A 110,888-nucleotide genomic window follows, 5' to 3' on the forward strand; every position below is an offset into this window, starting at 1 on the left:
GCCATTCAGCGGTATGGCAGAGAGTCCAAAAGCTTCGCGCCGGCGCGGCGCTCCTACCCATGCGTGAGCGAGGCAGGGCAGCGCTCCGCTTTAGCTGCGATGCTTTCAGCGCTTTGAAGATCTACCGCGCCAGGGTCTGTTCCCGTTTCGTCGCAAGCCGCGAACGAAACAGGAACAGACCCTAGGGCGTATTGAGCACATCCAGCAGGGCCGCCGTCTGGGCATCCGGCTGTCCGTCATAGCGCGCCGGGCGGTACTTCATCTGAAACGCCGCGATCACGTTACGGGTGGCCTCGTCGAGGATACCGTGCTGGTCAACCACATAGCCCTGACGCGCCAGCTGGGCCTGGAACCAGGCCACATCCGGTAGCTGCATGGCATACAGTACCTGCCGATTGACCACCGCCTGGGCATCCGGCCAGGGCACCAGCCCGGCATCGGCCAGTTGCTTCCAGGGGAACAACGGCCCCGGGTCGACCTTGCGTTGCGGCGCCACATCGCTGTGGCCAATGATGCTGCCCAGGGGCAGTTCATGGCGCGCGACGATATCCTTGAGCAACACGATCAGCGCATCGATCTGCGCCTGGCTGTATGGCTGCCAGACCTTGCCCTGGGGGCCTTCGGTATAGCCGGCATTGATCATCTCGATACCGATGCTGCTGGCGTTGAGCCAGGTGCGCCCTTGCCAGACGCTCTCGCCGGCATGCCAGGCGCGGCGGTTTTCGTCGACCAACTGGTAGATGGTCGCCGGCGCGCGGTCGATCAGGTAATGACTGCTGACCTGCTCCTCAGTGAGCAACTGCAGCGAATGCGCCAGGTCGGTCGAGGTGTAGTGCAGGATCACGTACTGCACGCGGCTGCTCTGGCCGATCGCGGTATGCGAGGTGTCGATACGCGGGCCGCTGGCGCAGCCGGCCAGCAGGATCATCAATAAACTCAGGCAGAAAACTTTCATGGGCGGATATGCAAGACGCTCTGTAGGTTATCCAGCAGCATGTCGACGCTGAGCATGATCAATAGCATGCCCATCAGCCGTTCCACTGCCGTCAGCCCGCGGGGGCCGAGGAACCGCTGCAGCAACGAAGCCTGCAACAGGATGAAGGCGGTCACGCCCCAGGCCAGGAGCAGCGCGGCATACAACTCCCACAACGGCCCCTCATGGGTGTTGCGCAGGGTCATCAGCACGGCCAGCGCCGAAGGCCCGGCGACTGCCGGGGTGGCCAAGGGTACTAGCATCGGTTCGCCATCGGGCAAATCACCGAGCAGACCTTCAGGCCGGGGAAAGATCAGCCGCATGGCGATCACGAACAGGATGATACCGCCGGCAATGGCCGTCGCCTCGCGCGACAGGCCCAGACCGCTGAGGACTTTGTCACCAAAGGTAAGGAACAGCAGCAACAGCGCCAGGGCGAACAGCAGCTCGCGGGCCGCAACCCACAAGCGCCGTGCGGGGCTGACGTTTTTCAGTGCAGCGATATAGATGGCGATATTGCCGAACGGGTCGGTGACCAGAAAGATCAGTACCGCAATGCTGAGGATGTCCATGATGTCTCCGAAAACACCCGGCCGGCCATCGGCCCGGCGCGACATTTTAGGGGTCTGTAGCCTGCCGCGTCACAGTGAACTTGCAGCCGCATAGGGTTTCAGAATTCAATGGCTGCCTAATGTCGCGAGGATCACGCCATGCGTGCGCTGCTCTGGTTCAAAAACGACCTGCGTCTTGATGACCACCCGGCACTGCAAGCCAGCCTGCAGGCCCAATGCCTGCTGCCCGTCTATGTGCTGGACCCGGCACTGCTGCAGCGTGGCGAGTTCGGCAGCCGCCGCCTGGGCGTGCACCGCGCGCGCTTCCTGCTGGAAAGCCTCGCCGCCCTGGACAGCGCGCTGCGTCGGCGTGGCTCGCACCTGCTGGTCCTGCCTGGTAGCGCAGAAAAGGTGATTCCCGAGCTGGTCGAGCAACTGCAGTTGCAGCAGGTCTTCACCTTGCAGGAAATCGCTCCCGACGAGCGCGCCTTGGTCACCCGTGTCGCCCGCCGCCTGGGCAGTACTCCGCTGCACCAGAGTGCCGATAACAGCTTGCTGCGCGCCGAAGACCTGCCATGCACGGTGGCCGAGCTGCCGCAGGTGTTCACCCAGTTCCGCAACCTGGTCGAGGAACGCCTGCAGGTGTTCCAGCCGAGCGTCATTCCGAACAGCTTGCCGCCTTTACCGGCCAACGCCGAGGCACTGCTGCATCCCTTGCCAAGCCTGTCGCAAATGGGCCTGGGCGAACCCTTGAGCGTGGCGGCCAGTGCCTTCCCGTTTGCCGGCGGAGAGCCGGCGGCCCTCGCGCGGTTGCGCGACTACCTGTGGAGCAGTCAGGCGGTACGCCAGTACAAAGAAACGCGAAATGGCCTGATCGGCAGCGAATATTCGTCGAAATTCTCGCCCTGGCTGGCCAATGGCTGCCTCTCGGCGCGCCGCGTGGTCGCCGAGCTGCGCCGTCACGAAGCCCAGTTCGGGCGCAATGATTCGACCTACTGGCTGTGGGTGGAAATGCTCTGGCGCGACTTCTTCCGCTGGACCCTGGTGCGCCACGGCAGCGCGCTGTTCAAGGCGGGTGGGCTGAAAGCCACCGAGCGCGCGCCCAGTGCGGTAGATGAACGCTTCGAGCAATGGTGTCAGGGCCGTACAGGAATGCCCTTGGTCGACGCCAATATGCGTGAACTGGCAACAACCGGCTTTATGTCCAACCGTGGCCGGCAGATTGTCGCCAGCTACCTGATCAACGACCTGCAACAAGACTGGCGACATGGCGCGGCCTGGTTCGAGGAGCACCTGATCGACTATGACCCGGCGAGCAACTGGGGCAACTGGGCGTATCTCGCCGGCGTGGGCAGCGACCCTCGGCGCAACCGCATCTTCAATGCCTTGCGCCAGGCCCGCGAGTACGATCCGGATGCCGCCTACGTCAGCCTCTGGCTACCAGAGCTGCACGCCTTGCCGGTGCACCTGCGGCATACGCCTTTCCTGCTCTCGCGCCTGCAGCTGGACGCCTTGCATTACCCGCGACTCGAGCAGATACCAGAAACCTGGCAACCCTACTTACCACAGGTGGCCTGAGAGCTTTAGCGTGCCTGCTGGTCAATCATGCTCGACACGATTACGCCCGCCGCGCTTGGCGCGGTACAGGGCCTGATCGGCGCGCTCGAAAACCTGGGTGCTGCGATCGCCTGCGGCAAAGGCGCTGATCCCGGCTGACAGGGTGATGGTGACCCGCACCCCCTTGAAGTGGAAGGGGCAGCGCTCGATGGACTCACGCAGGGTTTCGAGCAACTGCACCCCGCCTTCCAGAGGCGTCGAGGGGATCAACAGAACGAACTCTTCACCACCGAAGCGGGCAATGAAGTCCGACTTGCGCAGGCGCTTGGCCAATTCGCCAGCGAGAATCTTCAACACCTTGTCGCCAGCCAGGTGGCCATAGTCATCGTTGATGCGCTTGAAGTGGTCGATATCCAGTACCGCCAGCAACAGCTCACCACCGTAGCGCTGCCAGCGCGCCATTTCGACATCCAGACGCTCGCTCCAGGCGGCGCGATTAGGCAAGCCGGTCAGTGGGTCGAGCAGGGCTTTCTGGCGTTGCTCTTCGAGGTGGTCGCGAAAGCCCTTGGCCTCCTGCTCCATGCTCGCCACCCGCTCGACCAGGGTCTGCAGTCGCTCGACCACCGCCTGCTCACGCTGGTCGCGCTGGCGCTGGTACTGGCTCATGGTGCCGATCAGGCCATCGAGGCGTTCCTCGACCAGGTGCTTGAGACTGTCCAGGTCCGTGGCTTGCTGCACGCTGCTGTTCAGACCATCGACTTGTTGCCGCAGCTCGATATCGAGCGCTCGCGCCGAGTTCATCGACTCGGCATAGCCCTCGTGAGCATCCTGCAGGCCACCCTGGAAGCTTGCCAGACGCTCGTTGAGCTGTTTGAGGTAGCCCTCGAACTCACGCTGCCCAACATCGGCGATGGCCAACATCAGCACCGCCAGGTCATCGAGCACGGGGACCAGCTCATAAAGGTTCAGACCGGCTTGAATTCGCGTGCGCAGCAGATCGGCCTGGGGTTGGTGGTAGGCCGGCAGCGGCAGCTCTTCGAGCAGTCCCAGCAAGGTCGCCTCGACATGGCTGGCGATGGCGCTGTAACCAGGCTCGGGGGCAGCGGGCAGGGCATAGTCCGGGTTGCTTTCAGCTTCAGGCACTGCCTGCGCCTCGACTGCCTGGGTGGCCCCAGCAGGCTCGGGCAAGAGTAACCGCGCGGATAGCGGCAAACTGTCCAGACTTGGCGTGCGAGCAGGTTGACTAGGGCGCTGCGGCGCAGCGACTGCAGGGCTCGGCTCGGGCAGAGGGACGGGCTCATCAACTGCACTGGCGAGGGCCTGCGTGCTCGGGCTCGGACTCAGAGGCGGCGGCGTTTCAGGCTCAGACACGACGACAGCCGGCTCTTCACGCTCATCGCGATTGCCAAATAAACGCTCCAGCAAACCGGGGCGTTCCGCTGTGTCGGCCGTGGTCAAGGCCAGCGCCTGGGCCTGCAGGTGGCTCAGCTCGGCGAGCAAGGCGGGCAGCTCGCGCACCTGCTCGGCGCGCTTGCCCAGTTGCTTGGCGAATTGCTTGAGGGGTTTGCGCGCCTCTCGCGGCAACTCCAGCTTGAGCAACTGGTCGACCAGCGCCGAGAGCGCACCGGACACCTGCCCAACCCGCTCCTGGCGGCGCTGCTCGGAGTCGAGCACGGCTTTTTCCAGGCGTGGGATCAGGGCAGACAGGCCGGCATCGATATCATCGCGGCGGAGGATTTCGCGCAGCTCATGCATGCACTGGTCGACACCTCGGTCAACGCCCTCGGCGGCCAGGCTGCTGCGCACCAGGCCACGGCGCAACAGGTCGAGCCGCGCATCCCAGCGGCGCTCGAGCTTTTCCTGTTGTTCCAGGCTACTGAGGTATTTGTCTTTCCAGCGAGAGGCGTCGTCGCTCATGCTCAACCCAGGCTCAGGTAATGCGGCATTCTCACACAGGGATCAAGTGCGATTCCAGATTGCTATCAAACACTGAAACACTCCCGCTCATCACTGATCGGGGGCGTTATTGAGCATAGGCGGTTGACCCGCATTGAGCGCGTGCGGCAGACGAATATCTACGGCCACCGGCAGATGATCGGATATCGGCTGGGCAACCACCTCAAAGCGCTCCAAGGCCAGGCCCGAGCTGATCAGAATATGATCCAGACAACGCTGCGGACGCCAGCTCGGGAAGGTCGCCTCAAGCTGCGGCGCCAGCAGGCCGAGGTCGCGCAGCGGCGAGTGCTGCAACAGGTCGTTGGCGTGGGTGTTCATATCACCCATGAGTATCTGGTGGCGGTAGCCGCCAATCAGCTCGCGGATATACGCCAACTGGCGGGTGCGCGTACGCGCGCCGAGAGACAGATGCATCATCACCACGACCACCGCATCTTCACCTTCGCCGATGGTCATCAACACCGCGCCGCGCCCGGGCGGACCCGGCAACGGGTGATCCTCCAGCAGACTAGGCCGCAAGCGGCTGAGCAAGCCATTGCTGTGCTGGGCGAAACGCCCGAGGTTGCGATTGAGCTGCTGATACCAGAGCGGGAAGTGGCCGAGTTGCGCCAGGTGTTCGACCTGGTTGATACCACCCGAACGCAGGCTGCCGCCGTCGACTTCCTGCAGGGCAACCAGGTCGTAATCGGCCAACAGATCGCCGATGCGCCGCAGGTTCAGGGCGCGACCAGGGTGCGGCAGCAGGTGCTGCCAGCCGCGAGTGAGGTAGTGGTGATAGCGTTCGGTGCTGATACCGACCTGAATATTGAAGCTGAGCAGGCGCAGCACACCGTCACTCGGCCACGCCTGCACCGGCGCACACTGTGGGTTGACCCGTGGATCACACAGGCCAACCGTGCGTGCAGACGACCAACGCCGCAGCATGCGCGAGCGCTCGCGTCGCCTTACTGCGCCGCGCGTTCCTTGGCGATCAGTTGGTCTGCGACCTGCAGAGCCTGCTCAGGGCCACCGGAGCTGCCGATGTCGAAACGATACTTGCCATTGACGATCAGCACCGGCACACCGGTGATCTGGTAGGCCATTGCCAGCTTCTTGGCCTTCTCCATGCGGCCTTTTACAGCGAAGGAATTGAAAGTCTTGAGGAAGGCGTCCTTGTCGACACCCTGGGTCGCGACAAAACTGGCCATTTCTTCGGGGCCGGCCAGTTTCTTGCCTTCCTGGTGAATGGCACGGAAAACGGCGTCATGCACCTGCTGCTCGACCTTCATGGTGTCCAGGGTGATGTACAGCTGACCGTGCATGTTCCAGGCGCCGCCGAACAGCGCCGGGACGCGCACGAAATTCACGTCATCGGGCAGTTTCTCGACCCAGGGATTGAGCGTCGGCTCGAACTGGTAGCAGTGCGGGCAGCCATACCAGAACAGCTCCACCACTTCGATCTTGCCGGGCACGGAGACCGGAACAGGGCTGGACAGGGCGACGTACTGTTTGCCTTCTTCGATCGTGGCGGCATGGGCGGCAATGCCGAACAGGCTCGCACCGGCGAGAACAGCGGAGAGAATCAGGTTACGCATGCACAAACTCCTAAACGATGAAGTACGGCGAACAGCGGGCTTTCGACCGACAGCTGCCAATCAGGTTCCCGCATTGTAAGGGCACCTAACATGAAAAAGGGTGGCCATGGCCACCCTTTTCTTTGCAGCGCGTTGCGCCTTGCCGGCAGGACTCAGTGCAGGCCCTGAATGAAGCTGGACAGCGCTTCGATGTCCTTGTTGCTCAGCTTGGCGGCGATACCGCGCATGATCATGCTGTCGCCATCATTGGTGCGGTTGCCTTCACGGAAGTCGGTCAGCTGCTTGGCCACGTAGGTCGCATGCTGGCCGCCCAGGTGCGGGAAGCCAGCTGCGGCCAGACCAGCGCCATTGGGCGAGTGGCAGCCGATACAGGCAGGCATGCCTTCCTCGAGTTTGCCGCCACGGAACAGGGCCTCACCACGCTTGACCAATTCCGGGTCAGCTGCGCCAACGCTCATCTTCTGGCTGGCGTAGTAGGCGGCGATATCCGCCAGATCCTGCTCGCTGAGGTTATCCAACAGGCCCGTCATCTCGACGATGACACGGTTGCCACCCTTGATGTCGTTCAGCTGCTTGAGCAGATAGCGCTCGCCCTGGCCGGCCAGTTTCGGAAAGTTCGGTGCAGGGCTGTTGCCATCAGGGCCGTGGCAGGCGCCACAGACAACGACTTTTTCCTGCCCTGCGGCAGCATCACCAGCGGCTTGGGCCAAACCGGTGATGCCCAGGGTCAACAGCAGACTCACGAGTACTTTGTTCATCAGCTAATCCAACTACGGCTAAGAGAGAAAAAGGGTTATGGGCCGGGCTACTGGCTCATCAGCGTGATGACAGCCTTGTAGTCCTCGGCTGTGCAATCCATGCACAAACCACGTGGCGGCATGGCATTCAGGCCATTGGTGACGCTCTGCACCAGTGTATCCATGCCCTTGGCCAGTCGCGGCTCCCAGGCGGCCTTGTCACCTTTTTTAGGTGACATAGGCAGTTGTCCGTTGTGGCAAGCCGCACACGCACGAGCGTAGACGGCTTCTGGATCTTGGGCGGCTTGGCTATTGAACGACAGCATCAACACGCCGGCAACCAGCAGCATTTTTTTCATGAGATCAACCTCATCAGGTGGGAACGTCGTGCTTTCTAACGAGCATCAGGTCTAATCGTTCCCGTGAACACTTGGCCATCAGGCAGGACAAAGCGCACACAAAATCTGCGGCATTATATACTGGCGGCACTGAAACGGAAACGACGCCGCTTGCCGCGCTCCCGCAGCTCGTGCAGGCTGCGCGCTTATGTCGCAAGGGCCATGGCCTTCGTTTCCTACGCCCGCCCTCACCGGATACCCTGATGCTAGTAAAGAATCCCGTCATTGGCCTGTGCCAGCAAGCCACCTTCCAGATCAGCGCCGCCAAGGTCGACCAATGCCCGGACGACATCGGTCATGAGGTCGCTTTCGCCGGCCGCTCCAATGCCGGCAAGTCCAGCGCACTCAATACCCTGACCCACGCCAGCCTGGCGCGCACCTCGAAAACCCCGGGGCGCACCCAGTTGCTGAACTTCTTCCGCCTCGATGACGAACGCCGCCTGGTCGACCTGCCGGGTTACGGCTACGCCAAGGTGCCGATCCCGCTCAAGCTGCACTGGCAGAAACACCTGGAAGCCTACCTCGGCAGCCGCGAAAGCCTGCGCGGGTTGATCCTGATGATGGACATCCGCCACCCCCTTACCGAGTTCGATCAGATGATGCTCGACTGGTCGGCGGCCAGCGAGATGCCCATGCACATCCTGCTGACCAAGGCCGATAAGCTGGCCTTTGGCGCCGCGAAGAACGCACTGCTCAAGGTGCAACAGGAGATTCACAAGGGCTGGGGTGACCGGGTCAGTATTCAGCTGTTCTCCGCACCCAAGCGCATGGGTATCGAAGAGGCGCAAATGGTCTTGGCTGAATGGCTGCACCTGCTGCCAGAAGCGGCAGACGACAGCGAGGCTTGATGGATGCGCCGGCCACACAAGGCCGGCGACTTTCCTGCAGGCAAAAAAAACCCCGAACTTCATATGGGGAGGGAGAAGATCGGGGTTCAAGCTCTGAACCGCTAGGGCGGGGCTCAGATATCTGCCAACACTTAACACAACAAAGGAGCATGAAGGGCTTTGCGGGCCATTCGTAAACTCTGACCACTGCGTCAGGAGCAAAGTTCAGCGCTGCTCAAATCTTTCTGGAATAAAAATCCTTCCCAACTAGCCTTGTGCTTTTAAGGCCCGAGGGGCCTGTCGGACTTGACCGTTCGTAGCGAGGGAAAGAGCGTGGTCCGACATTTCGGGTTGCGACAGTTTTGCTGCTTTACCGAGGCGGATGGCCGCCCCGAGAATAGCGAGCTATTTAACGAGGGAAAGCAGCAAAAATGGCCCCCTCCACCAACAACAGGGACTTTTCCGCAGTAGAACAGCGTTAAGTCCGACAGGCTCCTACTAGTGGGCTTCATCCCAATTATCGCCAATCCCCACCTCGACCAGCAGCGGCACATCCAGGCTGGCCGCCGCGCTCATCAACTCGCGCACCTTGCCGGCGACGCTGTCGAGCAAGTCCTCGCGCACCTCCAGTACCAGTTCGTCGTGTACCTGCAGAATCACCCGGGCGTCGATGCCAGAGGCGGTCAGCCAGTCGTCCACTGCGACCATCGCACGTTTCATGATGTCTGCCGCCGTGCCCTGCATCGGCGCGTTGATCGCCGTGCGCTCGGCGCCTTTGCGCAGCGCCGGGTTCTTCGCGTTGATCTCCGGCAGGTACAGGCGCCGCCCGAACAAGGTTTCGACGTAACCCTGCTGCGCGGCCTGCTCGCGGGTGCGCTCCATATAGGCGAGCACGCCCGGGTAACGGGCGAAGTAGCGGTCGATATAGGCCTGCGACTGCTTGCGGTCGACACCAATCTGCTTGGCCAGGCCGAAAGCGCTCATGCCGTAGATCAGGCCGAAGTTGATCGCCTTGGCGCTGCGCCGCTGATCATTGCTGACCGCTTCTAGCTCGACGCCGAACACCTCAGCGGCGGTGGCCCGGTGCACGTCAAGGTCATGCCGAAAGGCGTCCAGCAGGCCTTCGTCCTGGGCCAGGTGAGCCATGATGCGCAGCTCGATCTGCGAGTAGTCCGCCGCCATCAGCTTGTAGCCCGCCGGCGCGACGAAGGCCTGGCGAATGCGACGACCCTCGGCGCTGCGAATCGGGATGTTCTGCAGGTTCGGGTCGCTCGACGACAGCCGCCCGGTGGCGGTAACCGCCTGGTGGTAGCTGGTGTGGATGCGCCCGGTGCGCGGGTTGATCTGCTCCGGCAGGCGGTCGGTGTAGGTGCTTTTCAGCTTGCTCAGGCTGCGGTACTGCATCAGCACCTTGGGCAGCTCGTAATCCTGTTCGGCCAGTTCGGCAAGCACTGCTTCGGCGGTCGAGGCCTGGCCCTTGGCGGTCTTGCTGAGCACCGGTAGACCGAGTTTCTCGTAAAGGATCACCCCGAGCTGCTTGGGCGAGCCGAGGTTGAACTCCTCGCCAGCGATGACGAACGCCTGGCGCTCCAGCTCGACCAGTTTCTCGCCCAGCTCGATGCTGTGCTCGCCGAGCAACTTGGCATCGACCAGCGCACCCTGGCGCTCGATGCGCGCCAGCACCGGCACCAGCGGGATCTCGATCTCGCGCAGAACCTTGGCCAGGCTCGGCTCGGCTTCCAGCTTGGCCCACAGGTGCTGGTGCAATTGCAGGGTCACGTCGGCGTCTTCGGCGGCGTAGGGGCCGGCCTGCTCCAGCGGGATCTGGTCAAAGGTCAGCTGCTTGGCGCCCTTGCCGGCAATGTCCTCGAAGCGGATGGTGCTGTGGTCGAGGTACTTGAGCGCCAGGCTGTCCATGTCATGACGCGTGGCGGTGGAGTCGAGCACGTAGGATTCGAGCATGGTGTCGAACGCCACGCCCTGTACCTGGATCGGCACAGCGGCATTGGCCAGGATATTGATGTCGTACTTGGCGTGCTGGCCGACCTTGGCCTTGTGCGGGTCTTCGAGAATCGGCTTGAGCGCGCCGAGCACGGCGTCGCGGTCCAGTTGCACCGGCACGCCCATATAGGAATGTGCCAGGGGAATGTAGGCCGCTTCGCCCGCCTTGACCGCGAACGACAGGCCAACCAACTGCGCGCGCTGGGCGTCGAGGCCGGTGGTCTCGGTGTCGAAGGCGATCAGTTCGGCGGCCTGCAGCTTGCCCAGCCAGGTATCGAAGGCCGCCTGGTCGAGCAGGGTCTGGTAGTCGCCCGAGGGGGGCGCCGCGCTGACGGCCTCTTCGACCACCGGCGCCGAGGCGCTGGCGGTGAGGCTGAACAGATCGTCGGCCGCAGCGACAACGGGCGCCGCCGCGGGCTTGGCCGCTGCGCCTTTGTGCTGGCGCAGCAGCTCCTCGCGCCAGCTCTTGAATTCCAGCTCGTCGTACAGCTCGAGCAGCGCCGGTACATCGGCCTCGCCGGGGTGCAGCGCGTCGATCTCCAGGTTCAGCGGCACGTCGAGTTTGATGGTCGCCAGGGCGTAGGACAGATAGGCCATATCGCGGTGTTCAAGCAGCTTGGCGGGCAGGGTCTTGGCCCCGCGAATCGGCAACTCCGGCACTTTGTCGAGGTTGGCGTAGAGCACATCCAGGCCGCCACCGACGCCGACCAGCAGGCCCAGGGCAGTCTTTTCGCCCACGCCTGGCACACCGGGAATGTTATCGACCTTGTCGCCCATCAGGGCCAGGTAGTCGATGATCAGCTCAGGACCGACGCCGAATTTCGCTTTCACGCCATCGATGTCGTAGACGCTTCCCGTCATGGTGTTGACCAGCGTAACGTGCTGGCACACCAGCTGCGCCATGTCCTTGTCGCCGGTCGAGATCACCACGTCGCGGCCAAGGCCCGCGCAGTGCCGCGCCAGGGTGCCAATGACGTCGTCCGCCTCGACATTGTCCACACAGAGCAGGGGAAACCCCTGGGCGCGAACGCTGGCGTGCAGCGGCTCGACCTGCACGCGCAGGTCATCGGGCATGGACGGGCGGTTGGCCTTGTACTCGGCGAACATCTCGTCACGGAAGGTGCCGCCCTTGGCGTCGAAGACCACCGCAAAGGGGCTGTCGGGGTACTGCTTGCGCAGGCTCTTGAGCATGTTCAGCACACCCTTGACCGCGCCGGTAGGCATACCCTTGGAGGTGGTCAACGGCGGCAGCGCGTGGAAGGCGCGGTACAGGTAAGACGAACCGTCAACCAGAACGAGGGGGGCGGCAGAGCCTGTCATAAGCGGTTTCCTTAAAATGCGACGACGCTCGCCCGCAACGCAGGGCAAGCGGTAAACCTGTCGAGGCGCGCATGAGCGACGCACTTGAGCGGGATCAAGCTTTTACGCAGGGCCGGCGGTAGAATGCCGACACCATTGAAATTCAGGGGCAAGATTATCATGCGTACGCTTTCTCGCTTGCTGCTGGTCGGTCTGTTTGTTTCCCTGGCGGGCACCGCCATGGCCGATGTTGCGCCCTCCGGCGAGCCGGATGTGACCATCCGCCAGGACGGTGACCGCACCATTCAGGAATACCGGGTCAACGGCTTCCTCTATGCGATCAAGGTGATTCCCAAAGGCGGCAAACCCTACTTCCTGGTGCGTGCCGACGGCAGCGACGGCAACTTCGTGCGCTCGGACCAGCCCGACATGCTGATCCCTGCCTGGGAAATCTTCAGCTGGTAACTCCATTTCTTCACAGGCAATAAGGCAACTCTGCAATGTCGGTATTCACCCCCCTGGCGCGCCCAGCGCTCGAAGACTTCCTGGCGCCATACGGGCTCGGTCGCCTGCGCGACTTCCAGGGCATTGCCGCGGGCAGTGAGAACAGCAACTTCTTTATCAGCCTGGAGCGCGGCGAGTTTGTCCTCACCCTGATTGAGCGCGGCCCCAGCGCTGATCTGCCGTTCTTTATCGAGCTGCTCGACGTGCTGCACGACGCCGGCCTGCCGGTGCCCTACGCCCTGCGCACCGAGACTGGCGACGCCCTGCGCAGCCTGGCCGGCAAGCCCGCGCTGCTGCAACCGCGCCTGGCCGGCAAGCATGTCAGCGAGGCCAACGCCCACCACAGCCAGGCCGTCGGCACACTGCTGGCGCGCATTCACCTGGCCACCCGTGAGAAGCCGATCGAACGCAAGAGCGACCGCGGCCTGGCTTGGATGCTCGAGCAAGGCCCACGCCTGCGCGAGCACCTGGCGCCCGATGCGCGCGCCTTGCTGGACGCCGCGTTGAACGAGATCGAGCGCCATAGCGCGGCGATCCAGGCGCTGCCAAGAGCCAATCTGCACGCCGACCTGTTCCGCGACAATGTGCTGTTCGACGGCGCCGAGCTGGCCGGGGTGATCGACTTCTACAACGCCTGCTCGGGGCCGATGCTCTACGACCTGGCTATTGCCCTGAATGACTGGTGCTCACACCCGGATGGCAGCCTGGACGGCCACCGCGCTCGCAACCTGCTCGGCGCCTACGCCAGCCTGCGCCCCTTTACCGCCCATGAGGCTGAACTGTGGCCGAGCCTGCTGCGCATCGCCTGCGTGCGCTTCTGGCTGTCACGCCTGATTGCCGCCGAGGCGTTCGCCGGCCAGGAAGTGCTGATCCACGACCCGGCCGAATTCCAGCGCCGCCTGGCGCAGCGCCAACAGGTGGAGCTGCCTTTGCCGTTCGCGTTCTAGGCGCGAACGGCGCGCCTAGCCTTTATTCGCGATTGATTGTGTAGACGCAGCAAAAGGCGCGGCTAAAGCGCAGCGCCGCCCGGCCCTCCCACGCAGCCTGGCATTGACCAACAAATGTCAGCCTGTGGGAGGGGCTTTAGCCGCGACGCTTTCAGCGCTTTCAAGATCTATCGCGAATAAAGGCTAGGCGCCCCCTTCGCTCCTGCAAAAGCGACAAATGGTTTGCGTCGTGACACTAGCCTTTATTCGCGATTAGCCATTGATCTTGAAAGCGCGGTAGCGCTACGGCTAAAGCGCGCCCAGGCAGCTGACCAGCTCATCCCCCAGATTACTCAGCAGGCGCTCGTAGCCACGGGCGTCCGCCGGCAGCTCGGCGCCCATCGCATCCAGCTCGGCCAGGGTCACCGGCAGGCCGGCGGTCAGAGTCTGGGCCAGGCGTGGGCGCATCGGCGGCTCGCTGAACACGCAGGTCGGGCCAGCCGCCTGCAGGCGCTCGCGCATCGCCGCGACGTGCTGGGCACCCGGCTGCACTTCACCCAATACGCTGAACACCCCGGCATGCTTGAGGCCATACGCGGCCTCGAAGTAGTCATAGGCCTCGTGGAAGACAAAGTAGGGTTTGCCGGCCAGACCTTGCAACTGCGGTTTGAGGCGCGCGTCCAGCTGCTCTAGACGCTGCTCGAAGGACGCGAAGTTGGCTTGGTAACGGGCAGCATTGGCGGGATCGGCCAGCGCCAGGTCCGCCGCCATGCGCGCGGCAATCACCCGGGCGTTGGCCGGCAGCAGCCAGAGGTGGGCATCCAGGGTGCCGGGGCGATGGTCGTGGTCATGCTTGAGCACGTCATCGCCGGCGTCGGCATGCGCATGTTCGCCGTGCTCGTGCTCGTCGTGGTCATGCGCCGCGTCGCCTTCGCCAAAATGGCGCAAGGTCATGCCAGGCAGGTCCTGCACCGCCACGCTGGGCAGCTCACGGCCATTCAACACGCGAGGCAGAAAGCTTTCCAGATCCGGGCCGACCCAATACATCAGCGTGGCCTCGCGCACGCGCCGTACGTCGGACGGACGCAGGGCGTAGTGGTGTGGCGAGGCACCCGGTGGCAACAGCACTTCAGGGGTGCCGACACCGTCCTGCAAGGCCGCGGCGATCAGTTGCAGCGGCTTGATGCTGGTCAGCACCTGGACCTCGGCACGGGCCGCGGTACTGAGGATAAGAGACAGGCCAATAAAGCCCAGGGTGGAGAAAAGACGCGACACGGTAACCCCTCACGGGTGGCAGGAACGGGTAATATAATAACGTCTCTTACCCGAACCGTCGTCGCCCATGACTCAGACTCCCCTGGCCTCGCGCCCTCACGACCATTCTCGCTGCGTCCACCATGCCCTGGCCGAAGCCGAGTCCATCTGCACACGCCAGGGCCTGCGCCTGACCGCGTTGCGCAAGCGCGTGCTGGAGCTGGTCTGGCAAAGCCACAAGCCCCTGGGCGCCTACGACATTCTCGCCGTACTCAGCGAAGCAGATGGCCGCCGCGCCGCGCCGCCGACCGTTTACCGGGCGCTGGATTTCCTCCTGGAAAACGGCCTGGTGCACCGCATCGCCTCGCTCAACGCCTTCGTCGGCTGCAGCCACCCGGAGCACGCCCACCAGGGCCAGTTCCTGATTTGCCGGGCCTGCCACGCCGCCATCGAACTGGAGCAGCCCATCATCAGTGACGCCATTGTCGCCAGTGCAAGGCAGGTCGGTTTCAGCGTCGAAGGGCAGACTGTGGAAGTGGTCGGCCTGTGCGCCGGCTGCCGGACGGCGCCATGAGCGAAGCGCTGATTCGCCTTGAGGGCGTGGGCGTCAGCTTCCGCCAGCAAGCGGTGCTCGAAGACGTGCAACTGAGCGTGCGCCCCGGCGAGATCGTCACCCTGATCGGCCCCAACGGCGCCGGCAAGACCACCCTGGTGCGCGCTGTGCTCGGCCTGCTCAAGCCCGACCATGGCAGCGTCTGGCGTGCGCCGCGCCTGCGCATTGGCTATATGCCGCAAAAGCTGCATGTCGACGCGACGCTGCCGCTCAGTGTGCTGCGCTTCCTGCGCCTGGTGCCGGGGGTCAAGCGCAGCGATGCCGAGGCGGCGCTGAGTGAGGTGGGTGCCGCCCAGGTCATCGACAGCCCGCTGCAGGGTATTTCCGGTGGCGAGCTGCAGCGCGTGCTGCTGGCCCGGGCGCTGCTGCGCAAGCCGCAACTGCTGGTGCTCGACGAGCCGGTGCAAGGCGTCGATGTGGCCGGCCAGGCCGAGCTGTACCGACTGATCACTCGCCTGCGCGACCGCTACGGTTGCGGAGTGCTGATGGTTTCCCACGACCTGCACCTGGTGATGAGCACCACCGATCAGGTGGTCTGCCTGAACCGCCACGTGTGCTGTTCCGGTCACCCCGAGCAGGTCAGCTTCGACCCGGCGTTCGTCGAGCTGTTTGGCCAGGACGCGCAGAGCCTGGCGGTCTATCACCACCACCATGACCACGCTCACGACCTGCATGGCGGCGTGGTCAAGCCAGGGCTGATGATCCACGGCCCTGCTCACGTTCACGGCCCGGACTGCAAACACTGATGCCCGATTTTCTGCTCAACGCATTGCTCGCCGGGCTCGCCCTGGCCGTAGTGGCCGGTCCGCTCGGCTCGTTCGTGGTGTGGCGGCGCATGGCCTATTTTGGCGACACCCTGTCCCATGCCGCGCTGCTCGGCGTGGCGCTGGGGTTGATGCTCGACGTCAACCCAACCCTGGCGGTGACGGTCGGCTGCGTGCTGCTCGCCGCCCTGCTGGTGACCCTGCAGACCCGCCAGCCGCTGGCCTCCGACACCCTGCTGGGGATTCTCGCCCACAGCACCCTGTCGCTCGGCCTGGTGGTACTCAGTTTTATGCAGGACGTGCGCATCGACCTGATGGGCTACCTGTTCGGCGACCTGCTGGCCGTGGGCAGCACGGACCTGGCCTGGATTCTCGGCGGCAGCGCCCTGGTGCTGGGCCTTCTGGCCGTGCTCTGGCGGCCGTTGCTGGCGATCACCGTGCACGAGGAGCTGGCCAAGGTTGAAGGCCTGCCGGTGGCGGCGATCCGTCTGAGCCTGATGCTGCTGATCGCCGTGGTGATCGCCGTGGCGATGAAGATCGTCGGCGTGCTGCTGATCACCTCGCTGCTGATCATTCCCGCCGCCGCCGCCCAGCGCCATGCGCGCACCCCGGAGCAGATGGCCTTTGGCGCCAGCCTGCTGGGCATCGTCGCGGTGTGCTGTGGGTTGAGCCTGTCCTGGTTCGAGGACACGCCCGCCGGGCCGTCGATCGTGGTCTCGGCCGCGGCGTTGTTCCTGCTCAGCTTCGTGCTGCCCAAACGCAATGCCTGAGTGCGCCGCCCAGCGGGAGTTGGGCGCGGCTCACCGCGCGGTGTAAACTTGCGCATTTTTTGCACAACACGAGACTCGCCACCATGATGCCGTCCGCCTCACGTTGCCTGGCCATTGCTATGCTCCTGGCCCTCGCCGGTTGTCAGCAGGCCGCTGTCGTCCCGGCCCCCGTGGTCGACCCGCTCGCACCGGCTTACCAGCAGCTCGAACAACACCTGAGCAGCGGTCATTTAGAGCAGGCCCATGCTCAGTTCGACACACTCAAAGCCCAGGCACCGGCTGACAGCCGTCTGGAGCCTTACCAGCGCCTGCTGGCTGAGGCCTACCTGCAGCAGAGCCAAACCGCCCTGCAGCGGGGCGATCTGGACGCCGCTACCCAAGCGCTGATCCGCGCCCGTTCGCTGCTGCCCCAGGCGCCGGCCCTGGGCACCAAACTGCCCGGCCCGCCGCCGAGTGCGCGCGACGCCGAACAGTGATTTGGCTATAAGCATAGGCCCACAAAGATTTTTGAGCGCTAAGCAGCGCCGGGTAAACTTGCCCACCCTCCGACAAACCCAAAAGGTTTACGCGTGATCAATTTTCACCAGGTCCACAAGGCATACCGTGTCAGTGGCCATGACATTCCCGCCTTGCGGCCGACCGATCTACAGATCGCGCGCGGCGAGGTGTTCGGCATCATCGGCCACTCCGGGGCCGGCAAGAGCACCCTGCTGCGCCTGATCAACCGCCTCGAAGAGCCCAGCGGCGGGCGCATCGAAATTGACGGCGTAGACGTCACCGCCCTCGACGCCGCCGGCCTGCGGCGTCAGCGTCAGCAGGTCGGGATGATCTTCCAGCACTTCAACCTGCTGGCCTCGAAAACCGTCGCTGACAACGTCGCCATGCCACTGAAGCTGGCTGGCGAATTGTCGCGCACGGCCATCGAGCAGCGCGTCGCCGCGCTGTTGGCGCGGGTGGGCCTGCAAGACCACGCCAATAAGTACCCGGCGCAGCTCTCCGGCGGACAGAAGCAACGCGTCGGCATCGCCCGCGCCCTGGCTACCGAGCCGAATATTCTGCTGTGTGACGAGGCGACCAGCGCCCTCGACCCGCAGACCACCGGCCAGGTCCTGCAACTGCTGGCCGAGATCAACCGCGAGCTGAACCTGACCATCGTGCTGATCACCCATGAAATGGACGTGATTCGCCGGGTCTGCGACCGCGTGGCGGTGATGGATGCCGGGGTGATCGTCGAGCAAGGGCCGGTGGCCGAGGTGTTTTTGCACCCGCAGCACGCCACCAGCAAACGCTTCGTGCAGGAAGCCGAGCACGTCGACGGCGATGAGCAGCACGACGACTTCGCCCATGTGCCGGGGCGTATCCTGCGCCTGACCTTTCAGGGCGAGGCGACCTACGCGCCGCTGCTGGGCACCGTGGCGCGCGAGACGGGGGTGGATTACAGCATCCTCGCCGGGCGTATCGACCGCATCAAGGACACCCCCTACGGCCAGCTGACCCTGGCCCTGACCGGCGGTGATATCGACGCCGCCATCGCCCGTTTCAACGCCGGCGACGTTCACCTGGAGGTGCTGCGCTGATGGACGCCCTACTCACCGAACTGCTGCCGAACGTCGACTGGACGGAGATCGGCTACGCCAGCCTCGACACCCTGAGCATGCTCGGCTTCTCCATGCTGTTCACCGTCCTGCTCGGCCTGCCGCTGGGTGTGCTGCTGTTCCTCACCGGCCCGCGGCAGATGTTCGAGCAGAAGGCCCTGTACGGCATCGTTTCGCTGCTGGTGAATATCCTGCGCTCGGTGCCGTTCGTGATCCTGCTGATCGTGATGATCCCCTTCACGGTGATCGTCGCCGGCACCTCCCTCGGGGTCGCCGGGGCCATTCCGCCGCTGGTGGTGGGCGCCACGCCATTCTTCGCGCGCCTGGTGGAAACCGCGCTGCGCGAAGTGGACCGCGGAATCATCGAGGCGACCCAGGCGATGGGCGCCACCACCCGGCAGATCATCGTCAACGCGCTGCTGCCCGAGGCCCTGCCGGGGATCATCGCGGCCATCACCGTGACCGCCATTACCCTGGTCTCCTACACCGCCATGAGCGGCCTGATCGGCGGCGGCGGCCTCGGCGACCTGGCGGTGCGCTACGGCTACCAGCGCTACCAGCCGGACGTGATGCTGGTCACCGTGGTCCTGCTGCTGGTGCTCGTACAGATTCTGCAAACCGTCGGCGACAAGCTGGTGGTGCATTTTTCCCGTAAATAACGCCACACCTAATAAGCGGGCGACTGGCTACCCGCCAGACCCTGCACCATCCCAAAAGGAGTTACATGATGAAAAAACTGCTCACTGCCCTCGCCGTCGTTGCGGCCTTCTCCAGCGCCGCCCAAGCCGAGACCCTGCGCGTAGCCGCCACCGCCGTGCCGCACGCGGAAATCCTCGAATTCGTCAAGCCGGCCCTGGCCAAAGAAGGTGTCGAGCTGGACGTGAAAGTCTTCACCGACTATGTGCAGCCGAACGTACAGGTCGCGGAAAAGCGTCTGGACGCCAACTTCTTCCAGCACCAGCCGTACCTCGACGAGTTCAACAAGAGCCGTGGCACCGACCTGACTGCGGTCGCCGGTGTGCACGTCGAGCCCTTCGGCGCCTACTCGAGCACCGTCAAGGACATCAAGGACCTGCCCCAGGGCGCCAATGTGGTCATCCCCAACGACGCCACCAACGGCGGCCGCGCGCTGCTGCTGCTGCAAAAAGCCGGGCTGATCACCCTCAAGCCAGAGGCCGGGATCCTCGCCACCCCACGCGACATCGCCGAAAACGCCAAGAGCATCAAGGTGCGTGAACTGGAAGCCGCGACCCTGCCGCGCGTGCTGACCCAGGTCGACCTGGCGCTGATCAACACCAACTACGCCCTGGAAGCCAAGCTCAACCCGACCAAGGACGCCCTGATCATCGAAGGCAGCGACTCGCCTTACGTCAACATCCTGGTGGCCCGCGCCGACAACAAGGACAGCGACGCCATGCAGAAACTGGCCAAGGCGCTGAACAGCCCTGAAGTCAAAGCCTTTATCCTGGAGAAATACCAGGGTGCTGTGGTGCCGGCGTTCTAAGCGCCCGCCTGCAACGACAAACCCCGCCGATCGGCGGGGTTTTTCTTGGGCGATATTCCAGGCGGATGTTGCAACGCTGTAGGAGCGAAGGGGGCGCCTAGCCTTTATTCGCGATTGATCGCGCAGGCGCTGCACGCTTCATGGCTAAAACGGAAAACCGCCCGGTCCCTTTCACACTGCCTGGAATTGACCGGCATTTGATGCATGACGCAACACTCGCCTTTATTCATGATATTCGCAGCATCATCGCGAATAAATTCGCTCCTACAGCCCGCCGATGGTTTCGTTGGATCGAGTTAACCCAAGCGAATATGCCGGTCGCAGGCCCGCGCCAGGGCTTCGGCATCGTGGCTCACCAGCAACAGCGCACAGCCGCGCTCACGGGCGCTCTGTACCAGCAGTTCGGTAACTTCACGGGCGGTGATCGGGTCCAGGCGTGACACCGGCTCGTCGGCGAACAGCAGCAGTGGATCGAGCAGCAGCGCGCGGGCAATCGCCAGGCGCTGCAGCTCGCCGCCGGAGACTTCGGTCGCTGGCCGCGCCAGCAGTTCCGGGCGCAGGCGCAGGCGCTCCAGCAGCGGCGGCAACTTGGCCGGATCAAGGCGGTGCAGGCGCAGCACATCATCAAACAGCCGGCGCAGCGGCACCCCGGCGGCGAAGGCTGCCGGCGGGTCCTGATAGAGCTTGAGGTAGCGGTGCGCGGCCACCCCTGGGCGCCGCGTCACCACCCCGGCATCGGCCGGCAACAGGCCGAGCAGCAGATCACCCAGGCTGCTCTTGCCGCAGCCACTGTCGCCGGCGATACCGAGGATTTCGCCCGGTTCGATACGCAGGTCCAGGCCCTCGAACAGTTGCCGGCCGCCGCGTTTAAGGCGCAGACCGCGCGCCTCCAGCACCGGCTCGCTGGCTGGCGCGCCAGTCACGGCGGCGACCAGGGGCGCAGGCCAGTGGCGCGGGTCAGCGGCAATCAGCGCCCGTGTGTAGTCATGCTGCGGCGCAGCCAGAATCGCCTGGGCGTCGCCCGACTCCAGCAGGTGCCCGGCGCGCATCACCAGCAGCGTGCCGCCCAGTTGCCGGGCCACTTCCACATCGTGGGTGATGGTCAACAGCGCGCCCTGCTGCGCATGCTGGCGCAGCAACGTGGCGACCTGATCGCGGCGGCTGGCATCCAGGCCCTTGGTCGGCTCATCGGCAAGCAGAATAGGCGCGCCCGCCGCCGTGGCGGCGCAAAACGCCAAGCGCTGGGCCATGCCTCCAGACAGCTGACCCGGCAGGCGCGCCGCGGCCGCCTCCAGGCCTACGCCGGTCAGCGCCTGGGTGGCGGTTTGCTGAGCCTGCTCAGGCGCCTGGCCGTGCACGCACTCATGCACCTCGGCCACCTGCTGCAGCGCCGGCATCAGCGGGTCCAGGGAATGCCAGGGCTCCTGGGGCAACATCGCCAGTTGCTGGCCCCAGAGCCGTTCGCGGGCACTGCGCTCGAGGCTGGCAAGGTCGGTGTCGCCAAGCAGGATGCGTCCGCTGGCGGTCAGCGGCGGCGGCAGGGTACCCATGATGGCGTGCATCAGCAGGCTCTTGCCGGCACCGGTTTCACCGAGAATGGTCAGGCATTCACCGGCCGCCAGATTCAGACTCAAGGGCTCCAGCAAGGTCTTGCCGTCGGCCTGGACGCTCAGCGCTTCGATGCGCAACAGAATGGTCATGCGCGTTTACCCGCCAGCAAGTTGAGGCCCAGCACCAGCAGAAAAACCGCCAGCACAGGCTGCGCGAGCACCCAGGGGGCGTCGCTGTAATAGGGGAACAGCTCGACCATCATCAGGCCCAGCTCGGCAGTCGGTGGGCGCAGGCCAACGGCAACGAAACCGAGGGCCGCCAGGGCCATGATCGAACCGGCGGCGCCAAACGCGGCGAGGGTCGCCACCGGCCCGACCAGGGCCGGCCAGACATGCCGACGCAAACAGTAACGCCAGCCGAAGCCGAGCATGCGCGAGGCCTGCATCGGCTGCGACGCCACCGCCTGCCGGGTGATCGCCCGCACCACGCGGAAATACTCCACCCACAGCACCAGCGAGATGGCCACGTACAGCGCCAGCAGCGAGCCCGGCGCCAAACCTGCGACCAGCAGGATCAGCACCAGGCCGGGCAGGGCCAGCACCACATTGAGGACGAACGACAGCGCACGGTCGACCCAGCCCTGGCGCCAGCCCGCGGCGATGCCGAGGGCGACGCCGATCAGCGCCGAGGTCAGCACGCAGACCAGGCTCAGGCTCAGCGACAGGCGTAACGCGGCGCCCATGCGCGCCAGCATGCTGCGGCCGAAGGGATCAGTGCCCAGGGGTTCGGCCAGGCTCGGCGTGGCAAAGCGCTGGGCCAGATTCTGCAGGGCAGGGTCGGTGCGCCCGAGCAAGCCTTCGAGTACGGCGAACAGCACCAGCAGGGCGAGCAGGCCGGCGCCGACGCGCTGGCTGGTGGACAGGGAGGCGAATAGACGCGGCATCAGTGGGCGCTCCGCTGACGGGGATCGATCAGGTGGCAGGCCAGGTCGACCAGCAGGTTGAGGGCCACGAACAGCAGCCCCAGGGCCATGGCAGCGCCCTGGATCATCGGTACATCACGGTTGAATACGGCATGGGCCAGGCCATGGCCGACCCCCGGCCAGGAGAACAGTGACTCGATCATCACCACCCCCTCGATCACGCTGGCCAGCTGGATGCCGAGAAACACCACCACCGGCAGCGCCGCGTTGCGCGCGCCATGCCGTTGCAAGGCCTGGCGCAGGCTCAGGCCCTTGACCCGGGCGAAATTGAAGTAGGCCGAGCGCAGCACCTCAGCGGCGCTGTGGCGCACCACCCGGCTGGACACCGCGGCCATCGCCAGGGCCAGGGTCAGCGCCGGCAATATTAGATAACGCGGGCCGTCGAAACCGGCCACCGGCAGCATGCGCCACTCCAGGGCGAACACCAGCAACAGGCCCAGGCCGATGACGAACACCGGTTGAGCGCGCAGCAGGGCCGACACCAGCAGGCTCAGGCGGTCGAACCAGCCACCGGCGCGCAGCGCCGCCCAGACGCCGACAGGCGCGGCGATCAACAAGGCGATCAGCATTGCCGCGCCGGCCAGCAACAGGGTATGGCCGAGCAGGTGGGCGATTTCGTGGCTCACCGGCAGGCCGCTGACCAGCGAATCACCCAGGTTGAAGCGCAGCAAATCACCCAGCCACTGCAGGTAGATCTGCCAACCAGGGCGGTCCAGGCCCAGCTCGGCGCGCACCGCCTCGGCGGCGGCCAGGTCGACGTGGTCATAGCCGTAGCGGCCGGCGGCGATACGAAATTCCATATCGCCGGGCAGCAGGCGCATCAGCACGAAGCTCAGGGTGCCCACGCTCCAGGTGACGAAAGCCGCCTGCAACAGGCGGCGCAGGATCAATTGCAGCATGGTGAAAAACTCATCTCGGCAATGCGGTAGTTACGCTCGTAGGGGTCGAAGCTGAACCCCCGCACGCGTGCGGATACGGCGGTCTGCTGGGTGTAATAGAGCACCGGGATCAACGGCAGCTCAGCGACCAGGATCTGCGCCACACGCTGAGCCCGCGCGTGATAGCGGGCAGCATCGCGCTCGCCCTGTTGCGCCACCAGCAACGCCGGCAGCTCGCTGTTGTGCCAGCCCATGGCGCCCCAGTCACCGTTGCCGCCATCACCGTAGTCGGCCAGCAGCAGGCCCAGCGGGTCGGCAATGTTGCCGTAGTTACGGGCGATCAGCGCCACCTGCAGGGTGCCATTGTGGTGCCCGGCGGGGATGTCGCTGGAGTTGACCACCGACACCTGCAAGTCAACACCCAGCTCGCGCCACTGCGCCTGGATCGCGGTGGCCAACTGGAACAGTTCGGGGCGGTCGGCGTAGGTCATCAGGCGCAGGCGAAAGGGCGCGCCGTTGCGCTGCAACAGGCCATCAGCGCCGGCCTGCCAGCCTTGGCCGGCAAGCAGCGCGCGGGCGCGGGACAGGTCGCGCTGGGCCGCCGGCAGGTCGTTCAGGTGCCAGTCGCCCAGCGAAGGCGGGACCAGTTGGTTGGCCTCGCCGCCGGGTACGCGCAGCACCCCGTTGGCCAGGCCGCTGCGGTCAATCGCCAGGCTCAGGGCCAGGCGCGTATCGTGCTCAGCGAGCAGCGGATCGTCCAAATTGAGCTTGAGCTGGATGGTCCGTGGAATGGTGTGCGAGTGCACCCGCACATTGTCGCGCCGGCGCAGCAGGTCGAGGCTGGCCGGGTCGAGGGTGTAGACGATATCGGTTTGCCCGGCCATCACCTGCAGCGCGCGGCTTTCGGCGCGGTGGCCGGTGAGGTAGACGGCGCGCTCGATGGTCGCTGGCGTGCCCCAGTAATCGGCGAAACGCACCACGCCCAGGCGATGCGGTGGATCAAAGCGCTCGACCTGATAAGGCCCGGTCCCCTGCAAGCGGCTGATCTGACCCTCGGCATCGTAAGAAGCAGGCGACAGGATCGCCGTGGTGTAATGCGCCAGCACCGCGCCGAGCGGGTTGTACGGACGGCTCAGGCGAACCACCAGGCTGTGCTCAGACTCGGCCTCGAAGGTCTCGACCGGTACTGCTGCGAGCACCCCAGGCTTACCTTGAGCCACCTGCAACGCCTGCACCACGGCGGCGGCATTCAGCGGCGCAGCGTCATGAAAACGCACGCCCTCGCGCAGGGTAAAGCGCCATACCCGGCCACCGTCCGACTGCGACCAGGCGGTTGCCAGGCCGGGCAGCAACTGGCCCTGGGCGTCCACTTCGAGCAGGGTTTCAGCCACCTGCAAGCGGGTGTAGAGATAACCGTCGCGCGACGGGTCCTGGCTGGTGAATTCGAACGGACCGCTGATCGACAGCTGATGCGGGTCCTGGTTGGGCGAACAGGCTGCCAGCATGGTCGCCAGCAGCAGTAACAGCAGAAATCTCACAGGCGTTCCATCGACAAAATGACTGGGTTGAGACAGGGCGGGCGCCGAGCGCCACACCCTAGCGACCACAAAGACGACCGCCAAGCCGTCGGCGACACCGCGCCGTAGAGCGGTGGAGCGTCGTTAGAGTTTCACGTTCAGCGATATAAAGCCGGAGCGCCCAGGCGCTGCCGAGAACATCGCCTGCTCGTCACCCTCTGGCCAGAAGAAGTTGTCGTACCAGACGTACTCATAGTCGTAGTCCGTGAGGTTCTTCAATTGCAGGTCAAGGCTGGTGGTGGCGGACACCTGATAGCGCACGTTGGCATCCAGCACCGCGAAGCCGCCGTACTTGCCTTGCTCGTTCAGCTCATCGATGTAGTAATCGCCCTGGGCACGGGCCTGCAAGCCAAAGCGCCAGGCGTCGTTGAACTGGTAATCAGCCCCGAGGTTGCTGATGTAACGCGGGGTGGAGAACACCTCTTTGCCGGCCAGCGACTGACCGCCGGCGGTAAAGGCGCTGACCACCTTGGCTTCCTGAATGGCATGCGAGCCCCACACCGACCACTGATCATTCAGCTGCGCGCTGAGCTGCATGTCGATGCCGCGCCGCTTGGTTTCACCCAGGCCGACAGTGGTGCCGGTGCTGGGCATGTTGGCCACTTCATCGGTGGCATCCTGCTGCCACACGGCGATGCGTGCTTCGGAGCCGGCGAAGGGTTTGAACTTCACGCCCACCTCCTTGCCGGTATTGATCGACGGCTTGTACGTAGCCTGGCCAGCGGTAAGGTAGGCCGGCGCCGTGGAGCCGGTGAGCACCTGAAAGGTACGGCCCCAGTTGGCGTAGACGTTGATGTCCGGAGTGAGGCTGTAGACCACACTGAGCTTGGGCTGCTCGATCCAGCCATAGTCCTGCAGCGACGCTTTGCCGGTTGTTGTGACGCCATTGTTGGTGCTGGATATGTTGGTGTTACCACTGAATTTATCCACGCGCATGGCCGGGATGATCTTCAACTGCTCGATGGGCTGAATGATCGCCTGCACGTAGGCGCCGGTGTTGTACAGCGTGTAACTGTCGTCGTTCTGCACACGCGCCGGCGGTGCGTCAAAGTCGGTGGGGATGCCGAAGTTGTAACGGCTGCGGCGGTACTCGTTGTTCTGCTGCTCGTAGTTGACGCCGCCGTCGAGGGTCAGCATCTCGTGGGCGCGCCATGTCAGGTTGCTCAACACGCCAGTTTGCCGCTCGTTCCACTGGCGACGCTGGCGCGGCGCGTTGCCGACCGGGTTGTCGGTGAAGGTTACGGTGCGGTCATCGTCGTAGCTGTTGAAGTACAGCTTGTTGCTCAGGCTCAGGTCATCGCTGAGCTGGAAATCGGCATGGGCGCTAAGGTGCTTCATGTCGCGATCATCGCCGTCGTTGGCGTTCTTTTCCGCCGACTGTGTGCGGCTGGCCGCCAGCTCCCGGGCCGTCTGAAAGCCCGGTTCCTCGGCTTCATGGTGGTAGAGGCGGGCGACCAGGCCGAGCTTCATCGTCTCGTCATCGTCGGTGACGAACCACTTGCCGCCCAGGGAGTATTTGTCCGACTCGCTGTGGTCGCGGAAGCCGTCGGAGTCCTGCTTGGCGAAGAAGTAGTTCTGCGCGAAGTTGCCTTGTTCATGGCCCACGGCGAGCTGGAACTCGCGGGTATTGAAGCTGCCGTAGGTCAGCCGGGCATCTTTGTAGTTGCCGCCCTGGCGCGTCACGAAGTTGATGTTGCCGCCAATGTTGTGCAGGCCGTAGCGCGGGTCGTTGGTGCCGCGCACCACCTCGATGTACTCCATATCCAGCGGGAAAATCATGTCGATAAAACGCTGGTTACCGCTGTTGACGTTGCTCGGCACGCCGTCGATCAGGGTCTTGATGCCATTGATATAACCCTCACCATTGAAGGCCCGGAAGGTCACCTTGCCCGACTCGGCGCCCATGCGCGTCTCGGTCAGCTGGATGCCAGGCATCTGCCCCAGCAGCTCCCAGCTGTTCGACACGGTCTTATCCTCGATCTTGTCGCTGCCCATGATGTCGACCGAGGTCAGCACATTCTCCACCGGCAGCGCGCCGCTCGACTTGGGCACGATATAGGCACTGCCCAGGGTGACGCTGGAAGAGCCCGCGTTCTCGGCAAAAGCGCTGCCCGAGACAGCGATGGCAAAGGCGGCTAGAGGGGCGGCGTGGGGCTTCATGTTGGCTCCTGTTAGTTAAGCGCGATGGCTGGCCATCGGCTTGGAAGAATGCAGCCGCGCACCTTATAACAAATGTTATATCGTAACAATTAGCAGAATAAAGATGACGACTCCTGAGGAGGATTGACTAGCCGTCTGCTGTAGCTATCGCCCCATACAGCAGCACAATCGCGCCTGCAGGTGCGGCAGCATTCATTGACTGGATTTCTGCACGCTTATCACTCGGAACAGCTCGCAAGCCTTTCCGGCCGCGACCAGATCCACAGCGCCCCGCAGCTCATTCCGGCGGCCGCGAACAACACGGAGGGCAGGTGGTCGACCGTCAGCAGGAGAATGCTCAGGGCCAGCAACATGCTCAGGCTGGCCATCCATTTGCTGCGCCGGGTGATCACCCCGCCATTGCGCCAGTCGCGCAGCAACGGGCCGAACAGGCGGTGATTGTCCAGCCAGGCGGCCAGACGGGGCGAGCTGCGCGAGGCGGCCCAGGCCGCCAACAGAACGAACTCGGTGGTCGGCAGGCCAGGCACTATCACGCCCAGCATGGCCACGCCGATGCTCGCATAGGCCAGCAGTAGCCATAGCCAACGCTGCCAGGCCGCTCGCGCCCGCGTTGCTTCAGGCAAAGCAGTGCTCCAGATGCTGGGTGAAGCGCTCGAAGGCGGCAATCGCCGCGGCATCGGCCAGACGCTCCTGCTCGGCATCCAGTTCGACGCTATCGAGCACGGCAGTGAAAGCTTTCCAGCCCTGCGCGCGACCACCTTCAGGTTCGCCCAGGTGACGCGCGCCAAAGGTCTCGCTCAGGCCCAGTGTCGGCATGCGTTTGAGCAGGAAGGCGGCGCCCAGCTTGGAGCCCTCGGAAACGAACAGCCAGGCCAGCGCCTCGCCGGTGCCCATGGCCTTATTGCGGATGCTGTCATCGCCCTCAGGCAGCGCGCGCTGCAGATCGGCCAGGTCCAGCACGGCCTGCTCAACGCGGCAGCGTTGCGGCAGATCAGGCACCAGCTTGATCAGCTGCGGATCGTTATAGAGTTTTTCCAGGTCACGCTGGAACAGATACTGGGCGGCCACGAAGTGGGAAAACCGCTCCGGGCTGCCGAACGGATCGTGGCTCTTGACCAGGTTGTCGAGGTGGCTGTGCGGCTCGTGGGTGATCTGGTTCAGGCGCTGCGAACGCAGCGGATGGGACAGTTGCGAAGAGGCGGTCATGGAAAGCTCGCTGATGACTGGCATGAAGTAAGGCAGCCCATCCCCTGCACCGCTCTATGACGCGCGCAGGACGTTCGACCGCCACTGCCTTATAAAGACGAACGAACCTGCCAAGCTCCGTAAAAATAAAGCGAACCACAGGGATGTGGCGCTCAAGGCAGGCTCCCTGCACTCGCTCGCTAGCCGCCCTTATTAAAAGTGATTATTATTCACGAAGTAGTCGGCGAACCAGGCTTGCCCGTGACCATCTCCAATCTAGACAGCGTATTCATCAGCCAGCGCACCCCGCTGCTGCGCACGCTGGTGAAAATAGTGAAGAACGCCAGCATCGCCGAGGAGCTGGTGCAGGAGACCTACCTGCGGGTAGCCCGTAGCCTGCGCGACAAACCGGTCGACCACCTCGAACCCTTTCTCTTCCAGACAGGCCGTAATCTGGCGTTCGATCACTTGCGCCGCGAGCGCATGCAGTCGCGAACCATGCTCGATGACGTGCCGGACGCCATCATGCAGGCCGTGCCCGCTCCGGGTTCATCCAGCGAAGACAGCCTGCATGCCGAACGTCTGCTGCAACGACTGGGCAACGCACTGGAGCAGTTGAGCGAACGCCAGCAGCGCATCTTCATCCTCAGCCGTCTGCACGGCCAGGGTTATGCAGAGATCGCTGCAGAGCTCGGTGTTTCAGCCAGCACGGTGCAGAAAGAACTCAAACTGATCATGACCCTGTGCATGACCCTGCTCGAGCGCCTAGCGCCTCCGACATGAGCGACTATCGCTCACCCACACCTTCGGCCAGAATATCGCCCCCCGGTTTCGAGAACAGCCCGATGCACCAGCAGCAGGGAACCCCCAACGACAGCGACACATCGCTGAGCCAGGCGCTGGACTGGCTGCTTCTGCTGGAACATGCGGACGATGATTGCCGGGCGCGCTTCGCCGAATGGCTGGCCGCCTCCCCTGCCAATGCCGAGGCGTTCGAACGTGCACAGCACTGCTGGCAATCGCCCACACTGCTGACGGCCGCGGCGCGCCTGGAGCAGCGCAGGCAACCGACGCCCAGGCGCTCGCGGCGCATCGGAAGAACGCTGGCGATCGCCGCCTCGCTGCTGCTGGTGGTCGGTATCACCCTGCAAAGCGATCTGCTGCTGCGCCTGCGCGCCGATCATGTCACTGCCGTCGGCCAGCGCCAGAGCCTGGATCTGGCCGATGGCTCGCACGTACTGCTCAACACTGGCAGCGCGTTCTCCAGCCAGATCGACGCGAGTCAGCGCGTCACGCAGCTGCTCAGAGGCGAAGCTTATTTCGATGTCGCCAAGGACAGCAGTCGCCCCTTCCAGGTCAATGCCGGCCCCGTCCGCATTTCGGTACGCGGCACCGCGTTCTCCGTGCGCTACCTCGACGATACCGCCGAAGTCAGCGTCGAACGCGGCGAGATTGAGGTGCATGCCCGCGGCAACGACACGCGCATCTACCTGGCAAGCGGCGACAGCATTCGCGTCGGCCCTGACGGTGTCGGCAAGCACATCCACGGTGCCACAGCCAATCAGCTCGCGTGGGTTCAGGGCCGCCTGATCTTCGATAACCGCCCTTTGCACGAAGTGCTGGATGAACTACGCCGCTACTACCCCGGCTGGATCATCAACCGCAATGCCCGTCTGAACGACCTGCGCATTACCGGCAACTACCGCCTGAGTGAGCCGGCCACCATCATGCGCTCGCTGGCCCAGGTGACCTCGGCGCAGCTTCAAGAGTACCCATCGCTGCTGATTCTCAACTGAGAAAAAGAATTTTTACGCTCCATGAGGGCGTCGTTCGTCCCGTCAGAACAATGCAAACAATTCGCATTAACTGACCTTCCGACGACACCCGCAGAGAGCACAACGATGCCCCTTCACACCAGGCGCCCGCATTTCCCGCGACTGTCCACCGCCAGCCTGTCGCTGCTGGCACTCTCCATCGCCTGCGCCAGCCTGCCGCTGGCCCATGCTGCCGAGCTAGCGCCGGCGGCACAGCAGCAGAGCCAGGGCGGTTACAGCTTCGCCATCGAGCGCCAGCCACTGGTCTCGGCGCTGAACGCATTCAGCGACGTCACGGGGTGGCAGATAGGCCTGCCGGCACAATTGGCCGACGGCATCGACTCACCGGGAACCAGTGGCCGCCAATCGCCGGAGCTGGCCCTGGCGCGCCTGCTCGAAGGCACCGGTTTGAGCTACCGCAGCGTTGGGGAACGCAGCGTGGTGCTGGTCAAAAACCCCGCGCAATCGCTCGCCTTGCAGCCGATGACGGTCACCGCCACTCGCCATGAGCAGCGGGTCGATGAGGTACCGAGTACGGTCAGCGTGCTCGGCCGTCAGCAACTCGACCAGCAGAACGTCAACAGCATCAAGGATCTGGTACGTAACGAGCCGGGCGTTTCCGTAGGCGGCGCAGGCCAACGCGCCGGCATCACTGGCTACAACATCCGTGGTATCGATGGTGACCGCATCCTGACCCAGGTCGACGGCGTCGAAATACCTGCCAGCTTCTATGCCGGCCCGTACGCCAATACCCACCGTAACTACGTCGATCCGGAGATCGTCAAGCGCGTGGAAATCCTCCGCGGCCCCGCCTCGGCACTGTACGGCAGCAACGCCATCGGCGGCGCGGTCAGCTACTTCACCCTCGACGCCAGCGACATCATCAAGGAAGGTCGCGACGCCGGCGCCCGCCTGAAGACCGGCTACAGTTCGGTCGACGAAAGCTGGCTGAATTCCGCCACCGTCGCGGGCCGTTACCAGAATGTCGATGCCCTGCTGCACCTGTCGCAACGCAATGGCCACGAAACCGAGTCCTACGGCACCCACGGCGGCACTGGCCTGAACCGTACCGCGGCCAACCCGGAAGACGCACGCACCAGCAATGTCCTGGCCAAACTGGGCTGGAACTACAACGACAGTGACCGCCTGCAACTGACCTACGAGAAGTACAAGGACGATCGCGACACCAACCAGCTCAGTGCAGTTGGCGGGCCATTCAACACCCAGGCCGTGGGGGGTGCGCAAAACCTCGTCCGCGGCCGCAGCGGCAACGACACCATCACCCGCGAGCGTTTCGGCCTGGAGCACAGCCTGGCGCTGGGCAACCTGCTGGCCGACAACCTGAAGTGGAGCCTGAACTACCAGTTGGCCAAGACCGACCAGAGCACCCAGGAGAACTACGTTACCGGCACCCGCAATGTCATCCGCTACCGCGACACCGACTACAAGGATCGCCAATGGGTGCTCGACCTGCAGTTGGATAAGGCCTTCGCCATCGGCGAAACCGACCACCTGCTGACCTATGGCTTCAACATCAAGCGGCAGAACGTCACCGGTCTGCGCAGCGGTGCCTGCGTGGCCAACTCAGGTGTCTGCCAGGTGGCCGACGGTCTGGTCACGCAGAGTGACTTCCCCGACCCGACCGTCGACGTCTACGGCCTATTCCTGCAGGACGAAATCCGCTGGAACCAATGGACCTTTCTGCCCGGCCTGCGCTATGACCGCACGCGTCTCAACCCAGAGATGACTGACGAATACCTGGTCAGCCTGGGCAACAGCGCCTTCAATCCCGGCGACAGCAGCAAGACCTGGCAACGCGTCTCGCCCAAGCTCGGTGTCACCTATGCGTTCGACGAGCACTACACCTGGTTCGGCCAGTACGCCGAGGGCTTTCGCACGCCCATGGCCAAGGACATGTATGGCCGCTTCCAAAACACTACCCTGCGCTATATCCAGGAACCCAACCCGAACCTCGACCCGGAAACCAGTCGCGGCCTGGAGACTGGTTTGCGCGGCAACTTCGAGGCAGGCAGTTTCGACGTGGCGGTGTTCTACAACCGCTACAAGGACTTCCTCGATAACGAAGCCGTGGGCAGCAGCGCCGGCATGACCATCTACCAGAACAGAAATATCGGACGCGCCAGCATTCGCGGCGTAGAAGCCAAAGGCCGCCTGAACCTGGACAGCTTCGGCGCACTGCCGGGTATCTATGCTCAAGGCTCGATCGCCTACGCCCGTGGGCGCGACGATGACAGCGGCGAACCGCTGGGCAGCATCAGCCCGCTGACCGGCGTGTTCGGTCTGGGTTACGAACAGGAGCGCTACGGCAGCCAGTTGAGCTGGACCCTGGTAAAACGTAAAACCCGCGTGGATGACAGCAAGACCCTGACCGTCGATGGCACCACCAGCGGCTACCGCACACCTGGCTTCGGCATCATCGACCTGACCGGCTACTACAAGTTGACTGACGATCTGACCCTCAACGCCGGCCTGTATAACCTTACCGACAAGAAGTACTGGCTGTGGGACGACGTGCGTGGCTATGCCTCCGGTACCGGCTTCTACAACACCTTCACCGATACGCTGATCGGCGAGGCGACGGTTACTGCACCGGCCAACCTCGACCGCCTGAGCCAGCCAGGCCGCAACTTCTCCATCAACCTGGTCTGGGACATCTGAGTCCCACCTGGAAGCGGCTGCAACAGCCGCTTCCAGCCATCAACGGCAAGTACGCACAGCGCACGCTAGCCCCGCGTCGTGACGAAATACCCCGCCAGACGCAACAGATCCTCCTCGCCCAACAGACCCGCCAGAAAACGTAACTGCAGCCAGGCGCGCAAGTAGCCGTGGCGCGCCTCGGCCAGGTCGCGACGCGCGCCATACAGCTGCTGCTCGGCATCAAGCACATCGAGGTTGACCCGCTCGCCACCGCTCACGCTTTTGCGTGTGGCGGTCACCAGCGTCTCGGCGGCGGTCACCGCCAGGCGGTAGGCACGCACCCGCGCATGGGCACTGGCGCAGAGGTTGAACTGTTGGCGCAGCCGCGTGAGGGTCTCGGCGGTTTGCGCGTCCAGCTCGAAGCCGGCCTGAACATGGGCCGCCGTGGCCTGACGCCGGGCAGCGGAGACCCCGCCGCCGGCAAACAGCGGCACGCTGAGCTGGATGCCGATGCTGTCGGTGTCGTACTGCTGGTTGTAGCTGCTTTCCGAGTCGGAGCTGGTCAGCCGCCGGCTGGCCACCAGGCTGAGGCTCGGCAGGTGGCCGGCACGCTGTTTCTCCACTGTGTAGGCGGCCGCCTCGACAGCCTGACGCTGGGCCGCCAGTTCGGGGTTATTGGCGACGGCCAGGGCGCGCCAAGCCTCGAATCGCGCCGGTTGTGGCGGTTGGACCGGCAAGTCGGCAAGCAGTGGCAGCAGATCGCGGCGATCCAGCGGCTCGCCGACGATGGCCTCCAGGGCGCGCAGGGCGATGTCCAGATCATCCTCGGCCTGGATCAGCTCGGCCTCGGCCAAGGCCAGGCGCGCCTCGGTTTCCAGCTCATCGGTACGGGTGCCCTCGCCTGCCGCCAGCAGGCGCTGGTTGAGGCGCAGGCGTTCGCCCAGGGCGCGGCGCTGGGCGCGGGCCAGGGCGATGTGTTCGTCGGCCAACAGCGCCTGGCTGTAGGCCTCGAACAGGCGCACCGCGAGTTCCTGACTGCGTGCACGAAAACGTTCATCGGCCAGCAGAGCGCGGGCCACGCCCTGGCGGTAGTCAGCCCAGGCGGCGTAGTCGAACAGCGGCTGCTGCAGGCTGAGCACCGAGGCGTAGCTGCGGTAGTCGCGCTCGACGCGCTGATCACCGGCCGTCACGTCGGAGTCGTTGCGCTGGTTGTTGTAGCTCCACGACAGCCGCGGCAGCAGGGCAGCACGCCCGATCGCCTGGTTTTCCAACCCGGCATCGCGCTCGGCGATGGCCGCCTGAAAGCTCGGGTCGTTGCGCAGCGCCAGGGCATAGGCGTCGAGCAGGCCAAGGGCCTGCACCGGCAGGGCGAGGCACAGCAGCAGGCCAAGACAGATCAGGCGCACCCTTATTCCTCCGCCATGGCCAGGTGAGTACGGTCAAGCAGCGGCTTGAACAGGTAATTGAGCAACGAGCGCTCGCCGGTGCGCACGAAGGCCTCCACCGGCATTCCCGGGCGGATACGCAGCCCGGCGAGCTGGCGCGTGCCGGCCTCGTCGACGCGAATGCGCAGAGCGTAGTACGGCTCGCCGCTGCGTTCATCCTGCAGGCGGTCGGCCGACACCAGCTCGACCAAACCCGTGACCCTGGGCGTGCTGCTCTGCTCGAAGGCACTGAACAGCAGCTCGACCGCCAGGCCCGGATGCACCTTGTCCACCAGCGCCGGGCTCAGGCGCCCTTCGACCAGCAGCGGCTGGTCCTCCGGGACGATCTCCATCAACGCCTGACCGGGGCTGACCACGCCGCCTTCAGTGAACACGCTGAGGCCGACCACCAGGCCGCCAGCCGGGGCACGCAGCAGGGTGCGGCGCTGCTCAAGCTCGACGCCGAGCAGCCGATGATGCAACTCCTCACTGCGGATCTGCGCCTCGGCCAACTGGCTGCGTACCTGCTCCTGGAACGCCGCGCGGCGCTGCCCGGCACGCAAACGCAGCTCGGCGATCTGCCGCTGCAACTGGCCGATGCGGGCAAAATCATCGGCCAGCAGGCCGCTCAGCTCGACGCGCTGGCGCTCGATATCGAGCAGGCGATTGCGCGGAATGTAGTTGTCAGCCGCCAGTTCGCGCAGACCAACCAATTGCTCGTCGAGCACGCGCAGTTGCGCCTGCTTGCTGTTGCGCAGCGCCTGCAGCCCACCCAACTGGGCCTCGCTGCCGGCCAGGGTCTGGGCCAGGCCGTCGAGCTCCAGGGCCAGGGACTGGCGCCGGCTGGCGAACAGCTGGCGCTGCAGCTCCAGGCTGGCGACCACCAGCGGATCGTCCGGGCGCTGCAGCAGCCAGGGGTGGAAATCGATGGCCTCGGCAGCGTCGCGCTCGGCCGCCAGTCGCGCTTCGCTGGCGCGGCTGCCGATCAGTTGCGCGCGCAGGGCATCGGCCTGGGCCGCCAGCGCCTCGCCGTCCAACTCGAGCAAGGCTTGCCCGGCACTGACCCGCTCGCCATCGCGAGCCAGGATGCGCAGCACCCTGCCGCCAGTGGGGTGCTGCACGGCCTGACGATTGCCGCTGACCATCACCGTGGCGGACACCGGCACGCCCTTATCCAGCGGCGCCAGCGCGGCCCACAGGAGAAAACCGCCAAACCCGCCGAGCAGCAACCACCAGCCAAGCCGGGCCGGGCTGCGCGCATCGGCGGTCGGCAGCGGGTAGACCTGGGCTGGCGCACTCATCGCTGACCTCCCGGCGTGGCGCCGTAGCTCATGCTGAAACTCGGCGTGACGCCACGCACGGAGGTCACCGCAGGCGCAGCCGGGCGCGCGGCCTGCTGCAACTCCTGCAACACCCGAGCAGCCGGGCCGAAGGCCTGCATCTGCCCGCCACGCAGCACCAGCAACTGATCGGCGCTCTTGAGCAGCGCTGGCCGGTGGCTCACCAGCACCAGCGTTCGACCCTGTTCGCGCAGGCGCTCGAGGGCGGCGAGCAGGGCCTGTTCACCGGCTTCGTCGAGGTTGGCATCGGGTTCGTCGAGCACGATCAGCGCCGGCAGGCCGTAGACCGCGCGGGCCAGGCCAATACGTTGTTTCTGCCCGCCGGACAGCCCGGCGCCGCCCTCGCCCAGGCGCGTGTCGTAACCCTGCGGCAAACGCAGGATCAGCTCGTGGACGCCGGCCATCTGCGCCGCTGTTACCACCTTGTCCGCCTCCACCTCGGCGAAGCGGGCGATGTTCTCGGCGATGCTGCCGGCGAACAGTTGCACGTCCTGCGGCAGGTAGCCGAGGTGCGGACCGAGCGCGTCCTTGTCCCACTGCTGCAGGTCGGCACCGTCCAGGCGCACCTTGCCGGCCAGCGGTGCCTGCGCCGCCACCAGCAGGCGCGCCAGGCTGGACTTGCCGCAACCGGACGGGCCGAGCACCACCAGGCGCTGGCCGGGCTCCAGGGTGAAGCTGACTCCGGCCAGCACCGGCGTGCGACTCCCCGGCGCGCAGGCCGATAACTGCTCAACGCGCAGGCCACCCCGTGGCGCCGGCAGGGCCATGCCGTTGGTTTGCGGTGGCTGGGCCTGGAGCAGATCGCTCAACCGTTGATAGGCCTGCTGCGCGCCGCTCCACTGCTTCCACGCGCCGATCAACTGATCCAGCGGGCCAAGCACCCGGCCGCTGAGGATGGAGCCGGCGATCATCATCCCCGGGGTGATCTGCCCGTCCACCGCCAGCAACGCGCCGAGCCCGAGCACCAGGGACTGCAGCGCCAGGCGCACGATCTTCGACGCGGCGCCGAACGCCGCGCCCTGCTCACTGGCGCGGCTTTGCAGCTGCAGAAAGCGCCCGTGCTCGTGCTGCCAGCGCTGACGCAAGCGCGCCAGCAGGCCCATCGCCTCGATGACCTCGGCGTTACGCAGGTGCGCAGCGGCTGCCTGGGTCGCCTGGATCGCCAGTTGCCCGGCCTCGGCCAGCGGCGCGCGGGTCTGCCACTGGTTGAGCCAAGTGAGGCTGAGCAGCAACGCCGCGCCACCTAGCGCCAACCAACCGAGCCAGGGGTGAAAGAGGAACAGCACGGCCAGGTAGAGCGGGAACCAGGGCGCATCGAACAGGGCGAACAAGGCACTGCCGGTGGCGAACTGGCGCAGGCTGGTCAGGTCGCTCAGCGGCTGGGCGCTGGTACCGCGCCCGAGCCGCAGGCTGGCCTCGAAGGTTGCGTCGTAAACCCGCGCGCCCAGGCGCTGGTCGATCTGCGCGCCGAGGCGAATCACCACCAGGCTGCGCACCCACTCAAGCAGGCCCATAAAGGCGTAGAGGCCAAGCACCATCAGCGTCAGCATGGCCAGGGTCATGTGGTTGCCCGAGGCCAGCACGCGGTCGTAGACCTGCAGCATGTACAGCGCTGGGGCCAGCATCAGCAGGTTGATCACCGCGCTGAAGACGCCGACGCTGACGAAGCCGCGGCGACAGGTGCCCAGGGCCGCGAGTATCTCGTTGCCGGGAGAAACGGAAGATCGGCTCATGCCATCCTGACCTGTGAGCAACGCCGAGCGCGATTGACGCGCTGGGCGTTGCCTCGGAGAATTCGAGGCCGTCGTGGCGCGAGTTATTCAGGCCAGCACCACGACGGTTGTAGCGGGCGGCCGGGAAAGCAATTTCCCGCCGCCTTTTTTCATTGCGCGAGCGTCAGGCCGCCAGGGCCAGGTCCTCGGCCAGTTCCGGCACGCCGATCAGTTCGGCAGAACCCGTGCTCAGCGGACCAGCCGCCAGGGCGGCGGCGACTGCGTCGAAGGTGTCGTCGGTGGACACGCCGTAGGCGTCCAGCAGGTCGTTGAGCACGCCTTCCAGCGCCGTGGCATCGCCGGACATCAGGCCGTAGATCACATCGTGGACGATGCCGCGATCAGAGGTCGTCAGATCATTAACGTCAGTGGAGAGGTCGAGGCCACTGAAGCTGACTTCCCAGCCGCTCGGTGCGAAATCGAAACCGGAGCCAGTCGATACAAGGTCAGCTCCCAGAGAAACGCTATCCAACTCGCCATAAAGCGTATGAGCCGGACTATTGAATAGCGTGTAGGCCAAATCGCCCTGCGCAATGAAGCCCGCGTCGCTGTTCGGGCTGGTCAGCGCATATTGTGTGCCGCTGAGAGAACCCGGATAGAAGCCGCCGGTGTTGACGCCATCCTCGACCTCTCCAACGCGGTGGTCTGCATCACCGAAGTAACCGGTCCAATCGGCCAGGTAATCGCTAATGCTCCAATTGCTGTAGGTAGCGCTGTAGGTAATGGAAAGACTCATGTTATTTCTCCAACGAAGGTTTCACATGATTGCCGCAGTAATTCCAAACTGCGGTTTTGCCCAGAATGGGCAAAATATCCGGCAATCTCAGAAGGTGTATTCCAGAGTGCCCTGCACAGTACGGCCACGCCCCAGAGTGAAGGCCAGCACATCACCTAGCGGCACGAGGTAGGCCTTATCGGTGACGTTATCTACCGCTAGGCGCAGGGTGATTGCATCGGTGGCCTGGTAGCTGCCGAACAAGTCGTAGACGGTGTACGGCTTCCAGTCGGCGGGATAGGTCATGTCTTGCGCTTCTTCGTCTTCGTGCGTCAGCGAATAGCCTTCGCTGTAGCGGGCGCGGACGCCGATATCCAGCTTTCGCTCCAGCAGACGAGCACCTAGGGTCAGGCTGCCGCGGTCCATGGGCATATGCTCGGCGGTACCCATAATGCCGCCGCAGTTTACGGACTGGTTGGAAAACTCGTCCGGCTCCATACCGATGATTGGCGGCCGTCGCCCGCCTGTTCCATATACCGGCGACTCCACACCGCCGAGCCAGGCAGCACGTTTGCAATAGTCGTTAGCACCGATCATATGGGTGTAACTGAGGTTGCCGTAGAAGCCGCCGGCATCGTAGTCGAGGCTGTACTCCACACCACGGAAGCGGGTGGTTTCCAGATTGTTGACGTAGGCCGTCGTACCCAGGGTTGCAATTGGGCTGTAACCGGGGCGTTGCAGCCCATAACCGAGGAACATGAAGTCTTTGATCCTGGTATCGAAGTAGGCAGCCTTAATACCCAGCCGATCCTCTGCGAGGAACAAGTTTTCCCTGGCGATATTGAAGCCAACTTCCCAGGTAGTGGAACGTTCTGGCTCGAGGAAAGGACTGGGGTATAGGGTTTCCGTTCCCCCGCCATGGGGGCGACCGGAGACCAATGCTTCGGTGACCGCGGGTGGCCGCCACCCCTTGCCATAACTGGCGAACAGTTGCAGCCAGTCCACACCCGGCTTGATAGCCAGGCCAAAGGTCGGCGAGAAACGGCCCTCCTCACGATCCACTTCGTAGAGAACCGGGACGTTGATCTGCGCGTTGGAGCACGCCCCTTCCAGCGTACAGAAGGAGCGGGTGTTCATCCCGGTTTCGCCACGCAGGTGGTAACGGTCGTAGCGCAGGCCTGCGTTCAGGTTGAGCCAGCCGTCGTATTCATAGTCCAGACGCGTAAAGAGGCTACCCATGGCCCGCGACCCCTCCGGCGTCATCCCTTCGGCAAAGGGGTAGTCCACCGCAGAGCTTGAGCTTATCGCCTGATCCGATTCGGGACTGACCTTGTCATGGAAGAACTCCAGACCATAATCGGCCTGAAGGATGGAGACCTGGCTCAGGGCGAATGTCGAGGTGTTCTGGACTTGCAGACCATAAGTATCGGTCTGGTAGGTGGTGGAGTAACCCAGGGTGGTGCCGCGAGTCAGCGTACTCTGATCATTGCGGGTATCGACATGGTAGAGCTTGGCCTTGAAGTCGATCAGCGGGTTATCCGGCGCGTAACTGTAGTCCACCGCAAAGTTCTGTGAAACGACGTTGCTGCTACCCAGCTTTTCCCAGAGATCTTCGTCAGCGACATCCATTATGTTGGCGTCATCGTATGACACCTGGGTACGCAGGTAGCTCAGTTGCACCCGCTGCTCATGCGCAAGATTCAGTCCCAGCTTGGCCAGGCGGGAACGCATGGTGGAACCGGAATAGGCGACCGGAGAGGTCTTGATTCGATCCTCTATTTCAGGGTTACCAGCAGACCCAGTGCGCAACTCACCGATACTGCCATGGGTGCCGGGGTCATAATCACCCAGATGGCGTTCACTGGCGGCCAGCAGAATGTCGCCAATCTCGTTGCCCAATGCGAAGGCGCTGCTGCCGATAAAGTCAGTGCCATTGGCGTAACCACCCAGCCCCGTGGTCGCGCGAACCCGGCCGCCGAACTCTTTGCCTTCGTGGATAAAGTCCCGGGCATTGAGGGTGCTGAATTCGGCGACGCCGCCAATTACCCCGGCACCCCCCATACCCGAGGTAGCGCCTTTCTCAACCGTGACGTTGCTGAGCAACTCAGGGTCGATATACATGGTGCCATTGCGCTGCTGGTGGCCGCTTTGCTGGTAGTTCTGGCGCATGCCGTCGATATTCATGTTGACCCGGCCGTAGTCCTGTACGCCGCGAATGTTCACCGACAGACCGGGGTCCTGCTGGCTGACAGCGGTGTAGACGCCGGACGTTTGCTCAAGCAGGTCAGCCGCATGGCGCGGCGGGTTGCGGTCGATCTGCTCGCGGTCGATCACCGCCACCGAGCGCGGCTGCAGGTAGGTTTCCTGACGCTCGCTGAGGCTGCGCCCCTCTACCGTGACCGACTGCATCTGCAGAACCTGATCGTCGGCGAGCACACGGCGGGTCAGGGTGACCTGATTGGCGCCGTCGAGGTGGTAGTCCACCGGGGTTTTGTCGAGCAGCCGGCGCAAGGCGTCATCGAGTGAATAGCGGCCCTGCAGCGCCGAGCTCCGGAAACCCTGCAGGCGAGCGCTGTCGAAGAACACCTGCACACCAGCTTGCTCGGCAAAGACCAGGGCGGCGCGATCAAGCGGCTGCGCGGCGATGTCGAACGCCATCACCTGGCGTTGTGCCGAGGCGGCTTCCCCGGCCGGCTCGACGGCGAACGCACTGCTGCTCAGGGCCAGGGCTACGCCCAAGGAGACGCCACTGAGCAGCACGGCCGGAGCAGCGCGACGGGGCGTGGGTGAGGGTGCGGACGGACGATGGCTCACAACGGACTCCGGGTTTTTGTTGATAATGAAAATCACTAACAACAAGGACGCGCAACCCGGTAAAAGTCAGTAAGCCGATTTGAAAGTTTTTTACGCCGCACTCGGGCACGGCGCGGCGGGGTCAGTAGATCAGGCTCAGCGCGAGCCACTGCGTATGCTGCAGCTGCATTTCGCGGGTCAGGGTGGACAGCGCATCGTCCAGGGCATCGAGGCGGAACACGCCGCTGACTTCTCGCTGCGCCAACTCATCATTGCCGATGAGGATGTACCCGGCGCGATAACGGTTGAGCTGCTCGACCACCTGCGCCAGCGGCACCCGGTCGAACACCAGCAGCCCGCGCTGCCAACTGGTGGCACGCGGCAGGTCCAATTGCTGAGAGACGATGCCTGTCGCTCCATAACGCACACTGTCCCCCTCTTCCAGACGCCTGTGCTGGCCGGCGACGTCCACCTGAACCGCGTGCTCCAACACGCCGACCCAGGCATGTGCGCCGTCCTCGCGCTGCACCACGAAGCGCGTACCCAGGGCCTGCGCGGTGCCGCCGGAGGTCGCAACGACGAACGGCCTGTCGGCCTGCGGCGCAACCTGGAAGATCGCCGACCCAGCGAGCAGTTCGACCCGGCGCTGCCCGGCGGAATACGCCAGGCGGATGGCACTGGCGCTGTCGAGGGTCACCTCGCTGCCATCGGGCAGGGTCAGGCTACGCACTTCGCCGCTGGCGGTGCGGTGATCAGCCAGTAGCGGCAGCAGCAGGCGCTCGTCCTGGCTCAGACCAAGGCCGCCGAGCAGTAGCATCAGACACGCCGCCGCACCCCAGCGACGCAAGCGCCCACGCTGCCGCGCGGCCCGCGGCAGCGGCGCAACACTGGGCGCCGCACGGCGTTCAGGGGCACGGCGCTCATCCGGCAGCGCGCCCAGGGCAGCCCAGGTGCGCTGGGCGAAGGCCAGGGCCTCGGCATGCCGTGGGTCGGCCCGCAGCCACTGCTGCAAGGCCTGATGCCGGGCCGCATCCGGTTCGCCTGCACTCAGGAAAACCGCCCACTCGGCGGCGGCCTCGTGGATGCTCCGCTCCTGCGGATCTTGGCTAATCACGCTCAACTCTCGGTTCTCGTTATAGGTAGCGGCGGGGCTGGACGCAGCGCGCCCGGCGAAATCGCCCCGTCTCAGGTAAAGACGCGCAACCGCGGCGTTTACCGTAATTCGCGCTCATGGCCCCTCGCCGGCCTCCACCAGCCGTGCCATCACATGGGCCAGGGCGCGGGCCAGGTGCTTTTGCACCGAGCTGTCGGAAATCCCCAATTCGCATGCCACCTGGGCATGGGTCAGTCCTTCGATACGGTTAAGACGAAAGATCTCCTGGGTGCGCGGCGGCAGCTCGGCGATAGCCTGCTGCAGACGCTCGACCGATTGCCGGGCGGCGGTGATGTCCTCCAGCGAACTGCTGTTCGACGCCACCTCGACCAGCACATCGTCACTCACCAGGTCGGTCTTGCGCCGCAGTTGCTGGCGCTGATGGTCGATCAACAGATTGCTGGCCGTACGGTAGAGGTAGGCCAGCGAGTTGTCGATGGGCTCGCCGCCGCGCTGCTCGGCCAGACGCAGAAAGCTTTCCTGAGTGAGGTCGGCGGCCAGCTGTGAATCACGACTTTTGCGCAGCAGAAAGCTCTGCAGCGCCTTGGCGTGCATCTGGAACAGGCCTTTGATATCCAAGTCCGACAATCGCGCTTCCCTGGTCTGGGGCGGGAGGAAGCGGCATAGTATTTTTATTGAGAACCATTTTCAATTAATCGACTTAAGACACCGCAGCAAACACTCCAGCGCCGGCTGCTGCTGCGCCCTTCTTAGCAGCGCCACCAGCTCGCGGTGGAAGGTCAGCGCGCCCAGCTCGATCACCCGCAGTTGGGTTGAACGCTGTAGCCACAGGCCGGCGCGGGGGATCAGTGAGACGCCCAGGCCGCACTCGACCATGCGCACAATGGCATCCAGTTCATCCAGCTCCAGGGCTTCGTGCACCTGCAGGCGCTGCTCGCGGAGAAACTGGCTGACCTGGCGCCCGCCAAACGAGCTGCGGTCATAACGCACGAAGGGCTGCTCGGCGAGGATCTGCAGCGGATCCTCGCCCGCCACTGTCAGCGGCGTGATCAGCACGAATGGCTCGCGCGCCAGGCTGACTTGCAGCAGCTCCTTGGGCAAGTCGAATGGCGGCTTGATCAGCAGCGCCAGGTCCAGTTCACCGGCGTCCACCTGGCTCAGCAGTTTCAGCGAAACACCCGGCACCAGTTTCAGCTCGACCCGCGGCGCAGCCTGGCGAAAGGCCGGCAGCGCCTCGGGCAGCAGCCCGGTCTGCACACTGGCGATGGCGCCGACCTTGAGCTCGCCCTGCCACTCGGCCAGAGTCGCGGGCCGGGCCATTTGCCCGTAGAGCGTGAGCATCTGCTCGGCCAGCGGCAGGGCATGCCGGCCCGCGGCATTGAGCACGGCGGCACGGCCACTGCGGTCGAACAGGCGCACACCCAGCCCTTGCTCCAGCACGCGCATCTGCGCGCTGACCGCCGACTGGGTCAGGCCAACCTGCTGACCGGCCGCGGCAAAGGTGCCGTGGCGCGCAACCATCACAAAGGTTTTCAACTCACGCAGCATCAGCGCCTCGATTGATCAATTCTGTTTGAGCTTGCGAGTAAGGATATTCGCTTTAAATCAATTTTACTGCTGCTAGGCTGGGGCAAAACCACTGAGGTAGCCCGTGATGAGTGTTGCGCCCTTCCACCTGGCAATTCCCGTGTACGACCTGAAGGCCGCCCGGCATTTCTATGGCGAGGTGTTCGGCTGCGCCGAAGGCCGCAGCAGCGCGCACTGGGTCGATTTCGATTTCTTCGGCCACCAGTTGGTGATCCACGAGGCGCCGAAGATGGCCTATCAGGAAGCCGCCCACAGCAACCCGGTAGACGGCCATGACGTGCCGGTGCCGCACTTCGGCGTGGTGCTCGATTGGCCGGATTGGGAGCGTCTGGCCGCGCGGCTGCGCGAGCGCGAGACGGCATTCGTGATCGAGCCCTATGTGCGCTTCCAGGGGCAGGTGGGCGAGCAGGCGACCATGTTTCTGCTCGACCCGTGCGGCAACGCGCTGGAGTTCAAGGCGTTCAAGGATATCGGCCAGCTGTTCGCCAAGTGACCTGAAGGCCGTTGAGGGCTGGGCAGCGGGCGGTGCACAGCTGCTCGCCATGCGGATGCCGGTGCCGGTGTAGGAGCGAATTTATTCGCGATAAATCGTTAAAGCACTGCAAGCGTCGCGATTAAATCAGAGCGTCGCCCGGCCCCTACTGCGTACCGACATTTCCTATATTGACGCGGCGCTAGCCTGTAATCGCGACGTGAAGAACCTTGTTAGTCGCGACGATTTCAGCGACTAACAAGGCCGATCGCGAATAAAGGCTAGGCGCCCCCTTCGCTCCTACAGGGGGTGAAGCAAGATCTTCGCGCCCAAATGCTAGGGCCGCTGCAGCAACCCTGGCAGTTGAGCGGCGAGCTTTTCGGTGTTGACCGGGGCGCGGATAAAGCCGCGCTGGGTGCCGTCCGGGCCGAGGATCACCAGGTTGCCGCTGTGGTCGACGGTGTAGTTTTCCTTGCTGGTATCGGCCGGGATATAGGGGATGCTCACCGCGTTGGCGAGCTTCTGCAGGGTCGTTTCCTCACCGGTCAGGCCCAGGTAGCCGGCATCGAAATAGGCCAGGTACTTCTTCAATTGCTCCGGCGTATCGCGGTGCGGGTCGACGCTGACCATGACGATGCGCAGGTTGTCGCGCGCCGCCTCCGGCAACTGGGTGCGCAGCTGGCGCAGTTGCGCCAGGGTGGCCGGGCAGATATCGGGGCAGAAGGTGTAGCCGAAGAACATCAGCGTCCACTTGTCGCGGTACTGGCTGGTCACCACCGGCTGGCCGTCCTGGTCGAGCAGCTCCAGGTCGGGCAGGGTGCGGCTCTGCGGCAACAACACGATACCGGCGTCGAGCAACTGGGTCGGGTCGCCCTGGCCTTTGCTGTTGAGCACCTTGTTGACGGTCAGGCCGAGCACCAGGGCAACCAGGCCGACGAGGATGAAGACGGTGAGATGGGTTCGTGACATGGCACCAACGTTTACAGGTTGAACAGCAGGTAGTGGTCCACCAGCAGGGCGATGAACAACAGGAACAAGTACCAGATACTGTACTTGAAGGTGTTGATCGCGGCATGCGGCCGGCTGTCACGGTACAGCACCCAGGACCATTGCAGAAAGCGCGCGCCGAGCAGGGAGGCGCACACCAGGTATAACAACCCGCTCATATGAATCACGAAGGGCAGCAGGCTGACGGCGAACATGATCGCCGTGTAGAGCACGATATGCACCTTGGTGTAGTGCTCGCCGTGGGTCACCGGCAGCATGGGAATATTGGCCTTGGCGTATTCCTCCTTGCGGTGAATGGCCAGGGCCCAGAAGTGCGGCGGCGTCCAGGCGAAGATGATCAGCACCAGCAGCAACGGCTCGGCGGTCAGTTGCCCGGTCACCGCCACCCAGCCCAGCAGCGGCGGCGCCGCGCCAGCCAGGCCGCCAATCACAATGTTCTGCGGCGTCGCGCGCTTGAGAAAGCCGGTGTAGATCACCGCATAGCCCAGTAGCGAGGCCAGGGTCAGCCAGGCGGCAAGGGGGTTGGTGAAGATCAGCAGCAGGCTCATGCCACTCACGGCCAGCAACAGCGCGAAGGCGATGGCGGCGGTCGGCGAGACCCGCCCAGAAGTCACCGGGCGTTTGAGGGTGCGCGCCATGATCGAGTCGATGCGCCGGTCGACTACATGGTTGACCGCCGCCGCCGCGCCGGCACACAAACCGATGCCCAGGTTGCCGAAGATCAGCACCTGCCAGGGCACCCCTGCGCGGGTGGCGAGGAACATGCCGACCAGCGAGGTGATCAGCATCAGCACCACCACCCGCGGCTTGGTCAGCTCCAGGTAGTCGCGCCAGCTGGCATGGGCCTGGTGTTGCTGCAGTAGAGTAGCCATGAGGTCTCTCCTTGCTCGTTGTTATTAACGACTGGTCGCCGGCGCGAAGTGTTCAGTGCCCGTGCGGGCTGCTGCCAGGTTGGATAAGGGCTGCGGCGCACGGTTCAGGCAATAATTGCTCAGCACCAGGCACAGCAGCAGGGCCGCGCCGCCAGCGTTGTGCGCCACGGCGACCAGCAGCGGCAGGTGCAGCACCACGTTGCTGATGCCCAGGCTGACCTGCAGCGCCAGCGCCGCCAGCAGCAGCCCGGCCAGGCGCGACAAACCGGCGGCGCGCAGGCGCCAGGCGAGCAGTAGCAGCACGACCGTCACCAGCACGGCGCCGAGGCGGTGGGTCATGTGGATAGCGGTGCGGGCGTCGCTGTCGAGCTGGCCGCCCAGGTAATTGGGGCCGATGTGCTGGGTCAGGTGAAAACCATTGGCAAAGTCCATCGCCGGCCACCACTCGCCGTGGCAGGTCGGCAGATCGACACAGGCCACCGCCGCATAGTTACTGCTGACCCAGCCGCCCAGGGCGATCTGCCCGACCACCACCAGCAAGCCAACGGCCGCCAGCGCGCGCAGCCGGGTCGACACAGCCACCGCCAACGGCGGCAGCGCGGCCAGGCGCAAGGTCAGAAGAAACAGCAAACTCAAGGTGGCGAAGCCGCCGAGCAGGTGCGCCGTGACCACCTGCGGCCACAGCTTGAGGGTGACGGTCCACATGCCGAAGGCCGCTTGCAGCGTCACCAAGGCGAGCAACAGCAGTGGCAGCTTGAGCGGCTGGCCCGGCACGCCGCGCTGGCGCAGCGCCTGCACGGCCAGACCGAGAATCACCAGGCCCAAGGCGCCGGCGAAGTAGCGGTGGATCATCTCGTACCAGCCCTTGGCGACCTCCACCGGCGCATCGGGGAAGCGCGTTTCGGCCAGCACCTGCTTGTGCTCGCTCATCGGCACGCCAATAAAGCCGTAGCAGCCGGGCCAGTCCGGGCAGCCGAGGCCGGCGTGGGTGAGGCGGGTGTAGGCGCCCAACAGCACCACCACCACGGCCAGCAGGGTGGCAAACAGGGCGAAGCGGTAACCGGGTTTGCGCATATTCATCCCTCAGCAGAACGGACTACGGCTGACGACAGGGCACATCGTTCAACCAATCTGGGAAATCTTCAGCAGGTGGCGCAGGTCATTGAGAATCGCCTTGCCCGGGCTGCTGGAGTCGTAACGCAGCACCAGGTTGCCGTGGGGGTCGACAATCCACAGCTGGGCGCCTTTGCTCGGGTCGGCGAGTTGCTGGTAACGCTGCAGATCCAGGGTTGCGCGGCCCAACTGCGGGTATTCGCGGTGCAAAGTCGCGTCCAGGGTTTCGGACAGCGGCTCGGCAATCGCCAGGCCATGGCTGGCCCGCGAAACATCACGGTTGAGGCCGATGTGCAGTTGCCGGGCCGTGTACACCAAGGCCATGCAATCGCTGTCGCAGGCGCCTGGGGCGGTGACCAGCAATTGCCAGCGCTCGGTGGATAAACCGCTTACGCCCAGGTCGTTCAGGGTCTGCCCGGTGCCGAGCAGCTCGCCGTGGAAGCTGCGCGTCTCCGGCACCCAGAAGCGCCACTGGTACATGGCGCTGGCCAACAGCATGGGGCCGATCACCACCGCCAGGATAAGGATCAGTTGCAGCCGCCCACGGCGGCGTTGGAGCGAGCCCTCAGGCAGGGCGATGGCTGGTTGCATGGCGAATCTCCCGCGCGTTGTGCATACCCAAATAGATGAACAGCCCGACCAGGGCCACGGCCAGCGCAAACCACTGCACGGCGTAGCCCAAGTGTTTATCCGGGCTCATGGCGACCACCGGCCAATCGGCCTGCAGCGCCGCCGGCCCCGGTTGCAAACGAGCTTCATACGGCAAACCGCCGCGGCCCAGTTGCTGCCACAGCAGCGCCGGTTTCACTTCGGTAATCAGCAGCGGCCAGCTGTTCGCTTCGCGCTGCGGGCGCTGCAAAAAGCCGCCGCCAAGCGGTACGTAGATCGAGGCGACCAATTCCAGAGCGCCATCGGGGGTGTCGAAGGCCGGCGCTACGCGGCGATCCGGCCAGGCCAGCCAGCCGCGATTGAGCAGCACCCAAAGACCGCTGCCCTGGTCATAGAAGGGTTGCAGCAGCTCCACGCCGGCCTGGCCGTTGCGGATGCGGTTGTCGAGCAGCAGGCTGTGCCCGGCATCGAAAAAGCCCTGCAGGCGCACCCGCTGATAGGACTGCGGCGTGCCGTTCTCCAGGCTGTCCAGGCTGACCGGCGCGGCCACCTGCAAGGCGGCATGCTGGGCCAGCAGCTCGCGCTTTTCCGCCGCCCGCGCCAGTTGCCAGAAGCCCAGCGCCACCAGCGCCGGGAGCAGCAGCAGAACCACGGCCGTGGGCAGCAAGCCGGGACGAAAGGCCGCCCAGCCCCACTCCCGGCTCTTGCGTCGCTGCTGGCTATACTGCTCGGACACGTCCTTCCCCTTATTTCGGAGTCCCGCATGCTCAAGGCCGCGATCGTCCTGCTCCTACTGGCCACCCTGGTCAGCCTGTTTAGCGGCTTGTTCTTCCTCGTCAAGGACGAGGGCCGCAGCGCGCGGGTAGTCAATGCACTGACGCTGCGGGTCACACTCACGGCGCTGACGGTTGGTCTGATCGCCTGGGGTTTCTACAGCGGGCAACTGGTTTCCCACGTTACCTGGTAAGCCGACGGTAACTGTGACCGGCGGCGGCCCGCTGCATTCAAGGCTTTTCTCTGGTTCCCTCCGGGCTCTACCCCCTCAGATCACGTAGACGAAGACGAACAGGCCGATCCACACCACATCGACGAAGTGCCAGTACCAGGCCGCCGCCTCGAAGCCGAAATGCTGCTCGTTGCTGAAATGCCCGCGCATGATGCGGATCAGCATCACCGTCAGCATGATCGCGCCGAAAGTCACGTGGGCCCCGTGAAAGCCGGTGAGCATAAAGAAGGTTGCGCCGTAGATCCCCGAGCCCAGGGTCAGACCCAGCTCGGTGTAGGCGTGGATGTATTCCTCGACCTGCAGCACCAGAAACGCCGCGCCCAGCAGTACGGTCAGCGCCAGCCAGAGGGTCAGCGGCTTACGGTGGTTCTTGCGCAGCGCGTGGTGGGCGAAGGTCAGGGTGAAGCTGGAGGTGACCAGCAAAATGGTGTTGATCAGCGGCAGGCCCCAGGGGCTGATGGTGCCGCTCGGTGCCGGGTAGAGTTTAGGGTCGGGCGTGTTGAGCATCGGCCAGCTGTACTCGAAGCTCGGCCAGAGCATGTTGGCGATGCCCTTGGCACCTTCGCCGCCCAGCCAGGGGCCGCTCCAGTAGCGGATGTAGAACAGCACGCCGAAGAACGCGGCGAAGAACATCACTTCCGAGAAGATAAACCAGCTCATGCCCCAGCGGAACGAGCGGTCCATCTGCGGGCTGTAGAGGCCGCTGCGGCTCTCCTTGATCACGTTGCCGAACCAGCCAAACAGCATGTAGGCCAGCAGCAGTCCGCCGACAAAAAAGATCAACGGACCGCTGGAGTCGGCACGCTCGGCCTTGAGGTCGTTGAACCAGGTGGCCACGCCGTAGACCGACACCAGCAACCCGAGGGTCGCGATGATCGGCCACTTGCTCTGGGCCGGAACGTAATACTCCTCGTGAATCGACATGGTGATGCTCCTTTAGGGAGTCGCCTGCGCGACAGGCGGTTTACGCGCAGTGATATCGAACAGGGTGTACGCCAGGGTCAGGTGGCGGACATCGGCAGGCAGGTCGCGGTCGACGATAAAGCGCACCGGCATTTCGATGCGCTCACCCGGCTGCAACACCTGTTGGGTAAAGCAGAAGCATTCGGTCTTGTGGAAGTAGGCCGCCGCCTTGGACGGCGCCACGCTGGGAATAGCCTGGGCGGTCATCGGCTTGTCGGTCGGGTTGTAGGCCACGAAGATCATCTGCGTGCTCGCCCCCGGATGCACGGTGACCTCATCGGCTTGCGGGCCAAAGGTCCAGACCATGTCCGCGGCATTGGTGGCGAGAAACTGCACGCGCACCTGGCGTTCGGCGTCCTGCACCTGATCGCCCTGATAGGCCCCGGCCGTTTTGCCGTTGATGCCGAACGCCTGGCACATGACGTCGTAGATTGGCACCAAAGCGAAACCAAAACCGAACATGGCCACCACCAGCACGCACAGGCGCAGGACCAGCCGACGGGTTTGCCGATCCTCAGTCATGGCGTGGGTCCGTGCGGTGCGCTTCCAGCGTGGCCATGTCCGGCGGCGTGCTGAAGGTGTGGTAAGGCGCGGGCGAAGGCACCGTCCATTCCAGACCTTCGGCACCATCCCAGGGCTTGGCTGCGGCCGGTGTGCCGCCACGGATGCACTTGATGACGATAAACAGGAACAGCAGCTGGGTGGCGCCGAACATAAAGGCACCGATGCTCGAGACCATGTTGAAGTTGGCGAACATCATGTTGTAGTCGGGAATGCGCCGCGGCATGCCGGCCAGGCCAACGAAGTGCATCGGGAAGAACGCCAGGTTCATGCCGACGAAGCTCATCCAGAAATGCAGCTTGCCGAGGGTTTCGTCGTACATGTGCCCGGTCCACTTCGGCAGCCAGTAGTAGGCCGAGGCAAAGATGCCGAAGATCGCCCCTGGTACCAGCACGTAGTGGAAGTGCGCCACCACAAAGTAGGTGTCGTGGTACTGGAAGTCCGCCGGGGCGATGGCCAGCATCAACCCGGAGAAGCCGCCGATGGTGAACAGGATGACGAAGGCCACGGAGAACAGCATCGGCGTCTCGAAGGTCATCGAACCCTGCCACATGGTGCTGGCCCAGTTGAACACCTTCACCCCGGTGGGCACGGCGATCAGCATGGTCGCGTACATGAAGAACAGCTCACCGGTCAGCGGAATACCGACGGTGAACATGTGGTGCGCCCAGACGATGAATGAGAGGAAGGCAATCGAGGCGGTGGCGTAGACCATCGAGGTGTAGCCGAACAGCGGCTTGCGTGCGAACGCCGGGATGATCGAGCTGACCGCGCCGAACGCCGGCAGGATCATGATGTACACCTCGGGGTGGCCGAAGAACCAGAACACGTGCTGGAACAGCACCGGGTCACCACCGCCTGCAGCGCTGAAGAAGCTGGTGCCGAAGTGGATGTCCATCAGCATCATGGTCACGCAACCAGCCAGCACCGGCATCACCGCGATCAGCAGAAAGCCGGTGATCAGCCAGGTCCAGACGAACAGCGGCATCTTCATCAGGGTCATGCCGGGGGCGCGCAGGTTGAGAATGGTGGCGACCACGTTGATCGCGCCCATGATCGAGCTGATACCCAACAGGTGGATGGCGAAGATAAAGAAGGTCACCGACTCCGGCGCATAGGTGGTCGACAGCGGCGCGTAAAAGGTCCAGCCGAAGTTCGGCCCGCCGCCCTCCATAAACAGCGTGCTGACCAGCAAACCGAACGACGCCGGCAGCAGCCAGAAGCTGAAGTTGTTCATCCGCGGCAGGGCCATGTCCGGCGCGCCGATCATCATCGGCACCATCCAGTTGGCCAGGCCGACAAAGGCCGGCATCACCGCGCCGAAGACCATGATCAGGCCGTGCATGGTGGTCATCTGGTTGAAGAATTCCGGCTGCACGATCTGCAGGCCGGGCTGGAACAGCTCAGCACGAATCACCATGGCCATGGACCCGCCGAGCAGAAACATGGCAAAGCTGAACCACAGGTACATCGTGCCGATGTCCTTGTGGTTGGTGGTCAGTACCCAGCGCATCAGGCCCTTGGCCGGGCCATGGTGGTGGTCGGTAAGGCCGTGGCCTGCGTGGTGCGGATCGATCACTGCACTCATGTCGGTTACTCCTGAGCCTTCTTGAACGCGAGAATGTCCTGCGGGGTGACCATGTCACCGACCGAGTTACCCCAGGCATTGCGTTCGTAGGTGATGATCGCCGCGATATCGACTTCAGAGAGTTGCTTGCCGAAGGCTGCCATCGAGGTGCCCGGCTTGCCATTGATGACAATGTCGATATGCCCCTCGGCCGGGCCAGTGGCGATGGCCGAGCCCTTGAGCGCAGGGAACATCGGCGGCAGGCCTTCGCCGGTTGGCTGGTGGCAGGCGCCGCAGTTGGTCAGGTAGGACTTCTCCCCGCGCGCCATCAGCTCGTCGAGGGTCCACTCCTTGCTGGTCAGCTCCTTCTCGGCAGCGGCAGCAGTCTTGCGCTCGGCCAGCCAGGCGGCGAAGTCTTCCTTGCTCTTGGCTTCGACCACCACGGGCATAAAGCCGTGGTCCTTGCCGCACAGCTCGGTGCACTGACCGCGGTAGATGCCCGGCTCCTCGATGCGTGTCCAGGATTCGTTGACGAAGCCGGGGATGGCGTCCTTCTTCACCGCCAGAGCCGGCACCCACCAGGAGTGGATAACGTCGGCAGCGGTGATCAGAAAGCGCACCTTGGTGCCCACCGGCACCACCAGCGGCTCGTCCACCTCCAGGAGGTAGTGCTCGCCCTTGGCTTCGCGGTTGTTGATCTGCGCACGCGGCGTGGTGAGGTTGCTGAAGAACTCAACATCCTGACCCAGGTACTTGTAATGCCATTTCCACTGATAGCCGGTGACCTGGATATCCAGCTCGGACTCCGTGGTGTCGTAGATATCGATCAGGGTCTTGGTCGCGGGGACCGCCATCACCACAAGGATGGCCAGGGGCACGACCGTCCAGAGGATCTCGACCGTGGTGCTTTCGTGGAAATTGGCCGGCTGCTGCCCGCGCGAGCGGCGGTGTACCAGCATCGACCAGAACATGGCGCCGAATACCAGCACGCCAATCACTACACAGATCCAGAAAATGGTCATGTGCAGGTCGAACACCGAGCGGCTGACTTCGGTGACGCCAGGTGCCATGTTGACCGTCCAGCTCGCATGCGCCGAGCTAAACACCAACCACAGCGCAAGGCTCATCCAGACTCGTGGATGTCGCGTCATTGCGGGTTCCCCTTATCGTTCTTGTTATCCCGCCGGCTAAGCCTGCGGCAAAGGGATCGACTGCCGATACTGCTGGCAACTGCTGCCGAAACCTGTCCGTGCCGAAGCCCTTCCGGTTCCATCAGGTACTGCCTATCGTGTTCGAGTATAGACAGGGTCGACCCACTGGCAATGCAGTTCTTAAAACAGTGCAGTGGTCATGAAGAAACACGGCAGACCACGGTTTGCGCGGCCCAGCCTGGGGCCATAGACCCTGCATATAGCTGTCTCGCATAAAAATCGCTCATAAATGACAATTAGGTCTTAGCAGACGTGACCATTCCGCTAAGGTTCACGCCCATGTCCGCCTCAAGAGGAGTTGTCATGAATATTTCCGCCCTGCGCGAGCTGATCGACCGCGCCCACCAGCACGAAGCGGCCACGAACCAGCTGGAACAACAGCTGCACGCCCAACTCGCGCGTCTGCACCCGGCCATCGGCCTGCCGGACGAAGGCGCCTCGCAGGTGCTCAAACGCTTCGTCGCGGCTTACATCGAGCAGGTACCGGAGCTGCTGGAGGCTGCCAACGAGGTGGCGCGTGAGGCCGGCATCGAGGTGCAGATCAAACCGGTGCTGAAGGTCGCCGAGCAGTTCTTCCTGCAGCCGCCCGCACTGATGGCCGGTCACGAAGGGCTCGATGGCCTGCTCGACGAGGCCTACCTGGCCCATCGCCTGGTGGAAGAGGTCAACGACCGCTATATCGCCCACCTTGGCCAGCCGCTGATCCCGCTGGATACCACCGTGGCCAACCTGATCGCCCACCAACTGATCGGCGAGCCCTTCGCCAACCAGCTCGACGAAGCCGTGCACCATGCGGTCGACGGCATGATCGACGACGCCAGCTTCAGCCAGGAGTCGGTCATCGCCCACCGCGAACGCCTGGGCGCACCGCACACCGCTGCAGCCTGGCAACGCTGGCCGTGTCTGTCGCGGCAACTGGGGGTGGAGCTGCAGTTGGCTAAGGCACGCGCGCCGAGCTGAGCTCTCAGCCCGGGCCTGGCGCGTCGGCAGTCGGCGCATTTTTCTTCACCCCGCGAATGTTCAAGCCGGCCAGGCACACCTGCAATACGATCAGCGCCCAGGCGCTGGTGTGCCAACCCCAGATCACCCACAACAGGTTACTCAGCAGAAAGCACCAGAAACCGACCGTGCGCCGCCGCAGGTTCAGCGAACCGATCAACCAGGCCGCCGTCACCGTTGCCAGCATCGCCGGCCATTGCAGCAGGTCAATCAGGTCCATTGCGTCTCCTTAGTAGCGCGTTGCTGGGCAGCCACCGGACTGGCAGCGCCTTGCCTGCGTTGGGGTACGCGGTGGGCGATGAAGTTCAGGTGATTGTCGAGGCCTGGCTGTTCTCGTAGGAGCCGCGCCCCGCGGCGAATAGTGGCCATAACGCATTGACGTTGCGCACCCAAACGCTTCGCGCCGGGGCGGCGCTCCTACGAGTCGGCAGGCGCCCACAACGCTCCCGTAGGAGCCGCGCCCCGCGCGCGAATAGTGGCCATAACCCATTGCCGTTGCGCAACCAAACGCTTCGCGCCGGGGCGGCGCTCCTACGAGGCGGCAGGCGCTGTAAACGATAGACTTTGCAGCGCGTGTCGGCAGCGGCCTTCAAGCCGGCGACGCAGGCCCTGGTCGTCGATCAGCAAGGCCCCACCCTGGGCTTCGGCAGCGCGGCCCCAATCCTCCAGCAACTCCATGCAGGCATGGTCGATGTACTGCAGCTGGGTCAGTGGTACGGACAGCTGGGTGCTTGGGGCAATCTGCGCCAGGGTGCTGGCCAGTTGCGGTACCTTGAGGAAGGTCGCCGTACCCATCAGGCGCAGTTCGGCCTGCTGGGGGCCCTGTTCGACCAGCACGATCTTCAAGCGCGCTGCCTTCCACACCAGTTTCAGCAGGGTCAGGGCGAAGCCCAGCAGCACACCAGTGAGCAGGTCGACCAGGACGATGCCCGCGGCGGTGGCCAGGTAGATCAGCCAGGGCACCCGGCCATACCGGCTCAGGCCACGCAGGGCCTTGAGGTCCACCAGTTTGCAGCCGGTGTAGACCAGCACGCCCGCCAGGCTGGCGATAGGAATGCTCTGCAGCAGGCTTGGCAGCAACATGACGAACGCCAGCAGCCAGGCGCCATGCAGAATCGCCGAGGCCCGGGTCATGGCACCGGCCTGGACGTTGGCCGAACTGCGCACGATTACCCCGGTCATCGGCAGCGCGCCGAGCACGCCGCAGAGCATATTGCCGACGCCCTGGGCGCTGAGTTCGCGGTCCAGATTGGAGCGGGCGCCAGTGTGCAAACGGTCCACCGCAGCAGCGGACAGCAGGGTCTCGGCGCTGGCGATAAAGGCCATGGCCACGGCGCCGATCAGCACATGCGGGTTGGCCAAGCCGAGCAGGTCCGCCGGGCGCAGCCAGTCGATGGCTTCGGCCAGGGTCGCCGGCACCTCGACGCGGTTGACCTGCAGGCCCAGCCAGAGGCTGGCCAGGGTCGCCAGGACGACACCGATCAAGGCACCGGGCACCAGACGCAGCGCCTCCGGCCGCCAGCGCGCCCACAGCAGCATGCAGGCAATGGTGCCGCCACCCAAGGCAGCGGCTTGCAGTGCCTGCCCATCGGGCCAGGCCGTCCAGGCGGACTGCAAGGTCGCCGGTAGCGCCAGCAGATTCGCCAACCCCGCAGCCTGAGGCGCCTGGTCGAACAGTACGTGCACCTGTGAGAAGACAATCAGCAGCCCGATACCGGCGAGCATGCCATGCACCACCGCGGGCGCAGTAACGCGGAACCAGCAGCCCAGACGCAGACGCCCGGCGCATAACTGAAGAAACCCGGCGAGCAGCAAAATCGGCCCGAGCATGGCCAGGCCATGGGCTCGTACCAGCTCGAAGACCAGCACCGCCAGCCCTGCGGCCGGGCCACTGACCTGTAGCGGCGAGCCGGCCAGCCAGCCGACCACCAGACCGCCGATAATACCGGTGATCAGGCCCTTGGCCGGCGGTACGCCGGAGGCGATGGCGATGCCCATGCACAAGGGCAGGGCGACGAGAAACACCACGATGGACGCCAAGGCGTCCCGCGGCAATGTGGCGGAAAAAGGTGTGGCGGTCATAACAGAGGTCTCCTGCAAGTCCATGCGGGAAGCGCGCCGCGCCCCAAATAAAGGCTATGTCCCAACATCGTGTTGCATCCCGTGCAAGCCATCACGCAGCACCAGGGTGAACTACCGAACACGCGTAGGAGCCCCGCCTCGGGGCGAATCGATTGCAGCCATTCAGTTATTTCGGCGTTGCCCATGGCATTCGCTGCGGGGCGCGGCTTCCACAAAAGCATCGGCGCCGTGCAACAGGGAACTGGGACAGAGCCAAAATAAAGGGGCGTGCGCGGCAGCGCAGCGAGTATCAGGCGCTGTAGCGCGCCGCGGGGGTGGCCGTGGGTGTCTGCTCACCGTCCAGCGGCAGGAAGCGGCCCAGGACGGCGTCGTAGGCGCGGATCTCGCAGCGGGCGATGTCATACACCCAGCCGTGGATCGCCAACTGACCGCTGGCCAGGCGCGAGGCGACGGCCGGGTGCGTACGCAGGTGGGTGAGCTGAGCGATGACGTTTTCCTCGGTGAGCACGCCCAGGGTGGTGTGGTCGGCGCAACCGCAGTTATCGGCCACCAGGGTGCGGGCCGCCTCGCTGTGGCGCAGCCAGGCCTTGACCGTGGGCATGCCCTTCAAGCTGTCCGGGGCGAGCACCGCCTTCATCGCGCCACAATCGGAATGCCCGCAGATGATGATGTGCTGCACGCCCAAGGCCAGCACCGCGTACTCGATGGCCGTGGACACGCCGCCCATCATCTGGCCATAGGGCGGCACCACGTTGCCGACATTGCGGGTGACGAACAGGTCGCCGGGGTCGCTCTGGGTGATCAGTTCGGGGACGATGCGCGAGTCGGCGCAGGTGATGAACATCGCGCGCGGCTGCTGCTGGTTGGCCAGGCGCTTGAACAGCGCCTGCTGCTGGGGAAACACATCCCGGCGAAAACGCCGAAAGCCATCGACGATACGTGCCAGGGACGCATCGGCCGAGTCATTGGGGGCTGGGGTAAGGCGGGACGCTTCAGCCATGTTCTGCTCCTTGAGTTCAGGTCTCGATAAGGGCCGCCACGCTTCGGCGCGACGCACTGTGACCAGCTGGTCACGTGAGGCACACCTTAGCCAGCCAGTCTTAATCGAAACTGAACGAAGGGCTCTAGAACGGCTATTTCAGACAGCGGAAGGACGAACGGTAGCTGGCCATTGGCCGGCCGCCGTCAGGTGGGGCTGCCGTTTCCGGGCAAACCGTGGCGCGCCGCAAAGCCTTGCAGCCATGGCGCGGCGTGGTGGGAGGCATGGCGGATACACCAGTGGGAACCGCGACCCGCGGCGAAAGGTGGGCATCCCGCGCTGCCGCTGAAAGCAGCGCTTGGTAACCTGAGTCGGGCCGCGCAGTTCGGGGGCAACGACACCCTGAGCCTGGCCTCCCGGGTATCGCTGGGCTCGACCCAGGCTACTTTTGCACGCGTAGGGTGGAGAGGAAATCCATAACGCGGTGCATCGAAGCAGCAGCTGATGCTTATTCCTGCGGGTAACGCGCGCGCGGCGTGGCCATCGGCACCTGGTCGCCATCGAGCGGCAGGAAGCTGCCCAGCTCGGCGTCGTAGGCTTTGATCTGGCTGGTCTCGATGTCGTACACCCAGCCGTGGATAAACAGCTGACCGCGGGCCAGCTTGGCCGCCACCGAAGGGTGCGTGCGCAGGTGGTCGAGCTGGGCCACGACGTTCTCTTCGGTGAGCACGTCGAGGGTTTCCTGATCGTTACTGCAGTTGCAGTTCTCCGCCACCACGGTGCGCGCCACTTCGGCATGGCGCAGCCAGGCCTTGACCGTGGGCATGGTTTCCAGCGACTGCGGGTTGAGCACCGCCTTCATCGCGCCGCAGTCGGAGTGCCCGCAAATGACGATGTGCTGCACGCCCAGGGCCATCACCGCGTACTCAATGGCGGTGGAAACGCCGCCCATCATCTGCCCGTAGGCCGGCACCACGTTGCCGACGTTGCGGTTGACGAACAAATCGCCCGGCGAGCTCTGGGTGATCAGCTCGGGCACCACCCGCGAGTCGGCGCAGGTGATAAACATGGCGCGCGGGTTTTGCGCAGTGGCGAGCTTCTTGAACAGCTCCTCCTGCTGCGGGAACACCTCGTTGCGAAAGCGTTTGAAGCCATCGACGATGCTCTGCAACGCCTGATCGGCGGTTTCGTTGCCTTCATGGGTGTGCAGTGGAATCACATGGTGTTTGTAAGGCATGCCGTGAACCTCTGAGTACCTGGAAAAAATGCTGTTACACCGACAGCTGCGGCGGCTGGCAAGTCACACACCAGTGTCACCTCAGGCAGGTGGCGCGACAATCTGCAGGTACGACTAATTATTTGGTTATGCCCCACTGCGGTGTTGCACGGCGTCGCTGCTTTTCGTGGGAGTCGCGCCCCGCGACGAATGCCATGCGCACGCCGAAGTCACTGAACGGCTGCAAACGCTTCGCGCCGGGGCGGCGCTACGGGCGTCGCGTTTATGGCCTGCATGCAACTGCAACAGTCAATGGGAACAGACCTAGGCGCTCAAAGCAGGCTCAGCTGAGCACCTGGCGGGGCGAAGCGTGAGCAGTCCAGGCCATCCAGCTGGCGGCCGTCCAGGCCAAAACGGCGCCGCGCCAGGCGAAAACGCTGGGCCAGCAAGTCGGCAAAATGCCCCTCGCCGCGCATCCGCGTGCCAAAGCGGCTGTCGTAATCCTTGCCGCCGCGGGACTGGCGAATCAGGCTCATGACATGGGCCGCGCGCTCGGGGAAGTGCGCCTGTAGCCACTGCTCGAACAGCTCGGCGATTTCCAGCGGCAGGCGCAGCAGTACGTAGCCGGCCGAGCGCGCGCCGGCATCGCGGGCGGCTTCGAGCAGGTGCTCGAGCTCCATGTCGTTGATCATCGGGATCATCGGCGCGCACATCACACTGACCGGCACCCCGGCCTCATGCAGCGTGCGCATGGCCCGCAGGCGAGCCTTGGGCGAGGCCGCACGGGGCTCCATGATGCGTTTGAGCTCATCGTCCAGGGTGGTCAGGCTGAACGCCACGCTGACCAGATTCTGCTCGGCCAGTTGGGTCAGCAAGTCGAGATCGCGCAGGATCAGCGCGCCCTTGGTAATCAAATGCACCGGGTGTTTGTAGCGCAGAAGAATTTCCAGGGCCTGACGGGTCAGGCGCTGCTCACGCTCGATCGGCTGATAGGCATCGGTGTTGATGCCCAGGGCAATCGGCTGCGGCACGTAACCAGGCTTTTGCAGCTCTTCCTCCAAGCGACTGGCGAGGTTGGTCTTGGCGATCAGCCGAGTCTCGAAATCCAGCCCTGGGGAGAGGTCCCAGTAGGCGTGGCTGGGCCGGGCAAAGCAGTACACGCAACCATGTTCACAGCCGCGGTAGGGGTTAACCGAGCGATCGAAGCCGACATCCGGCGACTGGTTGCGGGTGATCACTGTGCGGGCGCGCTCCTGACGGATCTCGGTGGCGCGGGTCTGCGGCGTTTCCTCCTGATACCAGCCGTCGTCCTCGGCCTCCGAACGGGTCGGGGCGAACCGGTTATGCGGGTTATGGGCCGTACCACGACCACGGGGCGGCAAAAGGGACATAGGCAGGCTCCGGCAAAATACTGTCTATATATACAGTTATTATCACCGCAGCCCAAGTACTCGCCGTCGCCCCAACCGGTAGCCTGGGTTGAGCAAAGCGATACCCGGGAACAGGTTCCTGCAGGATCGCCTCAGCTCGCCACCGTTTCCCGCTCACCCTCCTCGCGCTGTGCATAACGCTGGGCCAACACCGCGCAGACCATCAACTGAATCTGGTGGAACAGCATCACCGGCAGGATCAGCAGACCAATGGTGCTGCTGGCAAACAGCACCTGGGCCATGGGCACACCGGTGGCCAGGCTCTTTTTCGAGCCGCAAAAGAGGATGGTGATGCGGTCTTCCACGCTGAACCCCAGCCACTTGCCGAGCAGGTGAGTGAGCAACAAGGCCAGCGTCAGCAGCACGCAGCAGGCCAGCACCAGAGCGGCCAGGGTCGGCAGCGGCACCGTCTGCCACAGGCCTTCGATCACCGCCGCGCTGAACGCGGTGTAGACCACCAGGAGGATCGAGCTTTGGTCGACGTACTTGAGCCAATCCTTGTTGCGCCCGACCCAGGCACCGATCCAGCGCCGTGCCAGTTGCCCGGCCACAAAGGGCACCAGCAGTTGCAGGGTGATCTTGCCGATGGCGTCCAGGGTCGAGCCACCGCTACCGTGGACATCCATCAACAGCGCCACCAGCAACGGCGTGAGGAAGATACCGAACAGGCTGGAGGCCGCCGCGCTGCAGATCGCCGCAGGCACATTGCCCCGCGCCAGGGAGGTGAAGGCAATGGCCGACTGCACCGTGGCCGGCAGCGCGCAGAGGTAGAGCATGCCTAAGTACAACTCGGTGCCGATCAGCGGCGACAGCAGCGGCTTGAGCGCCAGGCCGAGCAGCGGAAACATCACGAAGGTGCAGAAAAACACCAGCCCATGCAGGCGCCAATGCCCGGCCCCAGCAATGATCGCCTCGCGCGAGAGCTTGGCGCCGTGCATAAAAAACAGCAGAGCAATAGCAAAGTTGGTCACCCAGCCGAACACCACGGCCACCTGGCCCGAGGCGGGCAGCAGCGTGGCGGCGCCGACCACGGCGAGCAGGGTCAGGGTGAAGTTGTCGGGCAACAGGCGGGAACGGGCCATGGCAGCATCCTGGGCAGGGGCAACGACAAAGGTTGCAAAATATGACCGCGCCACTCTACCGTGATCATCCGTTACCGACTAACGCGATAAAGCCAGAGAATGTCGACTAACAGACAGCCCGATCTGCCCGAACGCCAGGTGCCGCAGCTGCCCGCCCTGCCACGGCCGCTGTACGCGCGCAGCGAATCCCTGGCCCAGCAGATGAGCACCGCGCGGCATTGCCATACCTGGGTGCAATTGTCGTATGCGATCCAGGGCGTGCTGCATGTGCACACGGCTGCCGGGCGCTTCGTCGCGCCGCCACAGCGTGCCATCTGGATACCGGCGGGGGTCGAGCACGAAGTGATCAGCTCGCCGAACACCGAAATGCGCAGCCTCTACCTGGCCGCCGAGGCCACCGCCGACGCCCCGCGCCACTGCCGGGTGCTGGAAGTAAACGCTCTGACCCGCGAGCTGATCCGCCGTTTTGCCGAGCTGCCGGTGGCCTACGACGAACAGGGCGCCGACGGACGCCTGGCCAATGTGCTGCTCGACCAGTTGCTGACGGCCCGCGAACTGGGCCTGTCGCTACCGCTGCCCCGCGACGCACGGCTGCAGCAGCTGTGCCAGACGCTGCAGGCTCAACCCGACGACCCCTGCAGCCTGGCGCACTGGGGCCAGCACCTGGGCGTCTCGGAGAAAACCCTCAGCCGCCTGTTTTTACGCGACACCGGCCTGACCTTCCGCGCCTGGCGCCAACGCCTGCGCCTGCTCGGCGCCCTCACCCCGCTGGAGCAAGGCCAACGCGTCACCGACGTCGCCCTGGCCTGCGGCTACGACTCCACCTCGGCCTTTATCGCCGCATTTCGCCAGCAGTTTGGGGTAACGCCGGGGGAGTTTTTTCGCGGCTGATTCAAAGGCTGCGGCGCACCTGCAGCCCGCGGTAGCCGTACTCACCCGGCTCGCCGCTGATATGCAACACGCCTGCTGCGGCCAGCTCGCGGGCACGCCAGAGCAGAAAGGTGTCGGTGGCGAAGAAGCCGTCGTTGCGCGCCATCACCTCGGCCATCAGCCGCGCCAGAGGTTGCGCTTCATCGCGGGCATGGCGCAGTAGATCGGCATCGATGCGCTGGTAGTCCTCGCCGGCAAAGTCGCCCGCCTGCCAGCGGTGAATCAGCGCATTGTCTGCCTGCACGGCACGCCATTGGGCGGCCAGGGCCTGGCGCCGTGATGCGGCGATTTCACGGGGTTGGGCCAGGGCCACCAACGCGTCGGGTGCATGCATGGCCACCGCCTTGCGCATCTCGACGCGGCTGTCGCCGGTGCCGCAAGGCACTTCCCAGAGCGCCAGCGGGCTGTGTTCCAGGGCATGGGCCACACGCGCCAGCAGCAGTTGCTCGCTGGCACTGTCGCCATGCCAGACGGTGACCGGTTGCGCCTGTTCAGCCAGGGCGGCGAGCCAACGGGCATCGGCGGGCAGGACAGTGGCGAAAGCCGGTGCAGGATGCACCGACTCGGGCCACAGCGTCTGCCAGAACGCCACGCGCGCCGCGCAAGGTGGCGTGTCGACATCCGCCAGCGGACCGACGGCGAGGTCGTCGCGCAGCACGCGCAAGCCCGTTGCCGCTGCGGCCTCGCCAATCACCTGAGTGACCCCGGCGACCGCGTTATCACCACAGACCAGATGCCACATAGACCCTCCTTGGACGCTTAAGACTTATGGGTAGGAGCGAAGGGGGCGCCTAGCCTTTATTCGCGATGGGGTTTGAACGCGCTGGAAGTATCGCGAATAAATTCGCTCCTACAGGGGATCGCGCGGCTGATGCTAGAGCTCTCGCCAAACTACTCGCTCGGCTTCTTCAACTTCGGATTGGGAAAAAACTGCACGGCCTGGACCTTGGGGTCGGCGGCCTTGGGTTTCAGGGCGCTGATATTGACTCGCGTCGGCAGCTCCTTGGGCACCGAATTGCCGCGCGCATCGAGGGTGTCGGCGTAACCGCAGCCCACGCATTCGCGGTGCGGCACGCCGTCTTCGTCCCACATCTGGATCTTGTCCATTTCGCTGCACGCCGGGCACACGGCACCGGCGATAAAGCGTCGCTTGCGCACCTCAGGACCTTCGCTCATGCGGCCTCCTGGCTCAGGCCGAGGTGGCGCAGCAGGGCGTCGATGCTTGGCTCACGGCCACGGAAGTCGACAAACAACACCATCGGTGCTTGCGAGCCGCCGCGCGCCAGAATCGCCTCGCGGAAGGCGCGGCCGGTGTCCGGGTTGAACACGCCTTCTTCCTCGAATTTGGAGAAGGCATCGGCGCTCAGCACTTCGGCCCATTTGTAGCTGTAGTAACCGGCCGCGTAACCGCCGGCGAAGATGTGCGCAAAGCTGTTGGGGAAGCGGTTGTAGGCCGGCGGGCGCAGCACCGAAACCTCGCTGCGGATGCTTTCGAGCACCTCCAGCACGCTGCGGCCGTCGCCGTGGGTAGCGTGCAGCTCGAAGTCGAACAGGCTGAACTCGACCTGGCGCACCATCATCAGGCCTGACTGGAAATTCTTCGCTGCCAGCATTTTCTCCAGCAGGTCCTGGGGCAGCGGCTCGCCGGTTTCATAGTGGCCGGAGATCAGCGCCAGGCCCTCGGGCTCCCAGCACCAGTTCTCCATAAACTGGCTTGGCAGCTCGACCGCATCCCAGGCCACGCCGTTGATGCCCGAGGCGCCGGCATGCTCAACGCGGGTCAGCAGGTGGTGCAGGCCGTGGCCGAACTCGTGGAACAGGGTGGTGACTTCATCGTGGGTCAGCAGCGCCGGCTTGCCGCCCACCGCTGGAGTGAAATTGCACACCAGGTTGGCCACCGGACTGATCAGCGCGCCATCGGCATCACGACGCTTGTCGCGCGCGCCGTCCATCCAGGCGCCGCCACGCTTATTGGCGCGGGCGTAGAGGTCGAAGAAGAAGCGCCCAACGTGCGCACCGTTTTCGGTGATCTCGAACAGGCGCACATCCGGGTGCCAGGTGTCGAAACCGGACAGTTCCTTGATCTGGATGCCGTAGAGCTTCTCGACCATGGCGAACAGGCCGCCGAGCACCTTGTCGATGGGGAAGTAGGCGCGCAGGATTTCCTGGGAAATGCTGTAGCGCTGCTCGCGCAGCTTCTCGCTGTAGTAGCCCACGTCCCAGCTTTGCAGGTCGCTACAGCCTTGCTCGGCGGCAAAGGCCTTGAGCTCGGCCAGGTCCTGGGCGGCGAACGGTTTGCCGCGCGCGCCTAGGTCACGCAAAAAGCTCAGCACCTGGTCGGTGTTCTCGGCCATTTTGCTGGCCAGGCTCAACTCGGCGTAATTGGCGAAGCCCAGCAGTTTGGCCAGCTCCTGGCGCAGGCCGAGGATTTCCAGCATCACCGGGCTGTTGTCGTTTTGCCCGGCGTTCGGCCCCTGGTCGGAGGCGCGGGTGCAGTAGGCGCTGTAGATTTCCTCGCGCAGGGCGCGGTCGTCGGCGTAGGTGATCACCGCGAAGTAGCTGGGGAACTCCAGGGTGATCAGCCAGCCGTCCAGGCCTTTGGCCTGCGCCGCCTGGGCCATCTGCGCCTTGGCCGAATCGGTCAGGCCGGCCAGGGCCGCTTCCTCGGTGACGTGCTTGCTCCAGGCCTGGGTGGCGTCGAGCAACTGGTTGGAGAACTTGCTGGCCAGCTCCGAGAGCTTCATCTGGATCTCGCCGTAGCGCTGCTGCTCGGCAGGCGGCAGGTCAATCCCGGAGAGGCGGAAGTCACGCAGCGCGTGTTCAAGAATGGTCGTCTGCGCCACATCGAAACCCGCAGCCGCCGGGCTCTGCGCCAGCGCCTGATAGGCCTGGAACAGCGCCTGGTTCTGGCCCAATTCGGTGTAATACGCCGACAGCTTGGGCAGGCAGGCCTCGTAGGCCGTGCGCAGCTCGGCGTTGTTGCACACCGCGTTGAGGTGGCTGACCGGGCTCCAGGCCTGGCCCAGGCGCGCGTTCATTTCATCCAGCGCCAGCACCAGGCCATCCCAGGTCGGCGTACCGGCATTGCGCTCGAGCAGGCCGGCGAGGGCGGCGCGGTTATCGGCGAGCACGGCATCCACCGCCGGCTCCACATGCTCGGGACGGATCGCGGAATAGGACGGCAGGTCAAAGGGTTGCAGCAGCGGATTGGTGGCAGTCACGGCAGGGCACCTATGGCGAATGGGTTGGCAGCTGGGACCCCAGACCGGCAGAAAGACTCCGGGGCAGGCTAAATAACGACGGGCTGTGGATAAAACAGCACTCATGGTCTGAACATGGGTGCCATCTTAATTACAATCAAGGCCTGACGCAGCTCAAGAGGTTCTATCGTGGCGATTCGTAGCTACCAGCAACATACCCCGCAACTGGGCGAACGGGCCTTTGTCGACGCTTCGGCCGTGGTCATCGGCGACGTGCACCTGGGCGATGACAGCTCGGTCTGGCCGCTGACGGTGATCCGTGGCGACATGCACCGCATCCGCATCGGCGCGCGCACCAGCGTGCAGGACGCCAGCGTGCTGCACATCACCCACGCCGGGCCATTCAACCCCGATGGCTACCCGCTCATCATCGGCGACGACGTGACCGTGGCGCACAAAGTGATGCTGCACGGCTGCACCCTGGGCAACCGCGTGCTGGTCGGCATGGGCAGCATCGTCATGGACGGCGCGGTGGTCGAAGACGACGTGATCATCGGTGCCGGCAGCCTGGTGCCGCCGGGCAAACGCCTGGAGAGCGGCTACCTGTACGTCGGCAGCCCGGTGAAACAGGCCCGCCCGCTGACCGACAAGGAGCGCGCTTTTTTCACCTACAGCGCCGCCAACTATGTACGGCTCAAGGACCAGCATCTGGCCGAGGGCTACGGCCAATGAGCGGCGCTGAGTTGACTATCCGCCCGATCACCGAGGCGGACTTCGAGCAGGTCTGGCCGATCATCCGCGACGTGGTGCAGGCTCAGGAAACTTACGCCTTCGACCCCAAGATGGACCGCGACACGGCCTGGCAAATCTGGGTCGAACTGCCGCGCGCCACCTTCGTCGCCGAGCGCGATGGGCAGATCCTCGGCACCTACTACATCAAAGCCAACGCCGCCGGCCCCGGCGACCATGTGTGCAACTGCGGCTATATGACCGCCCCCGCCGCCCGCGGCCAGGGCGTGGCGGGGCAACTCTGCGCACACTCGCTGCAGATTGCCCGCGAACTGGGCTTCAGCGCCATGCAATTCAATAGCGTGGTCGCGACCAACGAAGCCGCCGTGACGCTGTGGCAAAAGCACGGCTTCGCCATCGTCGGCACCCTGCCCAAAGCCTACCGCCACGCGCGGCATGGGTTGGTGGATTGTTATGTGATGTTCCGCAGTGTGGAGAGCGAGTAGCTGCGGCGGTTGCTTCTCGTAGGAGTCGCGCCCCGCGACGAATAGCAGCCATTCAGCGGTATAGCAGGCACGCCCAAAAGCTTCGCGCCGGGGCGGCGCTCCTACAGATATGCAACAACCTATTGGAACATCGCCAAGGCCCCTGATGAGGGAGGGAATAGCCTCATCCGATACCAGCTACGCGACGCCAACCGTTATCCTTGCGCCTTTCGTCAAGCGCTGGGACTCGTTTATGCACTACACCCATCTGTTGTTCGACCTCGATGGCACCCTGACCGACCCGCGCGAGGGCATTACCCGCTCGGTGCAGCATGCACTGGCGCAGTTGGGGATCGAGGAGCCGGAGCTGGCGGCGTTGGAGCATTTTATCGGGCCGCCACTGTTGCAGTGTTTTATGGCCACTTACGGGCTGGACGAGGCCACGGCCTGGCAGGCGGTGGGGCATTACCGGGAGCGTTTTAAGGTACTGGGCTTGTACGAGAATCGCGTGTTCGAGGGTATTCCCGCGTTACTGCAGCAGCTACAGGCCGAGGGCCGCACGCTGTATATCGCCACCAGCAAGCCCCAGGTGTTTGCCGAGGAGATTGCCCGGCACTTCGACTTTGCCCGCTACTTCACCCGTATCTATGGCAGTGAGCTGGACGGCACGCGCACCGACAAGGCCGAGCTGATTGCCTATTTGTTGGCGCAAGAAGGCTTGCCGGTGGCGGATACGCTGATGATCGGCGATCGCAAGCATGACCTGATCGGCGCACGGCGTAATGGTCTGCGCGCGATGGCGGTGGGCTATGGCTTTGGCAGTGTCGAGGAGTTGCAGGCCGAGGCGCCGGCCTACCATGTCAGCAGCCTGGCTGAACTGCGCCAGGCGCTGACGGCGCGTTAACGCGCGCTATTGTTCTGGTAGATGATTTTCTTGGTGCCGCCGTCGCAGCTGCCGACCACCATGCTTTCGTCCTCGACATCGTCGTTGGCGACGATTTCCAGGGTGTAGCTGGCAACGCCGGCGGACTGGATCTTCACTTCGATCTCGTCCTTGAGCGTCTCGCACGGCATGGGCGCCGCCAGAGCGGTGCTACCGAGCAAGCCCAGTACTGCGGCCAATGTCCATCTGTTCATATCTGCCTCCTTCACGTGGGCGCAATCGCCTCTGTTTGGACGCGCGCGGCGGGCTCGGAGTTCAGTCGCTGCAGCGCCTCTGTGCGCTGTGCCGCCGGCAGCTGGCCGAGGGCCTCGACCGCCTGATAAAAGCGTGCCCAGTCGCCATCGACCTGTGCGAAGAGCGCGGCGAAGGCATCCACCCAGCGGTCATACAGGCCGAAGGGCAGCAGCTTGGCGTTGTTCAGCGGGCCTTCGATCCAGGCGTCGTAGCGCCCTATGCCGCCCCAGTGCTGATCGCGCAGCTGGCGATAGTCCTGGCGCAGGCGGGCAAACACCTGTTGCTTGCCCTGCTCCATAGCCGCTGCCGGCAGGTCGCGGGCATACAAGGCCTGCAGTTCGCCACGGGCAGCCAGCACTAGGTCGATAAATTGCCGGCGCTGCGGGTCGGCCTCTAGGTCGCTGGGCGGCTGGCCGTTGGCCGCGCGCCACTGGCGCAGGCCCTGCTGCTCGACGAAGGTGGCGTAGGACTCGTTGAAGGCGGTGTCGTCGGCCACGTAGAGCTGCTGGTGAGCCAGCTCGTGGAAGATCACCGCGACCATGCGCGCCTCGCTCCAGCGCAACATAGTGTTGAGCAGCGGGTCGTCGAACCAGCCCAGGGTCGAGTAGGCCTCGACGCCGCCTATGTAGGTGTCCAGGCCCTGCTGTTGCAACAGCGCGGCGGCGCCGCGGGCACGGCCCTGTTGGTAATAGCCGCGGTAGGCCACACAACCGGCGATGGGGAAGCAGTGCAGCTGTGGTTCGAGGGAGTAGGCTGGCGTGGCGAACACGTTCCACACCACGAAGGGCCGACCCAGGTCGGCATACAGGCGGTAGCTGCGGTTATCCGGCAGGCCCAGCTCAGCGCTGGCGAAATCGCGCGCACGCTGGGCCAGGGCCAGGCGCTGAGCCAGTGCGGGGTCGGTATGCGGGTCGGCGAGCAGGCGCTCCACCGGCTGACGGGCATGCAGCAGTTGCCACTGGCCCTGGCCCAGATGGGCGTAGTAGTCCAGGGTGGAGCAGCCACTCAATAACAGGCCAAGCAGGGGAACCCAGTAAGCGCGCATGGAATCTACAATAGGGTTGAAGGTAGGCGGGGGCAGTGCCCAACCGAACGAGCACTGCCGACAAGTACCGCCACGCTACCCGATCCTAACCCCAGCATCCAAACCTGGATGTGTACCCAGGAGATTCTCCATGCGCGCGTACATGCTCGCCAGCTTGCTACTGCTGCTCGGCGGCTGCGCTTCGCCGCTGCCACCACCTGACCCGCAGCAAGCCTGGGTCAACCTGTATGCGCCGGCGGGGGAGCTGCTGATGGCCGACCGAGTGGACCGCCAACGTTGGCCGGACGGTCGCTATTTTCAGGTCAGCCCTGGACCCCATGACTTGCAGGTGCGCTTTCAGTTCGAGGTCAATCGTGGCGGTGGCCTGGGCATGAGTAGCGAACCGCTGGAGCTAACGTGTGAGATCCGCCTGCGCTATGCCGACTTCAAAGCCGGCCAGCGGTACCGCATCGAAGCGCGCTCGATGGCCATGTCGGCCCAGGCCTGGCTTTACGATGAGCAGCGCCAGGTGCTGACAAGGGGCAAGGTGCTGCGTTGCGGTACGGCGTATTGACGGCCCCTTCACCGGCTTGACTGAGAGGGGCCGGGCGGCGATCCGCTTAGGCTGCGACACTTGCAGCGCCTTGACGATTTATCGCGAATAAATTCGCTCCTACCGAAAGCGCCCGAGCGTTGTTGCCGCGACACTAGGCGCGCACAGGGCGCGCCTGTGAGCCGAATCAGCGACTCAAGCGTCGAGCGTGGCTTCCAGGGTGATGCTGGCGTTGAGCACCTTGGACACCGGGCAGCCATTCTTCGCGGTTTCCACCGCCTTCTCGAAGGCCGCGCGGTCAGCGCCAGGAATGCGCGCCTTGAGGGTCAGGTGCACGGCGGTGATGGCGAAGCCGCCGTCGGCTTTGTCCAGGGTGACTTCTGCCTGGGTGTCGATGGACTCGGCCGTCATACCGGCTTCGCCCAGCTCCTTGGACAGGGCCATGGAGAAGCAGCCAGCGTGTGCGGCGCCGAGCAGCTCTTCCGGGTTGGTGCCGGGCTGGTCTTCAAAGCGCGTGTTGAAACCGTAGGGGTTATCGCGCAGGGCGCCGCTCTGGGTGGAGATGGTGCCCTTGCCGTCTTTGATGCCGCCTTGCCAGTGGGCCGATGCTGTCTTTTTCATCTGATGGACTCCAAACGATGGGTGTACATCGTCTGAGGCCATGGCGCAGCACAAGTTCGGACTATCGTCCGCCTCAGCGTAGGCCAGCGACGATCTCGAAGGCGTGCAGACGGTCGGTGAAGTCGTAGAGGTCGCAGGTGAAGATCAGCTCGTCGGCGCCGGTCTGCTCCAGCAACACCTCCAGACGCGCGCGGACCTTCTCAGGCCCACCGACCACGGCCATGCCGAAGAAGCTGCCCACTGCCTCTTTCTCATGGGGCAACCACAGGCCCTGCATGCTCTCCACTGGAGGCTTCTGCACCAGGCTGTGGCCACGGATCAGCGCCAGGATGCGCTGGTAAGCCGAGGTCGCCAGGTATTCGGCCTGCTCGTCACTGTCGGCCGCCAGCAGCGGCACACCAAGCATCACGTAAGGCTTGTCGAGCACTGCCGAGGGTTTGAAGTGGTTGCGATACACGCGAATCGCCTCGTGCATGTAGCGCGGCGCAAAGTGCGAGGCAAAGGCATAGGGCAGGCCTTTCATGCCGGCCAGCTGGGCGCTGAACAGGCTGGAGCCGAGCAACCAGATCGGCACCTCGGTGCCGCTGCCAGGCATGGCGATGACCCGCTGGTTCGGCTGGCGCGGGCCGAGGTAGGCCTGCAGCTCTTCGACATCGGCAGGGAAGTCGTCGGCGCTGCCATCACGGCTGCGGCGCAGGGCGTGGGCGGTGTACTGATCGGCACCGGGCGCACGGCCCAGGCCCAGATCGATCCGCCCCGGATACAGCGTGGCCAGGGTGCCAAACTGCTCGGCCACCACCAGCGGCGCATGGTTGGGCAGCATGATGCCGCCCGAACCCAAACGAATCCGCGAGGTACCGGCCGCCAGGTAGCCCAGCAACACGGCCGTGGCCGAGCTGGCGATGCCATCCATATTGTGGTGCTCGGCCACCCAGAAACGGGTGAAGTCCAGGCGCTCGACATGCTGGGCCAACGCCAGGGAGTTGTGCAGCGCCTGGGCAGCGTTGCCGTCATCGCGGATCGGTGCCAGATCGAGGGTGGAAAAGCGGGTGTCTGCGAGTGCGCTCATGGGCCTGCCTTTGCTGCGAATCGGTGATGCGGGGAGCAACTGGCGTCTACTGGCCGACCGGCCAACGCCCTGAATACCCGACTTGAATACTCGGCCATTCTACGAAGTCACACCCCATCCGACCAGAAGGCACCCTTAGGTGCCCAGGCCACCTGGGGGTAAGTAACCCCCATTCGCCAAATAGCTCATTACTACCGGGTCAGGCGTGGTCGATGCGGAAACCAACCTTGAGGATGACCTGGTAGTGCGCCACTTTGCCGTCCTCAATATGGCCGCGGGTCTCGATAACCTGGAACCACTCCATCATTTTCACGCTCTTGGCGGCTTCGGCCAGGGCGTTGTTGATGGCTTCTTCGATGCTCACCGGCGAGGAGCCGACGAGGTCGATCAGTTTGTAGGTATGACTGGACATAAAGGGTCTCCCGTTCGCTAAAAGCCGTCCCGGCCGCTGCTGCGTCCCTGCCTGCGTGAGGCCGGCGCCGCGCGACAAAAGTTCAGCTCAAAGCAGCGCGTAACCACTCAGCCAGTTGCTCGGCGCGCTTATCCTGGCGCCGCGCGGGCACCAGCAGCACCAGGCGCGCCGGGGTTTCGACAAAGCCCCAGGGCGCGACCAGGCGCCCGCCGGCCAGGTCATCGGCCACCAGTTGCTGCGGTGCGATGGCCACGCCCAGGCCGGCGGCGGCCGCTTCCAGCAAGTAATAGAGATGCTCGAAACCCTGACCCAACTGCACATCCCGGGCGCTCAGCCCCTGGGCGACGGCCCAGCTTGGCCAGGCTTGGGGGCGCGATACGGTGTGCAGCAGCGGCTCGCCACACAACATGCGCGGTGACGCATCACGTAACCGCTCGAAGCCGGCATAGCGTGGGCTGAGCACCGGGCCGATGCATTCGGTAGCCAGCTCGAACACCTGCATGTCCGCCGGCCAGGGCGGCTCGGCGAATAGCAGGGTGGCATCCAGCCCTGGCCGACGCGGGTCCAGTTCACCTTCGCTGGCCGACAGCTGCAGGCGCAGCTCAGGCAGGGCCTGGTTGAGCCGGTCCAGCCGCGGAATAAACCAGCGCGCCAGCAAGCTGCCGGGGCAACCGAGCACGAACGGGCGGTCCTCGACCTGGCGCTTGAGGTCTACACAGACGCCACGCAGGCGGGCAAAGGCCTCGGCGGCGGCATCACGCAGGCGCAGACCGGCATCTGTGAGTTTAAGGCCGCGACCCTCGCGGGCGAACAGGGCAACCCCCAGGTGCTCCTCCAGCCCGCGAATCTGCCGGCTGACAGCGCCATGGGTCACGTGCAGTTCATCTGCCGCCAGGCTGACGCTGCCCAGGCGAGCGGCGACTTCAAAGGCGCGCAGGGCGTTAAGTGGCGGAAGGTCTTGGCTCATCTGTGAGTTTTCCTGACAGGTCGTGGCGATCTTATCGCTTTTGTCTGGCGCGCGGCAGCCTTATCCTGTGGGCATGGCTGGAGTACGGCTCATCCGCTCCAGCACCCTGTCCTCAAAGGAGAACGCCATGACTTCCTTCCGCGCTGGTCCTGATGCCAACGGCCTGTTCGGCTCGTTCGGCGGCCAATACGTCGCTGAAACCCTGATGCCGCTGATCCACGACCTGGCCGCCGAATACGAGAAGGCCAAGCTCGACCCTGAGTTCGAGAAGGAGCTGGCGTACTTCCAGCGTGATTTCGTCGGCCGTCCGAGCCCGCTGTACTTCGCCGAGCGCCTGACCGAGATGTGTGGCGGCGCGAAGATCTACTTCAAGCGCGAAGAGCTCAATCACACCGGCGCGCACAAGATCAACAACTGCATCGGCCAGGTCTTGCTGGCCAAGCGCATGGGTAAAAAACGTATCATCGCCGAGACCGGCGCCGGCATGCACGGCGTGGCCACCGCCACCGTCGCGGCGCGTTTCGGCATGGAGTGCGTAATCTTCATGGGCAGCACCGATATTCATCGGCAGAACGCCAACGTACTGCGCATGAAGCTGATGGGCGCCACCGTGATCCCTGTGGTCGCCGGCACCGGCACGCTGAAAGACGCAATGAACGAGGCCCTGCGCGACTGGGTGACCAACGTCGACACCACCTTTTACATGATCGGCACCGTGGCCGGCCCGCACCCGTATCCGGCGATGGTCCGCGACTTCCAGGCGGTGATCGGCAAGGAAACCCGCGACCAGATGCTCGCCCAGGAAGGCCGCCTGCCGGATAGCCTGATCGCCTGCATCGGCGGCGGCTCGAATGCCATCGGCCTGTTCCACCCCTTCCTCGATGACAAGGACGTGAAGATCATCGGCGTGGAAGCGGCCGGCCATGGCATCGAAACCGGCAAGCACGCCGCCAGCCTGAACGGCGGCGTACCGGGCGTGCTGCACGGCAACCGTACCTTCCTGCTGCAGAGCGACGATGGCCAGATCATCGACGCCCACTCGATTTCCGCTGGTCTGGACTACCCCGGCATCGGCCCGGAACACGCCTGGTTGCATGAAGTGGGCCGCGTTGAGTACACCTCGGTGACCGACACCGAAGCCCTCGAAGCCTTCCACATCTGCTGCCGCCAGGAGGGCATCATCCCGGCCCTGGAAACCGCTCACGCCCTGGCTGAAGTGTTCAAGCGTGCGCCGAACCTGCCCAAGGATCACCTGATGGTGATCAACCTCTCCGGGCGCGGCGACAAGGACATGCAAACCATCGTGCACCACATGGAACAACAGGAGAAGCACGCATGAGCCGCCTGCAGAGCCGCTTTGCCGAGCTGAAAGAACAGAACCGCGCCGCCCTGGTGACCTTCGTCACCGGCGGTGACCCGAACTACGACGCCTCCCTGGCGATCCTCAAGGGTCTGCCGGCGGCCGGTGCCGACGTGATCGAGCTGGGCATGCCGTTTACCGACCCGATGGCCGATGGCCCGGCGATCCAGCTGGCCAACATCCGCGCCCTGGACAACGGCCAGGACCTGGAGAAAACCCTGCAAATGGTCCGCGAGTTCCGCGAAGGCGAGCAGGTCACTCCGCTGGTGCTGATGGGCTACTTCAACCCCATCCACAAGTACGGCGTCGAGCGCTTTATCGCCGAAGCCGTGGCCTCGGGCGTTGATGGCCTGATCATCGTCGACCTGCCGCCGGAGCATAACGCCGACCTCTGCGACCCCGCCCAGGTCGCGGGCCTGGACTTTATTCGTCTGACCACTCCGACCACCGATGACAAGCGCCTGCCCAAGGTGCTCAACGGCAGCTCGGGCTTCGTCTACTACGTCTCGGTGGCCGGCGTAACCGGTGCCGGCTCGGCGACCCTGGAGCATGTCGAACAGGCCGTGACCCGCCTGCGCCGCCACACCGACCTGCCGCTGTGCATCGGCTTCGGCATCCGCACCCCGGAGCATGCGGCAACCATCGCCCGCCTGGCCGATGGTGTGGTGGTCGGCTCGGCGCTTATCGACCAGATCGCCAGTGCCGAGAACGACGAGGCCGCCGTCGACGGCGTGCTGACCCTGGTCGCGGCGTTGGCTGAAGGTGTGCGTAACGCCCGCGCCTGATAGCACCTGCCCGTAACCAAAACGCCCCGACCGGCTAGCCGATCGGGGCGTTTTGCATACGGCACGTAGCCTGGGGCGAGCGAAGCGACACCCGGGACACTCTTCCCGGGTATCGCGGTGCTCAACCCAGGCTACCCACTACTGCGCGGCTTGCAAGCGGCGCTCTGCCTGTTTCTGCTGGCGGTAGCTGATGGCGGCTGCCGGCACCGGGGTGATGGCGCCGGTTTCCAGCCAGCGCTTGAGGCGGTTGGCGTCGGCCATGTGGGTGTACTTGCCAAACGCATCGAGCACCACAAAGGCCACCGGGCGATTATCCATCACGGTGCGCATCACCAGGCAGTGCCCAGCGGCGTTGGTGAAGCCGGTCTTGGTCGCCTGCACCGACCAGTTCGGCTTGCGTACCAGCGCGTTGGTGTTGCGAAAACCCAGGGTGTAATTGGGCTTGCGAAAAGCCACGGTCTTTTCCGGGGTCGCACTCATCTGGCTGAGCAGCGGGTATTGCTGGGTGGCGCGCACCAGGCGTACCAGGTCGTTGGCGGTGGACACGTTGCGCTCCGACAGCCCGGTGGGCTCGACAAAGTGCGAACGCGTCATGCCGAGGGCCTTGGCCTTGGCATTCATCGCTGCAATAAACGCCTTGTGCCCGCCGGGGTAGTGATGCGCCAAACTCGCCGCCGCACGGTTTTCCGAGGACATCAGCGCCAGCAACAGCATGTCGCGACGGCTGACCTCGCTGCCCACCCGCACGCGGGAGAACACGCCCTGCATCTCGTGGGTGTCACGGATCACGATTGGCAATTGATCATCGAGCGGCAGCTTGGCGTCCAGGGCGACCATCGCGGTCATCAGCTTGGTCACCGAGGCAATCGGCACCTGCACATCGGGGTTGCTGGAATACAGCACGTCCCCGCTTTTCAGATCGACCAGCAGGGCGCTGCCAGCAGCCAACTCCTGATGGGCTGGTGCCTTGTTCGCGGCCAAGGCGAGCGGGACGATAAGTGCGCTGCTGCAGGCCAGCACGAAACAGGCGAGGGAATGGCGAATATTCACAGGGCGATTCACTGACAAAATGGAAAGGAACGAGGCGGGCCTCGGTGCGCGCAGTATACGGAATTGCGCGGCCGAACCTGCAGAGCCAATGCAGGTCCACCCATCGGTAATTGCGCAGCTCGCGTACCCTAATACCCAGGAGCATCAATGCCCTTCGACCACCTGCACCACGTCGCCATCATCTGCTCGGACTACCCGCGTGCTCGGCACTTTTACACCCAGGTGCTCGGCCTGCCGATCATTACCGAGACCTACCGCGCCGAGCGCGACTCCTGGAAGCTCGACCTGCGCCTGGGCAATGGCCAATTGGAGCTGTTCAGCTTCCCCGAGGCGCCGCCACGGCCTTCCTACCCGGAGGCCTGCGGTCTTCGCCACCTGGCATTTGCCGTCGCGGATCTGGAGTCAGGTATCGCGGAACTGGTCGCGCACGGCGTGCCCTGCGAGGCGGTCCGGGTCGACGCACTGACCGGCAAGCGTTTCACCTTCTTCAGCGACCCCGATGGCCTGCCGCTGGAGCTGTACGAGCGCACGTAGCCGAGTCGCTGCAAATCAGTTCGCACCTCTGCGCCAGGGCAGGGTCTACGCTTGTACATCCCATCAACCTGGAGCGACTTCCATGCGCAAATTATCCGACCTCGCCGCCACCTCGCGCGCCGATATTGAACAGGAAATCGACACCCTGACCCGTGCCCTGGAGCAGCTGCGCAAACGCGCCGGGCATGACTCGCACGAAGGCTTCAGCCGCTTGCGTGACCGCGCTGGCCGCCTGCTGCATGACTCCCTGGACGGCTGGGAAGATACCTATGGCGAGCTTTCGCGCACCTCCCGCGAACTCAGCCGTGCCGCCAGCGAACGCGTACGCGAGCGCCCGGTGACCAGCGTGGCCATCGGCCTCGGTGTGGTCGCACTGATTGGCTGGCTGGTCAGCCGCCGCTGATGCTCGGCGCCTCGCGCCACCTGCTCGGGGCGCTGCTGCTGGCGCCGCTGGGTGTAGCTCAGGCGGAAGGCCCGACAGCGGCCGGCCTTGATCTGCTGGTCGGCAGCTACGGCGCCGGCATTCATCACCTGCGCTTCGCCACCGATAGCGGCCAGCTAAGTGCGCCGCGCCTCCTGGCCGCGGCGCCCAATCCGTCCTGGCTGGTGCTCGCTGCCGACAGTCGGCACCTGTATGCAGTCAATGAGAATGGTGCCGGCGACCAGCAGCCGCTGGGCCAGGTCAGCGCCTATCGCCTGAGTGACAAGGGTGTGGAGCTGCAGCTGCTTAGCCGCGTTGCCAGTCGGGGCGACCACCCGACCCATGCGCGCCTCAGCGCCGATGGCGATTTTTTGTTCGTCGCCAACTATGCCGTGACACCCCAGGGGTCTCTGGCAGTGCTGCCAGTGTTGCAGGATGGCGCGCTCGGCCCACCCAGGCAGGTGCTCGCCAGTGCACATACGCTGGGGCCTGGGCAAGACCCGCAACGCCAGACCTCCAGCCATGTGCATGCTGCCGTGCCGAGCCCTGACGGCGAGTTCGTGTTTGCCGCCGACCTGGGCCAGGATCGCCTGTACCGCTACCGCTATGACCCCACGCAAGCACAGCAGCCACTGCAACCCGCAGACCCGGCCTGGCTGGCGCTGCCGGCCGGCAGCGGGCCACGCCACCTGGTATTCAGCCAAGATGCGCGTTTTGCCTACCTGACCCTGGAGCTCAGCGGCCAGGTCATGCAGCTCGCCTATGAACAGGGCCACTTGCGCCCGCTGCAAACCCTGGATCTGGCCCCGGCCGACTTTCACGGTGAACAGGGCGCCGGGGCGTTGCACCTGTCTGCCGACGGGCGCTTCTTGCAGGTGATCAACCGTGGCGATGACAACCACCTGAGCGTGTTCGCCGTCGATCCCGCCACCGGCAGTCTCAACCTGCAACAACGGGTCGCCACCGGCAGCCGGCAGACCCGCGAGTTCGCTCTGAGCCCCGATGGGCGCTTCTTGCTGCTGGCCAACCAGGCGGCCAACGAGCTGCGCGTCCTGCCCCGCAACCCGCAGAGCGGGCAACTCGGCGCGGCCATTCAGCGTGTCGCGCTGGAAGCACCGTCAGCGCTGCTGTTTCTTCCGGAGCAGCGATGAAAAACGCAGAAACGCCGGTCTTCAAAGTCGGCCTGATCGGTGCACTCAGTAACCTCGGCGCCGCCCTGCGGCATGAGCTGCTCAGCCGCCAGCATGAGGTGGTCGCCCTGGTCGGCGACCTCAACGCCCTGCAGGCGCGCCCCGGCCAACACTGCAAGTTGTGCGACCCCTTCGATGCCCTGAGTATCAGCGAAGCGGCCGCCGGTCTGGATGTGTTGATCTGTGTTTATCCAGGCGACGTATCCGAGCGCATCGACGTCAGCCTGAGTGACGCAATTGTCGCCTTGTCGCTTGGCCTGCCGCGAGCAAGCGTGAGGCGTCTGCTGTTGGTCGCCGATTTCGATCGCGACGACCCCGACGAGCAGGCGCGTAACCAGCTGCTGGCCTGTACAGATGTGGTCTGGACCCTGGTGCAAGCACCGACCGGTGCCGATACGCCAGGGCGTCTGGAGGATTTCATCAACCAGCCGCTGAGCGATCACCACCAGCGTCTGCTAGGTGTGGCCGGCGGCATCCTCGACGAAGCGCGGCTGGATAACCATGTGCGCGAACTTATCCGTTTTCGTGGCTGAGCAGCGGCGCCTCGCGGTGCAACTCTTCCTGCAACCAAGTCACAAATAGCTGAGTCAGCCGCTGTCGCCGTTTGCGCTCGGGCAGCACCACGTAATAGCCAAACGGCGAATGCACGCTGCCTGCGCACACCGGCACCAGCAGGCGCTGCGCCAGCAGGTCGTCGACCAGATGCCGCCAGCCGATGGCCACGCCCTGGCCGGCAATCGCCGCCTGAATCAGCAGGGTGTAGTTGTCGAAACGCAAGGTGCCAGCCGGCGGCGTCTCGCTCAGGCCCAGCTCGCTGAACAGCCCAGCCCAGTCGAACCAGCGCGAGCGACTCTCCGGGCGCAGGTGCAACAACGGCAGGCTGCTCAGCAGGCTGGCCGGCGCGGGCAGGGCGTAGCCCGCCATCAGGTGGGGGCTGGCCACGGCGAAGACTTCTTCATGGAACAGCAGGTGCGCCTGGCCGTGCTTGAAGCGGCCATCGCCAAAGCCAATGGCCACATCGATCTCGGCGGCGAGCACACCCAGGGCGCGCTCGCTGGTCACCAGGCTGACATCGATCTCCGGGTGGCGCTGGTGAAAACGCTGCAGCCGCGGCATCAGCCAATAGGCGGCAAAGGCGAAGTCGGTCGCCACCTGCAGCACCTCATGCTGCTGCGTGGCCTGCACCGCGGCCAGGCCGGCATCCAGGGTTTCCAGACCATCCTGCACGTAGCGCAGCAGCAGTTCGCCGGCCTCGGTCAAGGCAATGCCCCGGTGCACGCGGTCGAACAGCCGCGTGCTCAGTTGCTGCTCGAGGCGCTTGATCTGCTGGCTGATTGCCGGCTGGGTGCTGCCGTGCTCCAGGGCGGCGGCAGTAAAGCTCAGCTGCCGCGCGGCCGATTCAAAAATCCGCAAGGCATCCAGGGACAGGCTACCGAGGCGTTTAATCATAAGTTCTACTTATCCAAGGCATGTCGCGCACCGGGGTTTACCACACCCAGCATGCACAGGATGATCGAGGCAGCACTGTCGCATAACTATTAAGTATGGAAAACAGGCGACCCATGAAGCGTCCGAACATTCTTTTTATCATGGCCGACCAGATGGCCGCGCCGCTCCTGCCCCTGCATGACCCGGCCTCGCCGATCAAGATGCCCAACCTGATGGGCCTGGCAAAAGACGCCGTGGTATTCGACGCCGCCTACTGCAACAGCCCGCTGTGTGCGCCCTCGCGGTTCAGCCTGGTCAGCGGCCAGCTGCCGAGCCAGATCGGCGCCTATGACAACGCCGCCGACTTCCCCGCCGATGTACCGACCTACGCCCATTACCTGCGCCGCCTCGGCTACCGCACCGCGCTGTCGGGCAAGATGCACTTCTGCGGCCCGGACCAGTTGCATGGCTACGAAGAGCGCCTGACCAGCGACATCTACCCGGCCGACTACGGCTGGGCGGTGAACTGGGACGAACCGGACGTGCGCGCCAGCTGGTACCACAACATGTCCTCGGTGCTGCAGGCCGGCCCCTGCGTGCGCACCAACCAGCTCGACTTTGACGAAGAGGTGGTGTTCAAGGCCCAGCAGTACCTCTACGACCATGTGCGCGTGACGCCGGATCAGCCGTTCTGCCTGACCGTGTCGATGACCCACCCGCATGACCCCTACACCATCCCCGAGGAATACTGGAATCGCTACCGCGATGAGGATATTCCGCTGCCGCGCCAGCTGATCGACCAGGCCGCGCAGGACCCCCACTCTCAGCGCCTGCTCAAGGTCATCGACCTGTGGGACAAGCCGCTGCCCGAGCAGAAGATCCGCGATGCGCGCCGCGCCTACTTCGGCGCCTGTAGCTATATCGACGACAACATCGGCAAACTGCTGAAGACCCTCAAGGACTGCAAGCTGGCCGACGACACCCTTATCGTGTTTTCCGGCGACCACGGCGACATGCTGGGCGAGCGTGGCCTCTGGTACAAAATGCACTGGTTCGAGATGGCCGCCCGCGTGCCATTGCTGGTGCATGCGCCCAAGCAATTCGCCGCGCAGCGGGTCAGCCAATCGGTGTCTACCATCGACCTGCTGCCGACCCTGGTGGAGCTGGCCGGCGGTCAGGTCGAGCCGGGCCTGGCGCTGGATGGCCGCTCGCTACTGGCGCACCTGCAAGGCCGCGATGGGCATGACGAAGTGCTCGGCGAATACATGGCCGAAGGCACCACCAGTCCGCTGATGATGATTCGCCGTGGCGAATGGAAATTTATCTACAGCGAAGAAGACCCGCTGCTGCTGTTCAACGTCGCCAATGATCCGCAGGAGCGCGAGAACCTGGCGCTGTCGCCGGATCATCGCGAGCAGCTCGCCGCCTTCCTTACGGAGGCCCGCAGCCGCTGGGACATGCCGGCGATCCACCGCGCCACCCTGGCCAGCCAGCGTCGCCGCCGGCTGGTTGATGAGGCGTTGACCCAAGGCACCCGCAAGAGCTGGGATCACCAGCCGATGGTCGATGCCAGCGAGCAGTACATGCGCAACCACATCGACCTTGATGACCTGGAGCGCCGCGCCCGTTTTCCCCAACCGTGACGTCGCGCGCCCGGTGACCCGGCGGCAAACCGCGGGAACCTGGCGCGCTCACCTGCGTCGCATAGCCTGCCAGACCAATAAACTCTAAAAGGAACTAGGCATGAAGACATTCAAAACGGCCGTCGCAGGCGGCCTGCTCCTGGCCACCACAGCCGCCTTCCAGGCCCACGCCGAAGACGCCAGCTGCGCCACGGTAAAACTCGGCGACCCGGGCTGGAGCGATATCGCCGTGACCAACGGCATCGCCAGCTTTCTGCTCGACGGCCTCGGCTACAAGGCGCAGACCTCGACCCTGGCCGTGCCGATCATCTTCGCCGGCCTGCAAAAGGGCCAGGTGGATGTGTTTCTCGGCAACTGGATGCCGGCCCAGCAGGCCAACTACGACAAGTTCGTCGCCAGCGGTGAAATCGACCAACTGGTAGAAAACCTCAGCGGCACCGAGTACACCCTGGCCGTACCGGCCTACGCCTATGACGCCGGGGTGAAAACCTTTGCTGACCTGGATGCCAATGCCGACAAGTTCGGCAAAAAGATCTACGGCATCGGCTCGGGGGCCCCGGCCAACGAGTCGATCAAGACCATGATCGACGGCGATGAATTCGGCCTGGGTGATTGGCAACTGGTCGAATCCAGCGAGCAGGCGATGCTGGTGCAGGTCGGCCGCGCGGTGAAGCGTGATCAGTACGTGGTATTCCTCGGCTGGACCCCGCACCCGATGAACGTGCAGTACGACATGCGCTACCTCAAGGGCGGCGAGAAGTACTTTGGCGACAGCGGCAGCGTCAACACCCTGGCCCGCAAAGGCTATGCCGCGCAATGCCCGAACGTCGGCACGCTGCTCACCAACCTGACCTTCACCCAGGAGATGGAGAACGCCATCATGGACCAGGTGCTGAGCAAGCAGGCGAGCAACGACCAGGCGATCAAGGCCTGGCTGCAGGCTAACCCGCAGGTGCTCGACGGCTGGCTCAAGGGCGTGAAAACCCGCGATGGCGGCGACGGCCTGGCCGCGATCAAGGCAAGGCTGTAACCTCGGGGCACTGTCCATGCTACCCGCTGCGCTGGTGAAGGCGCGGGCAGCGGCCACCTGAACCAAGCGAGATTGCATGCCTCTGCCCAGCCGTCAGACCCTCTTACCCTTCCTGCGCTGGCTGCCCAACGTCAGCCGCGGCAGCCTGGGCAAGGACCTGCTGGTCGGCCTGACGGGGGCCGTATTGGCGCTGCCGCAGTCGATCGCCTACGCCCTGATCGCCGGCTTGCCCGCCGAATACGGCCTGTATGCGGCCATCGTGCCGGTGATCATCGCCTGCCTGTGGGGCTCGTCCTGGCACCTGATCGGTGGGCCGACAGCGGCTATCTCCATCGTTCTGTTCACCAGCGTCAGCCCCCTGGCTGCGCCTGGCAGCGAGGCCTTTATCGCCCTGGTGCTGCTGCTGACCTTTCTCGCCGGGCTGTTCCAGTGGCTGCTCGGCCTGCTGCGCTTCGGCGCCCTGGTCAACTTCGTTTCGCAGTCGGTGATCCTCGGTTTCACCCTGGGCGCGGCGGTGGTGATCGCCCTCGGCCAGGTGCCGAATCTGCTCGGCATCGACCTGCAAAGCCAAGCCACCGCCTTGACCACGCTGCTGGAGATCGGCCGCCACCTGGGCGATATCGACCTCGCTGCCCTGGGCCTGGCCGCCTTGACCCTGGCCGTCTGCCTGCTCAGCCGCCGCCTGTGGCGCCGTGGCCCAGCGCTGCTAGTGGGCCTGACGGCCGGCAGCCTGGCGGTGCTCGCGCTGCCCGGTGTATTCAGCACCGTGGCACTGGTCAGCGCTTTCACCGGCCAGCTACCGCCGTTCACCCTGCTGAGCTTCGATTTGAGCGATATCCTCGCGCTGCTGCCGGCGGCCGTCGCCTGCGGCATGCTCGGTCTGGTCACCAGCCTGTCGATTGCCCGGGCCCTGGCGCGCACCTCGCAGCAGTTTCTCGACGCCAACCAGGAGGTGCGCGCCCAGGGTCTGTCCAACCTGATCGGCCCCTGGTTCGCCGGCTCGTTGTCGGCCGGCTCCTTCACCCGCTCGGCGCTGAACCTGCAAGCCGGGGCGCGCTCGCCCTTGGCTGGGGTGTTTTCCGCACTGATGGTCGCCGTATTCGCCTTGTTCGGCGCCAGCCTGATATCCCATATCCCGCTGCCGAGCATGGCGGCGGTGATCCTGCTGATCTGCTGGGGGCTGGTCGACAGCGACGGCGTGCGCGCGCTCTACCGGGTCAGCCGTTCAGAGTTTCTGGTGATGCTGCTGACCCTACTGGCCACCTTGCTACTGGAGCTGCAGGCGGCGATTTATGCGGGCGTGCTGGCCTCGTTGTTCTTCTACCTCAAGCGCACCTCGCAGCCACGGGTAAAGTTCTGGCAGGACGGCGACGAGGAGGTGCTGCGCATCGAGGGCTCGATCTTCTTCGGTGCCTGCGCCTATCTGCAGCAGTTGATCCAGCGCAGCAAGGGCAAGCGGGTGATCATCGACGCGCACCACGTCAACTTCATCGATTACGCCGGTGTGGAGATGCTGCACCAGGAGGCGCGTCGCCTCGCCGGGCAGCAGCGTGAGCTGGTGCTGCGCCGCGCACGCCCCCAGGTGATCGAGGAGCTGCACAAGCTCGAAGGCGCCGAGCAGTGCCCGGTGCGGTTTGAGGAGTAGGGCGCGTCAATCAGGAAATGCCAGTTCAATGCCAGGCGGTAAGGCACGCTGCGCGTTCAACGCCCGTCGCGGCTAAAGCCCCTCCTACAGAAGCCACAGAAACGACTAGCCGCCGATTAGGGCCTCAAGCTTTAACGGCCGCACCGCGCCGAGCCACAGGGCACGGTCGCGGTGATCGAGCAGTTCGTTGTCGGTAATCGGGTGGATCAGCACCACCAGGCCGCCGCGTTGCAGCGCCAGCCAAGGCACCAGCTCACCGAACAGCGCTGGGCGGAAGGCCAACTGGCAACTCCAGTCCGGGTGCGGTCCCACAGGTTTTTCGTGCATACGGCCCATGCTCAGGTCGAAGCGCTGCGCCGCCGCCTCACACAGAGCGCGCGCCTGGGGCAGGGTAGTGGCGTCGAAGTAGACGTGGGCGTGGTACCCACGAATACGTGGCAGCTCGTCAAGCATCACGTCCTCCCCTACTCAGGCCACACCTGGCCGGCCACACCTAGCCAGCCGCCAGCTGCCGGCGCAGTTCGGTTAGCACTGGCGCGCTGTCGGGGCGCACACCGCGCCACAGGTAAAAGGCCTCGGCCGCCTGCTCCACCAGCATGCCCAGGCCGTCTAGGGTGCGCGCGGCGCCGTGCGCGGCGGCCCAGCGGTTGAACGCGGTCGGCGTATTGGCGTACATCATGTCGTAGCACAGCGTCTGCCCCGGCGCGATCAGGCTCGGCGCCAGCGGCGGCAGTTCGCCGGCCAGGCTGGCCGAGGTGGCGTTGATGATCAGGTCCACCGGGGCGTCGATCCAGTCGAAGCCGCTGGCCACCACTGGGCCCAGGTCGGCAAATTCATGGGCCAGTTGCTCGGCCTTTGCCACGGTGCGGTTGGCGATCACCACGCAGGCTGGCTGTTCGGCCAGCAACGGCGCCAGTGCACCGCGCGCCGCGCCGCCGGCACCGAGCAGGAGGATGCGCAGGCCGCGCAGCTCAATCCCGGCGTTGACCGTCAGATCACGCACCAGGCCGGCACCGTCGGTGTTATCGCCCAGCAGGCGGCCGTCATCCAGACGCTTGAGGGTGTTCACCGCACCGGCGCGACGCCCGCGCTCACTGAGGGTGTCGGCCAGGCGAAAGGCTTCTTCCTTGAACGGCACGGTGACGTTGGCGCCCAGGCCCTCGGCAAAGAAAGCCCGGGCACACCCGCTGAAATCCTCCAGCGGCGCCAGCAGGGCCTCGTAGCTGAGCGTCTGGCCGGTCTGCTCGGCGAACAGGCGGTGGATCAGCGGCGACTTGCTGTGGCCGATGGGGTTGCCGAAGACGCAATAGCGGTCCATGGAAAGTCCTGTAACGGTAGAAATCTACGAAACTGACGCCGTCCTGTAGGAGCCCCGACTCGGGGCGAAAGCGATTGCAGCCATGCACACAATCTGCAGCGCGACCGCCATTCGCCGCGGGGCGCGGCTCCTACACGAATTAGCTGCGCTGCTACGCGAGCCAATCACGATCGGTCAAAAAATACTCGGTCAGGCGCGCTTCCTCACTGCCCGGCTCGGCCTTCCAGTCGTAGCCCCAGCGCACGCTCGGCGGCAGCGACATCAGGATCGATTCGGTACGCCCGCCCGACTGCAGGCCGAACAGGGTGCCGCGGTCGTAGACCAAATTGAACTCGACATAGCGACCGCGGCGGAACTCCTGAAATTCGCGCTGCTGCTCGGTGTAGGCCATGGCCTTGCGCCGCTGCACGATCGGCAGGTAGGCGTCGATGTAGGCATCGCCGATGGCGCGCATAAAGGCGAAGCTGGTGTCGAAATCCCACTGGTTGAGGTCATCGAAGAACAGCCCGCCGACCCCGCGCGGCTCGCCGCGGTGCTTGAGGTGGAAGTAGCGGTCGCACCACTCTTTGTAACGCGGGTAGACATCGGCGCCGAAGGGCGCGCAAGCGTCGCGCGCCACACGGTGCCAATGCACACAGTCTTCCTCATGGGCGTAATAGGGCGTCAGGTCGAAGCCGCCGCCAAACCACCAGACCGGCTCCTCACCTTCCTTCTCGGCGCTGAAGAAGCGCACGTTGGCGTGGGAGGTCGGCACATGGGGGTTGTGCGGGTGGATCACCAACGACACGCCGAGGGCTTCAAAACCGCGCCCGGCCAGCTCCGGTCGATGGGCGCTGGCCGAGGGCGGCAGGCCGGCACCAAAGACGTGGGAGAAGTTGACGCCACCCTTTTCGATCAGTGCGCCGTTCTCGATCACCCGCGTGCGCCCACCGCCGCCGGCCGGACGCTCCCAGGCGTCTTGGTAGAACTGCGCGGCGCCGTCTTCAGCTTGCAGGGCGGCGCAGATACGGTCTTGCAGGTCGAGCAGGTAGGCCTTGACGGCCTCAGTACGATCACTCACGGCGGCACCTTGAAAGCGGGTAAGGCTGCCCAGCAGCAAAGGGCTGAGCGGCGAAATCGGCGGCAAGCATAACATTTGCCACCACGCGGCCGCAGTTGACGCCCGTCAATGGAGAGGGTTGGATAGGCCCCTCTCTCGCGTCAGGAGTCCGACATGGCCAAGCGTATCCAGTTCAACCGCCACGGCGGCCCCGAAGTCCTCGAATACGGCGACTATCAGCCCGCCGCTCCCGGCCCCCATGAGGTTCGGGTGCAGAACAAGGCCATCGGCCTGAACTTTATCGACACCTATTTCCGCAGCGGGCTGTACACCCCGCCTGCGCTACCCTCGAGCCTGGGCACCGAAGGCGCCGGCGTGGTTGAAGCCGTCGGCAGCGCGGTCGAAGGCTTTGCCGTGGGCGACCGCGTGGCTTATGCCACCGGCCCTCTGGGCGCCTACAGCGAGCTGCATGTGCTGCCCGCCGACAAGCTGGTGCACCTACCGCAGACGATCAGCTTCGAGCAGGCTGCAGCGGTGATGCTCAAGGGCTTGACCGTGCAGTACCTGCTGCGCCAAACCTATGAGATCAAGGGCGGCGAGACCATTCTGTTCCACGCGGCCGCCGGTGGCGTAGGCTCCTTTGCCTGCCAATGGGCCAAGGCTTTGGGCGTCAAACTGATCGGCACGGTCAGCTCGGCGGAAAAAGCTGCGCGCGCGATGGCTCAGGGCGCCTGGGCGACCATCGACTACAGCCACGAGAACGTCGCCCAGCGCGTGCTGGAACTGACCGACGGCGCCAAGTGCCCGGTGGTCTACGACGGGGTCGGCAAGGACACCTGGGAAACCTCGCTGGACTGCGTCGCCCCGCGCGGGCTGCTGGTCAGCTTCGGCAACGCCTCGGGCGCGGTCAGCGGGGTCAACCTGGGCATCCTCGCGCAAAAGGGCTCGCTGTATGTCACTCGCCCAACCCTGGCCGGTTACGCCAACACGTCGACTCGCCTGCAGGCGATGGCAGACGAGTTGTTTGGCATGATCGCCAGCGGCGCGTTGCAGGTGGAGATCAGCAACCGCTATGCCTTGCAGGATGCCGCGGCGGCGCAGATCGCCCTCAGCGCCCGGCAAACCACCGGTTCGACCATCCTGCTGCCGTAACCCTAGGGTGCGCCGTGCGCACCGGGGTCAGATACAGACTCTAGGTGCGCACGGCGCACCCTACACACGGACGCATTGATAAAGTCGCGCGGCCACTCAGGACGGCCGCACCACATCGCCGGTGCGCAGATCACGGATCAGGCTGGGGTTACGGCGCCCGCCCAGGGCGCCACCCAGCACGCCGTCCAGGCTGTCGCCGAAATACTGCTGCACGCGCAGACGACTGCGTGCCGAAGGCCGACCGGCCGGGTTGGCCGAGGTGGACACCAATGGCCCGGTCAGCGCGGTGAGGGCGCAAATCAGTGGATGATTACTGACCCGCAGGGCAACGCTGTCGTGCTGGCCGCTGATCCACTGCGGCAGTCGGCCCTGGTGCGGCACCAGCCAGGTGATAGGCCCCGGCCAGGTGCTGGCCAGGCGCTGCTGCCAGATGTCCGGTAGATCATCGAGCAGAAAGTCGAACTGCTCCATAGCGCCGGCCACCAGAATCAGGCCCTTGTGCACCGGCCGGTCCTTGAGCGTCAGCAGCCGCTCGACTGCCAACACATCCCAGGGATCACAGCCCAGCCCCCAGACCGCCTCGGTCGGATAGGCGATCACCCCGCCCTGACTGACCGTTCTCGCTGCCTGTTGCACTTGCCACGTGTTGACCATTACTAAACTCCCCTGACGTCATGCGGGCAGTGTATCCAAGGCAGAGGCAGCCGCGAAGAAGCGTCAACCGCGCCCCACCCAGAGCACGCCCTCGCGCGCCACTCGGCCGTCGAGTTCCAACTCGGTCAGGGCGCCGAGTACCGCCGACAAGCTCCAGCCGGTGGCGGCGACCAACGCTTCACTGCTGTGGGGCGCGGCATGCAGCAGGGCCAGTAGTGGATGATCATTGGTCGGCGCTGCGACCTCGGCGACTGGCGCTGCCACGGTCGGGGTGTGCCAGCCGCGCAGGGCTTCCAGAATGTGCTCGATGCTTTCCACCAGGGTCGCGCCTTCGCGGATCAACTGGTGGCAACCCCGGGCGCCTGGATGGTGGATGGATCCGGGAATCGCGTAGACCTCGCGGCCCTGCTCAGCCGCCAGCCGCGCAGTGATCAACGAGCCGCTGGAGGGGCTGGCCTCGACCACCAGCACACCAAGGGACAGGCCGCTGATGATGCGGTTGCGCCGCGGGAAATTGCTCGCATGGGGCGGGGCGTCGAGCGGCAGTTCCGAAACCAGGGCGCCGCCGCGGGCCACGATATCCGCCGCCAGCCCCTTGTGCCGCGCCGGGTACAGGTGACACAAGCCCGTGCCGAGCACCGCCACCGTATGCCCCTCGGCATCCAGCGCGCCCTGGTGCGCGGCGCCATCGATACCCAGTGCCAGGCCACTGGTGATGACGAAACCGCCACCGGCCAGGCTGCGGGCGAAGCGCTGGGCAGTATCCAAACCCGGCCGCGAGGCATTGCGGCTACCGACCACGGCCAGCTGCGGCCGTTCGAGCAACCCTGGATCACCCGCCACAAATAACAGTGGCGGGGCATCGGACAGCTCGGCCAGCAAACCCGGGTAGGTGGGCGCATCCCACATCAGCAGGTGGTGCTGCGGCGCGTCGAGCCAGGCCAAAGTGGCCTGGGCCCGCTCACGAATACTCGCGTCGCGCCGTGCATCGGCACAGGCCGCTGGCAAACGCAGGGCACGCCAGGCACTGGCCGGTGCACTGAGCGCGGCACTGGCACTGTCGAAGGCGCTGAGCAGAGTGTGGAAACGCCGCGGACCTAGCTCCGGGAGCAGGTGCAGGCGAATACGGGCATCGAGTTCGGCGGGAGAAACCCCGCAAGAGAGTGGCGACATAGGGATCATCCTTGATCAGTCGCGCCGCGACACGGCGGCAGAAAGCACGAGCCCCGCGCAGGCGGGGCTAGTCGGTATTACGGGTTGCGGACCTTGTCCATCACCGCCAGCTGGCGGCTGGCTTGCAGGATCAGCCCGTAGCTGAGCTTGTCGTAGGTGCGGAACACCATCAACAGGCCGGCGCGCTCGTCGGGGATCTTCACCGACTCACCGGTGACGCGGTCGCGTACCGTTTCGCCAGTCTTGTACACCGCCAGCACGTTACCTTCGACCAGACCATCGCGGGCACCACGGTTGAGCGTGACCACATCGAACTGACCGATCTGGTTGACACCGCGCGGTACGTCGAGGATCAGGCCGCGAATCTCGTCCTTAGGTTCGCTGGGCATAAAGGTGGAATTGACGGCACGCTCTTCGGTGGGGAACAGCCGATCACCCAGGCGTACTTCCTGGGTGGAGCGCGACAGCATCAGAGTGCCAACATCGCCTTCCTCGGCGACGATCTCACCGGTACCGATATCGTCGGCGTTGATGCCGAGGAATTCCTCGGTCTCCGGGTCGATGTAGGTCTTACCCTGGCGGAAGATGCCATAGACCGGCGCCGTTTCGTCGAACTGACCCCGGGCGTAGACCCGATCACCGGCCCCGCTGACCACACGTTCGGCATTGCCGGCAACCACGTAGGGCTGGCCTTCGAAGGCTTCCGGGGTGTCGACGATGCGGTTTCTCAGCAGGAAGCTGTTGATCGCCTCCAGGGGAATAGTCGGAATCGCCTCGGCCATCGGCGTGCTGCGCACCTGCGGCGACAGCTTGATGGTGCCGCGCGACTCACCACGGTTGAGCATCAGGCGCGGCTGACCGTCGATGTACACCAGGCTGAGTTGGTCGCCGGGGTAGATCAGGTGGGGGTTTTCCACCTGCGGGTTGGCGTGCCAGATTTCCGGCCACTTCCACGGCTGGCTAAGGAACTTGCCAGAGATGTCCCAGAGTGTGTCGCCTTTGACCACCGTGTAGCGGTCCGGATGACCGTCCCTGAGCTGCACATCGGCCTGGGCCAAACCGCCTGCGGCGAGCAGCAGCAGGGCGAGTAGTGATTTCCTCATGCGGTGAATCCCTTTATTATGTGCCTTCGTGTGAAGCGCCCTAGCGCCGCGGTGAAACCCAGTTGTTATGCGGCCTGAGGCCGTTTTTCAATGCTGCTCATCATCTTAGCAGCGGATTTTGACTTTATTCCACAAGTGCATCACAAACCCTTATGGCGATTCTAAACATCCTCGAATTTCCCGATCCGCGCCTGCGCACCATCGCCAAGCCGGTGGACGTGGTCGACGACGCCCTGCGTCAGTTGATCGACGACATGTTCGAAACCATGTACGACGCGCCAGGCATCGGGCTGGCCGCGACCCAGGTCAATGTGCACAAGCGCGTGGTGGTCATGGACCTGTCCGAGGACAAGTCCGACCCGCGGGTGTTCATCAACCCCGAGTTCGAGCCGCTGACCGAGGAAATGGACCAGTACCAGGAAGGCTGTCTGTCGGTGCCCGGTTTCTTTGAAAACGTCGACCGCCCGCAAAAGGTCAAGATCAAGGCCCTGGACCGTGACGGCCAGCCCTATGAGCTGATCGCCGAAGGCCTGCTGGCCGTGTGCATTCAGCACGAATGCGATCACCTCAACGGCAAGCTGTTCGTCGACTACCTGTCCAACCTCAAACGCGACCGCATCAAGAAGAAGCTGGAAAAACAGCACCGCCAGCAGGCTTGAGCCACACCCTTCAAAGGCTTGCACCCAGGCTGCGTGAGAACGTCGCGAGCGAAGGTTAAGCAAGGAAAAAACAGGCGAGGAAGCGGAGTGTACGAGCTGTACATGAGCATTCCGACTGAGCTGGCAATCCAGCCTGTTTTTGACGCCGCATAACCGAGCGCAGCAGTTCTCACGTAGCCTGGAAGGCAAGCCTTTATCTTTAGCGAGCCCCCATGACTGAAGCACTGCGTATCGTCTTTGCCGGCACCCCGGAATTCGCCGCCGAACACCTCAAGGCCCTGCTCGACACGCCGCACCAGATCGTCGCGGTGTACAGCCAGCCGGATCGCCCAGCCGGGCGCGGACAAAAGCTCACGCCCAGCCCGGTCAAGCAACTCGCCGTGCAGCACGATATTCCCGTGTACCAGCCGCAAACCCTGCGCGACCCGGCCGCCCAGGCCGAGCTGGCCGCACTCAAACCCGATTTAATGGTGGTGGTGGCCTACGGCCTGATCCTGCCGCAAGTGGTGCTCGACATCCCACGCCTGGGCTGCATCAACAGCCATGCCTCGCTGCTGCCACGCTGGCGTGGCGCGGCGCCGATCCAGCGCGCGGTAGAAGCCGGCGACGCTGAAAGCGGCGTGACCGTGATGCAGATGGAAGCCGGCCTCGACACCGGCCCGATGCTGCTCAAGGTCAGTACGCCGATCAGCGCCAGCGACACCGGCGGCAGCCTGCATGACCGCCTCGCCAGCCTCGGCCCCCAGGCCGTGGTGCAGGCGATTGCCGGGCTGGCTGCCGGCAGCCTGGTCGCCGAGGTGCAGGACGATGCCCTGGCCACCTACGCGCACAAGCTCAACAAGGACGAAGCGCGCCTCGACTTCAGCCGCCCAGCCGCAGAGCTGGAGCGCCTGGTGCGGGCCTTCCACCCCTGGCCGATCTGCCACAGCACCTTGAATGGCGAAGCCATCAAGGTGCACGCCGCCCATAAAACCGAGGGGCAGGGCGCGCCGGGGACCATTCTCGCCGTCGACAAGCACGGCCTGAGCGTGGCCTGTGGCGAAGGCGCACTGTGCCTGACCCGCCTGCAACTGCCCGGCGGCAAAGCGCTGAACTTCGCCGACCTGTACAACAGCCGCCGCGAGCTGTTCGCCGTCGGCCAGGTGCTCGGCGCATGAACCCGCGCCTCGCCGCCGCCCGCGCCCTGGCCAGCGTCCTGGCCGGCAAGGCCTCCCTGGGCAGCAGCCTGCCGCCATTGCTGGATCGGGTAGAAGCACGGGACCGTGGCCTGGCCCAGGACCTGGCCTTCGGCACCGCGCGCTGGCAACCGCGCCTGGCGCTGATTGCCGAACAGTTGCTACAAAAACCCTTCAAGGCCGCCGACCGCGATGTCGAAGCGCTGCTGCTCGTGGGCCTCTACCAGCTGTTCTACACCCGCATTCCCGCCCATGCCGCCATCGGTGAAACCGTGGCCTGCATCGACAAGCTGAAGAAGCCCTCGCTCAAAGGCCTGCTCAACGCCGTGCTGCGCAATGCCCAGCGCGAAGGCGAGGCGATCATCGCCCAGCTGGATCGCGACCCGGTGCTGCACACCGCCCACCCGCGCTGGCTGCAGAAAGCCCTCAAGGCCCACTGGCCGGAGCACTGGCAGGCCATCTGTGCGGCCAACAACGCCCATCCGCCGCTGATTCTGCGGGTCAACCGTCGCCAGGGCAGCCGTGATGCCTACCTGGCCCAGCTCGCCGATGCTGGCATCGAGGCCAGCGCCTGCGCCTTCAGCCGCGACGGCATCGTCCTGGCCCAGGCCTGCGACGTGACCCAGCTGCCCGGCTTCGCCGCCGGCCAGGTCAGCGTGCAGGACGAAGCGGCGCAACTGACCGCCGACCTGCTCGACCTGGCCCCCGGCCAGCGCGTGCTCGACGCTTGCTGCGCACCCGGCGGCAAGACCTGTCACCTGCTCGAAGCCGAGCCGGCGCTGGCCGAGGTGGTGGGCGTCGACCTGGAAGCCAAACGCCTGGTGCGGGTGCGCGAGAACCTCGCCCGCCTGGGGCTCAGCGCCCAGCTGATCGCCGCCGATGGCCGCGACACCGCCGCCTGGTGGGACGGCCAGCCGTTCCAGCGGATTCTCCTCGATGCGCCCTGCTCGGCTACCGGGGTGATCCGCCGCCACCCGGATATCAAACTGACCCGCACCGCCGCGGACATCGACGCCCTGGCGCAGCTGCAAGGCGAGCTGCTCGATGCGCTCTGGCCGACCCTGGCCGACGGCGGTGTGCTGCTCTACGCCACCTGCTCGACCCTGCCCACCGAGAACACCGAGGTCATCGCCGCATTTCTCGCGCGCACCGCCGATGCTCACGAGCAGGTGATCGACGGGCCATTCGGCCTGGCTCAGCTCCACGGCCGGCAATTACTGGCGCAGGAAGGCGGCCACGATGGCTTTTACTATGCCAAGCTGATGAAAATCGCTGCCGCACCGCGCGGCTGAGGAACAGACTGCATGAAGATCATCATTCTCGGCGCCGGCCAGGTCGGTGGTACGCTGGCCGAACACCTGGCCAGCGAAGCCAACGACATCACCGTGGTCGACACCGACGGTGACCGCCTGCGCGACCTCGGCGACCGCCTGGATATTCGCACCGTGCAGGGCCGGGGCTCCTTTCCCACCGTGCTACGCCAGGCCGGCGCGGATGACGCCGACATGCTGATCGCCGTGACCAACAGCGATGAAGTCAACATGATCGCCTGCCAGGTCAGCTACACCCTGTTCCACACGCCGACCAAGATCGCCCGCGTGCGCGAGCCGGCCTACCTGACCCGCGCCGGGCTGTTCGACAACGAAGCCATCCCGATCGACGTGCTGATCAGCCCCGAGCAAGTGGTGACCAACTACATCAAGCGCCTGATCGAATACCCCGGCGCCCTGCAGGTCATCGACTTCGCCGAGGGCAAGGCGCAGCTCGTGGCGGTACGTGCCTATTACGGTGGGCCGCTGGTCGGCCAGCAACTGCGCCAGTTGCGCGAGCACATGCCCAACGTCGACACCCGCGTGGCGGCGATCTTCCGCCGTAACCGGCCGATCATCCCCAAGGGCGACACGGTGATCGAGGCCGATGACGAAGTCTTCTTCATTGCCGCCAAAGCCCACATCCGCGCGGTGATGAGCGAAATGCGCCGCCTCGAGGACAGCTACAAGAAGGTGGTGATCGCCGGCGGCGGCAACATCGGCGAGCGCCTGGCCGAAGCCATCGAAAGCCGTTACCAGGTGAAGATCATCGAGATGAACCCGGCGCGCTGCCGCTACCTCTCGGAGAACCTCGACAGCACCATCGTGCTGCAGGGCAGCGCCTCGGACCGCGACCTGCTGGTGGAAGAGAACATCAACGACGCCGACATCTTCCTGGCCCTGACCAACGATGACGAAGCCAACATCATGTCCTCGCTGCTGGCCAAGCGCCTGGGCGCGCGCAAGGTGATGACCATCATCAACAACCCAGCCTATGTCGACCTGGTGCAGGGCGGTGAGATCGACATCGCCATCAGCCCGCAGATGGCCACCATCGGTACCCTGCTGACCCACGTGCGCCGTGGCGACATCGTCAGCGTGCACTCGCTGCGCCGTGGTGCGGCCGAGGCCATCGAGGCCATCGCCCATGGCGATGCCAAGTCGAGCAAGGTGATCGGCCGGCGCATCGCCGATATCGCCCTGCCGCCGGGTACCACCATCGGCGCGATCATCCGCCACGAGGAAGTGCTGATCGCCCACGACGCCACGGTGATCGAATCGGGCGACCATGTGATCCTGTTCCTGGTCGACAAGAAGTACATCCGCGATGCCGAGCGGCTGTTCCAGGTCGGCCTGACGTTCTTCTAAAAACGCCGATCAACCGAAGGAGGGAGGCCTTGTGAGCACTGACGCGCTGGAAAAAATGCTGGCCAAGGGCATCGACAATGCCCTGCTGCGTTTCGGCCTGGGCAAGGCGCATCTGGATGCCGGCAACGCCGCCCTGGCGTCTGAGCACCTGCAGCGCTGTGTGGCCTTCGACCCGGCCTATTCCGCCGCCTGGAAGCTGCTGGGCAAAGCCCTGCAGGCCAGTGGCAACGCAACCGGCGCCGGTCAGGCCTGGCAGCAGGGCATCGCTGCCGCTCAGGCCAAGGGCGACAAGCAGGCCGAGAAGGAAATGACCCTGTTCCTGCGCAAGCTGGAGAAGGCTGCGCAGGCCTGATCAGTTGATGCTGTAGCCGCGCCCACTGAGGCAGGCGCCGAGGGCGCGTCGGTAGTAATCGCTGGTACTCGCCGCCGGTGCACGGGTGGCGCTGGCGGGGTCGAAGCCGCTCTGGCTGACCGCCCAGGTGTGGCACTCGTAGCGGTCGCGGGCTTGCAGATCGGCATCCTGGCCCCGGGCCGGGTAGGCAATGACCGTGTAGTTGGCGGCAGGTGCCGTGCTGGCCACCGGGGGCGCCTCAACCACCACGTACTCTTTGCGGTCGGCATTCCACATGTAATAGGTGCCCGCCGCGACGAAGTACAGCGCGCTGCCGATCCACAGCTCACGGGCGAAATCCGGCAAGCCATGCCCGTGCCGCGGCCCTGGCCCACCCCAACCCGGCCCAGGGCCGCCATGCCGTACGCCGGGACCGCCCCCCGGTCCACCTGGGCCTGCCAGAGCACTCAAGGACAGGGTCGTCAGCAGCAGGGCAGCAACAGCGGTACGCAGGTGGAATGGCTTCATCTTGGGCTCCGAGGCGTCTAACCGCCCGTGCGGGTGTACGGGCAGGCTGCATTATCCAGAGGCCTGTGCAAGCGCAGGTCAGGCTGCTGTAAATACAATGTAAAGCCTGAGTTGGCGCCTTGTTCAGCGGCGCGCCTGGGCCTCGCGAGTCAGCAGGTCGATAAATGCCTGGGCCAGCGGCGAGCGTTCCTGGCGGCGCTTGACCAGCCACACCGCGGTGGTCGCATCGGCATCGAGCAGGGTGCGAAACACCACGCCGTCGATGCGGATCCGGCGGAACGAGGAGGGCAGCACCGAAACGCCAAGCCCTGCCGCGACCAAGCCGATGATGGTCAGCGCCTCGTGCGCTTCCTGGGTGATGCGCGGGCTGAAACCGGCCTGCCGCGCAAGGTTGAACAGCTGCCCATAGAGCCCTGAGCCGTAACTACGCGGAAAGAACACAAAAGGCTCGGCGGCCAGTTCGGCCAGGCTCAGGCCGTGCTCCTGCTCGCCCGCCAGCGGGTGACCGGCATGCAGCAGGGCCACCAGCGGCTCGCGCAACAACTCCACGGCATCCAACTCGGCGGGCAGCTCCAGTGGGCGGATCATGCCGACCTGCAGCTTTTTGTCGACCAGCGCCTGGCTGACCTCGCGGCTGGTCATTTCCTGCAGGTTGAGGTGCACCGCCGGGAACGCCTGGCGAAAGGCGAACACGGCCTGGGGGATGATCGAGACAAAGGGCGCGGAGGAGGTGAAGCCGATCTGCAGCTCACCGATCTCGCCCTGCTCGGCACGCCGCACCACATCCACCGACTTGCTCACCTGGGCCAGGGTCTGGCGGGTTTCCTCGAGGAACAGCCGGCCGGCATCGGTGAGGGCCACATGGCGGTTGCTGCGCTCGAACAAACGCACCCCCAGTTCCTGCTCCAGGGCCTGGATCTGCTGGCTTAACGGCGGCTGGGAAATGCCCAGCAGCTCGGCGGCCCGACCAAAGTGCAGCTCCTCGGCGACGGCCACGAAGTAGCGCAGATGACGCAGTTCCATTCAACACTCCATAAGTCGTAAAACCTATTGATCGTGTCGAATATTATATTGGAAAGAACTTGCTGGCCTCTTTATCCTGACGCCATTCCCACTGACAACACACCCACGTCATGCCGGTATTTACCTGTGCATGCGGCCGCGTTTTGCTCGGGAAACGCGTATGCAAGAGGACACCATGAGTCAGCCCGCACCCTGCACCCCCGCCGATAAAGCCCCTGCCCCTGAGCGCGTCTCGGCAGAGCCTGTGTATATCCAGAAAGGCACCCGCGCCTTCCTGCGCAGCATTCTCGCCATGTGCAGCGGCGGCTTTGCCACCTTCGCCCTGCTGTATTGCGTGCAGCCGATGATGCCGATGCTCTCGCTGCAATTCGGCCTGAACGCGGCGCAGAGCAGCCTGATCCTCTCCGTCTCCACCATTACCCTGGCCATCGGCCTGCTGATCACCGGGCCGCTGTCCGATGCCCTGGGGCGCAAGCCGGTGATGGTGGTCTCGCTGTTCGCTGCGGCACTGTTCACCGTCGGCAGCGCACTGATGCCAACCTGGGAAGGCGTGCTGATCATGCGCGCCCTGGTCGGCCTGGCGCTCAGCGGCCTGGCCGCCGTGGCCATGAGTTACCTGAGCGAAGAAATAAACCCGCTGCACCTGGGCCTGGCCATGGGCGTGTACATCGGCGGCAATGCGATTGGCGGCATGAGCGGGCGCCTGCTCAGCGGCATTCTGGTCGATTACATGTCCTGGCACGCGGTGCTCGGCACCTTGGGCGGCTTTGGCCTGCTGGCGGGGCTGCTGTTCTGGCGCCTGCTGCCCGAGTCGCGCAACTTTCGCCCGCGCTCCCTGCGCCCACGCAGCCTGCTGCAAGGCTATACGCTGCAGTTTCGCGACGCCGGGCTGCCATGGCTGTTCCTCCAGGGCTTCCTGCTGATGGGCGCCTTCGTCACACTGTTCAACTACATCGGTTACCGGCTGATCGAAGCACCCTTCCGCCTCGACCAGACCAGCATCGGCCTGCTCTCGGTGGTCTACCTGTCCGGTATCTACAGCTCGGCGCAGATCGGCGCCCTGGCCGATAAGCTGGGGCGACGCAAGGTGCTCTGGGCGATGATCGGGCTGATGCTCGGCGGCCTGGGCCTGACCCTGTTCGATGTGCTGCCAGTGATTCTGCTCGGCATGCTGCTGTTCACCTTCGGCTTCTTCGCCGCGCACTCGGTGGCCAGCAGCTGGATCGGCCGCCGCGCCACCCAGGCCAAGGGCCAGGCCTCGTCGCTGTACCTGTTCTGCTATTACCTGGGCTCCAGCGTTGCCGGCACCCTGGGCGGGCTGTTCTGGCAGGCGGCTGGCTGGGATGGCATCGGCCTGTTTATCGGCACGCTGTTGCTGGTGTCACTGGCGGTGGCGGTCCACCTGTCACGCTTGCAGGCGCTGCCGTTGGCTATCCAGCCGCGTTAAAGGCGGCCCAGGCCGACGGCAAAACACGCCTCGGCGGTGCGGATGCGATGCGATGCGCCGCTAGACGGCCACTGCCGCACGTTGCGGCAGAGCGCGCACGATGGCGCTGAGCAACATGCCGTAGAGCGGCACGAAGAGAATCAGGCTGATGGCCAGCTTGATGACGTAGTCCACCGTGGCGATCTCCACCCAGTTGGCCGCCATAAACGGATCGTCGCTGTGCCAGAAGGCCACCGAGAAAAACAGGAAGGTATCCAGCAGGTTGCCGAAGATGGTCGAGGCGGTGGGGGCGATCCACCATTGGCGCATCTGCCGCAGGCGGTCGAACACCTGAATGTCCAGCAACTGGCCAAGGGCATAGGCCAGGAAGCTGGCCACGGCGATACGGAAGACAAACAGGTTGAACTCACCCAGCGCCATCAGCCCACCGAAGGCGCCTTCGTGGAATAGCACCGAGACCACATAGGAGGCGACCAGCGCGGGCAGCATGACCCGCGCGATCACGACCCGCGCCGAGTGCTTGCCGATCAGGCGCACGGTCAGGTCGGTGGCAAGAAAGATAAAGGGAAAGCTGAACGCGCCCCAGGTGGTGTGCCAGCCGAACAGGGTGATCGGCAGCTGCACCAGGTAGTTGCTGGCGATGATGATGAGAATGTGAAATGCGATCAGGCCAGCCAATACAAAGCGGCTGACCGATGGGGGGATCAGGGTCATGTCTGTGTCCTTTTTCGTTGAATGGGGTTAGGGAACCCATTGCCGCTGCCGACATGGCCGCGAGCGGCGCGCATTCTAGGGTCTGTTGACATTTCGTCGCAAGCCGCGTTGCCGCGAAAAATCTCGCCAGGCTAGGCGGAGGACGCAGGGAATGGTTGTTCCCTTGCCAAGTCCTCCAACACCGCATGGCGAGATTTTGCGCGCAACCCGCAGGGCCGGGCCAGTTTTAGCGCGATGCAGCGTTTCTCGATGGCTCATTTAGCCCACTAAACTTCGCATCTCGTGCCTTGCCTCGCGCTCAAACTGGCTCCGGCGCGGCCGCGAACGAAACGTCAACAGACCCTAGCCTGTTGTTGACTCGGGGGATAGGTTTTAGCAAGACGCAACCGCCCCGCTTATCCGTTGCATCAAACCTGCGGCACGACTCGCTTGGCCAGTTGGAAGTGACGCGCCCAGTAGCTGTTGTTCAGGCGGTCGATACGTACCTTAGTCCCGCGGCGCGGGGCGTGGATAAAGCGCCCTTCGCCCAGGTAGATGGCCACATGGTCCACCGCGCGCTGGCGGATCTTGAAGAACAGCAGGTCGCCCGGCTGCAGGTCGGCACGTTTGACCGATGGGACATCGAGGCGAGACAGGGCACGGGAAGTACGCGGCAGATCGAGGTCGTCCAGCGGCTTGAAGACGTATTGCACCAGGCCGCTGCAATCGAAGCCCTGGCGGGGGCTAGTGCCGCCCCAACGGTAGGGCGTGCCCAGCGTGGTCAGGGCGCGATCAATGACCTTATGTGCCGGAGCAAGCTCGGCCGGGCGGCTCGAGGCGGGAAAAGTCTGTATGCGAAAAGTGGCCGAGGCGTCGGTGCAAATCCCGAGTAAAACAGCGCCCGCCAGACAAAGCGATATGAAGAAATGATTCAAACCCATTAACCCAGAAAACAGCGCCGGCTTGCCCACTCCTTGCGATTCAACGCCTTGCTTATGTTAAGACGCACCTCTGCGCGTCCGAGGGACGGACAATGCAAGGTGGCGATCAGTTCAGCGGTGAATACCCAAAAACGATAAACGGCAACGTCAAGCGCCTAGCCAGAGACACTCAACACTGATCGGTCAAAAGCATGTCTGTCGCTCGGCAGAACATAGGAGCAGCCATTGCAGCGCTTTAGTCCGCCTGCTCCTCGAGCACGAAACGCAGGCCGACACCGAGGCTATCGACCCGCATCACTTCCATCTGCAGAACAGGCGCCTCGATGGGCAAATCCTGAACCTGGCCGGTGACCCGGTCGCCCAGGCTAAGGCTCGCCAGGTCGGGATGCTTGACATAGACACCGCCGTCAGAAAGATCAATGGTCTGGGCGATAAGCTCCCCGAAGCTGGGATGGCTGACCTTGATCCGGCATTTCATCGGCGTGCGGGGGTGGCGGCGCTGATTGGACATGGACGGCGGCGATCCTTGAACGAGAAACGGTCAGGGGTTAATAGCGCACTTTCTGCCGTGCGCCCAGCCCAGGGAAAAACTAATACCAGCGCGCCTCACCTTCGGGGCGCTTCTTGAAGCGCTTCATGCTCCACATGTACTGGCTCGGATAAGCCCGTACATAGCGCTCGATCACCGCACTCATGGCGGCTACGCCTTCTTCCACATCGGTGCTGTACATCGCTTCGGGGGCAGCTTCCAGAATCACCTTGTAGCCGCTGCCATCGGGCAGGCGCAGGGCATGCAGGAACACGCCCTGGGCCTTGCCGCCAGCCAGCATGCCGGGCACGAACTTGCTGGTCAGCGCCAGGGTGCCGAGGAAGGGCACGAACACCCCGCTGGAAAGGCTCGGTTCAGGATCGGCCGGGATGCCCACAGCGCCGCCTTTGCGCACCTCCTTGATGACACTGAGGATGCCTTCCTTGGTCGACGCGGCGACCCGGTTACCCATCTGCACACGCTGCTGACGCAACAGGTCATCGACCGCTTTGAGCTTCGGTGGCCGATAGAAAATGATCGGTTTGCACTGGTTGCAGTAGAAGTGGTTGAGCACTTCCCAGTTGCCCAGGTGGCTGGTGATGCCGACCACACCCTTGCCGGACGCCAGAGCCTGTTGCAGCACCTCAAGGCCTTCGACCTCGCGGATCAGACCGAGGGACTTCTGCGCCGGCCAGATCCAGGCGCAGGCGCTTTCCGTGAGGGTCTTGCCGATACCCGAGAGCGCTTCACGCAGCAGTTGATCGATAGCAGCCTCATCCAACTCCGGGAAGCATTTGCTCAGGTTGATGCGGGTGACCTCGCGCGAGCCATTGGGCAGCTTCCACATCAGCCAGCCAATCATCCCACCGAGGGCCTGGACCACGCGCCACGGCAACAGCGCAAACAGGCGCAGGAAACCGACCACCAGGGCGCCCTTGAATTTTTCCACGACAGACTCCAACCGCTCGAAAGGCGTCAAGTGTACCGGCCAAGCCTGGCGCAGTCAGTAAAGGCTGGTTCGCTGCCTGTGCTGCATATCGCGCTCGTAAGTCTCGACATCGAAGTTTGCGTCGATGCAGCGGAAGATCTCGCCCGCGCTTGGCAGGCTGGCACGCTCGACCTGGCGGGCGGCATCCCACAGACCGGAACGCAGCACTGACTTGGCACACTGGAAATAGCAGCTGTGGATATGGATGCGCAGCACGCTGCGCGGCAGCTTGCCCTGGGCCCGGCCCAACTCCAGCAACGCGGGGTCGAGAGAGATCTCGGCGCGGCCATTGACCCGCAAACTCTCGCCCACCCCAGGGATCAGGAACAGCAGGGCGACCTGCGGGTTTTCGACGATATTGCGCAGGCTGTCGATGCGGTTGTTGCCGGGGCGATCCGGCAGCAGCAGGGTCTGGTCGTCGAGAATCTGTACAAAACCCGGCGCATCGCCCCGCGGCGAGCAGTCCAAACCATCGCGGCCGACACTGGCCAGCACCGCGAAGGGCGAGGCCGCGATCAGCGCGCGGTAGGGTTCGATCAGGCGGGGCAGTTCCTTGCGCCGCGAGCGCTCATGGCTTTCGCCATACAGCGCCTGCAATTCATCCAGCGTGGTGATGGTAGTCATGACGCCCTCAGCTGCGCGTAGCGGTCACAGTCGGTGGTGTGATCCATCACCATACCCGTGGCCTGCATAAAGGCATAACAGATGGTCGGCCCGACAAAGGTGAAGCCGGCCTTTTTCAACGCCTTGCTCATCGCCTCGGCTTCGGCGGTGACCGCCGGTACCTGGCTGCGCTCGCTGAAGTGGTTGATCTTCGGCTGCCCACCGACGAACGACCAGAGCAGCGCCACCGGGTCTTCCAGTTGCAGCCAGGCCTGAGCGTTCTGCCGGGCCGCCTTGAGCTTGAGACGGTTGCGGATGATGCCGGGGTCCTGCATCAACAGCTCGATCTCCTCGTCGCTCAAACGCGCCAGACGTTCCGGATCGAAGCCGTGCAGCACCTGGCGATAGCGCTCACGCTTCTTCAGCACAGTGATCCACGACAGCCCGGCCTGGGCGCCTTCGAGCAGCAGCATCTCGAACAGATGCCGCGCATCGCGCTGCGGCACGCCCCATTCCTCGTCGTGGTAAGCCTGGTACAGCGGGTCGTCGTTACACCAGAAGCAGCGGCGCATGGCAGTGGGCCTCGGTCGGGAGAGAAGCCGACTATAGCGGTGCATCATCGCCTTGTAGGAGCGAATTTATTCGCGATAGCCGCCACCATGCCGGCCCAGGATGGCGAATAAATTAGCGCCTACTCCAGCCCGCTCCGCGCCTTGTCCTGCGGGCTGGGCCGGTTTTCGATATACTCCCCGGCTTTCCGTCGCAGCCCAACAGGTGAATTTTTCGTGAGCCAGACCAAGCCTGCCGTGCGCACCTTCCAGGACCTGATCCTCGCCTTGCAACAATACTGGGCCGAGCAGGGTTGTGTGGTGCTGCAGCCTTACGACATGGAAGTGGGCGCCGGCACCTTCCACACCGCCACCTTCCTGCGCGCCATCGGTCCCGAGACCTGGAACGCTGCCTACGTGCAGCCTTCGCGCCGTCCCACCGACGGCCGCTATGGCGAGAACCCCAACCGCCTGCAGCACTACTACCAGTTCCAGGTGGTGCTCAAGCCGAACCCGGAAAACTTCCAGGAGCTGTACCTCGGCTCGCTGAAGGCCATCGGCGTTGACCCGCTGGTGCACGACATCCGCTTCGTCGAAGACAACTGGGAATCGCCGACCCTCGGCGCCTGGGGTCTGGGCTGGGAAATCTGGCTCAACGGCATGGAAGTCACCCAGTTCACCTACTTCCAGCAGGTCGGTGGCCTGGAGTGCTACCCGGTGACCGGTGAGATCACCTACGGCCTGGAGCGCCTGGCCATGTACCTGCAGGGCGTCGACTCGGTCTACGACCTGATCTGGACCGACGGCCCCTTCGGCACCGTGACCTACGGCGATGTGTTCCACCAGAACGAGGTGGAGCAGTCGACCTACAACTTCGAGCACGCCAACGTCGAGAAGCTGTTCGAGCTGTTCGACTTCTACGAGTCGGAAGCCAATCGCCTGATCGAGCTTGAACTGCCCCTGCCGACCTACGAGATGGTGCTCAAGGCCTCGCACACCTTCAACCTGCTCGACGCCCGCCGCGCCATTTCGGTGACCGCGCGTCAGCAATACATCCTGCGCGTGCGCGCCCTGGCCCGTGCCGTGGCGCAGAGCTACCTGCAGGCGCGGCGCAAACTCGGTTTCCCGCTCGCCACCCCCGACCTGCGTGATGAAGTACTGGCCAAGCTGGAGGCTGCAGAATGAGTACCCGTGATTTTCTCGTCGAACTGGGCACTGAAGAGCTGCCACCCAAGGCGCTGAAAACCCTCGGCGAAGCCTTCCTCGCCGGTATCGAAAAGGGCCTCAAGGCCGCTGGTCTGAAGCACGGTGCCGTACGCTTCTTCGCCGCGCCACGTCGCCTGGCGGTGCAGATCGAGCAGCTTGAAGAGCAGCAAGCCGACCGTTCGATGAACCTCGACGGCCCGCCCTTGCAAGCCGCCTTCGACGCCGACGGCAACCCGACCCAGGCGGCCCTGGGCTTCGCCAAGAAGTGCGGCGTCGACCTCGCCGAAATCGACCGCAGCGGGCCGAAGCTCAAGTTCAGCCAGCACATTCCCGGCCAGCCTGCGGTCAAGCTGCTGCCGGTGATCGTGCAGGATTCCCTGAATGATCTGCCGATCCCCAAGCGCATGCGCTGGGGCGCGCGCCGCGACGAGTTCGTGCGGCCGACCCAGTGGCTGGTGATGCTGTTCGGTGACGACGTAGTGGACTGCGAAATCCTCACCCAGAAGGCCGGCCGGGTTTCCCGTGGCCACCGCTTCCATGCCAACCACGAGGTGCGCATCAGCAGCCCGCTGAGCTACGCCGAAGACCTGCGCAGCGCCTATGTGATTGCCGACTTCGCCGAGCGCCGCGCGCAGATCATCGCCCGTGTCGATGAACTGGCTGCGGCAGAGCAGGGCACGGCCATCGTGCCGCCAGCGCTGCTCGATGAAGTCAGCGCCCTGGTCGAATGGCCGGTGCCGCTGGTCTGCTCGTTCGAGGAACGCTTCCTGGAAGTACCGCAGGAAGCGCTGATCACCACCATGCAGGACAACCAGAAGTACTTCTGCCTGCTGGATGCCGCCGGCAAGCTGCTGCCGCGCTTTATCACCGTGGCCAACGTCGAGTCCAAGGACCCGGCGCAGATCGTTTCCGGCAACGAGAAGGTGGTGCGTCCGCGCCTGACCGACGCCGAGTTCTTCTTCAAGCAGGACAAGAAGCAGCCGCTGGAAACCTTCAACCAGCGCCTGGCCAACGTGGTCTTCCAGGCCCAGCTTGGCTCGGTCTACGACAAGGCGCAGCGGGTCAGCGCACTGGCCGGCTTTATCGCCGAGCGCATCGGCGGCGACGCCCAACGCGCGGCCCGTGCCGGCCTGCTGTGCAAATGCGATCTGGCCAGTGAAATGGTCGGCGAATTCCCGGAAATGCAGGGCATCGCCGGCTACTACTACGCCAAGCATGACGGCGAGCCGGAAGACGTCGCCCTGGCGCTGAACGAGCAGTACATGCCGCGTGGCGCCGGCGCCGAACTGCCGAGCACCCTGACCGGTGCTGCCGTGGCCCTGGCCGACAAGCTGGATACCCTGGTCGGGATCTTCGGTATTGGCATGCTGCCCACCGGCAGCAAAGACCCCTACGCCTTGCGCCGCGCCGCCCTGGGTGTGCTGCGCATCCTGATCGAGAAGCAGCTGGACCTCGACCTGGTCGCGACCATCAGCTTCGCCGTGCGCCAGTTCGGCAGCAAGGTCAAAGCGGCCGGTCTGGACCTGCAAGTGCAGGACTTCGTCTTCGACCGCCTGCGTGCGCGCTACGAAGATGAAGGCGTTGATGTGGCGGTGTATCAGGCCGTGCGTGCGGTCAACCCGGTTTCGCCGCTGGACTTCGACCAGCGCGTGCAGGCCGTGCAAGCCTTCCGCGCACTGCCCCAGGCCGCGGCGTTGGCCGCTGCCAACAAGCGCGTATCGAACCTGCTGGGCAAGGCCGAAGGCAAGGTAGCGACTCAAGTCCAGGCGCATTACTTCGATACGCCGGCCGAGTTCGCCCTTAACGCCGCCATCCAGCAAGCCGACCAGGCCGTGCAACCCATGGCCCAGGCACGCCAGTACAGCGCCGCCCTGACGCATCTGGCAAGCCTGCGCGAGCCGGTCGACAGCTTCTTCGAAGCGGTGCTGGTGAATGCCGAGAACCCGGACGTACGCGCCAACCGCTACGCCTTGCTGGCCAAGTTGCGTGGGCTGTTCCTCGGCGTGGCGGACATTTCCGTTCTGGGCTGATGCCCAGCAGCGGCAAGCTGCAAGTCACACGCTCCACGCGAGCGGCGCTGGCTTGCAGCTTGATGCTTGGAACTTGCAGCTATGAAATTACTGATTCTCGACCGCGACGGTGTCATCAACCATGACTCCGACGCCTATATCAAAACCCTGGATGAGTGGCTGCCCATTGACTCGTCCATCGCCGCCATTGCGCGACTGTCACGAGCCGGCTGGACGGTCGCCGTGGCCACCAACCAATCTGGTCTAGCCCGCGGTTACTATGACCTTGCCACCCTCGACAGCATGCACGCGCGCTTGCGCGAGCTGGTGGCCGAGCAGGGCGGTGAGGTTGGGCTGATCGTGCATTGCCCGCACGGCCCGAATGACGGCTGCGACTGCCGTAAACCCAAACCCGGTATGCTGCAGCAGATCGCCACGCACTACGGCGTCAGCCTGAGCGGCGTGTGGTTTGTCGGTGACAGCCGCAGTGACCTGGATGCAGCCCTGGCCGTCGATTGTCAGCCGGTGCTGGTACGCACGGGCAAAGGTGAACGCACACTGAGCATGCCATTGCCAGCCGGCACCTTGGTATTCGATGATTTGGCGGCAATTGCCGCGCAGCTTATCCACTGACAACGCAGGCCCGGCCTGCAACGGTAAATCTCCCCATGTCGACCGTGCCACTTCTCAGAACCGTTCTCTTCTATTTCCTGCTGGCTTCCACGTCCTGCATCTGGTGCATCGTCAGCGTGTTCGTCGCACCCTTCCTGTCGTTTCGCGCACGCTACCGCTTCGTCGTGCAGAACTGGTGCCGCTGTGCGACCTGGCTGGCCAAGGTGGTGGTCGGTATCCGCTACGAGATCAAGGGCCTGGAAAACATCCCCGAGCAGCCCTGCGTGATTCTCGCCAAGCACCAGAGCACCTGGGAAACCTTCTTCCTGTGCGGCTACTTCGAGCCCCTGAGCCAGGTGGTCAAGCGCGAGCTGCTGTATGTGCCGTTTTTCGGCTGGGCCATGGCCATGCTCAAACCCATCGCCATCGACCGCAGCAACCCCAAGGCCGCGCTCAAGCAACTGGCCAAGCAGGGCCACGAGCGCCTGGAGCAGAACGTCTGGGTCCTGGTGTTCCCGGAAGGCACGCGCATCCCGGTCGGGCAGATCGGCAAGTTCTCCCGCGGCGGCGCGGCATTGGCCGTCAATGCCAACCTGCCGGTCCTGCCCATCGCCCACAATGCCGGTGAATTCTGGCCCAAGGAAGGCTGGGGCAAGCGCTCTGGCACTGTCAGTGTGGTGATCGGCCCTGTGCTGCATGCAGAAGGCAGCGGCCCGCGAGCGATTGCCGACCTCAATGACCGCGCCTTTGCCTGGATCAGCCAGGCGCAAACCGAGATCGGCGCCCTTGCGCCCCAGAGTGCACCGGTAGACTCACCAGAGCCCATCTGAGCGATCTGTGGATAACCTGTTGATCAATTAATAATTTTTCACAGAAAGCATCCGTAACTATCTGATTTATGTAGTTTTTATGCTGAACTCGAATTGTCGATAAATTGGGCATAAGTTTTATAGTGACATCCTCGCAACAGAGTTCACGGTCTGCGCAGGCACAAACAGCTAAGCTGCTAAGAGACTCCACTGCCAAGCACCTCCCACTAAAGCTTTGACGAAACGGAATTCGTAACCATGCTTTCGATCTACCAGCTCAAACCCCGCTTTCAGAACCTGCTGCGCCCGCTGGTGCAGCGGCTCTTCAAGCATGGTGTAAGCGCCAATCAGGTCACCCTCAGCGCTGCCATCGTGTCGGTGCTGATCGGCCTGCTTCTTGCCATCTTCCCCGGTCACCTCTGGCTGTTCGCCCTGATCCCGCTGTGGATGCTGCTGCGTATGGCCCTTAATGCCGTGGATGGCATGCTCGCCCGGGAATTCGGCCAACAATCCACCCTCGGCGCTTACCTCAACGAACTCTGCGACCTGATCGCCGATGCCGCGCTGTTTCTGCCTTTCGCCTTGTTGCCTGGGGTTTCCCCGGTGCTAGTGGTATTGCTGGTGATCGGCGCACTGATCAGCGAATACGCCGGCGTCATGGGGCCAATGGTCGGCGCTTCACGCCGCTACGACGGCCCGATGGGTAAGAGCGACCGCGCCTTCTGCTTTGGCGTGCTCGGCGCCGGCGTGGCCAGTGGTTTGCTACCCCTGAACTGGATCGACCCGGTTCTTGCGGTAATCACTGCTCTGCTGCTGTATACGCTGTACAACCGCGTACGCCAGGGGTTGGCGCAGGCGGCTTCCTCCAGCGAGGAATAGGAGGTGCGATGGCCGCTCAAGCTGGTGACAGCAGAGATGCCATCAAACAGGATTCACCAAACTACCCTCCAGCGCCATGCCCTGAAGCCCACCCTGCTGCTGCCATGGCGTTCACAGGTCCGACTCGGTTAGGAAATAAGGAAATACCCATGCTTGCGTCCCTGATCGCCTTTTTTATCACTTCCGCTGCGCGATTGCTCACCGGTGCCCGCGCCTTGTGGCTGGGCAGCACCGCCCAAGCGGTACAGCGCATCTACTACGCCAACCACAGCAGCCATGGCGACTTCGTGTTGCTCTGGGCTTCGCTACCGGCAGAGTTGCGCAAGCGTACCCGCCCGGTGGCCGGTTCGGACTACTGGATGAAAGGCGCGCTGCGCAGTTTCCTGATCCAGCGCGTGTTCAACGGCGTGCTGGTCGACCGGCAACGCAGCGAGCCGAGCAGCAATCCGCTGCAGGCGATGCTCGATGCCCTGGAGCAGGGCGATTCGCTGATCGTCTTCCCGGAAGGCACGCGCAACATGGAGGATGGTCTGCTGCCGTTCAAGAGTGGCCTCTACCACATGGCCAAGGCGCGGCCGGATGTCGAGGTGATACCCGTGTGGATCGCCAACCTCAACCGGGTGATGCCCAAGGGCCGCGCCCTGCCGTTACCGTTGCTGTGCACCCTGAGTTTCGGCGCGCCACTGGGCCTGGATGAAGAGGAGGGCAAAGACGCCTTCCTCGAGCGCGCGCGCAACGCCCTGCTGGCCCTGGCTCTCGAGGAGGTTTGAGATGGATCGCAATACCTTGCTGCTGTTCGCCGGCATCGGCGGCCTCCTGCTACTGGCCAGCCTGATCGGTTGGCTGCTGAAATACCGCGCCGGCCCCGGCCCACAACCGGTCATCGACAACCTCAACGCCCGTATCAACGCCTGGTGGGTGATGGTGCTGGTGATCGGTTTCGCCTTCCTGTTCGGCTATACCGGCGTGGTGGTGCTGTTCTACTGCGTATCGTTCTACGCCCTGCGCGAGTTCATGACCCTGACCCCAACCCGGCGCAGCGACTACCCGGCTCTGGTTGCCGCGTTCTACTTTGCCCTGCCGATGCAGTACCTGCTGATCGGCATCGGCTGGTACGGCCTGTTTGCCATCTTTATTCCGGTCTACCTGTTCCTGCTGCTGCCGATTCTCTCGTCCCTGGGCGGTGATACCACGCGCTTTCTCGAGCGTACATCCAAGGTGCAGTGGGGGCTGATGATCGCCGTGTACTGCATCTCCAGCGTACCGGCGCTGCTGACCCTGGAAATCGCCGGCTACGAGGGCCGCAACCTGCTGCTGATCGCCTGGCTGGTGATCGTCGTGCAGATCTCTGACGTGCTGCAGTACGTCTGCGGCAAGCTCGCCGGCAAACACAAGATCGCGCCCAAACTGTCACCCTCGAAAACCGTGGAAGGCTTCTTCGGCGGCGTCGCCCTGGCGACCCTGATCGGCGCCTCGCTGTACTGGATCACCCCGTTCGCCTTCTGGCAGGCTGGGCTGTTCGCCCTGCTGGTGTGCCTGCTCGGCTTCGCCGGCGGCCTGGTGATGTCGGCAATCAAGCGCGACCGCGGCGTAAAGGATTGGGGCCACATGATCGAAGGCCACGGCGGCATGCTCGACCGCCTCGACTCAGTGTGCTTCGCCGCGCCGGTGTTCTTTCATATGGTGCGGTATTGGTGGGGGTAAATATCCAGCTATCTGAGGCGCTCGGCTTCCTTGCGGTACGCCTGCTCCCGCTCACGGCGAGCAACCGCTACCACAAACACCACCACCTCATGGTCAATCACCTGATACCAAACTTGAACATAGCGCCCACTGCGCGGAATAGGACGTTCTGTTTAATACGCCCCCTCACCTGACCCCATGCCGGTGACCGCTCGACCGATGGCGGTATCCGGCCTGAGGCCCTGCGCTATACCGGAACCCTGGGGACTGGTTTGACGCGAGGGTAGGGGTCATGAAAAGAGCCATCGAGCAGGAGACCTTGCAGGCGCTGGTCGAGACTGGGGCAGCGCGCGAGTTTCGCGTGCTGCGCGAAGGGGAAGCCTGGCGCCTGGAGCTGCGTCTCGGGGTGAAATGGCTGCCGGTGCGCTCACGGCGCGAACCGGTGAGGCTGTGGCGCTCGCTGACGGCGGTGGGGCGGTTTTGTGAGGGTGTGGGGATCAAGGCGCTGACGGTGGAGCTTTAAACCCCGAAGTTAGCGCTGACGTGCCCGCCAAAGCTCCTCAATATCGAGTTCGTCCAAAGCTTCGCGCATACGACGGAAAGCATTGTCCGAGAAGCATTGAATCTTCGTCGATCCAAACTCAAAGACATGGCGGCAACCGACGTCATCGTCTATCCCCAGATGGGCTCGCAATACCTTGGCCTTGGGCTGCGTCAGACTCAGTTTGTCCGCCAGCTGTGCCGCCCGTAAGTAAAACTTCTTCTGGAGATCTAGCTCACGTACTGCCGCCGCGTCGGCAGGGTCATCGCCTCCGATATAACGCACAGGCGCGCCTTCCTTCTTAGAAAAATGAACGACTAGGTTCACCCCCTCACCATCAGTGCGCGTACCTACAGTGGAGAGTCGAGGGAAGACCTCAAGGATTTCTTGCCCTGCACGCACCGCCTTCTCAATACGGTCGATGTCACGCTCGGATATAACAACCTCTTCCACTGCAATCGACTCCATGGCGAGCAGAGAACGAATCCGTGCACGGGCTTCGTCCCGATGCCGTCGACCAGGCTCCAACAACTCCCGGATCAAGCGATATTCACGATCTACTAGGAACTCGAAATCTCCTGGGGGCATGGTTGAAACCGGCAAAACCCGCGCGGGGATGTGCTTTATCAGGGAATCCTCTAGGGCACGCTGAAGATAGGCATCAAAAGCCGTGATCAATGCTCGCGTGTTGAGGTACAGCAAATCCTCGGCGACGACGACAAACCAGTGCTGAGCAGCATCGCGCAAGCTATCAATCGCACGCATTGCACCAGCTTCCTCAGCCGTCAGACCAAAGTGCGCGGTGCAGAGCCCAAGGCATTTATCGAAGCTAATCGAACGCCCTGCCTCTTTGTCGAAGACCTTGGCCTGGTTCTGCACCAATACGGCCTTCAACAACATCTCGCAGGCATGCTGAAGGTGCAGCAGTACCGTAGTGATTCGCCCGTCGTCATCGAAGCTATTGAACGCCTGCATACCCGTGCGAAGAGAGCAGAGTGCCTTGGTTTTGAGAGTTTTTGCGTCTCGAACCAGCTTCATAAATCGTCCCGTTCACAGGCTATTGTGGCTGCCAATTCATCGCCAAAACGTAGCTATGGCGATGCCCCATCTTCATAGCCAACATCAATGAAGTTACGGGTGTACGTCAATCCGTAAAATGGTCAGACTCCACTCATAAGGGGCTGCTAAGCCCAAATGAATTTCTTACAGCAACGGAATATGCGCACTCTACCGGGCCACAAGGACAAGAACTGTTCCAAGCCCCCGATGGACGCATCACATCAATAAGTTAAATAGCTCTCGGCAAGCACCACACTCGCCGACTGATAGCTATGAGCCACACATTAAGGCCACCAATGAGCCCCGCCAAGATTCAAGACCAAAGCCAAATCAAGTGGATTTCAGACTTCATCTGGAACATCGCTGACGACCGCCTGCGCGACGTCTACGTGCGCGGCAAGTACCGCGACGTGATCCTGCCCTTCACCGTGCTGCGACGGCTCGATGCCGTGCTAGAAACTACTAAGGATGCTGTGCTGAAGCGCAAGAAGCTCCTTGATGCCCACAATGTGGCAGAGCAGGACGGCGCACTACGTGATGCAGCCAAGCAGGCGTTCTACAACGTCTCGGAATTCACCCTGGCCAAGCTGAAGGCCAGCGCGGCAGGGCAGCGCCTGCGCGATGACTTCACCGATTATCTTGACGGCTTCTCGCCTAATGTTCAGGAGATTCTTGCAAAGTTCAACTTCCGCAATCAGATCCAGAAGCTCGTCGATTCTCACGTGCTCGGTT

Annotated in this window: 112 protein-coding genes and 1 pseudogene (1 of these 113 running past the window's edge); 47 read left to right on the plus strand and 66 right to left on the minus strand. The window is 64.3% G+C overall.

From position 1 onward, the window contains the following. Positions 1 to 181: 181 nt before the first annotated feature. Entirely contained in the window at positions 182 to 955 is a 774-nt protein-coding gene (locus BMW49_RS15335; protein WP_069521103.1) for an N-acetylmuramoyl-L-alanine amidase, read from the minus strand. Next, complete coding sequence (locus BMW49_RS15340) at positions 952 to 1,545, minus strand: MarC family protein (RefSeq protein WP_069521101.1); 594 nt, start codon at positions 1,543 to 1,545, stop codon at positions 952 to 954. The genes BMW49_RS15335 and BMW49_RS15340 overlap by 4 nt, the downstream gene beginning before the upstream one ends. A gap of 138 nt (positions 1,546 to 1,683) precedes the next feature. On the opposite strand from BMW49_RS15340, the gene BMW49_RS15345 reads away from it, so the two are divergent. Continuing rightward, positions 1,684 to 3,102 (plus strand): DASH family cryptochrome, encoded by a 1,419-nt coding sequence (locus BMW49_RS15345; protein ID WP_069521099.1) that lies wholly within the window; start codon positions 1,684 to 1,686, stop codon positions 3,100 to 3,102. A 21-nt stretch (positions 3,103 to 3,123) separates the two neighbouring features. On the opposite strand, the gene BMW49_RS15350 is transcribed toward BMW49_RS15345, so the two are convergent. The 5 genes from BMW49_RS15350 to BMW49_RS15370 all read right to left on the minus strand — a co-directional run bounded on the left by BMW49_RS15350 (position 3,124) and on the right by BMW49_RS15370 (position 7,707). Then, positions 3,124 to 4,998: a GGDEF domain-containing protein gene (locus BMW49_RS15350; protein WP_069521097.1), complete on the minus strand. Its 1,875-nt coding sequence runs from the start codon at positions 4,996 to 4,998 to the stop codon at positions 3,124 to 3,126. A 90-nt stretch (positions 4,999 to 5,088) separates the two neighbouring features. Continuing rightward, positions 5,089 to 5,961 (minus strand): endonuclease/exonuclease/phosphatase family protein, encoded by an 873-nt coding sequence (locus BMW49_RS15355; RefSeq protein ID WP_083251817.1) that lies wholly within the window; start codon positions 5,959 to 5,961, stop codon positions 5,089 to 5,091. Positions 5,962 to 5,981: 20 nt separating this feature from the next. After that, complete coding sequence (locus tag BMW49_RS15360; RefSeq protein WP_069521095.1) at positions 5,982 to 6,611, minus strand: thiol:disulfide interchange protein DsbA/DsbL; 630 nt, start codon at positions 6,609 to 6,611, stop codon at positions 5,982 to 5,984. Between the two features lie 152 nt (positions 6,612 to 6,763). Beyond that, entirely contained in the window at positions 6,764 to 7,369 is a 606-nt protein-coding gene (locus tag BMW49_RS15365; protein WP_069521093.1) for a c-type cytochrome, read from the minus strand. A 47-nt stretch (positions 7,370 to 7,416) separates the two neighbouring features. Beyond that, entirely contained in the window at positions 7,417 to 7,707 is a 291-nt protein-coding gene (locus BMW49_RS15370; protein WP_069521091.1) for a c-type cytochrome, read from the minus strand. A 242-nt stretch (positions 7,708 to 7,949) separates the two neighbouring features. Here BMW49_RS15370 and yihA point away from each other — a divergent pair, with 242 nt between their 5' ends. Next, positions 7,950 to 8,594 (plus strand): ribosome biogenesis GTP-binding protein YihA/YsxC, encoded by a 645-nt coding sequence (gene yihA, locus BMW49_RS15375; RefSeq protein ID WP_069521089.1) that lies wholly within the window; start codon positions 7,950 to 7,952, stop codon positions 8,592 to 8,594. 477 nt (positions 8,595 to 9,071) lie between these two features. Here yihA and polA read toward each other — a convergent pair whose 3' ends face one another. After that, complete coding sequence (gene polA / locus BMW49_RS15380; protein WP_069521087.1) at positions 9,072 to 11,894, minus strand: DNA polymerase I; 2,823 nt, start codon at positions 11,892 to 11,894, stop codon at positions 9,072 to 9,074. A gap of 159 nt (positions 11,895 to 12,053) precedes the next feature. Here polA and BMW49_RS15385 point away from each other — a divergent pair, with 159 nt between their 5' ends. Continuing rightward, positions 12,054 to 12,338 carry a DUF2782 domain-containing protein gene (locus BMW49_RS15385; RefSeq protein WP_069521085.1) on the plus strand — a complete coding sequence of 95 codons (285 nt, stop codon included), beginning with the start codon at positions 12,054 to 12,056 and terminating at the stop codon, positions 12,336 to 12,338. A gap of 35 nt (positions 12,339 to 12,373) precedes the next feature. Next, positions 12,374 to 13,324, plus strand: a complete 951-nt coding sequence (locus BMW49_RS15390; RefSeq protein ID WP_069521083.1) for a homoserine kinase — start codon at positions 12,374 to 12,376, stop codon at positions 13,322 to 13,324. A gap of 288 nt (positions 13,325 to 13,612) precedes the next feature. Here the strand turns inward: BMW49_RS15390 and znuA are convergent, their stop codons facing one another. Continuing rightward, complete coding sequence (gene znuA, locus BMW49_RS15395) at positions 13,613 to 14,557, minus strand: zinc ABC transporter substrate-binding protein ZnuA (RefSeq protein WP_090391006.1); 945 nt, start codon at positions 14,555 to 14,557, stop codon at positions 13,613 to 13,615. Between the two features lie 88 nt (positions 14,558 to 14,645). On the opposite strand from znuA, the gene zur reads away from it, so the two are divergent. The 7 genes from zur (at position 14,646) to BMW49_RS15430 (ending at position 19,803) form a co-directional block, all read left to right on the plus strand. Further along, positions 14,646 to 15,131, plus strand: coding sequence for a zinc uptake transcriptional repressor Zur (gene zur, locus BMW49_RS15400; protein ID WP_069521079.1), 486 nt, complete (start codon positions 14,646 to 14,648; stop codon positions 15,129 to 15,131). Then, positions 15,128 to 15,916, plus strand: coding sequence for a zinc ABC transporter ATP-binding protein ZnuC (znuC, locus tag BMW49_RS15405; RefSeq protein ID WP_069521115.1), 789 nt, complete (start codon positions 15,128 to 15,130; stop codon positions 15,914 to 15,916). Before zur ends, znuC begins: the two co-directional genes overlap by 4 nt. Then, complete coding sequence (gene znuB, locus BMW49_RS15410) at positions 15,916 to 16,704, plus strand: zinc ABC transporter permease subunit ZnuB (protein WP_069521077.1); 789 nt, start codon at positions 15,916 to 15,918, stop codon at positions 16,702 to 16,704. The genes znuC and znuB overlap by 1 nt, the downstream gene beginning before the upstream one ends. Positions 16,705 to 16,787: 83 nt before the next feature. After that, positions 16,788 to 17,180, plus strand: a complete 393-nt coding sequence (locus tag BMW49_RS15415; RefSeq protein WP_069521076.1) for a hypothetical protein — start codon at positions 16,788 to 16,790, stop codon at positions 17,178 to 17,180. Between the two features lie 93 nt (positions 17,181 to 17,273). Next, on the plus strand, positions 17,274 to 18,281 hold the full coding sequence (locus tag BMW49_RS15420; protein ID WP_069521074.1) for a methionine ABC transporter ATP-binding protein: 1,008 nt from the start codon (positions 17,274 to 17,276) through the stop codon (positions 18,279 to 18,281). Beyond that, the gene (locus tag BMW49_RS15425; RefSeq protein ID WP_069521072.1) at positions 18,281 to 18,958 is read left to right on the plus strand and encodes a methionine ABC transporter permease; all 678 of its coding nucleotides are present in this window, start codon (positions 18,281 to 18,283) and stop codon (positions 18,956 to 18,958) included. The genes BMW49_RS15420 and BMW49_RS15425 overlap by 1 nt, the downstream gene beginning before the upstream one ends. A gap of 68 nt (positions 18,959 to 19,026) precedes the next feature. After that, positions 19,027 to 19,803 carry a MetQ/NlpA family ABC transporter substrate-binding protein gene (locus tag BMW49_RS15430; RefSeq protein WP_069521070.1) on the plus strand — a complete coding sequence of 259 codons (777 nt, stop codon included), beginning with the start codon at positions 19,027 to 19,029 and terminating at the stop codon, positions 19,801 to 19,803. Between the two features lie 296 nt (positions 19,804 to 20,099). On the opposite strand, the gene BMW49_RS15435 is transcribed toward BMW49_RS15430, so the two are convergent. The 7 genes from BMW49_RS15435 to BMW49_RS15465 all read right to left on the minus strand — a co-directional run bounded on the left by BMW49_RS15435 (position 20,100) and on the right by BMW49_RS15465 (position 28,157). Continuing rightward, positions 20,100 to 21,503: an ABC transporter ATP-binding protein gene (locus tag BMW49_RS15435; RefSeq protein WP_069521068.1), complete on the minus strand. Its 1,404-nt coding sequence runs from the start codon at positions 21,501 to 21,503 to the stop codon at positions 20,100 to 20,102. Further along, the gene (locus BMW49_RS15440; protein ID WP_069521067.1) at positions 21,500 to 22,297 is read right to left on the minus strand and encodes an ABC transporter permease; all 798 of its coding nucleotides are present in this window, start codon (positions 22,295 to 22,297) and stop codon (positions 21,500 to 21,502) included. The genes BMW49_RS15435 and BMW49_RS15440 overlap by 4 nt, the downstream gene beginning before the upstream one ends. Further along, positions 22,297 to 23,235, minus strand: coding sequence for an ABC transporter permease (locus BMW49_RS15445; RefSeq protein WP_069521064.1), 939 nt, complete (start codon positions 23,233 to 23,235; stop codon positions 22,297 to 22,299). Before BMW49_RS15445 ends, BMW49_RS15440 begins: the two co-directional genes overlap by 1 nt. Continuing rightward, the gene (locus BMW49_RS15450; RefSeq protein ID WP_244168355.1) at positions 23,223 to 24,752 is read right to left on the minus strand and encodes an ABC transporter substrate-binding protein; all 1,530 of its coding nucleotides are present in this window, start codon (positions 24,750 to 24,752) and stop codon (positions 23,223 to 23,225) included. The genes BMW49_RS15445 and BMW49_RS15450 overlap by 13 nt, the downstream gene beginning before the upstream one ends. Positions 24,753 to 24,875: 123 nt before the next feature. Continuing rightward, positions 24,876 to 26,951, minus strand: a complete 2,076-nt coding sequence (locus BMW49_RS15455) for a TonB-dependent receptor (RefSeq protein WP_069521063.1) — start codon at positions 26,949 to 26,951, stop codon at positions 24,876 to 24,878. A gap of 218 nt (positions 26,952 to 27,169) precedes the next feature. Then, on the minus strand, positions 27,170 to 27,574 hold the full coding sequence (locus BMW49_RS15460; RefSeq protein WP_069521060.1) for a YbaN family protein: 405 nt from the start codon (positions 27,572 to 27,574) through the stop codon (positions 27,170 to 27,172). Continuing rightward, a complete protein-coding gene (locus tag BMW49_RS15465) occupies positions 27,567 to 28,157 on the minus strand; it encodes a biliverdin-producing heme oxygenase (RefSeq protein ID WP_069521111.1) in 591 nt (196 codons plus the stop codon). The genes BMW49_RS15460 and BMW49_RS15465 overlap by 8 nt, the downstream gene beginning before the upstream one ends. Positions 28,158 to 28,397: 240 nt before the next feature. Between BMW49_RS15465 and BMW49_RS15470 the strand changes: the two genes are divergently transcribed. The 3 genes from BMW49_RS15470 (at position 28,398) to BMW49_RS15480 (ending at position 32,629) form a co-directional block, all read left to right on the plus strand. Continuing rightward, on the plus strand, positions 28,398 to 28,919 hold the full coding sequence (locus BMW49_RS15470; protein ID WP_069521109.1) for an RNA polymerase sigma factor: 522 nt from the start codon (positions 28,398 to 28,400) through the stop codon (positions 28,917 to 28,919). Between the two features lie 62 nt (positions 28,920 to 28,981). Next, on the plus strand, positions 28,982 to 29,932 hold the full coding sequence (locus tag BMW49_RS15475; protein WP_069521058.1) for a FecR family protein: 951 nt from the start codon (positions 28,982 to 28,984) through the stop codon (positions 29,930 to 29,932). 105 nt (positions 29,933 to 30,037) lie between these two features. After that, on the plus strand, positions 30,038 to 32,629 hold the full coding sequence (locus BMW49_RS15480) for a TonB-dependent receptor (RefSeq protein ID WP_069521056.1): 2,592 nt from the start codon (positions 30,038 to 30,040) through the stop codon (positions 32,627 to 32,629). Positions 32,630 to 32,694: 65 nt separating this feature from the next. Here the strand turns inward: BMW49_RS15480 and BMW49_RS15485 are convergent, their stop codons facing one another. From BMW49_RS15485 to BMW49_RS15520, 8 genes are all read right to left on the minus strand, one after another. After that, positions 32,695 to 34,014 (minus strand): TolC family outer membrane protein, encoded by a 1,320-nt coding sequence (locus BMW49_RS15485; RefSeq protein WP_371850892.1) that lies wholly within the window; start codon positions 34,012 to 34,014, stop codon positions 32,695 to 32,697. A 2-nt stretch (positions 34,015 to 34,016) separates the two neighbouring features. Continuing rightward, positions 34,017 to 35,333: an HlyD family type I secretion periplasmic adaptor subunit gene (locus BMW49_RS15490; RefSeq protein WP_069521054.1), complete on the minus strand. Its 1,317-nt coding sequence runs from the start codon at positions 35,331 to 35,333 to the stop codon at positions 34,017 to 34,019. After that, positions 35,330 to 37,105 (minus strand): type I secretion system permease/ATPase, encoded by a 1,776-nt coding sequence (locus BMW49_RS15495; RefSeq protein ID WP_069521052.1) that lies wholly within the window; start codon positions 37,103 to 37,105, stop codon positions 35,330 to 35,332. Before BMW49_RS15495 ends, BMW49_RS15490 begins: the two co-directional genes overlap by 4 nt. A gap of 163 nt (positions 37,106 to 37,268) precedes the next feature. Then, positions 37,269 to 37,880, minus strand: a complete 612-nt coding sequence (locus tag BMW49_RS15500; RefSeq protein WP_069521050.1) for a heme acquisition protein HasA — start codon at positions 37,878 to 37,880, stop codon at positions 37,269 to 37,271. 87 nt (positions 37,881 to 37,967) lie between these two features. After that, positions 37,968 to 40,673 (minus strand): TonB-dependent receptor, encoded by a 2,706-nt coding sequence (locus BMW49_RS15505; protein ID WP_083251815.1) that lies wholly within the window; start codon positions 40,671 to 40,673, stop codon positions 37,968 to 37,970. 121 nt (positions 40,674 to 40,794) lie between these two features. Next, a complete protein-coding gene (locus BMW49_RS15510; protein ID WP_069521105.1) occupies positions 40,795 to 41,766 on the minus strand; it encodes a FecR family protein in 972 nt (323 codons plus the stop codon). 114 nt (positions 41,767 to 41,880) lie between these two features. Further along, positions 41,881 to 42,393: an RNA polymerase sigma factor gene (locus BMW49_RS15515; RefSeq protein WP_069521046.1), complete on the minus strand. Its 513-nt coding sequence runs from the start codon at positions 42,391 to 42,393 to the stop codon at positions 41,881 to 41,883. A 60-nt stretch (positions 42,394 to 42,453) separates the two neighbouring features. Continuing rightward, positions 42,454 to 43,314 (minus strand): LysR family transcriptional regulator, encoded by an 861-nt coding sequence (locus BMW49_RS15520; protein ID WP_069521044.1) that lies wholly within the window; start codon positions 43,312 to 43,314, stop codon positions 42,454 to 42,456. Positions 43,315 to 43,420: 106 nt separating this feature from the next. On the opposite strand from BMW49_RS15520, the gene BMW49_RS15525 reads away from it, so the two are divergent. Further along, positions 43,421 to 43,846: a VOC family protein gene (locus tag BMW49_RS15525; RefSeq protein WP_069521042.1), complete on the plus strand. Its 426-nt coding sequence runs from the start codon at positions 43,421 to 43,423 to the stop codon at positions 43,844 to 43,846. A 315-nt stretch (positions 43,847 to 44,161) separates the two neighbouring features. Here the strand turns inward: BMW49_RS15525 and BMW49_RS15530 are convergent, their stop codons facing one another. Genes BMW49_RS15530 through BMW49_RS15550 form a run of 5 tightly spaced genes read right to left on the minus strand, consistent with a single transcriptional unit; the run spans position 44,162 to position 48,163 of the window. Next, positions 44,162 to 44,794, minus strand: a complete 633-nt coding sequence (locus tag BMW49_RS15530) for an SCO family protein (RefSeq protein WP_069521040.1) — start codon at positions 44,792 to 44,794, stop codon at positions 44,162 to 44,164. An 11-nt stretch (positions 44,795 to 44,805) separates the two neighbouring features. After that, on the minus strand, positions 44,806 to 45,705 hold the full coding sequence (gene cyoE, locus BMW49_RS15535; RefSeq protein ID WP_069521038.1) for a heme o synthase: 900 nt from the start codon (positions 45,703 to 45,705) through the stop codon (positions 44,806 to 44,808). A gap of 24 nt (positions 45,706 to 45,729) precedes the next feature. Beyond that, positions 45,730 to 46,779, minus strand: a complete 1,050-nt coding sequence (locus tag BMW49_RS15540; protein WP_069521036.1) for a COX15/CtaA family protein — start codon at positions 46,777 to 46,779, stop codon at positions 45,730 to 45,732. 48 nt (positions 46,780 to 46,827) lie between these two features. Then, positions 46,828 to 47,409 carry a hypothetical protein gene (locus BMW49_RS15545; RefSeq protein ID WP_069521034.1) on the minus strand — a complete coding sequence of 194 codons (582 nt, stop codon included), beginning with the start codon at positions 47,407 to 47,409 and terminating at the stop codon, positions 46,828 to 46,830. Then, entirely contained in the window at positions 47,384 to 48,163 is a 780-nt protein-coding gene (locus tag BMW49_RS15550) for an SURF1 family protein (protein ID WP_069521032.1), read from the minus strand. The genes BMW49_RS15545 and BMW49_RS15550 overlap by 26 nt, the downstream gene beginning before the upstream one ends. A 27-nt stretch (positions 48,164 to 48,190) precedes the next feature. On the opposite strand from BMW49_RS15550, the gene BMW49_RS15555 reads away from it, so the two are divergent. After that, entirely contained in the window at positions 48,191 to 48,394 is a 204-nt protein-coding gene (locus BMW49_RS15555) for a twin transmembrane helix small protein (RefSeq protein ID WP_069521030.1), read from the plus strand. A 75-nt stretch (positions 48,395 to 48,469) separates the two neighbouring features. Here the strand turns inward: BMW49_RS15555 and BMW49_RS15560 are convergent, their stop codons facing one another. Genes BMW49_RS15560 through coxB form a run of 4 tightly spaced genes read right to left on the minus strand, consistent with a single transcriptional unit; the run spans position 48,470 to position 52,675 of the window. Beyond that, positions 48,470 to 49,357, minus strand: coding sequence for a cytochrome c oxidase subunit 3 (locus tag BMW49_RS15560; protein ID WP_069521028.1), 888 nt, complete (start codon positions 49,355 to 49,357; stop codon positions 48,470 to 48,472). Positions 49,358 to 49,369: 12 nt separating this feature from the next. Further along, positions 49,370 to 49,918 (minus strand): cytochrome c oxidase assembly protein, encoded by a 549-nt coding sequence (locus BMW49_RS15565; protein ID WP_069521026.1) that lies wholly within the window; start codon positions 49,916 to 49,918, stop codon positions 49,370 to 49,372. Further along, complete coding sequence (gene ctaD / locus BMW49_RS15570) at positions 49,911 to 51,545, minus strand: cytochrome c oxidase subunit I (protein WP_069521024.1); 1,635 nt, start codon at positions 51,543 to 51,545, stop codon at positions 49,911 to 49,913. The genes BMW49_RS15565 and ctaD overlap by 8 nt, the downstream gene beginning before the upstream one ends. A gap of 5 nt (positions 51,546 to 51,550) precedes the next feature. Continuing rightward, the gene (gene coxB, locus BMW49_RS15575) at positions 51,551 to 52,675 is read right to left on the minus strand and encodes a cytochrome c oxidase subunit II (RefSeq protein ID WP_090390995.1); all 1,125 of its coding nucleotides are present in this window, start codon (positions 52,673 to 52,675) and stop codon (positions 51,551 to 51,553) included. 363 nt (positions 52,676 to 53,038) lie between these two features. Here coxB and BMW49_RS15580 point away from each other — a divergent pair, with 363 nt between their 5' ends. Continuing rightward, entirely contained in the window at positions 53,039 to 53,695 is a 657-nt protein-coding gene (locus tag BMW49_RS15580) for a hypothetical protein (RefSeq protein WP_069521019.1), read from the plus strand. Positions 53,696 to 53,699: 4 nt separating this feature from the next. On the opposite strand, the gene BMW49_RS15585 is transcribed toward BMW49_RS15580, so the two are convergent. The 6 genes from BMW49_RS15585 to BMW49_RS15610 all read right to left on the minus strand — a co-directional run bounded on the left by BMW49_RS15585 (position 53,700) and on the right by BMW49_RS15610 (position 60,523). Then, the gene (locus BMW49_RS15585) at positions 53,700 to 53,954 is read right to left on the minus strand and encodes a hypothetical protein (protein WP_069521017.1); all 255 of its coding nucleotides are present in this window, start codon (positions 53,952 to 53,954) and stop codon (positions 53,700 to 53,702) included. 311 nt (positions 53,955 to 54,265) lie between these two features. Next, positions 54,266 to 55,816 carry a SulP family inorganic anion transporter gene (locus BMW49_RS15590; protein ID WP_090390998.1) on the minus strand — a complete coding sequence of 517 codons (1,551 nt, stop codon included), beginning with the start codon at positions 55,814 to 55,816 and terminating at the stop codon, positions 54,266 to 54,268. Between the two features lie 289 nt (positions 55,817 to 56,105). Next, positions 56,106 to 56,816, minus strand: coding sequence for a carbonic anhydrase (locus BMW49_RS15595; RefSeq protein ID WP_069521597.1), 711 nt, complete (start codon positions 56,814 to 56,816; stop codon positions 56,106 to 56,108). Between the two features lie 487 nt (positions 56,817 to 57,303). Beyond that, entirely contained in the window at positions 57,304 to 58,032 is a 729-nt protein-coding gene (locus BMW49_RS15600) for a carbonic anhydrase (protein WP_069521599.1), read from the minus strand. Between the two features lie 311 nt (positions 58,033 to 58,343). Then, positions 58,344 to 59,402, minus strand: a complete 1,059-nt coding sequence (locus BMW49_RS15605) for a PA0069 family radical SAM protein (RefSeq protein ID WP_069521601.1) — start codon at positions 59,400 to 59,402, stop codon at positions 58,344 to 58,346. A gap of 131 nt (positions 59,403 to 59,533) precedes the next feature. Continuing rightward, complete coding sequence (locus tag BMW49_RS15610) at positions 59,534 to 60,523, minus strand: bile acid:sodium symporter family protein (RefSeq protein WP_069521603.1); 990 nt, start codon at positions 60,521 to 60,523, stop codon at positions 59,534 to 59,536. Between the two features lie 99 nt (positions 60,524 to 60,622). Here BMW49_RS15610 and BMW49_RS15615 point away from each other — a divergent pair, with 99 nt between their 5' ends. Beyond that, a complete protein-coding gene (locus tag BMW49_RS15615) occupies positions 60,623 to 61,414 on the plus strand; it encodes an AraC family transcriptional regulator (protein ID WP_069521605.1) in 792 nt (263 codons plus the stop codon). Between the two features lies 1 nt (position 61,415). Here the strand turns inward: BMW49_RS15615 and BMW49_RS15620 are convergent, their stop codons facing one another. From BMW49_RS15620 to prlC, 3 genes are all read right to left on the minus strand, one after another. Continuing rightward, positions 61,416 to 62,195, minus strand: a complete 780-nt coding sequence (locus BMW49_RS15620) for a DUF1835 domain-containing protein (RefSeq protein WP_069521607.1) — start codon at positions 62,193 to 62,195, stop codon at positions 61,416 to 61,418. 149 nt (positions 62,196 to 62,344) lie between these two features. After that, a complete protein-coding gene (locus BMW49_RS15625; RefSeq protein WP_069521609.1) occupies positions 62,345 to 62,629 on the minus strand; it encodes a YheV family putative zinc ribbon protein in 285 nt (94 codons plus the stop codon). Then, positions 62,626 to 64,674: an oligopeptidase A gene (prlC, locus tag BMW49_RS15630; RefSeq protein WP_069521611.1), complete on the minus strand. Its 2,049-nt coding sequence runs from the start codon at positions 64,672 to 64,674 to the stop codon at positions 62,626 to 62,628. The genes BMW49_RS15625 and prlC overlap by 4 nt, the downstream gene beginning before the upstream one ends. A gap of 168 nt (positions 64,675 to 64,842) precedes the next feature. Between prlC and BMW49_RS15635 the strand changes: the two genes are divergently transcribed. The 3 genes from BMW49_RS15635 to BMW49_RS15645 all read left to right on the plus strand — a co-directional run bounded on the left by BMW49_RS15635 (position 64,843) and on the right by BMW49_RS15645 (position 66,771). Further along, complete coding sequence (locus BMW49_RS15635; protein ID WP_069521613.1) at positions 64,843 to 65,385, plus strand: gamma carbonic anhydrase family protein; 543 nt, start codon at positions 64,843 to 64,845, stop codon at positions 65,383 to 65,385. Further along, entirely contained in the window at positions 65,382 to 65,888 is a 507-nt protein-coding gene (locus BMW49_RS15640) for a GNAT family N-acetyltransferase (protein WP_069521615.1), read from the plus strand. The genes BMW49_RS15635 and BMW49_RS15640 overlap by 4 nt, the downstream gene beginning before the upstream one ends. A gap of 232 nt (positions 65,889 to 66,120) precedes the next feature. After that, complete coding sequence (locus BMW49_RS15645; protein ID WP_069521617.1) at positions 66,121 to 66,771, plus strand: HAD family hydrolase; 651 nt, start codon at positions 66,121 to 66,123, stop codon at positions 66,769 to 66,771. Here the strand turns inward: BMW49_RS15645 and BMW49_RS15650 are convergent. Both BMW49_RS15650 and BMW49_RS15655 read right to left on the minus strand, forming a co-directional pair. Beyond that, positions 66,768 to 67,004, minus strand: a complete 237-nt coding sequence (locus tag BMW49_RS15650; protein ID WP_069521619.1) for a DUF1161 domain-containing protein — start codon at positions 67,002 to 67,004, stop codon at positions 66,768 to 66,770. The two genes, BMW49_RS15645 and BMW49_RS15650, sit on opposite strands and share 4 nt — an antisense overlap. A gap of 11 nt (positions 67,005 to 67,015) precedes the next feature. Further along, positions 67,016 to 68,089, minus strand: coding sequence for an aminopeptidase (locus BMW49_RS15655; RefSeq protein WP_069521621.1), 1,074 nt, complete (start codon positions 68,087 to 68,089; stop codon positions 67,016 to 67,018). 130 nt (positions 68,090 to 68,219) lie between these two features. Here BMW49_RS15655 and BMW49_RS15660 point away from each other — a divergent pair, with 130 nt between their 5' ends. Then, positions 68,220 to 68,642: a PA0061/PA0062 family lipoprotein gene (locus tag BMW49_RS15660; protein WP_069521624.1), complete on the plus strand. Its 423-nt coding sequence runs from the start codon at positions 68,220 to 68,222 to the stop codon at positions 68,640 to 68,642. Positions 68,643 to 68,816: 174 nt separating this feature from the next. On the opposite strand, the gene BMW49_RS15665 is transcribed toward BMW49_RS15660, so the two are convergent. The 4 genes from BMW49_RS15665 to BMW49_RS15680 form a co-directional block, all read right to left on the minus strand. Then, complete coding sequence (locus BMW49_RS15665) at positions 68,817 to 69,242, minus strand: OsmC family protein (protein WP_069521626.1); 426 nt, start codon at positions 69,240 to 69,242, stop codon at positions 68,817 to 68,819. A gap of 73 nt (positions 69,243 to 69,315) precedes the next feature. Continuing rightward, positions 69,316 to 70,311, minus strand: coding sequence for an LLM class flavin-dependent oxidoreductase (locus tag BMW49_RS15670; protein ID WP_069521628.1), 996 nt, complete (start codon positions 70,309 to 70,311; stop codon positions 69,316 to 69,318). Between the two features lie 199 nt (positions 70,312 to 70,510). Next, on the minus strand, positions 70,511 to 70,723 hold the full coding sequence (locus BMW49_RS15675; RefSeq protein WP_069521630.1) for a dodecin: 213 nt from the start codon (positions 70,721 to 70,723) through the stop codon (positions 70,511 to 70,513). Positions 70,724 to 70,805: 82 nt separating this feature from the next. Beyond that, positions 70,806 to 71,690: a LysR family transcriptional regulator gene (locus BMW49_RS15680; RefSeq protein WP_069521632.1), complete on the minus strand. Its 885-nt coding sequence runs from the start codon at positions 71,688 to 71,690 to the stop codon at positions 70,806 to 70,808. A gap of 127 nt (positions 71,691 to 71,817) precedes the next feature. Here BMW49_RS15680 and trpB point away from each other — a divergent pair, with 127 nt between their 5' ends. Both trpB and trpA read left to right on the plus strand, forming a co-directional pair. Next, positions 71,818 to 73,029, plus strand: a complete 1,212-nt coding sequence (gene trpB, locus BMW49_RS15685; RefSeq protein ID WP_069521634.1) for a tryptophan synthase subunit beta — start codon at positions 71,818 to 71,820, stop codon at positions 73,027 to 73,029. Beyond that, a complete protein-coding gene (trpA, locus tag BMW49_RS15690; protein ID WP_069521636.1) occupies positions 73,026 to 73,835 on the plus strand; it encodes a tryptophan synthase subunit alpha in 810 nt (269 codons plus the stop codon). Before trpB ends, trpA begins: the two co-directional genes overlap by 4 nt. 138 nt (positions 73,836 to 73,973) lie before the next feature. Here trpA and pbpG read toward each other — a convergent pair whose 3' ends face one another. Further along, a complete protein-coding gene (pbpG, locus tag BMW49_RS15695; protein ID WP_069521638.1) occupies positions 73,974 to 74,885 on the minus strand; it encodes a D-alanyl-D-alanine endopeptidase in 912 nt (303 codons plus the stop codon). 147 nt (positions 74,886 to 75,032) lie between these two features. Between pbpG and gloA2 the strand changes: the two genes are divergently transcribed. The 4 genes from gloA2 (at position 75,033) to BMW49_RS15715 (ending at position 77,563) form a co-directional block, all read left to right on the plus strand. Then, positions 75,033 to 75,419 carry an SMU1112c/YaeR family gloxylase I-like metalloprotein gene (gene gloA2 / locus BMW49_RS15700; RefSeq protein WP_069521640.1) on the plus strand — a complete coding sequence of 129 codons (387 nt, stop codon included), beginning with the start codon at positions 75,033 to 75,035 and terminating at the stop codon, positions 75,417 to 75,419. 82 nt (positions 75,420 to 75,501) lie between these two features. After that, positions 75,502 to 75,822, plus strand: coding sequence for an ElaB/YgaM/YqjD family protein (locus BMW49_RS15705; protein ID WP_069521642.1), 321 nt, complete (start codon positions 75,502 to 75,504; stop codon positions 75,820 to 75,822). Beyond that, positions 75,822 to 76,991, plus strand: coding sequence for a lactonase family protein (locus BMW49_RS15710; RefSeq protein WP_069521644.1), 1,170 nt, complete (start codon positions 75,822 to 75,824; stop codon positions 76,989 to 76,991). The genes BMW49_RS15705 and BMW49_RS15710 overlap by 1 nt, the downstream gene beginning before the upstream one ends. Further along, positions 76,988 to 77,563 (plus strand): NAD(P)-dependent oxidoreductase, encoded by a 576-nt coding sequence (locus tag BMW49_RS15715; protein ID WP_069521646.1) that lies wholly within the window; start codon positions 76,988 to 76,990, stop codon positions 77,561 to 77,563. The genes BMW49_RS15710 and BMW49_RS15715 overlap by 4 nt, the downstream gene beginning before the upstream one ends. Here the strand turns inward: BMW49_RS15715 and BMW49_RS15720 are convergent. Further along, complete coding sequence (locus BMW49_RS15720; RefSeq protein WP_069521648.1) at positions 77,544 to 78,479, minus strand: choline sulfate utilization transcriptional regulator; 936 nt, start codon at positions 78,477 to 78,479, stop codon at positions 77,544 to 77,546. The genes BMW49_RS15715 and BMW49_RS15720 overlap by 20 nt on opposite strands. 113 nt (positions 78,480 to 78,592) lie before the next feature. Here BMW49_RS15720 and betC point away from each other — a divergent pair, with 113 nt between their 5' ends. The 3 genes from betC (at position 78,593) to BMW49_RS15735 (ending at position 82,776) form a co-directional block, all read left to right on the plus strand. Beyond that, positions 78,593 to 80,101, plus strand: a complete 1,509-nt coding sequence (gene betC, locus BMW49_RS15725; protein ID WP_069521650.1) for a choline-sulfatase — start codon at positions 78,593 to 78,595, stop codon at positions 80,099 to 80,101. A gap of 100 nt (positions 80,102 to 80,201) precedes the next feature. Continuing rightward, positions 80,202 to 81,131, plus strand: a complete 930-nt coding sequence (choX, locus tag BMW49_RS15730) for a choline ABC transporter substrate-binding protein (protein WP_083251830.1) — start codon at positions 80,202 to 80,204, stop codon at positions 81,129 to 81,131. A gap of 76 nt (positions 81,132 to 81,207) precedes the next feature. Next, complete coding sequence (locus BMW49_RS15735; RefSeq protein WP_069521652.1) at positions 81,208 to 82,776, plus strand: SulP family inorganic anion transporter; 1,569 nt, start codon at positions 81,208 to 81,210, stop codon at positions 82,774 to 82,776. A 105-nt stretch (positions 82,777 to 82,881) separates the two neighbouring features. Here the strand turns inward: BMW49_RS15735 and BMW49_RS15740 are convergent, their stop codons facing one another. The 3 genes from BMW49_RS15740 to hemF form a co-directional block, all read right to left on the minus strand. Continuing rightward, complete coding sequence (locus BMW49_RS15740) at positions 82,882 to 83,229, minus strand: DOPA 4,5-dioxygenase family protein (protein WP_069521653.1); 348 nt, start codon at positions 83,227 to 83,229, stop codon at positions 82,882 to 82,884. Positions 83,230 to 83,269: 40 nt separating this feature from the next. Continuing rightward, positions 83,270 to 84,094, minus strand: a complete 825-nt coding sequence (aroE, locus tag BMW49_RS15745) for a shikimate dehydrogenase (protein ID WP_069521654.1) — start codon at positions 84,092 to 84,094, stop codon at positions 83,270 to 83,272. 151 nt (positions 84,095 to 84,245) lie between these two features. Further along, the gene (gene hemF / locus BMW49_RS15750) at positions 84,246 to 85,154 is read right to left on the minus strand and encodes an oxygen-dependent coproporphyrinogen oxidase (protein WP_069521682.1); all 909 of its coding nucleotides are present in this window, start codon (positions 85,152 to 85,154) and stop codon (positions 84,246 to 84,248) included. 153 nt (positions 85,155 to 85,307) lie between these two features. Here hemF and BMW49_RS15755 point away from each other — a divergent pair, with 153 nt between their 5' ends. Next, positions 85,308 to 86,285: an NADPH:quinone reductase gene (locus BMW49_RS15755; protein ID WP_069521656.1), complete on the plus strand. Its 978-nt coding sequence runs from the start codon at positions 85,308 to 85,310 to the stop codon at positions 86,283 to 86,285. Between the two features lie 96 nt (positions 86,286 to 86,381). Here BMW49_RS15755 and tsaC read toward each other — a convergent pair whose 3' ends face one another. From tsaC to BMW49_RS15770, 3 genes are all read right to left on the minus strand, one after another. Then, positions 86,382 to 86,939 (minus strand): L-threonylcarbamoyladenylate synthase type 1 TsaC, encoded by a 558-nt coding sequence (gene tsaC, locus BMW49_RS15760; RefSeq protein WP_069521658.1) that lies wholly within the window; start codon positions 86,937 to 86,939, stop codon positions 86,382 to 86,384. A gap of 63 nt (positions 86,940 to 87,002) precedes the next feature. After that, on the minus strand, positions 87,003 to 88,121 hold the full coding sequence (dprA, locus tag BMW49_RS15765; protein WP_069521660.1) for a DNA-processing protein DprA: 1,119 nt from the start codon (positions 88,119 to 88,121) through the stop codon (positions 87,003 to 87,005). A gap of 68 nt (positions 88,122 to 88,189) precedes the next feature. Then, the gene (locus BMW49_RS15770) at positions 88,190 to 89,215 is read right to left on the minus strand and encodes a LysM peptidoglycan-binding domain-containing protein (protein WP_069521662.1); all 1,026 of its coding nucleotides are present in this window, start codon (positions 89,213 to 89,215) and stop codon (positions 88,190 to 88,192) included. Positions 89,216 to 89,367: 152 nt separating this feature from the next. On the opposite strand from BMW49_RS15770, the gene def reads away from it, so the two are divergent. The 5 genes from def to BMW49_RS15795 all read left to right on the plus strand — a co-directional run bounded on the left by def (position 89,368) and on the right by BMW49_RS15795 (position 94,079). Then, entirely contained in the window at positions 89,368 to 89,874 is a 507-nt protein-coding gene (gene def / locus BMW49_RS15775) for a peptide deformylase (RefSeq protein WP_069521664.1), read from the plus strand. Between the two features lie 212 nt (positions 89,875 to 90,086). Then, positions 90,087 to 91,031 carry a methionyl-tRNA formyltransferase gene (gene fmt / locus BMW49_RS15780; RefSeq protein WP_069521667.1) on the plus strand — a complete coding sequence of 315 codons (945 nt, stop codon included), beginning with the start codon at positions 90,087 to 90,089 and terminating at the stop codon, positions 91,029 to 91,031. Further along, positions 91,028 to 92,341, plus strand: a complete 1,314-nt coding sequence (rsmB, locus tag BMW49_RS15785) for a 16S rRNA (cytosine(967)-C(5))-methyltransferase RsmB (protein WP_069521669.1) — start codon at positions 91,028 to 91,030, stop codon at positions 92,339 to 92,341. The genes fmt and rsmB overlap by 4 nt, the downstream gene beginning before the upstream one ends. A gap of 12 nt (positions 92,342 to 92,353) precedes the next feature. Beyond that, positions 92,354 to 93,727 carry a Trk system potassium transporter TrkA gene (gene trkA, locus BMW49_RS15790; protein ID WP_069521670.1) on the plus strand — a complete coding sequence of 458 codons (1,374 nt, stop codon included), beginning with the start codon at positions 92,354 to 92,356 and terminating at the stop codon, positions 93,725 to 93,727. Positions 93,728 to 93,782: 55 nt separating this feature from the next. Continuing rightward, the gene (locus BMW49_RS15795; protein ID WP_371850897.1) at positions 93,783 to 94,079 is read left to right on the plus strand and encodes a hypothetical protein; all 297 of its coding nucleotides are present in this window, start codon (positions 93,783 to 93,785) and stop codon (positions 94,077 to 94,079) included. Here BMW49_RS15795 and BMW49_RS15800 read toward each other — a convergent pair whose 3' ends face one another. Continuing rightward, positions 94,080 to 94,586 carry a hypothetical protein gene (locus BMW49_RS15800; protein WP_069521674.1) on the minus strand — a complete coding sequence of 169 codons (507 nt, stop codon included), beginning with the start codon at positions 94,584 to 94,586 and terminating at the stop codon, positions 94,080 to 94,082. Between the two features lie 123 nt (positions 94,587 to 94,709). After that, a complete protein-coding gene (locus tag BMW49_RS15805; RefSeq protein ID WP_069521676.1) occupies positions 94,710 to 95,609 on the minus strand; it encodes a LysR family transcriptional regulator in 900 nt (299 codons plus the stop codon). Between the two features lie 175 nt (positions 95,610 to 95,784). On the opposite strand from BMW49_RS15805, the gene BMW49_RS15810 reads away from it, so the two are divergent. Then, positions 95,785 to 97,056 (plus strand): MFS transporter, encoded by a 1,272-nt coding sequence (locus BMW49_RS15810; RefSeq protein WP_069521684.1) that lies wholly within the window; start codon positions 95,785 to 95,787, stop codon positions 97,054 to 97,056. A 60-nt stretch (positions 97,057 to 97,116) separates the two neighbouring features. Here the strand turns inward: BMW49_RS15810 and BMW49_RS15815 are convergent, their stop codons facing one another. The 6 genes from BMW49_RS15815 to BMW49_RS15840 form a co-directional block, all read right to left on the minus strand. Beyond that, positions 97,117 to 97,770, minus strand: coding sequence for a 7-cyano-7-deazaguanine/7-aminomethyl-7-deazaguanine transporter (locus BMW49_RS15815; RefSeq protein ID WP_069521678.1), 654 nt, complete (start codon positions 97,768 to 97,770; stop codon positions 97,117 to 97,119). 407 nt (positions 97,771 to 98,177) lie between these two features. Further along, positions 98,178 to 98,690 carry a C40 family peptidase gene (locus tag BMW49_RS15820; RefSeq protein ID WP_069519361.1) on the minus strand — a complete coding sequence of 171 codons (513 nt, stop codon included), beginning with the start codon at positions 98,688 to 98,690 and terminating at the stop codon, positions 98,178 to 98,180. A 235-nt stretch (positions 98,691 to 98,925) separates the two neighbouring features. Then, complete coding sequence (locus BMW49_RS15825) at positions 98,926 to 99,201, minus strand: PilZ domain-containing protein (RefSeq protein ID WP_069519362.1); 276 nt, start codon at positions 99,199 to 99,201, stop codon at positions 98,926 to 98,928. A gap of 79 nt (positions 99,202 to 99,280) precedes the next feature. After that, entirely contained in the window at positions 99,281 to 100,168 is an 888-nt protein-coding gene (locus tag BMW49_RS15830) for a lysophospholipid acyltransferase (protein ID WP_069519363.1), read from the minus strand. Between the two features lie 54 nt (positions 100,169 to 100,222). Continuing rightward, the gene (locus BMW49_RS15835; protein WP_069519364.1) at positions 100,223 to 100,831 is read right to left on the minus strand and encodes a pyridoxamine 5'-phosphate oxidase family protein; all 609 of its coding nucleotides are present in this window, start codon (positions 100,829 to 100,831) and stop codon (positions 100,223 to 100,225) included. Beyond that, positions 100,828 to 101,382: a DNA-3-methyladenine glycosylase I gene (locus BMW49_RS15840; RefSeq protein ID WP_069519365.1), complete on the minus strand. Its 555-nt coding sequence runs from the start codon at positions 101,380 to 101,382 to the stop codon at positions 100,828 to 100,830. The genes BMW49_RS15835 and BMW49_RS15840 overlap by 4 nt, the downstream gene beginning before the upstream one ends. Before the next feature lie 213 nt (positions 101,383 to 101,595). Between BMW49_RS15840 and glyQ the strand changes: the two genes are divergently transcribed. The 7 genes from glyQ (at position 101,596) to BMW49_RS15875 (ending at position 108,577) form a co-directional block, all read left to right on the plus strand. Further along, the gene (gene glyQ / locus BMW49_RS15845) at positions 101,596 to 102,543 is read left to right on the plus strand and encodes a glycine--tRNA ligase subunit alpha (protein WP_069519366.1); all 948 of its coding nucleotides are present in this window, start codon (positions 101,596 to 101,598) and stop codon (positions 102,541 to 102,543) included. Continuing rightward, complete coding sequence (gene glyS, locus BMW49_RS15850; protein WP_069519367.1) at positions 102,540 to 104,594, plus strand: glycine--tRNA ligase subunit beta; 2,055 nt, start codon at positions 102,540 to 102,542, stop codon at positions 104,592 to 104,594. The genes glyQ and glyS overlap by 4 nt, the downstream gene beginning before the upstream one ends. 81 nt (positions 104,595 to 104,675) lie before the next feature. Then, positions 104,676 to 105,206 (plus strand): D-glycero-beta-D-manno-heptose 1,7-bisphosphate 7-phosphatase, encoded by a 531-nt coding sequence (gene gmhB, locus BMW49_RS15855; protein WP_069519368.1) that lies wholly within the window; start codon positions 104,676 to 104,678, stop codon positions 105,204 to 105,206. Positions 105,207 to 105,241: 35 nt separating this feature from the next. Then, a complete protein-coding gene (locus BMW49_RS15860) occupies positions 105,242 to 106,015 on the plus strand; it encodes a lysophospholipid acyltransferase family protein (protein WP_069519369.1) in 774 nt (257 codons plus the stop codon). A gap of 237 nt (positions 106,016 to 106,252) precedes the next feature. Beyond that, positions 106,253 to 106,873, plus strand: coding sequence for a CDP-alcohol phosphatidyltransferase family protein (locus BMW49_RS15865; protein ID WP_069519370.1), 621 nt, complete (start codon positions 106,253 to 106,255; stop codon positions 106,871 to 106,873). Between the two features lie 149 nt (positions 106,874 to 107,022). Further along, complete coding sequence (locus BMW49_RS15870; RefSeq protein WP_069519371.1) at positions 107,023 to 107,643, plus strand: lysophospholipid acyltransferase family protein; 621 nt, start codon at positions 107,023 to 107,025, stop codon at positions 107,641 to 107,643. Between the two features lies 1 nt (position 107,644). Then, on the plus strand, positions 107,645 to 108,577 hold the full coding sequence (locus tag BMW49_RS15875) for a phosphatidate cytidylyltransferase (protein WP_069519372.1): 933 nt from the start codon (positions 107,645 to 107,647) through the stop codon (positions 108,575 to 108,577). Between the two features lie 8 nt (positions 108,578 to 108,585). On the opposite strand, the pseudogene BMW49_RS25150 reads toward BMW49_RS15875, so the two are convergent. Beyond that, positions 108,586 to 108,711, minus strand: a pseudogene (locus BMW49_RS25150) (type II toxin-antitoxin system mRNA interferase toxin, RelE/StbE family); the annotation flags it as partial. Between the two features lie 137 nt (positions 108,712 to 108,848). Between BMW49_RS25150 and BMW49_RS15885 the strand changes: the two are divergent. Continuing rightward, complete coding sequence (locus BMW49_RS15885; protein WP_069519373.1) at positions 108,849 to 109,079, plus strand: hypothetical protein; 231 nt, start codon at positions 108,849 to 108,851, stop codon at positions 109,077 to 109,079. A gap of 9 nt (positions 109,080 to 109,088) precedes the next feature. Here the strand turns inward: BMW49_RS15885 and BMW49_RS15890 are convergent, their stop codons facing one another. Continuing rightward, positions 109,089 to 110,135, minus strand: a complete 1,047-nt coding sequence (locus BMW49_RS15890; RefSeq protein WP_069519374.1) for a hypothetical protein — start codon at positions 110,133 to 110,135, stop codon at positions 109,089 to 109,091. A 317-nt stretch (positions 110,136 to 110,452) separates the two neighbouring features. Between BMW49_RS15890 and BMW49_RS15895 the strand changes: the two genes are divergently transcribed. After that, a protein-coding gene (locus BMW49_RS15895; protein ID WP_069519375.1) for a type I restriction-modification system subunit M crosses the window boundary here: on the plus strand, positions 110,453 to 110,888 show its beginning. It continues 1,949 nt past the right edge of the window; 436 of the gene's 2,385 nt are visible here — the first part of the coding sequence; the start codon lies at positions 110,453 to 110,455; the stop codon falls past the right edge of the window.

The sequence above is a fragment of the Pseudomonas cuatrocienegasensis genome (assembly GCF_900110925.1).
Taxonomy (GTDB): Bacteria; Pseudomonadota; Gammaproteobacteria; order Pseudomonadales; family Pseudomonadaceae; genus Aquipseudomonas; species Aquipseudomonas cuatrocienegasensis.

Excerpts from the sequence above, each read along its gene's own strand:
- dprA (WP_069521660.1), bottom strand. The coding sequence starts at position 88,121 with ATGATCCCTATGTCGCCACTCTCTTGCGGGGTTTCTCCCGCCGAACTC.
- BMW49_RS15335 (WP_069521103.1), bottom strand. The coding sequence starts at position 955 with ATGAAAGTTTTCTGCCTGAGTTTATTGATGATCCTGCTGGCCGGCTGC.
- BMW49_RS15835 (WP_069519364.1), bottom strand. The coding sequence starts at position 100,831 with ATGACTACCATCACCACGCTGGATGAATTGCAGGCGCTGTATGGCGAA.
- BMW49_RS15600 (WP_069521599.1), bottom strand. The coding sequence starts at position 58,032 with ATGCCTTACAAACACCATGTGATTCCACTGCACACCCATGAAGGCAAC.
- BMW49_RS15820 (WP_069519361.1), bottom strand. The coding sequence starts at position 98,690 with ATGGGTTTGAATCATTTCTTCATATCGCTTTGTCTGGCGGGCGCTGTT.
- BMW49_RS15770 (WP_069521662.1), bottom strand. The coding sequence starts at position 89,215 with ATGAGGAAATCACTACTCGCCCTGCTGCTGCTCGCCGCAGGCGGTTTG.
- BMW49_RS15650 (WP_069521619.1), bottom strand. The coding sequence starts at position 67,004 with ATGAACAGATGGACATTGGCCGCAGTACTGGGCTTGCTCGGTAGCACC.
- BMW49_RS15360 (WP_069521095.1), bottom strand. The coding sequence starts at position 6,611 with ATGCGTAACCTGATTCTCTCCGCTGTTCTCGCCGGTGCGAGCCTGTTC.
- BMW49_RS15440 (WP_069521067.1), bottom strand. The coding sequence starts at position 22,297 with ATGCCGCGTCTATTCGCCTCCCTGTCCACCAGCCAGCGCGTCGGCGCC.
- zur (WP_069521079.1), top strand. The coding sequence starts at position 14,646 with ATGACTCAGACTCCCCTGGCCTCGCGCCCTCACGACCATTCTCGCTGC.
- BMW49_RS15525 (WP_069521042.1), top strand. The coding sequence starts at position 43,421 with ATGAGTGTTGCGCCCTTCCACCTGGCAATTCCCGTGTACGACCTGAAG.
- BMW49_RS15675 (WP_069521630.1), bottom strand. The coding sequence starts at position 70,723 with ATGTCCAGTCATACCTACAAACTGATCGACCTCGTCGGCTCCTCGCCG.
- BMW49_RS15595 (WP_069521597.1), bottom strand. The coding sequence starts at position 56,816 with ATGGCTGAAGCGTCCCGCCTTACCCCAGCCCCCAATGACTCGGCCGAT.
- trpB (WP_069521634.1), top strand. The coding sequence starts at position 71,818 with ATGACTTCCTTCCGCGCTGGTCCTGATGCCAACGGCCTGTTCGGCTCG.
- BMW49_RS15480 (WP_069521056.1), top strand. The coding sequence starts at position 30,038 with ATGCCCCTTCACACCAGGCGCCCGCATTTCCCGCGACTGTCCACCGCC.
- BMW49_RS15580 (WP_069521019.1), top strand. The coding sequence starts at position 53,039 with ATGAATATTTCCGCCCTGCGCGAGCTGATCGACCGCGCCCACCAGCAC.
- BMW49_RS15610 (WP_069521603.1), bottom strand. The coding sequence starts at position 60,523 with ATGGCCCGTTCCCGCCTGTTGCCCGACAACTTCACCCTGACCCTGCTC.
- BMW49_RS15810 (WP_069521684.1), top strand. The coding sequence starts at position 95,785 with ATGAGTCAGCCCGCACCCTGCACCCCCGCCGATAAAGCCCCTGCCCCT.
- BMW49_RS15555 (WP_069521030.1), top strand. The coding sequence starts at position 48,191 with ATGCTCAAGGCCGCGATCGTCCTGCTCCTACTGGCCACCCTGGTCAGC.
- rsmB (WP_069521669.1), top strand. The coding sequence starts at position 91,028 with ATGAACCCGCGCCTCGCCGCCGCCCGCGCCCTGGCCAGCGTCCTGGCC.
- trpA (WP_069521636.1), top strand. The coding sequence starts at position 73,026 with ATGAGCCGCCTGCAGAGCCGCTTTGCCGAGCTGAAAGAACAGAACCGC.
- znuC (WP_069521115.1), top strand. The coding sequence starts at position 15,128 with ATGAGCGAAGCGCTGATTCGCCTTGAGGGCGTGGGCGTCAGCTTCCGC.
- BMW49_RS15625 (WP_069521609.1), bottom strand. The coding sequence starts at position 62,629 with ATGAGCGAAGGTCCTGAGGTGCGCAAGCGACGCTTTATCGCCGGTGCC.
- BMW49_RS15680 (WP_069521632.1), bottom strand. The coding sequence starts at position 71,690 with ATGAGCCAAGACCTTCCGCCACTTAACGCCCTGCGCGCCTTTGAAGTC.
- BMW49_RS15430 (WP_069521070.1), top strand. The coding sequence starts at position 19,027 with ATGAAAAAACTGCTCACTGCCCTCGCCGTCGTTGCGGCCTTCTCCAGC.
- def (WP_069521664.1), top strand. The coding sequence starts at position 89,368 with ATGGCGATTCTAAACATCCTCGAATTTCCCGATCCGCGCCTGCGCACC.
- BMW49_RS15345 (WP_069521099.1), top strand. The coding sequence starts at position 1,684 with ATGCGTGCGCTGCTCTGGTTCAAAAACGACCTGCGTCTTGATGACCAC.
- BMW49_RS15585 (WP_069521017.1), bottom strand. The coding sequence starts at position 53,954 with ATGGACCTGATTGACCTGCTGCAATGGCCGGCGATGCTGGCAACGGTG.
- BMW49_RS15415 (WP_069521076.1), top strand. The coding sequence starts at position 16,788 with ATGATGCCGTCCGCCTCACGTTGCCTGGCCATTGCTATGCTCCTGGCC.
- BMW49_RS15640 (WP_069521615.1), top strand. The coding sequence starts at position 65,382 with ATGAGCGGCGCTGAGTTGACTATCCGCCCGATCACCGAGGCGGACTTC.
- yihA (WP_069521089.1), top strand. The coding sequence starts at position 7,950 with ATGCTAGTAAAGAATCCCGTCATTGGCCTGTGCCAGCAAGCCACCTTC.
- polA (WP_069521087.1), bottom strand. The coding sequence starts at position 11,894 with ATGACAGGCTCTGCCGCCCCCCTCGTTCTGGTTGACGGTTCGTCTTAC.
- BMW49_RS15340 (WP_069521101.1), bottom strand. The coding sequence starts at position 1,545 with ATGGACATCCTCAGCATTGCGGTACTGATCTTTCTGGTCACCGACCCG.
- BMW49_RS15870 (WP_069519371.1), top strand. The coding sequence starts at position 107,023 with ATGCTTGCGTCCCTGATCGCCTTTTTTATCACTTCCGCTGCGCGATTG.
- BMW49_RS15385 (WP_069521085.1), top strand. The coding sequence starts at position 12,054 with ATGCGTACGCTTTCTCGCTTGCTGCTGGTCGGTCTGTTTGTTTCCCTG.
- BMW49_RS15875 (WP_069519372.1), top strand. The coding sequence starts at position 107,645 with ATGGATCGCAATACCTTGCTGCTGTTCGCCGGCATCGGCGGCCTCCTG.
- aroE (WP_069521654.1), bottom strand. The coding sequence starts at position 84,094 with ATGGACCGCTATTGCGTCTTCGGCAACCCCATCGGCCACAGCAAGTCG.
- BMW49_RS15350 (WP_069521097.1), bottom strand. The coding sequence starts at position 4,998 with ATGAGCGACGACGCCTCTCGCTGGAAAGACAAATACCTCAGTAGCCTG.
- BMW49_RS15720 (WP_069521648.1), bottom strand. The coding sequence starts at position 78,479 with ATGATTAAACGCCTCGGTAGCCTGTCCCTGGATGCCTTGCGGATTTTT.
- ctaD (WP_069521024.1), bottom strand. The coding sequence starts at position 51,545 with ATGAGTGCAGTGATCGATCCGCACCACGCAGGCCACGGCCTTACCGAC.
- BMW49_RS15445 (WP_069521064.1), bottom strand. The coding sequence starts at position 23,235 with ATGCTGCAATTGATCCTGCGCCGCCTGTTGCAGGCGGCTTTCGTCACC.
- BMW49_RS15795 (WP_371850897.1), top strand. The coding sequence starts at position 93,783 with ATGCTGGCCAAGGGCATCGACAATGCCCTGCTGCGTTTCGGCCTGGGC.
- BMW49_RS15365 (WP_069521093.1), bottom strand. The coding sequence starts at position 7,369 with ATGAACAAAGTACTCGTGAGTCTGCTGTTGACCCTGGGCATCACCGGT.
- BMW49_RS15665 (WP_069521626.1), bottom strand. The coding sequence starts at position 69,242 with ATGAAAAAGACAGCATCGGCCCACTGGCAAGGCGGCATCAAAGACGGC.
- trkA (WP_069521670.1), top strand. The coding sequence starts at position 92,354 with ATGAAGATCATCATTCTCGGCGCCGGCCAGGTCGGTGGTACGCTGGCC.
- choX (WP_083251830.1), top strand. The coding sequence starts at position 80,202 with ATGAAGACATTCAAAACGGCCGTCGCAGGCGGCCTGCTCCTGGCCACC.
- BMW49_RS15390 (WP_069521083.1), top strand. The coding sequence starts at position 12,374 with ATGTCGGTATTCACCCCCCTGGCGCGCCCAGCGCTCGAAGACTTCCTG.
- BMW49_RS15590 (WP_090390998.1), bottom strand. The coding sequence starts at position 55,816 with ATGACCGCCACACCTTTTTCCGCCACATTGCCGCGGGACGCCTTGGCG.
- gloA2 (WP_069521640.1), top strand. The coding sequence starts at position 75,033 with ATGCCCTTCGACCACCTGCACCACGTCGCCATCATCTGCTCGGACTAC.
- BMW49_RS15885 (WP_069519373.1), top strand. The coding sequence starts at position 108,849 with ATGAAAAGAGCCATCGAGCAGGAGACCTTGCAGGCGCTGGTCGAGACT.
- BMW49_RS15500 (WP_069521050.1), bottom strand. The coding sequence starts at position 37,880 with ATGAGTCTTTCCATTACCTACAGCGCTACCTACAGCAATTGGAGCATT.
- betC (WP_069521650.1), top strand. The coding sequence starts at position 78,593 with ATGAAGCGTCCGAACATTCTTTTTATCATGGCCGACCAGATGGCCGCG.
- BMW49_RS15735 (WP_069521652.1), top strand. The coding sequence starts at position 81,208 with ATGCCTCTGCCCAGCCGTCAGACCCTCTTACCCTTCCTGCGCTGGCTG.
- glyS (WP_069519367.1), top strand. The coding sequence starts at position 102,540 with ATGAGTACCCGTGATTTTCTCGTCGAACTGGGCACTGAAGAGCTGCCA.
- BMW49_RS15800 (WP_069521674.1), bottom strand. The coding sequence starts at position 94,586 with ATGAAGCCATTCCACCTGCGTACCGCTGTTGCTGCCCTGCTGCTGACG.
- BMW49_RS15865 (WP_069519370.1), top strand. The coding sequence starts at position 106,253 with ATGCTTTCGATCTACCAGCTCAAACCCCGCTTTCAGAACCTGCTGCGC.
- BMW49_RS15355 (WP_083251817.1), bottom strand. The coding sequence starts at position 5,961 with ATGCTGCGGCGTTGGTCGTCTGCACGCACGGTTGGCCTGTGTGATCCA.
- tsaC (WP_069521658.1), bottom strand. The coding sequence starts at position 86,939 with ATGGTCAACACGTGGCAAGTGCAACAGGCAGCGAGAACGGTCAGTCAG.
- BMW49_RS15530 (WP_069521040.1), bottom strand. The coding sequence starts at position 44,794 with ATGTCACGAACCCATCTCACCGTCTTCATCCTCGTCGGCCTGGTTGCC.
- BMW49_RS15615 (WP_069521605.1), top strand. The coding sequence starts at position 60,623 with ATGTCGACTAACAGACAGCCCGATCTGCCCGAACGCCAGGTGCCGCAG.
- BMW49_RS15660 (WP_069521624.1), top strand. The coding sequence starts at position 68,220 with ATGCGCGCGTACATGCTCGCCAGCTTGCTACTGCTGCTCGGCGGCTGC.
- BMW49_RS15475 (WP_069521058.1), top strand. The coding sequence starts at position 28,982 with ATGCACCAGCAGCAGGGAACCCCCAACGACAGCGACACATCGCTGAGC.
- BMW49_RS15825 (WP_069519362.1), bottom strand. The coding sequence starts at position 99,201 with ATGTCCAATCAGCGCCGCCACCCCCGCACGCCGATGAAATGCCGGATC.
- znuB (WP_069521077.1), top strand. The coding sequence starts at position 15,916 with ATGCCCGATTTTCTGCTCAACGCATTGCTCGCCGGGCTCGCCCTGGCC.
- BMW49_RS15490 (WP_069521054.1), bottom strand. The coding sequence starts at position 35,333 with ATGAGTGCGCCAGCCCAGGTCTACCCGCTGCCGACCGCCGATGCGCGC.
- BMW49_RS15740 (WP_069521653.1), bottom strand. The coding sequence starts at position 83,229 with ATGCTTGACGAGCTGCCACGTATTCGTGGGTACCACGCCCACGTCTAC.
- BMW49_RS15715 (WP_069521646.1), top strand. The coding sequence starts at position 76,988 with ATGAAAAACGCAGAAACGCCGGTCTTCAAAGTCGGCCTGATCGGTGCA.
- BMW49_RS15540 (WP_069521036.1), bottom strand. The coding sequence starts at position 46,779 with ATGCGCAAACCCGGTTACCGCTTCGCCCTGTTTGCCACCCTGCTGGCC.
- BMW49_RS15605 (WP_069521601.1), bottom strand. The coding sequence starts at position 59,402 with ATGTCCCTTTTGCCGCCCCGTGGTCGTGGTACGGCCCATAACCCGCAT.
- BMW49_RS15495 (WP_069521052.1), bottom strand. The coding sequence starts at position 37,105 with ATGAGCCGATCTTCCGTTTCTCCCGGCAACGAGATACTCGCGGCCCTG.
- BMW49_RS15465 (WP_069521111.1), bottom strand. The coding sequence starts at position 28,157 with ATGACCGCCTCTTCGCAACTGTCCCATCCGCTGCGTTCGCAGCGCCTG.
- BMW49_RS15840 (WP_069519365.1), bottom strand. The coding sequence starts at position 101,382 with ATGCGCCGCTGCTTCTGGTGTAACGACGACCCGCTGTACCAGGCTTAC.
- BMW49_RS15860 (WP_069519369.1), top strand. The coding sequence starts at position 105,242 with ATGTCGACCGTGCCACTTCTCAGAACCGTTCTCTTCTATTTCCTGCTG.
- BMW49_RS15755 (WP_069521656.1), top strand. The coding sequence starts at position 85,308 with ATGGCCAAGCGTATCCAGTTCAACCGCCACGGCGGCCCCGAAGTCCTC.
- BMW49_RS15370 (WP_069521091.1), bottom strand. The coding sequence starts at position 7,707 with ATGAAAAAAATGCTGCTGGTTGCCGGCGTGTTGATGCTGTCGTTCAAT.
- BMW49_RS15435 (WP_069521068.1), bottom strand. The coding sequence starts at position 21,503 with ATGACCATTCTGTTGCGCATCGAAGCGCTGAGCGTCCAGGCCGACGGC.
- BMW49_RS15670 (WP_069521628.1), bottom strand. The coding sequence starts at position 70,311 with ATGAGCGCACTCGCAGACACCCGCTTTTCCACCCTCGATCTGGCACCG.
- fmt (WP_069521667.1), top strand. The coding sequence starts at position 90,087 with ATGACTGAAGCACTGCGTATCGTCTTTGCCGGCACCCCGGAATTCGCC.
- BMW49_RS15560 (WP_069521028.1), bottom strand. The coding sequence starts at position 49,357 with ATGTCGATTCACGAGGAGTATTACGTTCCGGCCCAGAGCAAGTGGCCG.
- BMW49_RS15890 (WP_069519374.1), bottom strand. The coding sequence starts at position 110,135 with ATGAAGCTGGTTCGAGACGCAAAAACTCTCAAAACCAAGGCACTCTGC.
- BMW49_RS15565 (WP_069521026.1), bottom strand. The coding sequence starts at position 49,918 with ATGACTGAGGATCGGCAAACCCGTCGGCTGGTCCTGCGCCTGTGCGTG.
- BMW49_RS15655 (WP_069521621.1), bottom strand. The coding sequence starts at position 68,089 with ATGCGCGCTTACTGGGTTCCCCTGCTTGGCCTGTTATTGAGTGGCTGC.
- BMW49_RS15705 (WP_069521642.1), top strand. The coding sequence starts at position 75,502 with ATGCGCAAATTATCCGACCTCGCCGCCACCTCGCGCGCCGATATTGAA.
- BMW49_RS15815 (WP_069521678.1), bottom strand. The coding sequence starts at position 97,770 with ATGACCCTGATCCCCCCATCGGTCAGCCGCTTTGTATTGGCTGGCCTG.
- BMW49_RS15620 (WP_069521607.1), bottom strand. The coding sequence starts at position 62,195 with ATGTGGCATCTGGTCTGTGGTGATAACGCGGTCGCCGGGGTCACTCAG.
- BMW49_RS15710 (WP_069521644.1), top strand. The coding sequence starts at position 75,822 with ATGCTCGGCGCCTCGCGCCACCTGCTCGGGGCGCTGCTGCTGGCGCCG.
- BMW49_RS15545 (WP_069521034.1), bottom strand. The coding sequence starts at position 47,409 with ATGCAACCAGCCATCGCCCTGCCTGAGGGCTCGCTCCAACGCCGCCGT.
- BMW49_RS15805 (WP_069521676.1), bottom strand. The coding sequence starts at position 95,609 with ATGGAACTGCGTCATCTGCGCTACTTCGTGGCCGTCGCCGAGGAGCTG.
- BMW49_RS15425 (WP_069521072.1), top strand. The coding sequence starts at position 18,281 with ATGGACGCCCTACTCACCGAACTGCTGCCGAACGTCGACTGGACGGAG.
- BMW49_RS15645 (WP_069521617.1), top strand. The coding sequence starts at position 66,121 with ATGCACTACACCCATCTGTTGTTCGACCTCGATGGCACCCTGACCGAC.
- BMW49_RS15455 (WP_069521063.1), bottom strand. The coding sequence starts at position 26,951 with ATGAAGCCCCACGCCGCCCCTCTAGCCGCCTTTGCCATCGCTGTCTCG.
- gmhB (WP_069519368.1), top strand. The coding sequence starts at position 104,676 with ATGAAATTACTGATTCTCGACCGCGACGGTGTCATCAACCATGACTCC.
- coxB (WP_090390995.1), bottom strand. The coding sequence starts at position 52,675 with ATGACGCGACATCCACGAGTCTGGATGAGCCTTGCGCTGTGGTTGGTG.
- BMW49_RS15520 (WP_069521044.1), bottom strand. The coding sequence starts at position 43,314 with ATGCTGCGTGAGTTGAAAACCTTTGTGATGGTTGCGCGCCACGGCACC.
- cyoE (WP_069521038.1), bottom strand. The coding sequence starts at position 45,705 with ATGGCTACTCTACTGCAGCAACACCAGGCCCATGCCAGCTGGCGCGAC.